The 115343-nt window shown below is 72.4% G+C and carries 92 protein-coding genes and 2 pseudogenes (2 of these 94 only partly in view); 39 read left to right on the forward strand and 55 right to left on the reverse strand.

Going from position 1 to position 115343, the window contains the following annotated elements:
• The 3 genes in view from AQI70_RS22175 to AQI70_RS22185 are tightly spaced (each overlapping or abutting the next) and all read right to left on the reverse strand, a layout consistent with a single transcriptional unit that may run on beyond the window.
• Positions 1-1948, reverse strand: the 5' portion of a protein-coding gene (locus AQI70_RS22175; protein ID WP_079051425.1) for an ABC transporter permease. 680 nt of this gene lie to the left of the window's left edge; 1948 of the gene's 2628 nt are visible here — the first part of the coding sequence; its start codon is at positions 1946-1948; its stop codon lies off the left edge, out of view.
• Positions 1945-2682: an ABC transporter ATP-binding protein gene (locus tag AQI70_RS22180; protein ID WP_062152763.1), complete on the reverse strand. Its 738-nt coding sequence runs from the start codon at positions 2680-2682 to the stop codon at positions 1945-1947. The genes AQI70_RS22175 and AQI70_RS22180 overlap by 4 nt, the downstream gene beginning before the upstream one ends.
• The gene (locus AQI70_RS22185) at positions 2679-2960 is read right to left on the reverse strand and encodes an SHOCT domain-containing protein (RefSeq protein WP_062152764.1); all 282 of its coding nucleotides are present in this window, start codon (positions 2958-2960) and stop codon (positions 2679-2681) included. The genes AQI70_RS22180 and AQI70_RS22185 overlap by 4 nt, the downstream gene beginning before the upstream one ends.
• A 187-nt stretch (positions 2961-3147) precedes the next feature.
• Between AQI70_RS22185 and AQI70_RS22190 the strand changes: the two genes are divergently transcribed.
• The 4 genes from AQI70_RS22190 to AQI70_RS22200 all read left to right on the forward strand — a co-directional run bounded on the left by AQI70_RS22190 (position 3148) and on the right by AQI70_RS22200 (position 4987).
• On the forward strand, positions 3148-3741 hold the full coding sequence (locus AQI70_RS22190) for a TetR/AcrR family transcriptional regulator (protein ID WP_062152766.1): 594 nt from the start codon (positions 3148-3150) through the stop codon (positions 3739-3741).
• Positions 3717-4295, forward strand: a complete 579-nt coding sequence (locus AQI70_RS22195) for a DUF4865 family protein (RefSeq protein WP_062152768.1) — start codon at positions 3717-3719, stop codon at positions 4293-4295. Before AQI70_RS22190 ends, AQI70_RS22195 begins: the two co-directional genes overlap by 25 nt.
• A gap of 96 nt (positions 4296-4391) precedes the next feature.
• The gene (locus tag AQI70_RS37665) at positions 4392-4568 is read left to right on the forward strand and encodes a DUF1272 domain-containing protein (protein ID WP_079051427.1); all 177 of its coding nucleotides are present in this window, start codon (positions 4392-4394) and stop codon (positions 4566-4568) included.
• 17 nt (positions 4569-4585) lie between these two features.
• Positions 4586-4987 carry a tautomerase family protein gene (locus AQI70_RS22200; protein WP_062152770.1) on the forward strand — a complete coding sequence of 134 codons (402 nt, stop codon included), beginning with the start codon at positions 4586-4588 and terminating at the stop codon, positions 4985-4987.
• Positions 4988-5026: 39 nt separating this feature from the next.
• Here the strand turns inward: AQI70_RS22200 and AQI70_RS22205 are convergent, their stop codons facing one another.
• Positions 5027-5500: an RpiB/LacA/LacB family sugar-phosphate isomerase gene (locus tag AQI70_RS22205; protein WP_062152772.1), complete on the reverse strand. Its 474-nt coding sequence runs from the start codon at positions 5498-5500 to the stop codon at positions 5027-5029.
• A 26-nt stretch (positions 5501-5526) separates the two neighbouring features.
• Positions 5527-6570, reverse strand: a complete 1044-nt coding sequence (locus AQI70_RS22210; RefSeq protein ID WP_062152774.1) for a helix-turn-helix transcriptional regulator — start codon at positions 6568-6570, stop codon at positions 5527-5529.
• 74 nt (positions 6571-6644) lie between these two features.
• On the opposite strand from AQI70_RS22210, the gene AQI70_RS22215 reads away from it, so the two are divergent.
• Complete coding sequence (locus tag AQI70_RS22215) at positions 6645-6950, forward strand: hypothetical protein (RefSeq protein WP_208607414.1); 306 nt, start codon at positions 6645-6647, stop codon at positions 6948-6950.
• A gap of 65 nt (positions 6951-7015) precedes the next feature.
• Here the strand turns inward: AQI70_RS22215 and AQI70_RS22220 are convergent, their stop codons facing one another.
• Both AQI70_RS22220 and AQI70_RS22225 read right to left on the reverse strand, forming a co-directional pair.
• The gene (locus AQI70_RS22220) at positions 7016-8257 is read right to left on the reverse strand and encodes an ROK family protein (RefSeq protein WP_079051428.1); all 1242 of its coding nucleotides are present in this window, start codon (positions 8255-8257) and stop codon (positions 7016-7018) included.
• Positions 8258-8293: 36 nt separating this feature from the next.
• Positions 8294-8935 (reverse strand): alpha-ketoglutarate-dependent dioxygenase AlkB family protein, encoded by a 642-nt coding sequence (locus tag AQI70_RS22225; protein ID WP_062152776.1) that lies wholly within the window; start codon positions 8933-8935, stop codon positions 8294-8296.
• Between the two features lie 77 nt (positions 8936-9012).
• Between AQI70_RS22225 and AQI70_RS22230 the strand changes: the two genes are divergently transcribed.
• Positions 9013-10146 (forward strand): methyltransferase, encoded by a 1134-nt coding sequence (locus tag AQI70_RS22230; protein ID WP_062152779.1) that lies wholly within the window; start codon positions 9013-9015, stop codon positions 10144-10146.
• 38 nt (positions 10147-10184) lie between these two features.
• Here AQI70_RS22230 and AQI70_RS22235 read toward each other — a convergent pair whose 3' ends face one another.
• Positions 10185-11039: a class II fructose-bisphosphate aldolase gene (locus tag AQI70_RS22235; RefSeq protein WP_062152781.1), complete on the reverse strand. Its 855-nt coding sequence runs from the start codon at positions 11037-11039 to the stop codon at positions 10185-10187.
• A 34-nt stretch (positions 11040-11073) separates the two neighbouring features.
• A complete protein-coding gene (locus AQI70_RS22240) occupies positions 11074-11955 on the reverse strand; it encodes an SIS domain-containing protein (protein WP_062152783.1) in 882 nt (293 codons plus the stop codon).
• Between the two features lie 122 nt (positions 11956-12077).
• Between AQI70_RS22240 and AQI70_RS22245 the strand changes: the two genes are divergently transcribed.
• The 3 genes from AQI70_RS22245 (at position 12078) to AQI70_RS22255 (ending at position 15514) form a co-directional block, all read left to right on the forward strand.
• The gene (locus AQI70_RS22245) at positions 12078-12857 is read left to right on the forward strand and encodes a DeoR/GlpR family DNA-binding transcription regulator (protein ID WP_062152785.1); all 780 of its coding nucleotides are present in this window, start codon (positions 12078-12080) and stop codon (positions 12855-12857) included.
• 74 nt (positions 12858-12931) lie between these two features.
• Complete coding sequence (locus AQI70_RS22250) at positions 12932-14767, forward strand: glycoside hydrolase family 15 protein (RefSeq protein WP_062152786.1); 1836 nt, start codon at positions 12932-12934, stop codon at positions 14765-14767.
• A gap of 99 nt (positions 14768-14866) precedes the next feature.
• Complete coding sequence (locus AQI70_RS22255; RefSeq protein WP_062152788.1) at positions 14867-15514, forward strand: isochorismatase family protein; 648 nt, start codon at positions 14867-14869, stop codon at positions 15512-15514.
• 5 nt (positions 15515-15519) lie between these two features.
• Here the strand turns inward: AQI70_RS22255 and AQI70_RS22260 are convergent, their stop codons facing one another.
• Positions 15520-16830, reverse strand: a complete 1311-nt coding sequence (locus AQI70_RS22260; protein WP_425264626.1) for a lysine N(6)-hydroxylase/L-ornithine N(5)-oxygenase family protein — start codon at positions 16828-16830, stop codon at positions 15520-15522.
• A gap of 98 nt (positions 16831-16928) precedes the next feature.
• Between AQI70_RS22260 and AQI70_RS22265 the strand changes: the two genes are divergently transcribed.
• Complete coding sequence (locus AQI70_RS22265) at positions 16929-17882, forward strand: methionyl-tRNA formyltransferase (protein ID WP_062152792.1); 954 nt, start codon at positions 16929-16931, stop codon at positions 17880-17882.
• 126 nt (positions 17883-18008) lie between these two features.
• A complete protein-coding gene (locus AQI70_RS22270; protein WP_062152793.1) occupies positions 18009-19025 on the forward strand; it encodes an iron-siderophore ABC transporter substrate-binding protein in 1017 nt (338 codons plus the stop codon).
• A gap of 58 nt (positions 19026-19083) precedes the next feature.
• On the opposite strand, the gene AQI70_RS22275 is transcribed toward AQI70_RS22270, so the two are convergent.
• The 9 genes and pseudogenes from AQI70_RS22275 to AQI70_RS22315 form a co-directional block, all read right to left on the reverse strand.
• Positions 19084-22563, reverse strand: coding sequence for a non-ribosomal peptide synthetase (locus tag AQI70_RS22275; protein WP_062152795.1), 3480 nt, complete (start codon positions 22561-22563; stop codon positions 19084-19086).
• 47 nt (positions 22564-22610) lie between these two features.
• A complete protein-coding gene (locus AQI70_RS40690; RefSeq protein WP_062152797.1) occupies positions 22611-30497 on the reverse strand; it encodes a non-ribosomal peptide synthetase in 7887 nt (2628 codons plus the stop codon).
• A complete protein-coding gene (locus tag AQI70_RS22285; RefSeq protein WP_062152799.1) occupies positions 30494-34969 on the reverse strand; it encodes a non-ribosomal peptide synthetase in 4476 nt (1491 codons plus the stop codon). The genes AQI70_RS40690 and AQI70_RS22285 overlap by 4 nt, the downstream gene beginning before the upstream one ends.
• On the reverse strand, positions 34966-38136 hold the full coding sequence (locus AQI70_RS22290; protein WP_062152801.1) for a non-ribosomal peptide synthetase: 3171 nt from the start codon (positions 38134-38136) through the stop codon (positions 34966-34968). Before AQI70_RS22290 ends, AQI70_RS22285 begins: the two co-directional genes overlap by 4 nt.
• Complete coding sequence (locus AQI70_RS22295; RefSeq protein ID WP_062152803.1) at positions 38136-38354, reverse strand: MbtH family protein; 219 nt, start codon at positions 38352-38354, stop codon at positions 38136-38138. Before AQI70_RS22295 ends, AQI70_RS22290 begins: the two co-directional genes overlap by 1 nt.
• A 3-nt stretch (positions 38355-38357) precedes the next feature.
• On the reverse strand, positions 38358-38813 hold the full coding sequence (gene panD, locus AQI70_RS22300; protein WP_425264627.1) for an aspartate 1-decarboxylase: 456 nt from the start codon (positions 38811-38813) through the stop codon (positions 38358-38360).
• A 248-nt stretch (positions 38814-39061) separates the two neighbouring features.
• Positions 39062-39859 (reverse strand): annotated as a pseudogene (locus tag AQI70_RS22305) (alpha/beta fold hydrolase); the annotation flags it as partial.
• A gap of 28 nt (positions 39860-39887) precedes the next feature.
• Positions 39888-41183 carry an enterobactin transporter EntS gene (entS, locus tag AQI70_RS22310; RefSeq protein ID WP_062152807.1) on the reverse strand — a complete coding sequence of 432 codons (1296 nt, stop codon included), beginning with the start codon at positions 41181-41183 and terminating at the stop codon, positions 39888-39890.
• An 8-nt stretch (positions 41184-41191) separates the two neighbouring features.
• Positions 41192-42505 carry a salicylate synthase gene (locus AQI70_RS22315; RefSeq protein ID WP_062152809.1) on the reverse strand — a complete coding sequence of 438 codons (1314 nt, stop codon included), beginning with the start codon at positions 42503-42505 and terminating at the stop codon, positions 41192-41194.
• A gap of 148 nt (positions 42506-42653) precedes the next feature.
• Between AQI70_RS22315 and AQI70_RS22320 the strand changes: the two genes are divergently transcribed.
• From AQI70_RS22320 to AQI70_RS22330, 3 genes are read left to right on the forward strand one after another with little or no spacing between them, the layout of a single operon-like run.
• Entirely contained in the window at positions 42654-44282 is a 1629-nt protein-coding gene (locus AQI70_RS22320) for a (2,3-dihydroxybenzoyl)adenylate synthase (protein ID WP_062152811.1), read from the forward strand.
• Positions 44272-45327, forward strand: a complete 1056-nt coding sequence (locus tag AQI70_RS22325) for a FecCD family ABC transporter permease (protein WP_062152813.1) — start codon at positions 44272-44274, stop codon at positions 45325-45327. Before AQI70_RS22320 ends, AQI70_RS22325 begins: the two co-directional genes overlap by 11 nt.
• Entirely contained in the window at positions 45324-46397 is a 1074-nt protein-coding gene (locus tag AQI70_RS22330; RefSeq protein ID WP_244181789.1) for a FecCD family ABC transporter permease, read from the forward strand. Before AQI70_RS22325 ends, AQI70_RS22330 begins: the two co-directional genes overlap by 4 nt.
• 183 nt (positions 46398-46580) lie before the next feature.
• On the opposite strand, the gene AQI70_RS22335 is transcribed toward AQI70_RS22330, so the two are convergent.
• Complete coding sequence (locus tag AQI70_RS22335) at positions 46581-47537, reverse strand: hypothetical protein (RefSeq protein WP_062152816.1); 957 nt, start codon at positions 47535-47537, stop codon at positions 46581-46583.
• Positions 47538-47719: 182 nt separating this feature from the next.
• Here AQI70_RS22335 and AQI70_RS22340 point away from each other — a divergent pair, with 182 nt between their 5' ends.
• Positions 47720-47935: a heavy-metal-associated domain-containing protein gene (locus tag AQI70_RS22340; protein WP_062152818.1), complete on the forward strand. Its 216-nt coding sequence runs from the start codon at positions 47720-47722 to the stop codon at positions 47933-47935.
• A gap of 74 nt (positions 47936-48009) precedes the next feature.
• The gene (locus tag AQI70_RS22345; protein WP_062152820.1) at positions 48010-50265 is read left to right on the forward strand and encodes a heavy metal translocating P-type ATPase; all 2256 of its coding nucleotides are present in this window, start codon (positions 48010-48012) and stop codon (positions 50263-50265) included.
• Positions 50266-50326: 61 nt separating this feature from the next.
• On the opposite strand, the gene AQI70_RS22350 is transcribed toward AQI70_RS22345, so the two are convergent.
• The 7 genes from AQI70_RS22350 to AQI70_RS22380 all read right to left on the reverse strand — a co-directional run bounded on the left by AQI70_RS22350 (position 50327) and on the right by AQI70_RS22380 (position 56830).
• Positions 50327-50779: a phospholipase gene (locus tag AQI70_RS22350; protein WP_062152822.1), complete on the reverse strand. Its 453-nt coding sequence runs from the start codon at positions 50777-50779 to the stop codon at positions 50327-50329.
• 104 nt (positions 50780-50883) lie between these two features.
• The gene (locus AQI70_RS22355) at positions 50884-51483 is read right to left on the reverse strand and encodes a hypothetical protein (RefSeq protein ID WP_062152823.1); all 600 of its coding nucleotides are present in this window, start codon (positions 51481-51483) and stop codon (positions 50884-50886) included.
• Positions 51484-51488: 5 nt separating this feature from the next.
• Complete coding sequence (locus AQI70_RS22360; protein WP_062152824.1) at positions 51489-52265, reverse strand: carbohydrate ABC transporter permease; 777 nt, start codon at positions 52263-52265, stop codon at positions 51489-51491.
• 36 nt (positions 52266-52301) lie between these two features.
• A complete protein-coding gene (locus AQI70_RS22365) occupies positions 52302-53054 on the reverse strand; it encodes a cupin domain-containing protein (RefSeq protein WP_062152825.1) in 753 nt (250 codons plus the stop codon).
• Positions 53048-53974, reverse strand: coding sequence for a DUF6807 domain-containing protein (locus tag AQI70_RS22370; protein WP_062152826.1), 927 nt, complete (start codon positions 53972-53974; stop codon positions 53048-53050). The genes AQI70_RS22365 and AQI70_RS22370 overlap by 7 nt, the downstream gene beginning before the upstream one ends.
• On the reverse strand, positions 53971-55086 hold the full coding sequence (locus tag AQI70_RS22375; protein ID WP_062152827.1) for a Gfo/Idh/MocA family protein: 1116 nt from the start codon (positions 55084-55086) through the stop codon (positions 53971-53973). Before AQI70_RS22375 ends, AQI70_RS22370 begins: the two co-directional genes overlap by 4 nt.
• Positions 55087-55474: 388 nt before the next feature.
• Positions 55475-56830 (reverse strand): hypothetical protein, encoded by a 1356-nt coding sequence (locus AQI70_RS22380; RefSeq protein WP_244181790.1) that lies wholly within the window; start codon positions 56828-56830, stop codon positions 55475-55477.
• Positions 56831-56993: 163 nt separating this feature from the next.
• On the opposite strand from AQI70_RS22380, the gene AQI70_RS22385 reads away from it, so the two are divergent.
• Positions 56994-58175, forward strand: a complete 1182-nt coding sequence (locus AQI70_RS22385) for an acyl-CoA dehydrogenase family protein (protein WP_062152828.1) — start codon at positions 56994-56996, stop codon at positions 58173-58175.
• Here AQI70_RS22385 and polX read toward each other — a convergent pair.
• Positions 58172-59908 carry a DNA polymerase/3'-5' exonuclease PolX gene (polX, locus tag AQI70_RS22390; RefSeq protein WP_062152830.1) on the reverse strand — a complete coding sequence of 579 codons (1737 nt, stop codon included), beginning with the start codon at positions 59906-59908 and terminating at the stop codon, positions 58172-58174. The genes AQI70_RS22385 and polX overlap by 4 nt on opposite strands.
• 226 nt (positions 59909-60134) lie before the next feature.
• Here polX and AQI70_RS22395 point away from each other — a divergent pair, with 226 nt between their 5' ends.
• Genes AQI70_RS22395 through AQI70_RS22410 form a run of 4 tightly spaced genes read left to right on the forward strand, consistent with a single transcriptional unit; the run spans position 60135 to position 66609 of the window.
• Positions 60135-62525 (forward strand): hypothetical protein, encoded by a 2391-nt coding sequence (locus AQI70_RS22395; protein ID WP_062152832.1) that lies wholly within the window; start codon positions 60135-60137, stop codon positions 62523-62525.
• 29 nt (positions 62526-62554) lie between these two features.
• Complete coding sequence (gene pigE / locus AQI70_RS22400; protein ID WP_062152835.1) at positions 62555-65083, forward strand: prodigiosin MAP biosynthesis aminotransferase PigE; 2529 nt, start codon at positions 62555-62557, stop codon at positions 65081-65083.
• A gap of 24 nt (positions 65084-65107) precedes the next feature.
• Complete coding sequence (locus AQI70_RS22405) at positions 65108-65377, forward strand: acyl carrier protein (RefSeq protein WP_062152837.1); 270 nt, start codon at positions 65108-65110, stop codon at positions 65375-65377.
• Positions 65374-66609 (forward strand): beta-ketoacyl-[acyl-carrier-protein] synthase family protein, encoded by a 1236-nt coding sequence (locus AQI70_RS22410; protein WP_062152838.1) that lies wholly within the window; start codon positions 65374-65376, stop codon positions 66607-66609. The genes AQI70_RS22405 and AQI70_RS22410 overlap by 4 nt, the downstream gene beginning before the upstream one ends.
• Before the next feature lie 21 nt (positions 66610-66630).
• Here AQI70_RS22410 and AQI70_RS22415 read toward each other — a convergent pair whose 3' ends face one another.
• The 6 genes from AQI70_RS22415 to AQI70_RS22440 all read right to left on the reverse strand — a co-directional run bounded on the left by AQI70_RS22415 (position 66631) and on the right by AQI70_RS22440 (position 74225).
• The gene (locus AQI70_RS22415; protein ID WP_062152840.1) at positions 66631-67869 is read right to left on the reverse strand and encodes a DegT/DnrJ/EryC1/StrS family aminotransferase; all 1239 of its coding nucleotides are present in this window, start codon (positions 67867-67869) and stop codon (positions 66631-66633) included.
• Between the two features lie 163 nt (positions 67870-68032).
• Entirely contained in the window at positions 68033-69160 is a 1128-nt protein-coding gene (locus tag AQI70_RS22420; protein WP_062152842.1) for a GNAT family N-acetyltransferase, read from the reverse strand.
• A 175-nt stretch (positions 69161-69335) separates the two neighbouring features.
• The gene (locus AQI70_RS22425; RefSeq protein WP_062153114.1) at positions 69336-70100 is read right to left on the reverse strand and encodes a class I SAM-dependent methyltransferase; all 765 of its coding nucleotides are present in this window, start codon (positions 70098-70100) and stop codon (positions 69336-69338) included.
• A gap of 94 nt (positions 70101-70194) precedes the next feature.
• Positions 70195-71412: an aminotransferase class V-fold PLP-dependent enzyme gene (locus AQI70_RS22430; protein ID WP_062152844.1), complete on the reverse strand. Its 1218-nt coding sequence runs from the start codon at positions 71410-71412 to the stop codon at positions 70195-70197.
• A gap of 6 nt (positions 71413-71418) precedes the next feature.
• Positions 71419-72738, reverse strand: coding sequence for a pyridoxal-phosphate dependent enzyme (locus AQI70_RS22435; RefSeq protein WP_062152846.1), 1320 nt, complete (start codon positions 72736-72738; stop codon positions 71419-71421).
• Complete coding sequence (locus AQI70_RS22440) at positions 72735-74225, reverse strand: type III PLP-dependent enzyme domain-containing protein (RefSeq protein ID WP_062152848.1); 1491 nt, start codon at positions 74223-74225, stop codon at positions 72735-72737. The genes AQI70_RS22435 and AQI70_RS22440 overlap by 4 nt, the downstream gene beginning before the upstream one ends.
• A gap of 249 nt (positions 74226-74474) precedes the next feature.
• Here AQI70_RS22440 and AQI70_RS22445 point away from each other — a divergent pair, with 249 nt between their 5' ends.
• Complete coding sequence (locus AQI70_RS22445; protein WP_244181791.1) at positions 74475-76739, forward strand: WD40/YVTN/BNR-like repeat-containing protein; 2265 nt, start codon at positions 74475-74477, stop codon at positions 76737-76739.
• A gap of 66 nt (positions 76740-76805) precedes the next feature.
• Here the strand turns inward: AQI70_RS22445 and AQI70_RS22450 are convergent, their stop codons facing one another.
• The 4 genes from AQI70_RS22450 to AQI70_RS22465 all read right to left on the reverse strand — a co-directional run bounded on the left by AQI70_RS22450 (position 76806) and on the right by AQI70_RS22465 (position 81044).
• Complete coding sequence (locus AQI70_RS22450) at positions 76806-77216, reverse strand: VOC family protein (RefSeq protein ID WP_062152850.1); 411 nt, start codon at positions 77214-77216, stop codon at positions 76806-76808.
• Positions 77217-77315: 99 nt separating this feature from the next.
• Positions 77316-79214 carry a molecular chaperone HtpG gene (htpG, locus tag AQI70_RS22455; RefSeq protein ID WP_062152852.1) on the reverse strand — a complete coding sequence of 633 codons (1899 nt, stop codon included), beginning with the start codon at positions 79212-79214 and terminating at the stop codon, positions 77316-77318.
• A gap of 129 nt (positions 79215-79343) precedes the next feature.
• The gene (locus tag AQI70_RS22460) at positions 79344-79970 is read right to left on the reverse strand and encodes a class F sortase (RefSeq protein WP_107117056.1); all 627 of its coding nucleotides are present in this window, start codon (positions 79968-79970) and stop codon (positions 79344-79346) included.
• 207 nt (positions 79971-80177) lie between these two features.
• The gene (locus AQI70_RS22465) at positions 80178-81044 is read right to left on the reverse strand and encodes a hypothetical protein (RefSeq protein WP_062152854.1); all 867 of its coding nucleotides are present in this window, start codon (positions 81042-81044) and stop codon (positions 80178-80180) included.
• A 216-nt stretch (positions 81045-81260) separates the two neighbouring features.
• Here AQI70_RS22465 and AQI70_RS22470 point away from each other — a divergent pair, with 216 nt between their 5' ends.
• On the forward strand, positions 81261-82376 hold the full coding sequence (locus AQI70_RS22470; protein WP_062152856.1) for an acyltransferase family protein: 1116 nt from the start codon (positions 81261-81263) through the stop codon (positions 82374-82376).
• An 8-nt stretch (positions 82377-82384) separates the two neighbouring features.
• On the opposite strand, the gene AQI70_RS22475 is transcribed toward AQI70_RS22470, so the two are convergent.
• From AQI70_RS22475 to AQI70_RS22485, 3 genes are all read right to left on the reverse strand, one after another.
• Positions 82385-82981, reverse strand: coding sequence for a TetR/AcrR family transcriptional regulator (locus AQI70_RS22475; RefSeq protein ID WP_062152859.1), 597 nt, complete (start codon positions 82979-82981; stop codon positions 82385-82387).
• Between the two features lie 19 nt (positions 82982-83000).
• Positions 83001-85064 (reverse strand): galactose-binding domain-containing protein, encoded by a 2064-nt coding sequence (locus AQI70_RS22480; protein ID WP_062152861.1) that lies wholly within the window; start codon positions 85062-85064, stop codon positions 83001-83003.
• 132 nt (positions 85065-85196) lie between these two features.
• Complete coding sequence (locus tag AQI70_RS22485; protein ID WP_062152863.1) at positions 85197-85973, reverse strand: class I SAM-dependent methyltransferase; 777 nt, start codon at positions 85971-85973, stop codon at positions 85197-85199.
• 128 nt (positions 85974-86101) lie between these two features.
• On the opposite strand from AQI70_RS22485, the gene AQI70_RS22490 reads away from it, so the two are divergent.
• Positions 86102-86854, forward strand: a complete 753-nt coding sequence (locus tag AQI70_RS22490) for a CPBP family intramembrane glutamic endopeptidase (RefSeq protein WP_244181793.1) — start codon at positions 86102-86104, stop codon at positions 86852-86854.
• 98 nt (positions 86855-86952) lie between these two features.
• Here the strand turns inward: AQI70_RS22490 and lpdA are convergent, their stop codons facing one another.
• From lpdA to AQI70_RS22505, 3 genes are all read right to left on the reverse strand, one after another.
• Entirely contained in the window at positions 86953-88365 is a 1413-nt protein-coding gene (gene lpdA, locus AQI70_RS22495) for a dihydrolipoyl dehydrogenase (RefSeq protein ID WP_062152865.1), read from the reverse strand.
• Between the two features lie 196 nt (positions 88366-88561).
• Positions 88562-89449 (reverse strand): SCO2400 family protein, encoded by an 888-nt coding sequence (locus AQI70_RS38665; RefSeq protein WP_062152867.1) that lies wholly within the window; start codon positions 89447-89449, stop codon positions 88562-88564.
• Between the two features lie 129 nt (positions 89450-89578).
• On the reverse strand, positions 89579-92782 hold the full coding sequence (locus AQI70_RS22505) for an amidohydrolase family protein (protein ID WP_062152869.1): 3204 nt from the start codon (positions 92780-92782) through the stop codon (positions 89579-89581).
• 253 nt (positions 92783-93035) lie between these two features.
• Between AQI70_RS22505 and AQI70_RS22510 the strand changes: the two genes are divergently transcribed.
• Positions 93036-93434 carry an ACT domain-containing protein gene (locus AQI70_RS22510; RefSeq protein ID WP_062153122.1) on the forward strand — a complete coding sequence of 133 codons (399 nt, stop codon included), beginning with the start codon at positions 93036-93038 and terminating at the stop codon, positions 93432-93434.
• A gap of 2 nt (positions 93435-93436) precedes the next feature.
• Here AQI70_RS22510 and AQI70_RS22515 read toward each other — a convergent pair whose 3' ends face one another.
• Positions 93437-94027 carry a hypothetical protein gene (locus AQI70_RS22515; RefSeq protein ID WP_062152871.1) on the reverse strand — a complete coding sequence of 197 codons (591 nt, stop codon included), beginning with the start codon at positions 94025-94027 and terminating at the stop codon, positions 93437-93439.
• A gap of 60 nt (positions 94028-94087) precedes the next feature.
• The gene (locus AQI70_RS22520; protein WP_208607415.1) at positions 94088-94300 is read right to left on the reverse strand and encodes a hypothetical protein; all 213 of its coding nucleotides are present in this window, start codon (positions 94298-94300) and stop codon (positions 94088-94090) included.
• A 165-nt stretch (positions 94301-94465) separates the two neighbouring features.
• Here AQI70_RS22520 and AQI70_RS22525 point away from each other — a divergent pair, with 165 nt between their 5' ends.
• The 4 genes from AQI70_RS22525 to AQI70_RS22540 all read left to right on the forward strand — a co-directional run bounded on the left by AQI70_RS22525 (position 94466) and on the right by AQI70_RS22540 (position 98230).
• Positions 94466-95704, forward strand: coding sequence for a sensor histidine kinase (locus AQI70_RS22525; protein ID WP_062152873.1), 1239 nt, complete (start codon positions 94466-94468; stop codon positions 95702-95704).
• Positions 95701-96303 carry a response regulator transcription factor gene (locus AQI70_RS22530; protein WP_062152875.1) on the forward strand — a complete coding sequence of 201 codons (603 nt, stop codon included), beginning with the start codon at positions 95701-95703 and terminating at the stop codon, positions 96301-96303. Before AQI70_RS22525 ends, AQI70_RS22530 begins: the two co-directional genes overlap by 4 nt.
• Before the next feature lie 113 nt (positions 96304-96416).
• Positions 96417-97127, forward strand: coding sequence for a ThuA domain-containing protein (locus AQI70_RS22535; RefSeq protein WP_062152877.1), 711 nt, complete (start codon positions 96417-96419; stop codon positions 97125-97127).
• On the forward strand, positions 97097-98230 hold the full coding sequence (locus AQI70_RS22540) for a Gfo/Idh/MocA family protein (protein ID WP_062152879.1): 1134 nt from the start codon (positions 97097-97099) through the stop codon (positions 98228-98230). The genes AQI70_RS22535 and AQI70_RS22540 overlap by 31 nt, the downstream gene beginning before the upstream one ends.
• 63 nt (positions 98231-98293) lie before the next feature.
• Here the strand turns inward: AQI70_RS22540 and AQI70_RS22545 are convergent, their stop codons facing one another.
• A complete protein-coding gene (locus tag AQI70_RS22545; protein ID WP_004003252.1) occupies positions 98294-99772 on the reverse strand; it encodes a glutamate-cysteine ligase family protein in 1479 nt (492 codons plus the stop codon).
• A gap of 193 nt (positions 99773-99965) precedes the next feature.
• Between AQI70_RS22545 and AQI70_RS22550 the strand changes: the two genes are divergently transcribed.
• The 4 genes and pseudogenes from AQI70_RS22550 (at position 99966) to AQI70_RS22555 (ending at position 102391) form a co-directional block, all read left to right on the forward strand.
• Positions 99966-101135, forward strand: coding sequence for an MFS transporter (locus AQI70_RS22550; RefSeq protein WP_062152881.1), 1170 nt, complete (start codon positions 99966-99968; stop codon positions 101133-101135).
• A gap of 67 nt (positions 101136-101202) precedes the next feature.
• Positions 101203-101403 (forward strand): annotated as a pseudogene (locus AQI70_RS40805) (VOC family protein); the annotation flags it as partial.
• Positions 101403-101591 carry a VOC family protein gene (locus AQI70_RS40810; RefSeq protein ID WP_341845963.1) on the forward strand — a complete coding sequence of 63 codons (189 nt, stop codon included), beginning with the start codon at positions 101403-101405 and terminating at the stop codon, positions 101589-101591. The pseudogene AQI70_RS40805 and the gene AQI70_RS40810, both read left to right, overlap by 1 nt.
• 59 nt (positions 101592-101650) lie before the next feature.
• Positions 101651-102391 carry a maleylpyruvate isomerase family mycothiol-dependent enzyme gene (locus tag AQI70_RS22555; protein WP_062152883.1) on the forward strand — a complete coding sequence of 247 codons (741 nt, stop codon included), beginning with the start codon at positions 101651-101653 and terminating at the stop codon, positions 102389-102391.
• A gap of 16 nt (positions 102392-102407) precedes the next feature.
• Here AQI70_RS22555 and AQI70_RS22560 read toward each other — a convergent pair whose 3' ends face one another.
• Positions 102408-102830, reverse strand: coding sequence for a MarR family winged helix-turn-helix transcriptional regulator (locus tag AQI70_RS22560; protein WP_062152886.1), 423 nt, complete (start codon positions 102828-102830; stop codon positions 102408-102410).
• Positions 102831-102915: 85 nt separating this feature from the next.
• Here AQI70_RS22560 and AQI70_RS22565 point away from each other — a divergent pair, with 85 nt between their 5' ends.
• Positions 102916-104406: an MFS transporter gene (locus tag AQI70_RS22565; protein ID WP_062152888.1), complete on the forward strand. Its 1491-nt coding sequence runs from the start codon at positions 102916-102918 to the stop codon at positions 104404-104406.
• Between the two features lie 70 nt (positions 104407-104476).
• Positions 104477-104827: a DUF6332 family protein gene (locus AQI70_RS22570; RefSeq protein WP_062152889.1), complete on the forward strand. Its 351-nt coding sequence runs from the start codon at positions 104477-104479 to the stop codon at positions 104825-104827.
• On the opposite strand, the gene AQI70_RS22575 is transcribed toward AQI70_RS22570, so the two are convergent.
• The 3 genes from AQI70_RS22575 to AQI70_RS22585 form a co-directional block, all read right to left on the reverse strand.
• Positions 104788-105453 (reverse strand): response regulator transcription factor, encoded by a 666-nt coding sequence (locus AQI70_RS22575; RefSeq protein ID WP_062152891.1) that lies wholly within the window; start codon positions 105451-105453, stop codon positions 104788-104790. The two genes, AQI70_RS22570 and AQI70_RS22575, sit on opposite strands and share 40 nt — an antisense overlap.
• Positions 105450-106691 carry a sensor histidine kinase gene (locus tag AQI70_RS22580; protein ID WP_107117063.1) on the reverse strand — a complete coding sequence of 414 codons (1242 nt, stop codon included), beginning with the start codon at positions 106689-106691 and terminating at the stop codon, positions 105450-105452. Before AQI70_RS22580 ends, AQI70_RS22575 begins: the two co-directional genes overlap by 4 nt.
• A gap of 104 nt (positions 106692-106795) precedes the next feature.
• On the reverse strand, positions 106796-107494 hold the full coding sequence (locus AQI70_RS22585; RefSeq protein WP_062152895.1) for a TetR/AcrR family transcriptional regulator: 699 nt from the start codon (positions 107492-107494) through the stop codon (positions 106796-106798).
• A gap of 129 nt (positions 107495-107623) precedes the next feature.
• On the opposite strand from AQI70_RS22585, the gene AQI70_RS22590 reads away from it, so the two are divergent.
• The gene (locus tag AQI70_RS22590) at positions 107624-108073 is read left to right on the forward strand and encodes a nitroreductase family deazaflavin-dependent oxidoreductase (RefSeq protein WP_062152897.1); all 450 of its coding nucleotides are present in this window, start codon (positions 107624-107626) and stop codon (positions 108071-108073) included.
• A 60-nt stretch (positions 108074-108133) separates the two neighbouring features.
• Here AQI70_RS22590 and AQI70_RS22595 read toward each other — a convergent pair whose 3' ends face one another.
• A complete protein-coding gene (locus AQI70_RS22595) occupies positions 108134-109372 on the reverse strand; it encodes a geranylgeranyl reductase family protein (RefSeq protein ID WP_062152899.1) in 1239 nt (412 codons plus the stop codon).
• A gap of 133 nt (positions 109373-109505) precedes the next feature.
• On the opposite strand from AQI70_RS22595, the gene AQI70_RS22600 reads away from it, so the two are divergent.
• Positions 109506-110861 carry a dipeptidase gene (locus AQI70_RS22600; RefSeq protein WP_062152901.1) on the forward strand — a complete coding sequence of 452 codons (1356 nt, stop codon included), beginning with the start codon at positions 109506-109508 and terminating at the stop codon, positions 110859-110861.
• Positions 110862-111151: 290 nt separating this feature from the next.
• Here the strand turns inward: AQI70_RS22600 and AQI70_RS22605 are convergent, their stop codons facing one another.
• From AQI70_RS22605 to AQI70_RS22615, 3 genes are all read right to left on the reverse strand, one after another.
• On the reverse strand, positions 111152-112192 hold the full coding sequence (locus AQI70_RS22605; RefSeq protein WP_062152904.1) for an NUDIX hydrolase: 1041 nt from the start codon (positions 112190-112192) through the stop codon (positions 111152-111154).
• A gap of 144 nt (positions 112193-112336) precedes the next feature.
• Positions 112337-112663, reverse strand: coding sequence for a hypothetical protein (locus AQI70_RS22610; protein WP_062152906.1), 327 nt, complete (start codon positions 112661-112663; stop codon positions 112337-112339).
• Between the two features lie 442 nt (positions 112664-113105).
• Positions 113106-114053: an ROK family protein gene (locus AQI70_RS22615; RefSeq protein WP_062152908.1), complete on the reverse strand. Its 948-nt coding sequence runs from the start codon at positions 114051-114053 to the stop codon at positions 113106-113108.
• A 217-nt stretch (positions 114054-114270) separates the two neighbouring features.
• On the opposite strand from AQI70_RS22615, the gene AQI70_RS22620 reads away from it, so the two are divergent.
• Positions 114271-115320 (forward strand): LacI family DNA-binding transcriptional regulator, encoded by a 1050-nt coding sequence (locus AQI70_RS22620; RefSeq protein WP_062152910.1) that lies wholly within the window; start codon positions 114271-114273, stop codon positions 115318-115320.
• 7 nt (positions 115321-115327) lie between these two features.
• Positions 115328-115343 carry the beginning of a hypothetical protein gene (locus tag AQI70_RS22625; protein ID WP_062152912.1) on the forward strand. 779 nt of this gene lie beyond the right edge of the window, so the window shows 16 of its 795 coding nt (coding positions 1-16); it begins with the start codon at positions 115328-115330; its stop codon lies off the right edge, out of view.

Below are 115343 nucleotides of genomic sequence, written 5' to 3' on the forward strand. Positions count from 1 at the left end.
GGTCACCGGTCGCCAGGTTCTGTCGGTCGGCTTCTTTGCGGGTGAGGGCGATGCCGTCGGTGCCGAGGCCGCGCAGGGAACCCTTGATCTCGCCGAGGTCGAAGGTGCGCTCCAGGGCCACCGGGTCGGTGACCGTCAGGGCCCGTCCCCTGCCGTCGACTTCGGCGACCCCGCGGCCGAGTCCGACGGCCGTGTCGACCTCGGGCAGCCGCTGGACGGCGTCGGCGAGGCGGGGGCTCAGTCCGCTGCCGCCCGCGCCGAACGACGGTGTGCTCACGGCGACGTCGCCGGCGAAGGAGCGGGAGACGGTCTGGTCCATGGTCGCCTTCAGCGAGGCGCCGAACACCGTGAACAGCGACACGACGGCCACGCCGATCATCAGGGCGCTCGCGGTGGCGGCCGTCCGCTTCGGGCTGCGCAGGGCGTTGCGCCGGGCGAGTGCGCCGGTGACGCCGCGCAGCCGGTCGAGGGGGCCGCCGAGGATCCTCACGGCCGTCGTGGAGGCAACCGGGCCGAGGACCACGAAGGAGGCCAGGGCGAGGACGGCGCCGAAGCCCGCCAGCCAGACGGACGGGGAGACCAGCACGCCGGTGAGGGTCACGCCGATGGCGAGGGCGCCGAGGCCGAGGCCGGTGACGGCACGGGCGCGGGAGGCGCCGGAGGTGTCGACGGCCGTCTCGCGCAGGGCGGCCAGCGGTGCGGTGCGGCCGACGCGTACGGCGGGGAGCAGCGCGGAGCCGAGGCAGACCAGGATGCCGACCGCGAGGGGCAGCGTCATGGAGAGTGCGCTGATCACCAGGTCGCCTTCGGGGAAGGGGAATCCGATGGCCGGGAAGAGCGCCTGGAGGCCTGCCGCGATGCCCGTGCCGCCCGCGAGACCGGCCGCCGACGCGGTGACGGCCACGGCGGTCGCCTCGGCGAGGGTCGCCGCGGTGACCTGGCGGCGGGAGGCACCGAGGGCGCGCAACAGGGCGTTCTCGCGGGTGCGCTGGGCCACGACGATCGCGAAGGTGTTGTGGATGGAGAAGGTCGCGACCAGCAGGGCCACGCCGGAGAAGACCAGGAGGAAGGTGGTGAACAGGGTCAGGAACTGGCTGGAGATCATCTCGGTGTTCTCCCGCGCCGACTCCTGGCCGGTGATGGCCTCGACTCCCTCGGGGAGGACGGGCGTCAGTCTGTCGACGAGCTCCTGCTGGCTGACGCCGGGGCCCGCGCGCACCTGGATGCCGGCCGCCTCTCCCGGCTCGGCCGTGAGGTACTTCTCGGCGTCGGCTCGGGTCATGCCGGTGAAGGTCACCTGCGCCATGCCGTCCTCGCCGCCGAAGGTCGCGAGGCCGACGATGGTGACCTTGAGCGGGTCGGGGGTGCGCAGGGTGGTGGTGTCGCCGATCTTCAGGGCGCCGCGCTCGGCCGTGCCTCGGTTGACGACGACCTCGCCGGACCTCTCCGGGGCGCGGCCCTCGGCCAGTCGGTAGGGGTTGAGGTCCGGGTCGGTGATCCAGTTGCCGGCCAGAGTGGGCGGGCCCTGGCCGCCGATGGGGTCGCCGTCCTTGCCGACGAGCTGGCCGGCGCCCTGGATGTCGGGCGCGGCGGCGGCCACACCGGGGACCCGCTCGATGGTGCTCACCAGGTCCGTGTCGACCGGTTCGCGTACACCCTCGCTCTCGCCGGGCGTGGTGATGGCGTCGGCGCTGCGGACGACGGCGTCCGTGCCGCTGGTCGCGTTGCCGAACATCGTGTCGAAGCTCGCGCGCAGCGTGTCGCCCATGACCAGGGTGCCGGCCAGGAAGGCGACGCCGAGGAAGACCGCGAGGAACGTACCGGCGAAGCGGCGCTTGTGGGCGCGCAGTGAGGACACGCTCAGACGGACCGTGGTGTTCCTGGTGTTCCTGGCGCTCCTGCTCCTGGTGTTCCTGGCGTTCCTGCTCCTGGTGTTCCTGGCGTTCATGAGGGCACCTCGAAGGCTTTCATGCGGTCCAGGACCTTGTCGGCGGTCGGGGCGGTCATACGGTCGACCAGGCGCCCGTCCGCGAGGAAGACGACCTCGTCGGCGTGGGCGGCGGCCATGGGGTCGTGGGTGACCATGACGACCGTGCGGGACGTCTGGCGCACCGCGCGGCCGAGGAGGCCGAGCACCTCCTCGCCGGAACGGGAGTCGAGGTTGCCGGTCGGCTCGTCGGCGAAGACGACGTCCGGCTGCCCCGCGAACGCCCTTGCCACGGCGACGCGTTGCTGCTGGCCGCCGGACAGCTCGGAGGGCCGGTGGTGGAGCCGGTCGCGCAGGCCCACGACGTCGATCAGCGCGGCGATCCACTCCGGGTCGCCCTCGGCGCCCGCCAGGTCCAGCGGGAGCCTGATGTTCTCGGCGACGGTCAGGGTCGGCACCAGGTTGAAGGCCTGGAACACGAAGCCGACGCGGTCGCGGCGCAGCAGGGTGAGGCGGCGGTCGTCGAGGGTGCTCAGGTCGGTGTCGCCGACGTGGGCGGCGCCCGAGGTGAGCGTGTCGAGACCGGCCGCGCAGTGCATCAGGGTGGACTTGCCGGAGCCGGAGGGCCCCATGATCGCGGTGAAGCGGCCGACCGGGAAGTCGACGCTCACCCCGTCCAGGGCCCGCACGCCGGTGTCGCCGGTGCCGTACACCTTCACGGCGTCGACGACCCGGGCGGCGGTCGTGGTCGTCATGCCGCGCCGCCCTTGCCCGTACGGCCGAACTGCTCGTCCAGGACGGACAGCCGGCGCCAGTACTCGTCCTCGTCGATCTCGCCGGAGGCGAAGCGGTGGCCGAGCACGGTGAGAGGTGAGTTGTCGTCGGCGGCGGGCCGCCGGGGGCCTCCGCGTCCGCGCCACACCGTGCGGCGCAGCAACGTGAGGCCGCCGATCAGGAGGGCCGCCCAGATCAGCGGGAAGAGGAGGATCCACGGTCCGGGGCTGCCGTCGGCGAAGTGGGCGAGGGTCTGCATCGCGAGTCATCTCCCGAGTCGGATTCTGCTGGGTCGTTCGGTGCTGTCTCGAGACTCGCGCCGGACAGGGGTCCGGGTCGTCGTACGGCCAGCGGCAGTTCGCGTACCTCGCGGGGAGTAGGTGTCGGTTGTCCGACTGCTCCGGAAGGGCTCGACTTCTGTAACTACTAGTATGTACAGTAGCGGCATGAGCACCTCGGACCGACTGATCGAGTCCACCCGTGAACTGCTGTGGGAGCGCGGCTATGTGGGCACCAGCCCCAAGGCCATCCTGGAGCGCGCGGGTGCCGGGCAGGGCAGCATGTACCACCACTTCAAGGGCAAGCCGGATCTCGCCCTGGCCGCGATCCGGCGGACGGCCGAGGAGATGCGGGCTACCGCCGCGGGAGTACTCGACGGTCCGGGGACGCCGTACGAGCGCATCGAGGCGTATCTGCGGCGTGAGCGCGATGTGCTGCGGGGCTGTCCCGTCGGGCGGCTGACGATGGACCCGGACGTGATCGCCAGCGACGAGCTGCGGGCGCCCGTCGACGAGACGCTCGACTGGCTGCGCGAACGGCTCGCCGCGATCGTCGAGGAGGGCAAGGAACAGGGCCAGTTCGCGCCCGGTCTCGACGGCGAGGAGATCGCTGCGACGGTCGTCGCGACCGTCCAGGGCGGCTACGTCCTCGCCCGCGCGTCCGGTTCGCCCGCCGCCTTCGACGCGGGGGTACGAGGCCTGCTCTCCCTCCTCTCACCTCGCCAGGAAGGCGCCCGATGCACGCGATGCAGTACGCACTGACCCTGCCCGCCGACTACGACATGGAGATCATCCGCCGGCGCGTCGCGACGAAGGGGCACCTGCTCGACGAGTGGGAGGGCCTGGGCTTCAAGACGTATCTGGTGCGCGAGCGCGGGGTGCACGGGTCGCCGGTCAACCAGTACGCGCCGTTCTATCTGTGGAACACCGTCGCGGGCATGAACTCCTTCCTCTGGGGAGGCCCGTTCCAGGGCGTCGTCGACGACTTCGGGCGGCCGTCGGTCCGGCAGTGGGCCGGGCTGGCGTACGAGGAGGGCGGCGCCGCCGGTTCGCCTGGGCGGGTGGCGGTGCTGCGGCACCAGAAGGTTGCGGACGGCGGGCTGGTGAGCGACGTCATGGCGGACGCGGCGCGGCAGACCGGGCGGCTGGCCGGCGAGGACGGCGCGGTGCTCGCGGCTGCCGCCGTCGACACGAGCCGCTGGGAGCTCGTCCACTTCTCGCTCTGGGCACACGACATGCCCGAAGCCGACGGTGACGTGTACGAGGTCCTGCACATGTCCGAGCCGGGGCGGGGCCGGCTGGCCCGATCGTGTTGATCTCTGACCCAACGGCCGCTTTCGGCCCCGACGACCGCGCGGAGGATGGGAGGTGACAGGCCGCCATGGCCTGCGGACACGACGAGAGGCGAGGACATGGCACTGGAGATGCGCGACCGCTGTGAGCGCTGCGAGACGGCGGCGCTGCCACCCGACGCACCTGCCCGCATCTGCTCGTACGAGTGCACCTTCTGCGTGCCGTGCGGCGCGGCCATGCGGGACATCTGTCCCAACTGCGGTGGCGAGCTGGTGCCCAGACCTCGCCGTACCTGACAAGGAGACCCCCACACATGCCCTTCGTCCGCATCGACGCCCTGGGAGCCGGTCCGGATCGCCTCGACGCACTCGGCCGTGCCGTGCACGACGCCCTGGTGGAGGCCATCGGGATACCGCCCGACGACCGGTTCCAGGTCCTAGTCGGACATGACGGCGTCCGCAGCACGCTCCGCTACGACGACGGCTACCTCGGCATCCGCCGGGACGACGGCCTGGTGTACGTCACGATCACCCTGCGCTCCGGACGGACTCCCGCGCAGAAGCAGGCGCTGTACCGGCGGATCGCCGAACTCGCCCACGCCTACGCGGGGACCGAGCCGCGCAACGTGTTCGTCAACCTGATCGAGAACGAGCCCATCGACTGGTCGTTCGGCGAAGGGGTGGCGCAGTACGCCACCGTGGCGCCACCGCCCTAACCACGGCGGAGAGTGGCGGCCGGGTAGGCGATCGTGGCGTCAGTCCGACGCGGGCACGGGGGGCCGGCGCCTGCTGTCGTCCAGCCGGCCGATGTGGGCGACGTTCCCGCGGTCCTCGGCGTCCTTGCTGGCCTCGGCGGCGAACCAGGCGTCCAGGATCTCCTTGAGCAGCGGCTCGGACGTGAGCCGGAGGCTGAGCGCGAGCACATTGGCGTCGTTCCAGCGGCGAGCGCCGTCCGCCGTGTAGGCGTCCGTGCACAGGGCCGCCCGTACGCCCGGCACCTTGTTCGCGGCGATCGACGCGCCCGTGCCGGTCCAGCAGCACACGACCGCCTGCTCGGCCGTCCCGTCGGCGACCTCCCGGGCGGCCGCCTCCGAGCACGGGGCCCACTGCGGATTGTCGCCGGGGCTCAGCGCGCCGTGCGTGACCACCTCGTGGCCGCGCTCGCGCAGTTCGGCGACGAGGAGGCGGGCCACTGGTTCGTCCATGTCCGAGGAGACGGAGATCCGCATGTTCGAAGACTACCCGGACCGGCCGCCTACGCTCCGAGCGCGCGGGTGAGCAGCATTCTGCGGTTGTTCGTCGAGGTCTTGGCGAAAATCGACTTGAGGTGGTCCTGCACGGTGTGCTCGGACACGAACATCTGCCGGGCCACGGTGTGGCTGTCGCCGCCCTTTGCCAAGCGGCCGAGCAGGTCGCCCTCCCGGGCGGTCAGGCCGAACGCCCTGGTGAACACGGCGAGCCGCTCGGCCGGTGCGGCCTCCTCGATGGTGACGGCGATGTCCCGGCGGTCCGGCGGATCCGCGTCGCCGATCCGGGCGGCGCGCAAGGTCAGCCAGAGGCCGTCCGCCAGGTGGACCCGGGCGCGCGGCGGGTTCGTATCGACTCCCGCCTCGACGGCCAGCAGCTGGGCGGCGACGTTGTAGGCGCTCGCGGGAACCGGCGGGCGGCCGTGCTCGGGCGGCACCAGGACGCTCAGGTAGGCGTGGGTCTCCGGGGTCTGGCCCAGTATGCGGAGGCCGGGCGAGAGCAGCAGTACCAGCGGTCCCGGGTGCGCCGCTTCGGGCGGCCGTACGACGAAGGTCTGGGCCTGGCTGCGGCGCAGCGCGGTGGTCATCGGTCCGGTGACGTGTGCCAGGTAGGAGGTCTCCTCGCGGTTGAAGTCCCGCTCCGTGCGCCAGAGATCGAGGAATCCCCAGCAGCCGAAGCGGTCCTTGAACACCATCGAGGCGATGTCCCGCACCCCGTAGTGGTGCAGCAGTTCACGCCACAGCAGGCTGCGCGAGAGGTCCTGGTGTGCGCTCAGCAGGGCGACGTCCTCCACCGCCGTCCAGCGGTTGACGTCGGTCAGGTACTTGAGGCGGATGGCCCGGGGCAGTTCGGGCAGGCACGGGACATCCGCGATCGGTGAGCAGCCCACCGAGGTCTCCGGGTCGGTGAGCAGAAACGCATAGGCGTCGAAGCCGACGGCTGCCCGCAGCTCGTCGAGGAGCCGAAGACGCAGGTTCCGGGAGTCGCCACCCGTCTCGCAGAGGCGGACGACACGCTCGTGCGACCGTGCGTACACGGCTGGGCCGGCCATGGTTCGAGCCTACGTCGCAATACCCCACCTATCTGGGATGTACCGCGCCGCTGCCCGCTGACCAGCATGAAGGCATGAGACCGACGACAGTCATATCCACCCTTCACATCGAGCACGCGATCACCGACTTCACGGTGTGGAAGACCGCGTTCGACCGCTTCGCGCCCATGCGCAAGGAGGCGGGCGTACGGCGGCACCGAGTCCAGCGCCCGGTGGACGACCCGGCATACGTGATCGTCGACCTCGACTTCGACACCGCGGACCAGGCCGAGAAGTTCCTCGGTTTCCTCAGGACCCGGGTGTGGTCCACGCCGGACAACGCCCCGGCACTGGCCGGCGCGCCGCAGACGCGGATCCTCCAGACGGGCGAGGAGATCTGAGTCAGAAGGACTGATCATGAAGCGCATCGTTCGTGGCGCCGGAGACCGCCGAAGAGCGGCGAGCCCTACGTCGTCAGCGCCCCCAGCGGATCGTCCAGCACCGGCTGCCAGGCCAACTCGGCCGCGCCGACCAGGCTGTTGTGGTCGAGGGTGCACGCGAGGATCGGTACGCCGCCGCTCTGCCCCCACAGGCTGCGGTCGGCGACGACCGCGCGCAGGCGGTCGGGGTCGGCGTCGAGGAGGGTGCGGTGCAGGCCGCCGAGGATGATGCGGTCCGGGTTGAGGATGTTGACCAGGCCGGCCAGGCCCAGGCCGAGGCGGTCGATGAGGGCCTCGGTGGCTCCGCGGACCGCCGGGTCGTCGTACTGGGTGCGGATCAGGTCCTTGGCCTGCTGGAGCAGGGAGACCTCGGGACCCGGCTCACGGCCGGCCGCCGTGAGGAAGGCCAGCGGGTCGGCCTCGACGTCGAGGCAGCCGCGGCTGCCGCAGTGGCAGGGGCGGCCCTCGGGGTTCACGGTGAGGTGGCCGACCTCCAGGGCCAGACCCGAACTGCCGGTGTGCAGACGGCCGTCCAGCACCAGCGCGCCGCCGACGCCCCGGTGGCCGGTGGCCACGCACAGCAGGTCGCGGGCGCCGCGGCCGGCGCCGTGCCGGTGCTCGGCGAGCGCGGCGAGGTTGACGTCGTTGCCGGTGAACGCCGGTCCGGTGATCCCGGCCGCGCGCACGCACTCGGTGAAGGTACGCCGTACGGGCGCGCCCACGGGCCACGCCAGGTGCAGGGGGTTCAGCGCCAGGCCGTCGGGTTCGGCGACCGCGGAGGGGACGGCGAGGCCCGCGCCGACGCAGCGTCGGCCCGTCGTGCGCAGGAGGTCGGCGCCCGCCTCGACGACGGAGCCGAGGACCTTCGCCGGGTCGGCGTCGACCGTCTCGCAGGCGGGCGCGGTGGCGACGATACGGCCGCCGAGGCCCACCAGCGCCGCCCGGAACCCGTCGGCGTGCACCTGCGCGGCAAGGACGACCGGGCCGTCCTCGGCGACCGCCAGCCGGTGCGAGGGCCGCCCCTGCGAACCGGCCGCCGCGCCGGGCCGGGCGTCGACCCGGATCAGCCCTAGCGCCTCCAGCTCGGCGGCGACCGCGCCGGCCGTGGCCCGGGTCACGCCGAGCTCGGCGGTGAGCACGGCGCGGGTGGGTGCGCGTCCGGTGTGCACGAGCTCCAACGCGGGTCCGAGCGCACCGCGCCCCCGGTCCAACCGCGTCCTCGACGTAGTCCCTTCCCCCACCGGCCGGGGGTCAGCCTTGCCGCTCATGAGGGCGAGTCTCCCATGATCCGCAGGTGTGGCGGCCTACCGGCCGCTCACCCTGAGCGTGATGTTCAACCGCCCGGTCAGCCCCAACTCCGGCGGTGCGGTGCCCGGCTGCACCCTCGGCACGCCGTGGTAGGCGAGCCGGGACGGGCCGCCGAACACGAACAGGTCGCCGCTGCGCAGCTCGACGTCGGTGTAGGGCCGGGTCCGGGTCTCGGTGTTGCCGAAGCGGAAGACGCAGGTGTCGCCGAGGCTCAGGGACACCACCGGCGCGGGCGACTTCTCGTCGCTGTCGCGGTGCATGCCCATGCGGGCGTCGGCGTCATAGAAGTTGATCAGCGCGATGTCGTACGCCTCCACCGGTTCGCCCAGCGCGTCCCGCACGGCGCGGCGGCCCAGCTCCCCCAGCCACCCGGGGAAGGGTTTCACCGGGGAGCCGTCGCCGTCGACGACCGTGCGGGCGTAGGCGTACGGGTACCAGTGCCAGCCCAGGCAGACCTGCCGGGCGGTCATCGTGCCGCCACCGGGCGTGCGGACCGTGCGCAGTCCGGCCGGTGGGCGCGCCCACTCGCGGCAGGCCCGGAGCAGCTCGCGCCGGCGCTCGGCGTCCAGCCAGCCGGGCACGTGAACCGCGCCCGGCGCGACCTCCGTACGCTCGCGGGGGAACAGCTCGGCGTCCATGCCTCCCATCCTCCCCCACCGGCCCCACCGGCCGTGAGCTGCGGCTCCGCTAGCCTTGACGCACGATGAACGACCGTATGACGACGCCCTGGGGCGAGCTCGCGCTGACCCGTTTCCCCGAGGACCCGCGTGAGAGGCTGCGCGCCTGGGACGCCTCCGACGAGTACCTCCTCAGGCATCTAGCGGAGCGGGAGGTGCCGCCGTCCGGCACGGTCGTGGTGGTCGGTGACCGCTGGGGCGCCCTGGTCACGGCGCTCGCGGCGCACCGGCCGACGCAGATCACGGACTCCTACCTCACCCAGGAGGCGACCCGGGCCAACCTCGCGCGCGCCGGCGTGGAACCCGGCTCCGTGCGGCTGCTCACCACGCAGGATCCGCCACCGGAGCGCATCGACGTGCTCCTGGTGCGGGTACCGAAGAGCCTGGCGCTGCTGGAGGACCAGCTGCTGCGGCTGGCGCCCGCGGTGCACGAGGGCACGGTGGTGGTCGGCACCGGCATGGTGAAGGAGATCCACACCTCCACCCTGCGGCTGTTCGAGCGGATCCTCGGCCCGACCCGCACCTCGCTCGCGGAGAAGAAGGCCCGGCTGATCTTCTGCACGCCCGATCCGGCGCTGGAGCGGCCCGCCAATCCCTGGCCGTACACCTACACGCTGCCCGACGGCATCGGCGCGGTCTCGGGGCGCCCGGTCGTCAATCACGCGGGCGTCTTCTGTGCCGACCGGCTCGACATCGGTACGCGCTTCTTCCTGGGGCACCTGCCGGGCAGCGGGGGCGACCGGCGGATCGTGGACCTGGGGTGCGGCAACGGTGTCGTCGGTACGGCGATGGCGCTGGCGAACCCGCGGGCCGAGGTGCTGTTCGTGGACGAGTCGTTCCAGGCGGTGGCGTCGGCGGAGGCGACGTACCGGGCGAACGGGGTTCCGGGGCACGCCGAGTTCCGGGTCGGGGACGGGCTGGCGGGTGTGCCGACCGGCAGCGTCGACCTCGTGCTCAACAATCCGCCGTTCCACTCCCACCAGGCGACGACCGACGCGACGGCCTGGCGGATGTTCACCGGCGCCCGGCGTGCGCTCAGGCCGGGCGGTGAGCTGTGGGTGATCGGCAACCGGCACCTCGGCTACCACGTGAAGCTGCGGCGCCTGTTCGGCAACAGTCAACTCGTAGCCGGTGACCCGAAGTTCGTGGTGCTGAGGGCTGTCAAGCGGTAGGCCCCGGACGTCGCCCGGTTCAGGCACGCGGCGCTCGGTCAGGGCGCCCTCAGCACCCCGATGATGCCGGCCACGGCCCGCACCATCGCCTCCCGCCCCACGCTCAGGTACTTGCGCGAGTCGACAGCCTCGGGGTGGGCGGCGAGGAAGTCGCGGATCGCGCCCGTCATGGCGATGTTGAGGGCGGTGCCGACGTTGACCTTGGCGATGCCGCCCGCGACCGCCGAGGTCAGTTCGTCGTCGGGGACGCCGGACGAGCCGTGCAGGACGAGGGGGACGTCCAGGGTGGCGGAGAGGCGTTTGAGGAGGTCGTGGTCGAGGGTGGCGGTGCGCGTGGTCATGGCGTGCGAGCTGCCGATGGCGACGGCGAGGGCGTCGACGCCGGAGTCGATGACGAAGGCGTGCGCCTCCGCCGGGTCGGTGCGGGCACCCGGGGCGTGGGCGTCCAGGGGCGGCTCGCCGTTCTTGCCGCCCAGCCGCCCCAACTCCGCCTCGATCCAAAGGCCTTGGGCGTGTGCCCAGTCGACGGCGGCCTTCGTCGCGGCGAGGTTGTCGGCGTACGGCAGGCGGGCCGCGTCGTACATCACGGAGCTGAATCCGGCGCCGGGCGCCTGGCGCAGCAGGTCGTCGCTCTGGATGTGGTCGAGGTGCAACGCGACGGGGACACCTGCGCGTTCGGCGGCGGTGACGGCGGCGCGGGCGAGCGGGAGGAGCCGTCCGTAGCGGAACTTGACGGCGTTCTCGCTGACTTGGAGGACGACGGGCGAATCCACCGACTCCGCGCCGGCGATGACCGCCTCGATGTGCTCAAGCGTGATGACGTTGAAGGCGGCTACGGCGGAGCGGGCTGCGGCGGCGCTGGTGACGAGCTCGCCGGTGGTGACGAGGGGCACGGGCGGTCCTTTCTCGGCGCGGGAAGAGGACTCGTCAGTGGGCGAGGATCACCGAGCGGGTGAGATGGCGCGGCTGGTCCGGATCGAGGCCGCGGGCAGCGGCGACGGCGACCGCGAGCCGCTGGGCACGGACCAGTTCGGCGAGCGGGTCGAGGCGGCCCTGGATCCACATTCCGCCGGTGGCGCGCACCTGCTCGGCCAGCCCTTCGGGAGCCTCGCCGAACATCCAGGTCGCGGTGGAGTTCGTGGTGATGCTGATCGGGCCGTGCCGGTACTCCATGGCCGGGTAGGCCTCGGTCCAGGACAGCGACGCCTCGCGCATCTTCAGCCCGGCCTCGTTGGCCAGGCCCACGGTCCAGCCGCGGCCGAGGAAGGTGAACTGCGTGCACTCCACGAGCCCCGCGGGCAGCTCGCCGGCGAGCGCTGTGCGCGCGTCGGCCACGACGGCGTCGGTGTGCAGGCCGAGGTGGGCGCGGAGCAGGGTGAGGGCGGTGGTGGCGAACCGGGTCTGCACGACGGAGCGTTCGTCCGCGTAGTCGAGGACGACGACCTCGTCCGCGACCGTCATCACGGGTGTGTCCGGGTCGGCACTGAGCGCCGTCGTGCGCGTACGCCCCTTCAACCGCGCCAGGAGGTCGAGTACTTCGGTGGTCGTGCCGGAGCGGGTGAGGGCGATGACACGGTCGTAGGAGCGCCCGTGGGGGAACTCCGACGCGGCGAAGGCGTCCGTCTCTCCATGGCCCGATCCCTCGCGCAGCGCGGCGAACGCCTGCGCCATGAAGTACGACGTGCCGCAGCCGACGGCCGCGACCCGCTCCCCCGGCACCGGCAGCGCTCCGGCGTGGCCGGTCGCCTCCGCCGCGGCGCGCGTCCAGCATTCGGGCTGGCTGTCCAGCTCGTCCTCGACATGTGCCATGCCGCCACCTTCCTCAGTTCTGATTGTTCTTGCAAGATATAGCCATCTTTCGAGCACAATCAAGCATTCTGCGGCTGGTGGCGTGCGCTAAGGTCGCCGGGAGATCGAGGAATGGAGGGTGGATGTCGCGCGACGCCCGCTGGAAGACGCTGCTGGAGCTGCTCGTCGAGCGGGGCCGGCTGGACGTCGAGGAGGCAGCCGCCGAGCTGGAGGTGTCGGCCGCCACGATCCGCCGCGACTTCGACCAGCTCGCCGAGCAGCAGATGCTCGTGCGCACGCGGGGCGGCGCGGTCGTGCACGGCGTGTCGTACGAGCTGCCGCTGCGCTACAAGACGGCCCGGCACGCCTCCGAGAAGCAGCGCATCGCCAAGGCGGTGGCCGGCCTCATCGCGCCCGGCGAGGCGGTGGGGCTGACCGGCGGCACGACGACCACGGAGGTGGCCCGCGCCCTGGCCGTGCGCGGTGATCTGGCCTCCGGCTCGCCCGCGCTGACGATCGTCACCAACGCCCTCAACATTGCCAATGAGCTGGCCGTGCGCCCCCAGTTCAAGATCGTGCTCACCGGCGGGGTCGCGCGCCCGCAGTCGTACGAGCTCGTCGGGCCGCTCGCGGACGCGGTGCTGGCCCAGATCACGATCGATGTGGCGGTGCTCGGCGTCGTCGCCTTCGACGCCGAGCACGGCGCCGCCGCGCACGACGAGGCGGAGGCGGCGATCAACCGGCTGCTGTGCGAGCGCGCCGCGCGTGTGATCGTGGCCGCGGACTCCAGCAAGCTGGGCCGCCGGGCGTTCGCCCGGATCTGTGCGGCCGACGCCGTGGACACACTGGTCACCGACGCGGCGGCGGCCCCCGAGACCGTACGGCGCCTGGAGGAGCAAGGTCTGAAAGTCTTCGCGGTCTGATCGCGATCCCGGGCTTCGCCCCGCCGCTTCCACCTAGGCTGGGAGCGAGGCACAGGGCGGGCAGGGAGGCTGCTATGAGCGGAACACCGATCGGCCAGGACGCACCAGGGGCTTCGCGCTATCTGCCGATCGCCGAACACGGGCTGATCGGCGATCTGCGCAGTGTGGCGCTGGTGGGCACGGACGGCACGATCGACTGGTACTGCTGCCCGGCCTTCGACGCGCCGAGCGTCTTCGCGGCGATCCTGGACGCCGAGCGGGGCGGGTCCTTCGAGCTGGCGGCGGCGGTGCCGGCGAAGACCAAGCAGTTCTACTTCCCCGACACGAACGTGCTGATCACAAGGTTCTTCACCGAGGGCGGCGTCGGTGAGGTGCAGGACTTCATGCCGGTCGACGGCGACTCGGTCGAGGCCGAACGCCATCGGCTGATCCGGCGCGTGGTGTGCGTACGCGGGTCGATCCCGTTCCGGACGCGGGTGGCGCCGCGCTTCGACTACGGCACCCGGCCGCACACCGTCCGCAGGGCCGGCGACGTCGTGGTCTTCGAGTCCGCCAAGCTGTCGCTCGGGCTCACCGCGACCGTTCCCATGGAGACCGACGACCGAGACGCCCACGCCGAGTTCAAGCTCGCCGAGGGCGAGTCGGCGGTGTTCGCGCTGGACCAGGTCGGCGGCGAGGTGTCCCCGCGGCGGTGTGCGCACACCGAGGCGGAGGAGCAGTTCAACAGCACGGTGGCGTACTGGCGGCACTGGCTGTCCGCCTCCAGATACCGGGGCCGCTGGCGGGAGATGGTGCACCGCTCCGCCCTCACCCTGAAGCTGCTCACCTACGCGCCCACCGGCGCGATCCTGGCCGCGCCGACGACGAGCCTGCCCGAGCAGCTCGGCGGCGAACGCAACTGGGACTACCGGTACGTGTGGGTGCGCGACGCCGCCTTCTGTGTGTACGCGCTGCTGCGGCTCGGCTTCACCGGCGAGGCGCGGGAGTTCATGAACTTCGTGACCCGGCACATCAGTCCGGGCGACGGCGGCCACTCCGGGCCCCTGCAGATCATGTACGGCATCGACGGCCGCACCGATCTGACCGAGCGCGAACTCGGCCATCTGGAGGGGCATCACGGCTCCGCGCCGGTGCGGGTCGGCAACGCCGCCGCGAACCAGCTCCAGCTCGACATCTACGGCGCGCTGATCGACTCGATCTACCTCTACGACAAGTGGGCGGAGCCGATCTCCAGCGACCAGTGGGACGACGTGTGCGCGCTGGTGGACTGGGTGTGCGAGCACTGGGACCAGCCCGACGAGGGCATCTGGGAGACCCGCGGCGGGCGCAAGAACTTCCTGTACTCGCGGCTGATGTGCTGGGTGGCGATCGAGCGGGCCATCCGGATGGCCAACCGGCGCGGTCTGCCCGCCGATCTGGTGCGCTGGCGGGGGTGCCGGGACACGATCTACCGGCGGATCATGAAGCGGGGCTGGTCGGAGAAGCGCCAGGCCTTCGTGCAGCACGAGGACGGCGACGTACTGGACGCGGCCGTGCTGATGATGCCGCTGACGAAGTTCATCGCGCCGACCGACCCCAAGTGGCTGTCCACCCTCGACGCCCTCACCCAGGACCTGGTGTCCGACTCGCTGGTCTACCGCTACGACCCGGTGGCGAGCCCCGACGGGCTGCACGGCGACGAGGGCACGTTCTCGATCTGCTCGTTCTGGTACGTCGAGGCCATGGTCCACGCCGGCCGGCTCGACGAGGCGCGGCTGGCGTTCGAGAAGATGCTGACGTACGCCAATCATCTCGGCCTGTACGCCGAGGAGATCAGCCACACGGGTGAGCAACAGGGCAACTTCCCGCAGGCGTTCACGCATCTCGCCCTGATCAGCGCGGCCTTCAATCTCGACCGCGCCCTGGGGTGAGGGGAGTTCACAGGGTCGGTGGGACGCATTCGGGACGACATCGAACTTAGGTGAGGCTAACCTAAAGAGGGTTCCCAACTCACCGAAGGGCAACCCGAGATGACGCCTGGCTCGATCTTCCCGTACGTCATGCCGACCCCCGCGATGCTGCCCGACGACCGGACGGGGTGGACCCTCGACCCGAGCCGGTCCGCGCTCGTGGTGCTGAATCTGCAGAGGCGCTTCCTGCGGGTGCTGGACCAGGAGGGCGCCCCGGTCGCCGAACTCCTCGCCAACGCCGGCCGGTTGGTGCGGGCCGCCCACGCGGCCGGGGTGCCCGTCGTCCACACGGTGCCGGCCGGTGAGCGGGGGCCCGCCGCGTACGGGCGACCGGCCGGGCCGCCGGCCGACAAGGACGGCGAGGCGTTCGCGGAGCAGGTGGCACCCCGCAGCGGAGACGTTGTGCTCACCGCCCGCAAGCACAGCGCGTTCGCCCGGACCCGGCTGGAGAGCCGGTTACGGGACCTGAAGCGCGACCAGGTCGTGCTCGGCGGGCTGTTCGCCCGGATCGGCGTGCTGATGACGGCCGCCGACGCCTGGGTGCGGGACCTGGAGCCCTTCGTCGTCGCGGACGCCATCGCCGATGTGTCGGCGGGCAGCCATGAGTTCGCGCTCGAATGGATGGCGGACACGTGCGGGGCGGTGACGTCCACGGACCTGGTGGTGGCGGCCTTCGACCCCGCCGTGCCCGCGGCGAAGGCGGTCTGACGGGTTCAGACGGATGCCGTACGGCGGGCCAGCAGGGAGCGGTGGATCTCCCCGGCGCGGATCGCGGTGGTCGACAGCAGGGTGGAGGTGAGTCCGTGGGTGTGCTCGGTACTGCCCTGCAGATAAATCCCCGCGGTGACATCGGGCGCGGTCTCCACGCGATGGTCGCGGGCGACGCGGATCGCGTCCCCGTCGTCGCGCAGGCACACCTTGGCCGCCTCACCGAGCAGGGCGGTGAGGTCGCGGGGCCGGTAGCCGGTGGCGTGCACGAGCACATCGGCCTCCAGGACCTGCTGGTCCCCGGTCGGCAGGAACTCCACCGAGACGTCGAGGGGGCCGTCGCCGCGCTGCAGGACGTCACGGATGCGGGAGACGTTGAGGAAGCGCAGCCGCTCCCGGCCGGTGACCTTCTCCTGGTACGCGGTGGCGTACAGGGACTCGATCAGCTCCATGTCTACGACGGAGTAGTTGGTGGAGCGGTGATAGTCGAAGAGGGACTGTTTGACCTCGGAGGGCGCCCCGAAGTACACGTCCACCGCCTCGGGGTCGAAGATGCGGTTGGCGAACGGGCTGTCGTCGGCGGGCGTGTAGCCGTACTTGGCGAACACCGCGCAGACCTCGGCCTCCGGGAAGGAGCGGTGCAGGAAGTCGACCGTCTCGGCGGCGCTCTGCCCCGCGCCGAGGACGACCGCGCGGCGCACCGGCGCACCGGAGGCGGCCAGTTCGGTCACGCGCGGCAGTAACTGGCTGTTGTGCCAGATGCGTTCGGAGAGCTCGACGCCGGGTGGCACATGGGGTTCGAGGCCGACCGCCACGCTGATGTCGCGGGCGCGGTGGGTGATGTGGCGGTCGGGGCGCTCCGGGTCACGGCTCACCACCTCGAAGTGCGTCACCGTGCCCGTGTCGTCGCGCACGGGGTCGATGGCGGTCACCTCGCTGTCGTACGCCACGAGATGCCGCACCCGCTCGGCGGCCCACTCGAAGTACTCGTGGAACTCGACGCGCAGCGGGAAGAGGGTCTTCTGGTTCAGGAAGTCGATCAGCCGGCCGCGCTCGCGCAGGAAGCACAGGAAGCTGAAGTCGCTGGCCGGATTGCGCAGCGTCACAAGGTCCTTGAGGAACGACACCTGCATCGTGGCGTCGTCGATGAGCATGCCCCGGTGCCAGCCGAAACGCGGCTGGCGCTCCAGGAAAAGGGCGTTGGTCCGACGGTCGGCCGCAAGGTTCGCGTTGTGTTCGTCAATCGCTATGGCCAGGGCCAGATTTGACGGCCCGAAGCCGATTCCGAGGACGTCGTAGGTGGTGTCCGATCCCATGAGCGGTGACTTCACCGTGGCATCGCCTCCCTCAGGCAGCCACATGTTAGATAAGGTTAGCCTAACCTTGCAATGGAGCCGCCGGAGGGGAGAACCGCATGCGCGTCGCCATGTTCGGCTATCAGACCTGGGGTCACCGCACACTCCAGGCCCTGCTGGACTCCGACCACGAGGTCGTCCTCGTGGTCACGCACCCCAAGAGCGACCACGCCTACGAGAAGATCTGGGACGACTCCGTCGCCGAACTGGCCGAGAAGAACGACGTCCCCGTACTCCTGCGCAACCGTCCCGACGACCCCGAACTCCTCGCCGCGGTGCGCGGCGCCCGGCCCGACATCCTCGTCGCCAACAACTGGCGCACCTGGCTGCCGCCGGAGCTCTTCGACCTGCCCCCGCACGGCACGCTCAACATCCACGACTCGCTGCTGCCCTCCTACGCCGGCTTCTCCCCCATCATCTGGGCGCTGATCAACGGCGAGGAGCGGGTCGGCGTCACCGCGCACCGTATGAACGCCGAGCTGGACGCCGGGGACATCCTGGTGCAGCGCTCGGTGGTGGTGGGGCCGGCCGACACCGCGACGGACCTGTTCCACCGGACCGTCGACCTCATCGCGCCGATCGTGCGCGAGTCGCTCGACCTCATCGCCTCCGGCAGGGCCGCCGCCCACTGGCAGCCGCAGGACCGCAGCCGGGCGAGCTTCTTCCACAAGCGGTCGCTCCAGGACAGCCGGATCGACTGGACCTGGCCCGCGGAGCGCCTGGAGCGTCTCGTACGGGCACAGTCGGACCCGTATCCCAACGCGTACACGTTCCATCGCGGGCAGCGGCTCAGGATCGTCTCGGCCGCCGTCTCCGAGGGCCGTTACGGCGGCACTCCGGGCCGCATCTTCATCCGTGAGGGCGACGGTGTCGTCATCGTGGCCGGCGCGGACGCCCACACGGGCCGCCATCCGGGGCTGCTCGTCAAGCGGCTGCGCACCGACGACGGCACGGAGTACGCGGCGACCGACTACTTCCGCACGATGGGCGGCTACCTGACGGCGCGTGCGTGAACTGACGCTCCGTCAACTGCCTCAGCAATCAGGCCACTTGACCGAAAACCGTTGTTGAGGCAAGGCTTACCTTGCTTTACTGACGGCCGTACCACTCCTGCCTGTCACCGGCGACAAGGGACGCACATGCCGAGAAAGCTCCTCACCACCCTTCTCACCGTCACCCTGGCCGCCGGACTGGCAGCCTGCGGCTCCGTCAAGGACGACTCCAACACCTCCTCGGACACCTCCGGCGAAGCGAAGGCGGACTCCTCGTCCGCCTTCCCGGTGTCCATCAAGCACAAGTTCGGCACCACAAAGATCTCCAAGGCGCCGGAGCGGATCGTGGTGATCGGCAACGGCGGTACCGACGACATCGACGCGCTGTACGCCCTGGGTGTCACGCCGGTCGCCATCTCCAAGGACGCCCTCACCAAGGACGGCGTCTACCCCTGGCTGAAGGACGAGATCGACACCGGCAAGACCGAGCTCCTCGACACGCTGACCGCCGTCGACTACGAGAAGGTCGCCTCCCTCCAGCCCGATCTGATCCTCGCCACCTCCGACTTCACCCTGGACAAGGACTACAAGAAGCTCGCCGCGGTGGCACCGACCATCGGGTACGAGACGGCCTGGGGTCAGCAGAGCTGGCAGGAGCATGTGCAGGTGGTCGCCAAGGCCGTCGGCAAGGAGGAGCAGGGCGAGCAGGTCATCAAGGAGACCGAGGACAGGATCGCCGCGGTGAAGGCGAAGCATCCGCAGCTGGAGGGCAAGACGTACAGCCTCTCCATCGGCAACACCCCGGCCAAGATCTTCACCATCGCGTCCGAGGACGACTTCGCCGCCAAGCTCATGAGCGAGGTCGGGATGAGCCTGACCCCGACCGTGAAGAACATCAAGACCGTCAACGGCAGCCCCACCGGCGAGCTGTCCTTCGAGCAGCTCGACAAGCTCGACGCCGATCTGGTGGTCATCGCGTTCACCACGCCGGACCTGAAGAAGGCCTTCGAGGCCAGTGACCTGGTGAAGAACATGTCCGCCGTGAAGGACGACCGGTACGTCGTGACGGACGTGGCGACCATCAGCCAGCTGCGCAGCCCGTCCGCGCTGGGTATCCCCTGGGCCCTGGACAACCTGGAGGCCGGGTTCAAGAAGCTGGACTGACCGCCCGAGGGGGAGCGAAGGAGGGGCGGGGTGCCGTGGGGCACCCCGCCCCTCCTTCTCATAGGTCGTTCAGTGCGGAGTCGACCTCTTCCGCCGACATGCCCTCGATCTCCAGATGGATCGCGGCCACCTGTTCGAGACGTCCGGGCGTCTCCTCCTCGGCGCAGAGCCGTTTGGCCATGCCGCCGGCCGTCAGGGTCGCGAAGAGGGACCGTACGGAGACCTCCGAGGTGTCCAGGGCCTCGCGCAGCCGGCCGACGATCACGGTGGCGAGCACCGAGTCCCCGCCGAGGGCGAAGAAGCCGTCGTCGAGGCCGACGCGTTCGACGCCGAGGACGTCCTGCCAGACCCGGGCCACGACCGTCTCCAGGGCGGTGCCGGGTGCCCTGTGCTGTTCCGTGTCCGCCACCCGCCACAGCTCCTGTACGGCGCGGCGGTCGAGCTTGCCGTTGGAGGTGAGCGGCAGTTCCCCGGTGACGGCGATCCGCGCCGGGACCATGTGGGGTGGCAGCACCGAGCGCGCGAACTCCCGCAGCTCGGCCTCGGCCGTTCCCGTGTCGGCGGCCACCGCGGCCACCAGCTGGACGCCCTGCCCCCGGGTCAGCCCGGCGACGGCACGCCGTACGGCGGGGTGTCCGGCGAGCGCCGCCTCCACCTCGCCCAGTTCGATCCGGAAGCCGCGCAGCTTGACCTGGTGGTCGCGGCGGCCGAGGAACTCCAGGGTGCCGTCCGGCCAGTACCGCGCGAGGTCACCGGTGCGGTACCAGCGCACCCCGCCCGCCTCGGTGAACTTCTCGGCCGTGCGCCCCGGGTCGGCCCGGTAGCCGAGCGCCACCCCGTCCCCGCCGATCCACAGCTCTCCCTGCACCCAGTCCGGGCAGTCCCGTCCATGGGCGTCGACGACCCGGCAGCGGACGTTGCGCAGCGGGGTGCCGTACGGCACCGACCGCCAGTGCGCGGGGACTTGGCCACCTGTCACCTCACAGAGGGTGGAGTGGATGGCGGTCTCCGTCGTCCCGCCGAGACCGGTGAACCGGCAGCCGGGCGCCCGCTCGGCCAGGCGCCCCGGCAGGTCGGTCCCCACCCAGTCGCCACCGAGCAGCACGACCCTCAGGCCGCTGAGTTCGCCGGGCGCGGTGGCGAGCAGGAGCATGTCGAGGAGCGGGGGCACGCAGTTGACGAGCGTCACCCCGCGCGTGCGCACCAGGCCGGCCCACTGGCGCGCCTCACGCCGGTCGTCCTCGGCCACGAGCACGACTGCGCCGCCCGCGCTCAGCAGCCCGAAGATGTCGTAGACGGAGAGGTCGAAGTCCAGGGCGGACAGGGCGAGACAGCGGTCCGACGCGCCCACGCCGAAGCGGTCGTTGAGGTCGTCGACGGTGTTCATGGCCGCCCGGTGCGGCACTTCGACGCCCTTGGGCTCCCCGGTGGACCCGGAAGTGAACAGAACGTACGCGGGCTGCTCCTCTTCCACCGTCACCGGACCGGAAAGGGGTGCACGGGCCGTCGCCTCGGCGACCGGCAGGGCGTCGAGACCCTCGACCGGGCGCCCGTCGGTCAGCGCGACACGGAACCCAGCGGTGGTACGGATGCGGTCGCGGCGGGCGGCCGGCTGCTCGACGCCGATCGGCACGTAGGCGGCGCCCGCGGCCAGCACACCCAGTACGGCGGTGATCTGGTCGGGCCCCTTCGGGAGACTGACCGCCACCGTGTCGCCGGGCCGCACGCCGCGCTCCACCAGGGCGGCGGCGGTGCGCAGCGCGCGGTCGGCCAACTCACCGTAGGAAAGGGATCCTTGGGCTTCCCACAGCAGGGCGGGGGCATCCGGCTGCTCGGCGGCACGCTCGAAGAACCCCTGGTGCAGCAGGCGGTGGCTGCGCGGGCCGTCGGTGGAGTTCACCCTGGCGCGGACCGCGGACTGCTCGGCCGGCAGCAGGGCCGGCACCGGCCGCTCCCAGACTGTGTCGTCGGTGCCGAGCCGGGTGACGAGCCCGTGGAACGCGGCGAACATCGCGTCGACCATGCCGGCCGGGAAGGCGTCCTCGCGGACGTCCCAGTTGACCAGCAGACCGCCGTCGACCTCGGTCACCTGGGCGTCGAGGAGTACCTGGGGGCCCTGGGAGATGATCCAGACGGGCTTGCCGAAGGACTGCCGTACACCTTGGTCGAAGAGCTCGCCGAGATTGAGGGCGCTGGTGAACACCACGGGCGCCAGGACCTGTTCGCCGTTGTGCCGGGACAGGTCCCGCAGCACCTCCACACCCGAGTAGTCGGCATGCGCCGCGTCGGTGTGCATACGGTCCTGCAGGCGCCGCGCGTGCTCGGTGAACGAGCCGTCCTCGGCCAGGTCCACGTCGAGCAGCACCGAGCTGGTGAAGTCGCCGACGAGCAGGTCGACGTCGGGGTGGGAGCCCCTGCGGTCGAACATCGGCACGTTCAGCAGGAAGCGTGGCTGTCCGCTCCAGGCGGCCAGGACCTCCGAGAAGGCGGTCGCCACCGCCATGGCCGGGGTCAGCCCGTGCTGGTGGGCGCGGGCGGTCAGGCGCCGCTTCTCCTCCGGCGGCAGCCAGTGGTGCCGCCGGGTCACCCGGGTCGGGTCCGCGCGCTCCGCCTCGGGCACGAGCGGGAGTGCGGGGGCGCCGGCCAGGTCCGGGATCCGCTGCTGCCACCACTTCTGTGCCTGCTCCCGGCTCAGCCGCCTTACGTGCGCGCGCTCCGCCAGGTACTCCGGGTAGCTCGTGCGGATCGGGGGGAGCGGGGTGCCGGGGTCCTGGTAGAGCTTGGCGAGATCGGAGAGCAGCACCCGGTAGCTGAGCGCGTCGGCGGCGAGCATGTCGACGTCCACGTGCAGCCGGCTCGTGCCGTCGGGCAGCAGCGAGAGCTGTACGGAGAAGACCTCACCGGCGGCGATGTCGAGGCGCGCGTGCGAGGAGGAGTGCCGGATGTCCGCCAGCTTGGCGGCCGCCGTTGGACGGCCCAGGGCCCGCAGGTCGTTGACGGCCGTCGCGGGGCGGGTGAGGCCGGGCAGGATCTGCTGACGGCCGTCGTCGGTGAAGCGGGCGCGCAGCATCGGGTGCCGGGCCGCGAGGGCTCGTACGGCCGTGTCGAGCCGGTCGGGGTCGACACCGGGCCCGTCGAACTCGACGTACAGGTGGGCCGCGACGGAGCCGAGCGTGCTCTCCTCGTCGCGGCCGATCCAGTAGGCGTGCTGCATCACGGCCAGCGGGAAGGGCTCGCGGGGTTCGGGCGCGGGGGCGGCCGGCTCGGGCTGGACCGGCTTGCGCTCGGCCGGTCCGCCGGCGGCCGGGATGTGGGCCGCCAGCAGCGTCCGCCAGGCGCGCAGGGTCGGCTCCTTGGCCAGCTCCGCGAAGCTGACCCGGATGCCCTGCTTGCGCCAGCCGCCCGCGATCTTCATCAGGGTGATCGAGTCCAGGCCCCAGGCGATGAGGCTGTCGTCCTCGCTCGGCGCTGCCTCCGAGCCGAATGTGTCGGTGACCGAACGGAGCAGCTCGTCCGCGGTCGGGTGGTGCTGCGTCACCGGTTCCTCCGAAGTCGTCCGTGGGGGCTCAGAAGTCGTCCAAGGGCTCAGTCGTCGAAGTCGCTCTCGAAGTCGTTCTCTGCGTCGTTCTCGAAGTCGTTCTCGAAGTCGTCGATGTCCTCCTGGGTCAGTTCGACCAGGGGCAGGTCCGACGGGGTGAGGCCGCCCGCCGGGGAGGCCTCGGCATGCCGGGCGAAGCCGCGCAGGGCGCGCTCCCAGAGCCCGAGCAGGTCTCCCGCCTCGGACTCGGTCAGGAAGCCGTCCGGCCAGAACGCGGAGACGTGCAGCCGGAGGCCTCCCGCCTCCTCCACGGCCACGGCGTTGATCTCCAGCCCGAAGGCCGCGGGCCGCCCCCTCTCCGGCGGCACGCGCAGCATCGGGGCCTCGGGGGCCAGTTCCCAGGGCTCGCCGGCGGCGTCGGACGCGGTGAAGCGCCCGAGGTAGTTGAAGAGGAGCTGCGGCTGCGGCAGTTTCTCCAGGGCGGGCGCGGTGTCGGGGTTGAGGTGGCGCAGCAGGCCGTAGCCGAGGCCGTGGTCCGGTACGGCGCGCAGCTGTTCCTTGATCCGCTTGAGTGCCGTGCCCGCGGCCGGACCACCGGACAGCGCCTCGTCGAGGTCCAGCGGGCCGGAGTCGATGCCGACCGGGTGGAACGTGGTGAACCAGCCGACCGTGGCCGACAGATCGACGCCCTCGGCGATGTCCTCCGCACGCCCGTGCCCCTCCAGGCCGACCAGCAGCGAACGGCCGGTCGGCTCGCTGCGCCGCTCCCGCCAGGCCGCCGCGGCGAGCGCGAGGGCGGTGAGCAGGACGTCGGGGACGGCGGCGTGGTAGGCGGCGGGCACCGAGGTGAGGAGGGGGGCGGTGACCTCGTCCGGAAGGGCGAGGGTGCGTTCGCGCAGGCTCCCCGCGGTGCCGAGGTCACGCTCCAGGAAGGGGCGTGACCTTTCCAACTTGCCGGTCCACCAGGCGAGTTCGCGTACTCGCTCGGGCTTGCTCGCCTCTTCGACCAGCAGCCTGCTCCAGGTGCGGAAGGAGGTGCCGGAGCGTGGGAGGGGCCGGCCCGACCGCCATGCCTCCGCCAGGTCGGAGGCGATGATCCGCCAGGACACGCCGTCGACGACCAGGTGGTGGGCGACGAGGAGCAGCCGGCCGGAGTCGGTGAACCAGACGGCCTGGAACATGCGCCCGGCCGCCGGGTCGAGCCGGGCCACGGCGGCGGCCAGCTGATCGTCGAGCGCCGCGTCCCGCACTCGGCTCAGCAGTTCGCACGCCCGCACCGCTCCTTCGCCAGGCACGGCCAACTTGTCCGTGAGCCGGGCGCGGAGCATGTCGTGGCGGTCCAGCACCGCTTGGAGTGCGCCGACGGCGGCGTCGTACGTGAGATCCGGCGGGGTGACGAGCAGGACCGCCTGGGCTAGACCGGCGTAGGAGCCGTCGGGTCCTGCCGTCCAGCGCATGATCGGGGTGAGTTCCGCCTCGCCGACCGGCTCGTCCACGAGGGCGGTGTCGGTGCGCTCGGCGGAGGCGGCCAGCCCGGCCGGGGTCGGCGTCTGGAACACCTGCCGCGGCCTGAGGGCGATCCCGGCCTTGCGGGCCAGGGTCACCAGCCGGATGGAGACGATGCTGTCGCCGCCGAGCTCGAAGAAGTTGTCGTCGACGTCGACGCGCCCCAGCCCGAGGACGGAGGCGAACAACTCGCAGAGCCGCCGCTCGCGTTCGTTCGCGGGCACCCGTGTCGGCGCTGAGGAGGTCGCTGTCTCGGGCGCGGGCAGTGAACCGCGGTCGACCTTGCCGGAGGGCAGCAGCGGGAAGGCGTCGAGGGCGGTGAGCGTGCGCGGCACCATGTGCTCGGGCAGTCGTTCCCGGAGCCAGCCGTGCAGGTCGCCGAGGGCGTGGGCGGCCAGGTAGTACCCGGCGAGCTGCTTGACGCCGGGGGCGTCCTCCCGGATCGTCACCACGCCGCGCCGGACGCCCGGGTGCTGTTCGAGGATCGCCTCGATCTCCTCCAGCTCGACGCGCATGCCGCGGATCTTGACCTGGTTGTCCGCCCGGCCGAGGAACTCCAGGGTGCCGTCGCGCTGCCACCTCACCAGGTCGCCGGTGCGGTAGAGGCGCTCGCCGGGCGGGCCGAACGGGTCGGCCACCCAGTGGTCGGCGGTGCGGCGGGGGTCGTTCACATAGCCGCGGCCGAGGTAGACGCCGCCGGCGTACAGCTCGCCGGGCACCCCGACCGGCACCGGCTGCAGCCGGTCGTCCAGGACGTACAGCCGGGTGTTGCCGTTGGGCCGCCCGATGGAGACGGCGCTGCGGATGGCGCCGGTGCGGTAGACGACGTGGCTGACGCCGATGGTGGCCTCGGCCGGTCCGTACCCGTGGTACATCACCGCGGGGCTCGCGGCGCGGAAGCGGGCGAACAACTCGGGGGTGAGCACCTCGCCGCCGCACCACACGTGCTTGAGGGAGCGGGCCCGGCGGGCGAAGCCGTCCAGTTCCAGCAGCAGGTCGAGCATCGAGGAGACGAGGTAGGTGAAGGTGACCCGGTGGCGTTCGACGGTGTCGAGCAGGTAGTCGACGTCGCGTTCGCCGCCGGGTTCGGCGATCACCACGCGGCCGCCGTTCACCAGCGGCAGGAAGATCTCGTTGATGGAGATGTCGAAGCCGAGCGGCGCCTTGAACAGGGCCGCGTCTCCCGTGCCGAAGCCGAGCAGCTCGCGCTGCCACAGCAGCCGGTGCGCGATGGCCCGGTGACGGATCATGGCGCCCTTGGGGACGCCGGTGGAGCCGGAGGTGTAGATGACGTACGCGAGCCCTTCGGGATCGACGGGGACGGCCGGGTTGTCCGGGTCCTCGGGGCCGTCCAGGCCCACCTCCAGGAACGGTGGGGCGTCCTCCCCAAAGACCGTTGCGTCACCCGGCTTGCCCAGCACGGCCGTCAACGCCGCGCTCCGGCACACCTCGGCGATCCGCCGCGCCGGCCAGGACGGCTCCAGCGGGACGAACGCCCCGCCCGCCTTCAGCACGGCGAGCAGTCCCACGACCATCTCCACCGAGCGTTCGAGATGGATGCCGACGCAGCGCTCGGGCCCGACTCCCAGCGAGCCCAGTTGCCGGGCCAGGGCGTTGGCACGGGCGTTGAGCTCGCCGTACGTCAGTGTCGTACCGCCCTCGATGCCGTACTCCACGGCGGGGAGGTCGGGAGTGCTCGCCGCCTGTTCCTCGACGAGTGCGGTCAGGGTGGTGGCCGGCATGGGGTGCGCGGTGTCGTTCCACTCCCCCAGCATCAGGGCACGCTCGCGCGGGGTGAGGACGTCGGCCAGGGCCACGGGCAGGTCGGGCCGCGTCGCGAGGTCGCCGACGAGCCGCACGAACCGCTCGACCATGGCCTCGGCGGTGTCGTCGTCGTACAGGTCGCGGCTGAAGACGAGCGAGCCGGTGATGCCGCCGCCGTCCGCCCGCTCGAAGAGGTGGAAGGCGAGATCGGTCTTGGCGGTGTAGAAGTCGACGCGCAGTTCGCTGAGCGCCAGTCCCGCGAAGTCCCTTTCCTCCTGCGGGGCTTGCTGGTGGGCCAGCATCACCTGGAACAGCGGGTGCCGGCCCATCGAGCGCGCCGGGGCGAGGGCGTCCACCAGCCGCTCGAACGGCAGCTCCTGGTGGGCGTAGGCGTCGACGTCGGTCTCGCGCACCCGGGCGAGCACGGTCCTGAACGTCGGATCGCCGGAGACGTCGGTGCGCAGCACCAGGGTGTTGACGAAGAGCCCCACGAGGTCGTCGAGGGCCGCGTCGCCCCGCCCGGCGACCGGGGTGCCGAGGGGGATGTCGTCGCCGGCGCCCAGACGGCGGAGCAGCACGGCGAGGGCGGCCTGGAGCGCCATGAAGACGGTGCCGCCGGCCTCCGCGGCCAGGTCACGCAGCCTGCCGTGGATCCCGGCGTCGAGGGTGAAGTCGACGGCACCGGCCCGGTATCCGGCGACGGCGGGACGGGGCCGGTCGACGGGGAGCTGGAGTTCCTCGGGCAGTCCCTCCAACCGCCGTGTCCAGTAGTCCAGTTCCGCCTCGGCGACACCACCGTCTTCGAGCAGCTGCCGCTGCCACAGCGTGTAGTCGGCGTACTGCACGGCGAGCGGCGGCCATGCGGGGCGGGCGCCGCGCAGCCGGGCCGCGTAGGCCGTCTCCAGGTCGCGCAGCAGCGGCTCCGCCGACCAGCCGTCGGTGGCGATGTGGTGGACGAGCAGCAGCAGGACGTGCTCGTCGGGGGCGAGGGCGTACAGCGTGGCCCGTACGGGGATCTCGGCGTCCAGCGCGAAGCAGTACGCGGCGGCCTCGCGCAGCAGGGCGTCGAGTTCCCCGGGCCGGGCCGGCACCACCTCGAAGGGCACGGCCGCGTCCGTGAGGACCGTCTGCCGGGGGGTGCCGTCGTGGTCGGGGAAGATCGTGCGCAGCGCCTCATGGCGGCCCACGACGTCGTCGAGCGCGGCTTGCAGCGCGTCGGCGTCGAGTTGTCCGGTGAGCCTGACGGCCGTGTGGATGTTGTACGTCGGGCTCGGCCCCTCCAGCCGGTACAGGAACCACAGCCTGGCCTGGGCGGAGGACAGCGGCACCGGGTCGGGTCGCCGGGCCGGCCGCGGCGCGGGGCGCCGCTCGGCGGGCGAGGCCGTCAGGAGCGGGGCGAGCGCGGCCACGGTCGGGGTGTCGAAGACGGCCCGCAGGGGGACGACGGCCCCCAGCTCGGCCCGGATGCGGGCGACCAGTCGGGTGGCCAGGACAGAGTGGCCGCCGAGGGCGAAGAACTCGTCGTGGACACCGACGGAGGGCAGCCCGAGGAGGTCGGCGAACAGGGCGCAGAGCGTGGCCTCCGCCCCGGTGCGGGGGGCGGTGGCGGTGGTGAGGTGGGAGAGGTCGGGGGCGGGCAGGGCCGCGCGGTCGAGCTTGCCGTTGGGGGTCAGGGGCAGGTCGTCGAGGAGTACGACGGCGGCGGGCAGCAGGTGGTCCGGGAGCGTCGCCCTGAGGTCCCGCCTGACCGCCGGCGGGTCCAGCGAGGTGCCGGGCTGCGGCACGGCGTACGCCACCAGCCTCGGCTCCCCCGGCTGGTCCTGGCGCACGGTCACCGCGGCCTGGGAGACTCCGGGCAGCGCGGCGACGGCGGCCTCGGTCTCGCCCGGCTCGACGCGGAAGCCCCGGATCTTGACCTGGTCGTCGGACCGGCCGAGGAACTCCAGCGCGCCCCGCGCGGTCCGGCGCACCAGGTCGCCGGTGCGGTACAGGCGGGCGCCGGGCGGGCCGTAGGGGTCGGCGACGAAGCGGCCGGCGGTCAGGCCGGGGCGGCGGTGGTAGCCACGGGCCAGCTGGGCGCCGCCCAGGTAGAGCTCGCCGGGGATGCCCGGCGGTACCGGGCGCAGGAAGTCGTCCAGGACGAGGCAGCGGGTGTTCCACACCGGGCGGCCGATCGGCACGGAACCGGCGGCGGACCTCGTCCCCTCGGCACACGGCCAGGCCGTGACGTCCACGGCGGCCTCGGTGGGGCCGTACAGGTTGTGCAGCTCGGTGCCGGGCAGCGACTCGGCGCAGCGGTCGGCGAGTTCGGAGGGCAGGGCCTCGCCGCTGCACACGATCCTGCGCAGGACGCCGCGCGCCTGCTCGGCGGCGGGGTCGTCGAGGAAGACGCGGAGCAGCGAGGGGACGAAGTGCGCGGTCGTCACCCGCCGGTCGTGGATCAGCTCGGCGAGGTAGCCGGGGTCGCGGTGGCCGCCGGGGCGGGCGAGCACCAGCACGGCCCCGGTGATCAGCGGCCAGAAGAACTCCCAGACGGAGACGTCGAAGCTCGCCGGTGTCTTCTGCAGCACGCGGTCGTGCGGACCGAGTCCGTACGTCCGCTGCATCCACAGCAGCCGGTTGACGATCCCCGCCTGCGGGACGACGGCCCCCTTGGGGCGGCCGGTGGAGCCGGAGGTGTAGATGACGTAGGCGGGGTGCTCGGGGCGCAGCGGCCGGAGGCGGTCTTGGTCGGTGGGCTCGGCGGAGTCGAAGGCGGCGGTCTGCGCGGCCGTGGTCTCCGCGTCGAGCAGGAGCAGCGGTACTGCGGGCGGCAGTGTCCGGGCGGTGTCCTTGGCCGTCAGCACCAGCGTCGGCGCGGCGTCCTCCACCATGAACGCCAGCCGCTCGGCCGGGTAGCCGGTGTCCAGCGGGACGTAGGCGGCGCCCGCCTTGAGCACCGCGAGCAGCGCCACCACCAGGTCGCTTCCGCGGTCCAGGGCCACGCCCACCAGGTGCTCGGGGCCCACGCCACGGGAGATCAGCAGCCGGGCGAGACGGTTGGCGCGGGTGTGCAGGCCGGCGTAGTCGAGTGCGGGTGAGCCGTCGTCGGCGACGAGGGCGGGCGCGTCGGGGGTGTGTGCGGCCTGCCGGGCGAGAAGGTCGGTGAGGTGGGCGGCGGGGACCGGGTGGTCGGTGGCGTTCCACTCCTCCAGGACCCGGCGCTGCTCCGGCTCGGTCATCAACGGGAGCCGGGAGACGGCGAGTTCGGGGTCGGTGAGGGCGGCGTCGAGGAGTGTCTCCAGGTGCCGGAGCAGCCGGTCGACGGTGCCCGGTGTGAAGAGGGCGCTGCGGTAGGTGGCCTCGATCCGCAGTCGGCCGCCGGTGAGGAACGCCTCCAGGGAGAGGTCGAACTGGGTGGTGTCGTTGTGGACGGTCTCCCATTCGGCGGTCACACCTGGCAGCCGCGGCCCTTCGAGTCCCTGGGTGAGGAAGAGAAGCATGACGTCGAAGTAGACGGACCGGCCGGGCTGTCGTTCCGGCTTCAGCCGCTCGACCAGCTTGTCGAAGGGCATGTCCTGGTGGGCGTAGCCGTCGGTGCACACCTGGCGTGCGCGCTCGACGAGTTCGGCGAAGCCGGGGTCGCCGTCCAGGTCGGCGCGCAGGGCGAGCGTGTTGCCGAAGTTGCCGATCAGCTTTTCGAGGCCGGGGAGGTCGCGGTTCATGACGGCCGAGCCGATCGGGATGTCGGTGGCGCCGGTGGTGCGGTGCAGCAGGGCCGCCAGGGCCGCGAACAGCACCATGAACGGGGTCGCTCCCGCGCCCCGCGCGAAGGCGGTGAGCCGGTCGGTGACATCGGGGGCGAAGGTGTGGAAGCGGCGGTCGCCGTGCGCGGTGGGGCGGGCGGTGCGCGGGGCGTCGGTCGGGAGGGCGAGGGGGCGGGGCGGGGGCACCAGGGTGGTGCGCCAGTGGTCGAGGTGCTCGGCCAGTCGTTCGTCGGTCCAGGTGGTGCGCTGCCAGAGCGCGAAGTCGCCGTACTGAAGGGGGAGTTGGCCGAGGCCCGAGGGGCGGCCGGTGGTCGCCGCGCGGTAGAGGGCGCTCAGGTCGCTGGAGAGCGCGTTGAACGTCCCTCCGTCCCAGGCGATGTGATGGACCGTCAGGACGAGTGTGTGGTCCTGCTCCGCGCGATGGATGAGCAGGGCGCGCAGCGGGTGGTCGGTGGCGAGGTCGAAGGGGGTCGCCGAGGCGGTCCTGGCCAGTTCCGCCGCCCGGCGGTCCCGCTCCTCCTCTGGCAGGCCCCTTAGGTCGGCCGTGGCGAGAGCCACCGCCGCCGCGGCGTCGACGACCTGCTCGGGGATGCCGTCCCCGGCGGCTGGGTACCGGGTGCGCAGCACCTCGTGCCGTTCGATCAGCCCCTGGAGGGCCGTGTGCAGGGCGGCCGGGTCGAGGGGACCGCGCAGGCGGATGGCGAGGCAGACGTTGTAGGCGGGGCCGGCCGGGTCGAGCTGCTGGAGCAGCCACATCCGCGACTGGGCGTACGACAGCGGCAGCGGGGCCGAGTCCGCCGGCCGGCGCGGTATCCGTTCGGAGCGGGCCGCGGCGTCGGCCAGACCGGCGCTCTCCAGCCTGCGGCGCAGCAGTTCGCGCTTGCGTGCCGCGAGGTCGGCGGTGGGGGTCTCCGTCACTGGTCTCCGCCTTTCAGGAGCCGTTCGAGGGACGTGGTCCAGAGCCCGGCCAGCCGTTGGATCTCGGTCTCGGCGAAGAGCCGTTCCGGCCACTGCCAGCACACCGAGAGTTCCGTTCCGGTGATCACCGCGTCGACGGCGAGGGCGTGGGCGACGGGCATGCCGGGGTCGGCGCCGCTGCCCATGGCTCCGGTCTCGGGTGCGCTGGTGAACACGGCGGTCTCCCGCCGCTCGCCCAGCGTCATCCGGCCCAGGTAGCCGAACTGGATCTGGGGCTCGGCGAGTCGGGACAGTTCCGCGGCCGTGTCCGGGTGGAGGTGGCGGAGCAGGCCGTACCCGATCCCCTGGTCGGGCGGGGCGGCCAGCTGCTCGCGGATCCGCCGCACCTGGTCCGCTTCGGGTGGGGCGCCCGCCTCCAGCCGGACCGGGAAGGCGCTGGTGAACCAGCCGAGGGTGCTGGACAGGTCGGCGCCGGGCAGGAGGTGCTCGGCACGGCCGTGGCCCTCCAGGGCGATCAGCACTGAGGGATCGGGTGTGCTCCGCCAGGCCGGTACGGCCAGGGCCAGTGCGGTCAGCAGCACCTCCTGGACGGAGGCGAGGGATGTGGTGGTCAGGGGTGCGGTGATGTCCGGGCCCAGGGTGGTCCAGTGCCTGCGGATCGTGGCCCTGGTGTCGCGGGCCGGGTCCAGCGGTGCGGCTCCCAGGGGCGGTTCGGGCCGGGCCAGCATCCCCTTCCAGAAGGCGAGTTCGGCCGACCGGCCGGGCGCCAGCTCCCGCAGCGACCGCGCCCATTCGCGGAACGACGTGCCGGCCGGTGACAGCTGCCTGCCCTCCCAGGCCGCGGCCAGATCGGCGACCAGCACACCCCAGGACGCCGCGTCGGTCACCAGGTGGTGCAGCACGACCAGGATCCGCCCCTCGCGCCCCGGCCCGGCGTCGAACCACAGGAACCGCGCCACCGCCCCGGCCGCCGGATCGAGCTCGGCCACCAGCTCGTCGAACGCCTCCGGCACCAGCGCGCCGATCGCCGTGTGGTCCAGCCGCTCGGCGTCGACGCGCCGTACGCAGTCGGCGGCGCGGGCCGCGCCCACGGGGGCGGCGTGGAAGCGCCAGGTGCCGTCCTCGGCGCGGGCGAACGTGGCGCGGAGCAGGTCGTGCCGGTCCAGGACGGACTGTACGGTGCGGTGCAGGCCGTCGAGGTCCATGCCGGGCGGGGTCCGCAGGAAGCGCGCCTGGCTGAGTGCGCGGAAGGGGTGGCCCCGCTCGGTGAGCCGGGTCAGCGTCGGGGTGAGCGGTATGGCGCCGGTTCCCGCGTCGGCGTCGGTCGCCTGGCGGGGGGCGGCGCCCGCCCGTTCGGCGAGTTCCGCGATGGTGGGCCGCTCGAACACATCACGCGGCGAGATCGCCAGCCCGGCCGCCCGTGCCTGGCTCACCAGCCGCATGGACACGATGCTGTCGCCGCCGAGCGCGAAGAAGCTGTCGTGCACCCCGACCGTGTCCAGCCCGAGCACCTCGGCGAACAGCCCGGCGAGGCGCTCCTCGGCCGGGTTGCGGGGCGGCTGCGCGGCCGGCCCCGCGGTCCGGGACGGCGGCGGAAGGGCGGCGGTGTCCAGCTTGCCGTTGAGGGTGAGCGGGAAGCCGTCCACCGGGACGAACGCCGACGGCACCATGTAGTCGGGCAGTACGGCGGCCACGGCCCGGCGCAGCAGCTCCGCCGTCTCCTCGGCAGGCGGCACGGACAGGACGACGTAGGCGACCAGGCGCCGCACCCCGGGCGTGTCCTCACGGACGACGACCGCCGCCCGCTCCACCGGCCCGTGCTCCAGCAGCACCGCCTCGATCTCGCCGGGTTCGATCCGGTAGCCCCTGATCTTGACCTGGTCGTCGACCCGGCCCAGGCACTCCACCAGGCCGTCCTCGGTCCAGCGGGCGATGTCGCCCGTGCGGTACATGCGGGCACCGGGGTCGCCGCCGAAGGGGTCGGCGACGAAACGGCTCGCGGTGGCGGCCGGTTGACCGAGGTAGCCCCGGGCCAGGCCGGCGCCCGCCACGTACAGCTCGCCCTCGACGCCGACGGGTACGGGGTTGAGGTGCCCGTCGAGGATATACAGGGTGCCGCCCGCCACGGGCCGGCCGATCGCGGGCCGCTCACTGCGGGCGAGGTCGCAGTCGGCCGAGTCGACGGTGCATTCGGTGGGGCCGTACAGGTTGTGCGCGGCCAGGCCGTCGGTCTCCCGCAGAGTGCGCCACAGGTCCGGCGGTACGGCCTCGCCACCGACGCCCAGCACCTTCAGTTCGGCCTTCCAGTCACCGCCTTGGGCGACCAGCTCACCGAGCAGGGAGGGGGACAGCTCGATGAACTCGATGCCGTGCCGGGCGAGGAAGACGCGCAGGGCCGCGGGGTCTCGGCGGACGTCCTCGGGGACCATGTGCAGCTCGTGGCCGGCGAACATCCACAGCATGGGCTGCCAGGAGGCGTCGAAGGCGATGGGCCAGGCGTGCCCGACGCGGAGGGGGCGGCCTCCGGCCGCTTGGCACGCCGGTGTGTGCAGGGCGGCGTGGTGGGCGGTGAAGAGGTTGGCGATGGCTCGCTGCGGGATGACCACGGCCTTGGGGCGGCCGGTGGAGCCGGAGGTGTAGATGACGTAGGCGGGGTGTTCGGGAAGCAGCGGGCGGATCCGGTCGGCGTCGGTGAGGTCGGAACCGTCCCGGTCGTTGAGGGGCGGGTCGTCCAGGAGGAGGGTCGGCACCTCGCACACGGGCGCCGTCTCACGGGTGGCCAGCAGAGCGACGGGAGCCGCGTCGGCGAGCATCCCCGCGATCCGCTCCCGCGGCCATGCCGGATCCAGCGGCAGATAGGCCGCGCCCGCCTTCTGGATCGCGAGGAGTGCGGTCATGGTGTCCGGAGTCGGCGGCAGAGCGAACGCGACGATCCGCTCCGGCGCGGCACCCGACTCGACCAGGCGGCGGGCGAGTCGGTTGGCCGCGGTGTTCAACTCCGCGAACGTCAGACTGCGCCCGTCCCCGACCACCGCCACCGCGTCCGGAGTACGAGCCGCCTGCGCCTCGAACACCTCCGGCATCGTCCGGTACGGCACCGGCAGCCGCTCCCCGACCCCGCCCGTCAGCAGCGCGTGCCGCTCCTCGGGCGCCAGGACGTCCAGTGCGGCCAGGGGGACGTCGGGGTCGGCCGGCACGGCCTCCACCAGCCGCTCGAAGCGTTCGGCCAGGCGCTCCACCGCCGCGCGGTCGTAGCAGTCGGGGCGGAACTCGAAGACGATCCCGAGCCGTTGCTCGGCCAGCACGGCCAGGGTCAGCGGATAGTGGGTGGCGCCCGTGCCCTTGACCTCGACGATCCGCAGTCCGGCGGCTGCCTCGGCCTCGGCCACCGAGGCCTCGTCGATCGGGTAGTTCTCGAAGACCAGCAGGGTGTCGAAGAGGTCGCCCGCGCCGGCGAGGCGCTGGATCTCGGTGAGGCCGAGATGCTGATGGCCCATCAGCCGCGCCTGCTCGTCCTGGAGTCGGCGCAGGAAGGAACCGGCGCGCTCGCCGGGCGGGACGGTCACCCGGACCGGCACCGTGTTGATGAACAGGCCGATCATGGACTCGACACCGGCGAGTTCGGCGGGCCGCCCCGCCACGGTCGCCCCGAACACCACGTCGTCGCGGCCGGTCAGCCTCACCAGCAGCAGCGCCCACAGCCCCTGCACGACCGTGTTGACCGTGATGCCCCGGCTCCTCGCGAACTCCTTTATGCGGCCGGTCAGTTCCTCGGTCAGCCGCAGGGTGTGCAACTCGGGCGGCACCGGGACCAGCCCGGCGGCCGAGGGCGCCAGCACCGTCGGCGCCACCCCTGCCAGGGCCTCCCGCCAGGCGTCGGCGGAGGCCTCCCGGTCCCGGCTGGCGAGCCAGGCCAGGAAGTCCCGGTACGGCCGTACGGCGGGCAGCGGGGCCGTGGCGCCGGGGGCGAGCTGGGCGGCGTAGAGCTGGAGCAGTTCGCGGACCAACAGGGGGATGGACCAGCCGTCCATGAGGAGGTGGTGGTTGGTGAGCACCAAGCGCCACTGGTCGGGGGCGAGTTGGACGAGGGTGAGGCGCAGCAGTGGTGGGTCGGTGAGGTCGAAGCGGGCGGTGGCGTCCGCTTCGACGATCCGGGTCAGCGCCTGCTCGTCGGGGACTGCCGCTTCGGTCCAGGGGACGGGGACCTGCTTGAGCACCACCTGCACCGGTTCGTCCAGGTCCTCGTGCAGGAAGGCGCTGCGCAGGTTGGCGTGCCGGGCGAAGAGTTCCTCGGCGGCGGTGCGCAGCAGGCCGGGGCGCAGGGGGCCCTCGATCTCCACCAGGGACTGCATGGTGTAGACGTCCTGGGCGCCCTCGTCGAACAGGGCGTGGAAGAGCAGGCCCTGCTGGAGCGGGGAGAGCGGCCAAACGTCCTCGACCAGGGAGCCGTCGTCCCCGGGTGCCTTGCTCATCGAGTCCTCCACCTCGCCTTGACGTTGTCGAGCTGCGACTGGCTGAGTGACACCAGCGGGGCGCCGGACGGAGTGAACTCCTCGGGCCCGGGGCCGGTTTCGTCGGGCAGTGCGCGGGCGAGCCCGGCCGGGGTGCGGTGGGTGAAGACGTCCCGTGGGGACAGGGTGAGCCCGGCCCTGCGGGCCCGGTCGGCAAGCCGGACCGAGACGATGCTGTCGCCGCCGCGTTCGAAGAAGTCGTCGTGGACACCGACCCGTTCCAGCCCGAGCACCTCGGCGAACAGCCAGCACAGCACCTTCTCCGGTTCGGTGCGCGGCGGTTCGAAGCCTGCCGTGTCCGTGAAGTCCGGGGCGGGCAGGGCGCGCCGGTCGAGTTTGCCGCTGGGGGTGAGCGGCAACTGGTCGAGGAGCACCACGGCCGACGGGACGAGGTGTCCGGGGAGCCGCTCGGCGAGCGTGCGGCGTAAGGCGAGGGGGTCGAGGGCGGCACCGGGGGCCGCCACGACGTAGGCGACCAGGCGTCGGGGTGCCGAGCCGTCCTCGCGCGCCACGACCGCGGCCCGGTCCACTCCCGGCAGCGCCCGGGCCGCCGCCTCGATCTCCCCCGGCTCGACCCGGAAGCCCCTGATCTTGACCTGGTCGTCGGCCCGGCCGAGGAACTCCACCGTGCCGTCGGGCCGGAGCCGCGCCAGGTCGCCGGTGCGGTAGAGGCGGCTGCCCGGCGGCCCGAAGGGGTCGGCGACGAACCGTTCGGCGGTGCGGCCCGGCTGGTGCAGATAGCCGCGGGCCAGTCCGGCTCCGGCCAGGTACAGCTCGCCGACCGCGCCGACGGGGGACGGGCGCAGGAACCGGTCGAGGACGTGGACGCGCGTGTTCGCGATCGGCCGCCCGAGCGGTACCGGGCCCTCGCCGCCGTCGTGGACCTGGATCAGGCTGTCACCGGCCGCCTCGGAGCATCCGTAGAGGTTGACCAGGCGGGCCTGTGGCCAGCGCCGGGTGATCGCGTCGGCCAGTTCGCCCGAGAGGGGTTCGCCGCTGGAGACCCAGGTACGGACGAAGGAGAAGGCGCCCGGCGGGGCTGATTCGACGAGGGTGGTGTAGAAGCTGGGGACGGCGGTGAGGAGGGTGGCCCGGTGGCGGTCGGCGAGTGCGGCGAGGGCCGTGGGGTCGCCGGTCGACTCGTCGTCGGCGAGCGCGACCGCCTCGCCCGCGACGAGGGCGCCGAGCAGTTCGGTGAGGCCGTCGATGAAGCTCAGCGGGCTCTTGGAGACGCGGACGCCGAGTGAGCCGTCCCCCAGCTCCCGGCCCCAGTCGAGCCGGTTGGCCAGGGCCCGCTGGGTTCCGACCACTCCCTTGGGGCGGCCGGTGGTGCCGGAGGTGAAGATGACGTACGCGGGGTGTTCGGGCGACAGGGCCGGTCGCCGGCGTACGGCGGCCTCCGCGTCCGGCGGGCAGACCGACTCCCGTTCGATACGGAGCCGTCGGGCCGTCGGCGGATCACAGATCACCAGCCGGGGTTCGGCGTCGCCGAGCATCAGCGCGATGCGGTCGGGCGGATAGCCCGGGTCGACCGGCATGCAGGCGGCTCCGGCCTTCAGTGCCGCGAGCAGCGCGGTGACCAGCTCGGGACCGCGGGGCAGTGCCACGGCGACCACGGACTCGGGGCCGGCGCCGCGGGCGTTCAGGGCGGCGGCCAACCGGTCGGCGCGGGCGTCGAGTCGGCCGAAGGTCAGGACGGTGTCGCCGTGACGGACGGCCGGGGCGTCGGGGGTGCGGGCCGCCTGGTCCTCGAACAGGGCGCGGACGGTGGGGTGCGGGAGCGGGCGGGCGGTGTCCTGCGCGGGGTGCTCGTCGGCGCGGAGCCCGGCGACGGGGCGGACCGGGTCCTCGGTGAACTCGCCGATCAGCTGCCCGAGTTGGGTGGCGATGCCATTGACTGCGGCCTGGTCCAGGGCACGGGGCTGGTGGCTGAAGGTCAGGGTCAGCCGGGTGCCGGGCAGGGCGGTGAGGGTCAGGGGGTAGTGCGTGGCGTCCCGGACGGAGACCCCTGTCATCCGCGGGCCGTCGGATCCGAGGGCGTGGGCGATGCCGTCGTCGTCGATGGGGTAGCTCTCGAAGACCAGCAGGGTGTCGAAGAGCACGGCGTGGCCGGCGGCCCGCTGGATGTCGGCGAGGCCCAGGTGCTGGTGGCCGAGGAGGGCGGACCGCTCCGACTGGAGCCGCCCGAGCAGGTCCGCGAGCGGCTCCTCGGGCCGCAACCGCACCCGCACGGGCAGGGTGTTGATGAAGAGCCCGACCATCGTCTCGATGCCGGGGACATCGGCGTCGCGGCCGGAGACGGTGGCGCCGAGGACGACGTCCGTGCGGCCGGTCAGCCGGCCGAGCAGGACGGCCCACAGGCCCTGGAGCACCGTGCTGACGGTGACGCCGTGGGCGCGTGCGGCGCCGGTCAGCGCCGAGGTCTGCGCCTCGGAGAGCTCCAGGACCAGCCGCTCGGGCTGCTCGACCGGCCGGTTGCGGGCCTCGGGCGCGATGAGTGACGGTTCGTCGAGTCCGTGCAGGGCGGCCCGCCAGGCCTCCTTCGCGGCCTCGCGGTCCTGGCGGGAGAGCCAGGCCAGGTAGTCGCGGTAGGGCCGTACGGCGGGCAGGGCCGCGGCGTCGCCGCCCGACCGGTACAGCTGGAACAGCTCGCGCACCAGCACGGGCGCGGACCAGCCGTCCCAGAGCAGGTGGTGCGAGGAGATCAGCAGCCGGTGGTCCCGCTCTCCCAATGTCACCAGCCGGAACCGCACGAGCGGCGGGCGGGTCAGGTCGAACCGTTGGTCGCGGTCCTCCCCGAGCAGCCGGTCGAAGGCCGGCTCGCGCTCCCGCGCCGGCAGCGAGCCCAGGTCGGTGAACTGCCACGGGAGGGGGACCGCACTGCTCACCACCTGGACCGCGCGCCCCGAGCGCGTGGTGCGGAAGGCGGCCCGCAGATTGGCGTGCCGGGTGAGCAGCCCGCTGACGGCCAGGCTCATCCGCGACGCGTCCACCGGCCCTTCGAGCCGGATGACCGTCTGGCCGGTGTAGACGTCCCGTGCGCCCTCGTCGTACAGCGCGTGGAAGACCATCCCCTCCTGCATCGGCGACAGGGGGAGGACGTCCTCCACGCCCCGCCGGCCGCCCATCAGCCCTCGGCCCCGCGCATGGCCTCGGCCAGGCTGCGCGGGCGCATGTCCGTCCAGTGCCGCTCGATGTACTCCAGGCAGGCGGCCCGGCCGTCGGGGCCGTGCACCGAGGACCAGCCGTCGGGTACGGGTGCGAAGTCCGGCCACAGGGAGTGCTGGCCCTCGTCGTTGACCAGGACGCGGAAGACACCGCTGTCGTCGTCGAAGGGGTTGGCCATGGCTCAGTTCCTCTCCTGCTCGCCGGACTGACGTCGCGCGGTGTGGGTGAAGGCTCCGGTGAACTGGTCGGCCGCGCCCGGCACCGGTTCGGCGGGGTCGGCGCCCAGCGCGACGATCCGGTTGGCCTTGTCGACGTGGACGACCCGCGGTCGATGGGCGGCGCGCTCGGACTCGTCGAGCACGGCGAAGGACATGATGATCACCAGGTGACCGGGGTGGACGAGATGCGCGGCGGCGCCGTTGATGCCGATGACACCGCTGCCGCGCGCACCGGTGATGGCGTAGGTGGTGAGTCGGGCGCCGTTGTCGATGTCGACGACCTGGACCGCTTCGCCCTCGACGATGTCGGCGGCTTCCATGAGGTCCTGGTCGATCGTCAGGGATCCCACGTAGTGCAGATCTGCCTGGGTGACGGTGGCTCGGTGGATCTTGCCGTTCAGCAAGGTGCGGTGCACCATGACCCCCTGAGGAGACTACTTAGGCGAGGCTAACCTAAATCAATATGGCCGGGTGCGGAAGAATCCGGCGCGGAAGAACCCGGCGCGGATGAACCGCGTGGGGAAGGACCAGGCAGGGAAGGACCGGCCGGGGAAGAGGCGGGCAGGGAAGAACCGGCCGGCAAAGAGCCCTGCAGGGAAGAACCGGCCGGGAAAGAGCCGGGCAGCGAAGAACCGGCCGGGGATGAACCGGGCGCAGAAGACCGGTCGCGGAAGAACTCCAGGAGCACCCGGTTCACTTCGTCCGGCCGCTCCAGATAGCGGTAGTGGCCGCACCCCTTGATCTCCTGATAGACGGCCCCGGGAATCGCGTCGGCGACCTCGCGCCCCAGATGCGGCGGCAGCACGACGTCGTCCGCGAAAGCGACGACCAGGCAGGGCACATCGATGGCCCGGTAGGCCGCCAGCCGCCCCTCCGGGACCTCAAGGTCCAGCTGGGCCCGTACACCGGGCCCGCTCGGCTGCGGCGAGAACTCGAAGAGTTCCAGCCAGTCCTGGATCTGCCGGTCGTCGTCCAGGGTGGCCGGCGACAGGTTCTGCAGGGCCCGGATCCAGGCGGTGCAGGCGGGCGGCAGCTCCGACCCGCAGTCGTACAGGGCACGTTCGGCCCGGGTCATCGCGGCGCGCAGGACGTCCGTACGGCCACGGGTGGCCATCAGTACGCCCTGCCGCACGAGCCGCGGCCGGGCCAGCATCAGTTCCTGCACGACGTACGCCCCCATGGAGACGCCGACGAACCGGCACGATGCGAGACCGAGGTGCTCGGCCAGGCCCGCCGTGTCCGCCACCAGGTCGTCGATGGTGAAGCCCTGCGGACACTCGTCCGTCGGTGGGATGCCCCGGTTGTGGAAGGTGACGACCCGGTACCCGGCGTCGACCAGGGCCGGCACCTGGTGGAGGTGCCAGGCCCGGCCGCCGGCGCCCTGGCCCATCACCAGGACCACCGGCTCGCCGTCGCCGGTGTCCTCGTAGTGGAGCCGGATTCCGTTGATCCGTGCGCTCGGCATGGTGTACCGCCCTGTCGTACGAGCTGGGTCAGTCGGCTGCCGGAGAGGCTTCGGCGGGCGCCGCCCGGTCGTCCCCGCCGGTGTCCGGGGGCCGGCTGAGCGTGGCCTTCCGCAGCCCCGGCATGGCCAGGGCGAGGGCCCCCACACCCGCCAGACAGACCAGTCCGCCGAGCACCACGGCCCCGCTCGACGACCCGAGCGCCCTGGCCACCAGGCCCGCCTCGACGTTGCCGACGGAGGGCCCGGCGGTGGCCTGGGCGAGCCACAGGCTGCCGACCCGGCCCTGGAGGCGGTCCGGTGTGTAGTGCTGGAGCAGGGCCCGGCGCAGGATCTCCGAGGAGGTGTCGCCGAGGCCGGCCAGGGCCAGGAAGGCCAGCGCGAGCCACAGGTCGGGGCTGAGCCCGAAGCAGGTGATCGCCACCCCCCACACCGCGACCGCACCGATCAGCGCCCGCCCGGTGTGGTGCACCCGGCCGGTCCAGCCGCTGGTCAGCGCGCCGAAGAAGGATCCGACGGCGGGGGCGGTGTAGAGCAGTCCGACGGTGGACGGGCCGCCGCCGAAGTGCTCGGTGCCGAGTTCGGGGAAGAGCGCGTACGGCATCGCGAAGACCACCGCGCACACGTCGATCAGCAGCAGTCCGGCCACGACCTGGTTGCCGCGCAGAAAGCGCAGCCCCTCCCCCATCGCCTTCAGCGGATGCTGCGCCTCGGCCGGCCCCTCGGGGGCGAGCTTCGGCAGCGGGGCGAGGAGCGCGAGTCCTACGACGTATATGGCCGCGTCGATCGCGAAGCACAGGGCGACGCCGGGCCCGGCCGCGATCACGCCCGCCAGCGACGGCCCGACCATGCCCCCCAGTTGGGCGGTCAGGGTGGTCAGCGCGCCCGCCGCGGCCAGCTGGCCCGGGGCCACCAGGGCCGGGGTGGCGGCCATCAGGGCGGGGCCGCCCAGGCCGAGGGTGCCGCCCGCCAGGACCGCCGCCACGAAGACGAACCAGACCTGGGGGTCGGGCAGTGCCGCGTTCACCGCGAGACCGGCGATCACCACCGCGGTCACGGCCCGGGTGACGAGCATGATCCGGCGCCGGTCGACCCGGTCGGCGAGCAGGCCGCCCGCGATCAGGCCGACCAGCAGCGACAGGCCCAACACCAGGCTCATCAGGCCGACTTGGACCGATGAGCCGGTGAGGTGGTAGATCTGCAGGCTGGCCGCCACCGAGGTGAGGTGCGTGCCGACCATGGAGATCGCCTGGGTGGCGAAGACCAGCCGGAAGTTCCTGCTGGAGCGCAACGGCGCTACGTCGACGACCACTTCTCCCAGTCGCACGGGCGCCCCTAACCCTGTGCGGGGACGACGTAGGGGGCCACGCTGCGCAGCTTCTCGCAGGTCTCCTCCAGCTCCCGGGCCGGGGTGGACCCGGCGAGGATACCGGCGCCGGCCCGCAGCCAGGTGCGGCCGTCCTCCTCGAAGATGCTGCGCAGCACCAGCGCCGCGTCGAGCGCTCCGTCGCTGCCGGCCCGCAGCACGGCCCCGCTGTAGATGCCGCGCGGCTCCTTCTCCAGCCGGGCGATGCAGTCGAACGCGGGCGCCTTGGGGATGCCGGAGGCGGTCACCGCGGGGAACACCGCCCGCAGGACGTCCCAGGCGGTGGCGGACTCGGCCAGCAGACCGTGCACGCTGGAGCCGAGGTGCTGGACACTGCCGCGCCGGCGGACGCTCAGCAGGTCCCGCACCGAGACCGTGCCCGGCCGGCAGACGGTGGCCATCTCCTCCTCCGCCAGCTTGACCGACAGCACATGCTCGGAGATCTCCTTGGGGTCGGCGAGGAGTTCGGCGCGCAGCCGCTCGTCCTCCTGCTCGCCGAAGCCGTGGGCGCGGGTGCCGGCGAGCGGCTGGGTGACGACCTCGCCGTCCGCGCTGACCTCGGCGACGGTCTCGGGGCTGAATCCGGCGACCCGGCGTCCGCCGAGGTTCAGCAGGAAGGAACGGGCGGGGGTGTTGTGCGAGCGGCCGTGGACGTAGGTGGCGACGAAGTCGACCGGGAAGGGCACGTCCACCGTGCGCGAGAGGATGACCTTCTGCAGGTCGGTCGTCCGTATCTCCTCGATGGCCTGGGCCACGAGGTCGGGGTAACGGCCCTCGGCGTCCGAGACGTCGAGGGGGCGGGGTACGGCGGTGCGGTGGGCGTCGGCGTGGCCGAGTAACCCGACCAGCGCGTCCAGGGTCTCCTGGTCCGCGCTGCGGATGCGGGCGCGGTGCCGGCCGAGCCGCACCTCGCTGTGCGGGACCAGCAGGTGGAGCAGGTCGTCCTCGCCCGCGCGGTCGGGGCGGCCGGCGTGCAGATGGGAGAACTCGAACGCCATCCAGCCGTAGGCGTTCCAGCCCGCCACCGCCAACTGGTCCAGCTGCTGGCGGACTTGGCGCAGCGGATGCGGTCCGAGCGGCGCGGCGGTCTCCTCGGCGAGCCATCGGCGGCGGATCTCGGAGCGGCTGACCAGGATCTCGCCGAGCGCCCCTCCGGCGAACCAGACGTCGCCGTTCTGTTCGTAGATCACGTACTGGTCGAACAAGCCCGACTCCGCCAATTGCGCCGCCAACTGAACGGGGTCTCCCGGCAGTTCCGTCTCCGCGCTCCGATAACGCAGCAAGGACCCACCTCCCTGGACTTAGGTTAACCTAACCTAATCATTTACGACCCTAGCCTCCGCAGCGCGGCCCCGTCCAGATCACCCCTCCAGGCTTGACCCCGATGAATCATTAGGCAAGCCTTTCCTAAACAGCAGGCGGGAGTTGAGGATGCTCGACGGTTGGGTGCCCTGGCCGGAGCCGTTGGCCGAGAAGTACCGCGCAGAGGGCTACTGGGAAGGCCGGCCGCTGGACCGGCTGCTGAGGGAGAGCGCCGGACGAACACCGCGGCGGACCGCGCTCGTCGACGCCGACGGCAGCGGGTGGACGTACGCCGAACTCGATCTACGCGCCGACCGCATGGCGGCGGGGCTGCGGCGGCTCGGCATCGGCGACGGCGACCGCGTGGTGGTCCAACTGCCCAACACCGACGCCTTCGTGGTGCTCTTCTTCGCGCTGCTGAGGGCGGGCGCGATACCGGTGCTCACCCTGCCCGCGCACCGGGAGAGCGAGATCGTCCATGTCGCCGAGGTGTCCGGCGCGACGGCGTACGCGATCCCGGACCTGCACGACGGCTTCGACCACCGCACGCTCGCCCGGGCACTGCGCAAGGCGGTGCCCGGGGTGGAGCACGTCCTGGTGGCGGGTGACGCCGCGGAGTTCACCGCGCTCGCCGACATCGATGCCGACCCGGCTCCGCTGCCCGAGCCCGACCCCGGTGACGTGGCCGTACTGCTGCTGTCCGGCGGTACGACCGGCAAGCCGAAGCTCATTCCGCGCACCCACGACGACTACACCTACAACGTCCGCGCGAGCGCCGAGGTCTGCGGCTTCGACGCCAACACCGTCTATCTGGTGGTGCTGCCGACCGCGCACAACTTCGCGCTGGCCTGCCCCGGTCTGCTGGGCACCCTGATGGGGGGCGGCACCGTCGTGCTCTCCCCCACGCCGAGCCCCGAGGATGCCTTCGCGCTGATCGAACGGGAGAAGGTCACCGCCACCGCCGTGGTGCCGCCGATCGCGCTGCTGTGGCTGGACGCGGTGGAGTGGGAGGAGGCCGACCTGTCCTCGCTGAGCCTGCTCCAGGTCGGCGGCTCCAAGCTCGGCGCCGAACCGGCCGCCCGGGTGGAGCCGGCCCTCGGCTGCAGGCTCCAGCAGGTGTTCGGCATGGCCGAGGGCCTGCTCAACTACACCCGGCTCGACGATCCGTCCGAGCTGGTGATCGGCACCCAGGGCCGCCCGCTGTCCCCCGCCGACGAACTGCGCGTCGTCGACGAGGACGACCGCGACGTACCCCCGGGCGAGAGCGGCGAGTTGCTCACCCGCGGCCCCTACACCCTGCGCGGCTACTACCGCGCCGCCGAGCACAACACCCGCGCCTTCACCACCGACGGCTACTACCGCACCGGCGACCTGGTCCGGATCCTGCCCTCCGGGCATCTGGTCGTGGAGGGCCGGGCCAAGGACCAGATCAACCGGGGCGGCGACAAGATCTCGGCCGAGGAACTGGAGAACCACATCCTCGCCCACCCCGGCGTGCACGACGCGGCCGTGGTCGGCATGCCGGACGAGACGATGGGCGAGCGCACCTGCGCCTACCTCGTCCCGCGCGGACAGGCCCCGGGCCAGCGGGAGTTGGCCGCATTCCTCACCGAGCGAGGGGTGGCCGCCTATAAGCTCCCGGACCGGGTTGAGGTCATCGAGGCCTTTCCCCGGACCTCGGTAGGCAAGATCGACAAGAAGGCGCTCGGCCGGCTGATCGCCGACCTCCTCCGCGCGGAGGGCATTGGTGGCAACTGAGGCCGGTACGGCCCCTGCTGTACGTACGGACAAGCAGTCCCCCCGGCGCCGGAACTCGACCCGCACCCTGGCCGTGCTCGGCGCCCTGCTCCTGCTGCTCACCGCAGCCATGCTCAGCCTCGCGGTCGGCTCGCGCGCTCTCCCGCCGGACGTCGTGGTGAACGCGCTGCTCCACGACGACGGGTCGACCGCGGCCTCCGTGATCTGGGACGTCCGCGTGCCGCGCACCCTGGCGGGCCTCGCGGCCGGTGCCGCACTCGGAGTCGCGGGCGCGCTCATCCAGGCGCTCACCCGCAATCCGCTGGCCGATCCGGGGCTGCTCGGCATCAACGCGGGCGCCGCCACCGGAGTGGTGCTGTCCATCACCGTGCTGGGCATCACGAGCCTGTGGGCCTCGGTGTGGTTCGCCATGCTGGGCGCGGTGGTGGCGGGGCTGCTGGTGTACTCGCTGGCCTCGGGCGGCCGGGGCGGCGCCACTCCGGAGCGGCTGGCCCTCGGTGGTGCGGTGATCGCCGCCGTGTTCACCGGGCTCAGCCAGACGCTGATGCTCCTCGACGCGCAGGCGCTGGACCAACTGCGGTTCTGGAGCGTGGGTTCGCTGGCCCGGGCCGGCAGCGAGACGCTGGCGACCATCACGCCGTTCGTCGCGGTGGGACTGGTGATCGCGCTTGCGCTGGTCCGGCCCCTGAACGCGCTCGCCCTGGGCGACGACGGCGCCCGAGCGCTCGGCGCCCATGTGGACCGGACGCGCTTCCTCGGCCTCGCGGCCATGACGCTGCTGTGCGGGGCGGCGACCTCGGCCGTCGGGCCGCTGGTCTTCGTCGGCCTCGCCGTCCCGCACATCGCCCGCCTGATCGCCGGGGCCGACCAGCGCTGGACGCTGCCGCTGTCGATGCTGCTGGCTCCCGCACTGCTGCTCTTCGCCGACGTCCTCGGCCGGGTCGCCGTACGCCCCGACGAACTGGACGCGGGCGTGGTCACCGCGGTGGTCGGCGCACCGGTGTTCATCGCCCTGGTCCGCTACCGCAGGGTGGTGACCGCATGACGGCCCAGGCACCGGCCCGCACCGGTCCACGCGCCCGTTCCCATGTCGTACGGAGCCGCTCGCACCGTTTCTCGCTGCGGGTGGACGTGCGCGCGGTGACGGTGTGCGTGCTGGTGCTGGCCGCCACCGCCGCGGTCGGCGTCCTCGCCCTCGGCACCGGCGAGTACACGATCTCCCCGGCGGACGTCGTCCGCACCCTGCTGGGCAACGGCAGCCCGCGCACCGACTTCGTGATCAACGACCTCCGGCTGCCCCGCCTGCTGACCGGGATCCTGGTCGGCGCGGCCCTCGGCCTGAGCGGCGCCCTCTTCCAGAGCCTGACCCGCAATCCGCTGGGCAGCCCCGACATCGTCGGTTTCACCTACGGCTCGGCCACCGGCGGCCTGCTGGTGGTCCTGCTCGTCGGCGGCTCCGGCGGCCAGATCGCGTTCGGGGCGGTCGGCGGGGGCCTGGCGACCGCGGTCCTGGTGTATCTGCTGGCGTGGCGGCAGGGCATCCACGGCTACCGGCTGGTGCTGGTCGGGATCGGCGTGAGCGCCCTGCTCCAGGGCGTCAATGCCTACCTCCTGGCCAAGGCCCGGTTCACCCAGGCCGCGCAGGCCATGGTGTGGCTCAACGGCAGCCTCAACGGCCGGGGTTGGCAGGACGTCCGGCCGGCCGCCCTCGGCCTGCTCGTGGTGCTGCCGCTGGTGGCGCTCGCCGCGAGCAGGCTGAAGATCCTGGAGATGGGCGACGACGTGGCGGGCGGGCTCGGCGTGCCGGTCCAGCGCACCCGGCTGGTGATCCTGGTGCTGGCCACGGCGGCCTGCGCGGTGGCGACCGCCGCCGCCGGCCCCATTCCCTTCGTCGCCCTCATCGCCCCCCAGCTGGCCCGCCGGCTCACCCGGGCCCCCGGGCCCAACCTCCTGGCGGCCACCTGCACCGGCGCCCTGCTCGTCGTCACCGCGGACTTCGCCGCCCAGCGCATCCACGAGTCCGCCCAACTACCGGTCGGCGTGGTCACGGCAGTCGTCGGCGGCGTATACCTGGGGCTGCTGCTCCGCAGACAGCGGCGGGCGGGACGGATCTGACGTCAGTGCGTGTGGCCGCGCTCCCCGCCGTACGCAGGCGCCCGCGCGGCCACCTCCGCCGACCCCACCCCCTTCACGGCCCTCACCGCCCCGCAACTCGCCCGCCGACCCACCGGCAGCCGTCCGCGGCGTGCACCTGGGGCTGCTGCTGCGCAGACAGCGGAGGGCCGGACGGATCTGACGTCAGTGGCCGTGACCGGAGTCGTCCTCGTGCTCACCCGAGGGCGTGTCCGCGGTGGCGGGCGCCGCTCCGGTCCGGACCGTGAACGCCGCCGTGCGCACCTCGCCCTCGTGCTTGAAGTCGAGGAAGAGCCGGTACGTGCCGCTGCTCGGCGCCGTGGCCGTGAACGAGATGTCCGGACCCGGCTTGGTCCTGCCGTCGCCGGGTTCGCCGTTGGGGTGGACATGGAGGTAGGCGAGGTCGCCGGAGCGCAGGGCCACCAGGTGACCGTAGGCGCCGAGATAGGGCTGGAGATCGGTGACTGGGCGGCCGTTCTTCGACACCTTCAGCTTGAGCTCGCTCGCCCTGCCCGGGCGCAGTGCGCCGTCCAGGCGGACCTCGTAGCCGTCGGTCTTCACGGTGGCGGCCGGTGCGGGCGGCTGCTGCGGCGCATAGGAGCCCGACGCGGCGAGGTCCGCGCCGAGGGTGAGGTTCTCGGCGCCCTTCTTCGCCGGGGTGAAGTCGGCGAAGACGCGGTAACCGCCGGCGCGGGGCAGCTCGACGGGGATGCTCCAGGTGCCGTCGGCGGCGCGGGTGGGGTGCAGATGGCGGTAGGTGACCAGGTCGCGTGAGGCCACGATGAGGTGGAGTTCCTTCTCGTGTTCGCGCTGGTACGCGGTGACGGCCCGGCCGCCGCTGTCGCGGATGACGAAGCTCAGGTCGGCGCGCTTGCCGGCCGTGACGCTCGGGGTCCTCAGGTCGAGGGTGTAACCGCCCTCGGAGATCTGCAGCCCGCCGGCCGGCTCCGCCTCGTGCCCGCCGCCTCCCTCCGGTGTCGGTGACGCCTCGCTGTGACGTTCGTGGCGGGCGGGCGCGGGGTCCTCGACGACGGGGTCGACGCCCTTGCCCACGCCGTAGGCGGTGCCGAAGGTCGCGGCCAGCGCGGCGGCGAACGCGGTGATCTTCAGTCCGGCATGCATGGCGGTCTCCTGTGTCCTTCGATATGGGCTCTCGATGCACTTCACCATACCCCTGGGGGGTATGAAGTCAACCCCGGGGAGCCGCTTGCGCCGATTACCCCCAGGGGGTATACAGGACACCGGCAAGGATACCCCTACCCCGTATCCGGGCCCACTCGTGACCGCACTTCAAGGAGGAACCCATGTCCACCACCACGTACGCCGTCTCCGGTATGAGCTGCGGCCACTGCAAGGCCACGCTCACCAAGGTCATCGGCGAGCTGGACGGCGTCACGGGGGTCGACGTCGACCTGGAGACCGGGCAGGTCACCGTCACCAGTGCCGCCGAGCCCGACGACGCCCGGATCGCCGAGGTCGTCGACGACGCCGGCTACGCGCTGACCGGCCGCGCAGCCTGACCCGTACCCCGCACCGCCGGAGCCCGGCCGCCCCGGGCCGAGCCCGCACCACGCACCCCGCACGAGGAGCAGCGATGACCACCACCGCGTCCCACCCCACCACCGAGGTAGAACTCGCCATCGGCGGCATGACCTGCGCCTCGTGCGCGGCGCGCATCGAGAAGAAGCTGAACCGCATGGACGGCGTCACCGCCACCGTCAACTACGCCACCGAGAAGGCGAAGGTCAGCTACGGCGGTGACGTCTCCGTCCAGGACCTGATAGCCACCGTCGAGGCGACCGGGTACACCGCGCAGGAGCCCGCGCCCCCCGCGCCGGACACACCCGGGAGCACCGACGAGCCCGACGGACTACGACCCCTGCGCGAGCGGTTGGTCACGGCGGTGGCGCTGGCCGTGCCCGTCATCGCGCTGGCCATGATCCCGGCCCTGCAGTTCGAGTACTGGCAGTGGCTGTCGCTCACCCTGGCGGCACCGGTCGTGACGTATGCCGCCTGGCCCTTCCACAAGGCGGCGTTCACCAATCTGCGGCACGGCGCGGCCACCATGGACACCCTGATCTCGGTCGGTACGTCGGCCGCGTTCCTGTGGTCCCTGTGGGCGCTGTTCCTCGGCACCGCGGGCGAGCCGGGCATGACGCACCCCTTCGAGCTGACCATCTCCCGCAGTGACGGCTCCGGGAACATCTATCTGGAGGCGGCCGCCGGTGTCACCGCCTTCATCCTGGCCGGCCGCTACTTCGAGGCCCGCTCCAAGCGCAAGGCGGGCGCCGCGCTGAAGGCCCTGCTGGAGCTGGGCGCCAAGGACGTCACCGTCCTGCGCGCGAACGGCACCGAACAGACCGTCCCCGTCACGGAGTTGACGGTCGGCGACCGCTTCCTGGTGCGTCCCGGCGAGAAGATCGCCACCGACGGTACGGTCGTCGAGGGCTCGTCGGCGGTGGACGCCTCGATGCTCACCGGTGAGTCCGTGCCGGTCGAGGTCACCGTGGGCGACCCGGTCACCGGAGCCACGATCAACGCGGGCGGCCGTCTCGTCGTCGAGGCCACCCGCGTGGGCGCCGACACCCAACTCGCCCGGATGGCCCGGCTGGTGGAGGACGCGCAGAACGGCAAGGCCGCGGCACAGCGGCTCGCGGACCGGATCTCCGCCGTCTTCGTACCGATCGTCATCGCCCTCGCGCTCGGCACCCTCGGCTTCTGGCTCGGCAACGGCGCCGGACCGGCCGCGGCCTTCACCGCCGCGGTGGCCGTACTGATCATCGCCTGCCCGTGCGCCCTGGGCCTGGCCACGCCGACCGCGCTGATGGTCGGCACCGGGCGCGGCGCCCAGCTCGGCATCCTGATCAAGGGCCCGGAGGTGCTGGAGTCGACGCGCAAGGTCGACACCGTCGTCCTCGACAAGACGGGCACCGTGACCACCGGCCGGATGACCCTGCTGGCCGTGCACACCGCCGACAACACCGACGAGGCCGAAGTCCTGCGGCTGGCGGGCACGTTGGAGCACTCCTCCGAGCACCCGATCGCCCGCGCGGTGGCCGACGGGGCGCTGGCAAAGCTGGGTTCGCTGCCCACACCCGAGGACTTCGCGAACGTGCCCGGGCTCGGCGTGCAGGGCATCGTCGAGGGTCACGCGGTGCTCGTGGGCCGGGAGCGGCTTCTCGAAGAGTGGGCCATGGAACTGCCGGAAGGCCTCGCACGCGCCAAGTCGGAGGCCGAGGCTGCCGGTCGTACCGCCATCGCGGTCGCCTGGGACGGCGAGGCACGGGCGGTCCTGGAGGTCGCCGACGCGGTGAAGGAGACCAGCCCGGAGGCGATCCGGCGGCTGCGCGCCCTGGGCCTGACCCCGATCCTGCTGACCGGTGACAACAAGGCCGTCGCCGCGGCCGTCGCCCGCGAGGTCGGCATCGCGCCCGAGGACGTGATCGCCGAGGTGCTGCCGCAGGACAAGGCCGACGTCGTCAAGCGGCTGCAGGGTGAGGGCCGTTCGGTCGCGATGGTCGGCGACGGCGTCAACGACGCGGCCGCTCTGGCCCAGGCCGACCTTGGCCTGGCGATGGGCACGGGCACGGACGCCGCGATCGAGGCGGGCGACCTCACCCTGGTCCGCGGCGACCTGCGCGCCGCCGCCGACGCGATCCGGCTGTCCCGCAGGACGCTCGGCACCATCCGGTCGAACCTGTTCTGGGCCTTCGCCTACAACGTGGCCGCCCTGCCGCTCGCCGCGGCCGGACTGCTCAACCCGATGATCGCCGGAGCGGCCATGGCCTTCTCCTCGGTCTTCGTCGTCGGCAACTCGCTGCGGCTGCGCTCGTTCCGCGCCGCGGACTGACTCCTCGCAAGGGAAGGGGGGCGCCGCACCGACGGCGCCCCCCTTCCTTTTACGCGCTCTCTCAGCCGAAGGCCTTCACGGCCTGGTAGTAGGTCCAGGCGGTGCTGTCGCAGGCGGACTTCACGGCACCGCCGTAGCCGGCGCACACGCGCTTGAGGTCCTCGTAGAAGGCGCTGTCGAGCCGGGACTTGTTGGCGCTGAAGGTGCCCAGCGCCTTGTAGTTGCGGTAGCCGAAGTCGTGGCGGGCGCAGGACGTCGCGAAGGGGAAGCCGAAGGGGTTGTCCGGCGAGGAGGAGCAGTGGTCGGTGGACCAGTCGAAGGCGTAGGCGCTCCAGGCGGACTGGTTCGCGCGGGCGGCGGCCCAGGCGTTGTGGCTGGACGCGCTGGTCTGGGTCCAGCTCGCGAGGACCTGGGGCTTGTCCGCGGGGGCGGCCTCGGCGGCCGAGGCGGTGGCGAGGGCCATGACGAGGGACAGGGCCGAGGCGGTCAGTGCGGTGGCGAGTCTGCGGTGCATTCCACACCTCCATGAGACTGCGACCCGGCCATCGAGTCGCAGGTTCATGACAAGATGATTGACGACCCAACAGTCCTTGACACCGCATGTGCCCCAATACGCCCTTAACTCTTGGACATGCCGGTCCACCGGATATGAACGGCAGTCAGCGCCAGGGCCAACGGCCCCGGGGCGAGGAGCAGCAGCGGCACCAGCATCCAGGCGCACAGGACGGCGGTCGTCACCGCGAGCAGCACGAGGCCGCTGCCGCGCACGTCCCGTATCGAGTCCCGGGCGGCCTCCCGCAGCGCGGTACGCCAGTCGGTGAGCGACTCGGGGCGGGCGCAGGCCCTGAGACCCACGACCAGGGCGGCCGCCCCGATGGCACCGGCCACCACCGCGAACAGCGGCGCCCCCGGCAGCCCGGCCCCGGCCAGCGCCAGGTCGGCGGCGAACAGCAGCGCGCCCGCGAGGGCGACGGCGCCCGCCGTGAGATCACCGGCCCGCAGCCGTCGCCGTAGCACCTCGAAGTACCGCCCCGCGGTGGCCGGTTGCCCCTCCCCCGCGCCCCGCAGCACCGCGCACGCGGTCGACAGCGCGGCCGGGATCGTCACCAGGGGCAGGCCCGCCACGGCTGTCGCGAGGCCGACGCTCAGCATGTCGGCGAACAGCGTCATCCGCGGCCCGAAGACCTCGCCCGGCTCACGCGGGGAAGTGTCACGCATGCCGCTCATCCCTTGAGTCCGGAGCTGGCCATGCCCTCCACCAGAAGGCGCTGGAAGGCGAGGAAGAACAGCACGATCGGCAGCAGCGCGATCACGGACATCGCGAACATCGGGCCGAACGCCGAGGTGCTGGACGCGTCCACGAACGACCGCAGGGCCAGGGTGAGCGTGAACCTGTCCGGGTCGAAGAGGTAGATGAGCTGGGTGAAGAAGTCGTTCCAGGTCCAGATGAAGGTGAAGATCGCCGTGGTGATCAGCGCCGGGCGGGTCAGAGGAAGGACGACCTTGAAGAAGCTGCGGAAGGGGCCGCAGCCGTCGATGCGGGCCGCCTCCTCCAGCTCGCGCGGCAGGCCGCGCATGAACTGCACGATGAGGAAGACGAAGAACGCCTCGGTGGCCAGGAACTTCGGCAGGATCAGTGGCCAGTAGGTGTTCACCAGGCCGAGCTGGTTGAAGATGACGTACTGCGGGATCAGCACCGCGTGGTGCGGCAGCATGATCGTCGCGATCATGAAGGCGAACAGCGGTCCGCGGAAGCGGAATCGCAGGCGCGCGAAGGCGTAGGCGGCGAGCGAGCAGCTGATGACGTTGCCGAGGACCGCGCCGCCCGCGATCAGCAGCGAGTTGCCGAGAAGCCGCCAGATCGAGACGTCGTTCACGCCGTCGAGCGCTGTCTTGTAGTTCGACCACTCCAGGCGGCTGGGCAGCAGGTTCAGGCTCGCGATGACCTCGTCGGCGGGCTTGAGCGAGGTGGCCAGCAGCCACGCCAGCGGGTAGAGCATCGGAGTTCGGTTGAGGTCCCCCCTCGCTCGGTGCGGCTACTCCCCCTGATACGGCAGCGTGGTCCCCGGCAGGGCGTACTCGTCGCGGCGCCCGCACATGCCGAAGCCGCCGAGCCTGGTGGGCGCGGCCTCGTACGCGCTCGCGTCGGCGAGATACGCCGGTTCGCCCGCCTCCAGCGCGTCGAGCTGGGCGCCCGTGCGCTCGGCCGTGGCCAGCGCGCCCGCCCGCCACAGCTCCCGCCAGTTCGGCACCTTGCCGCGCACCAGCCGGGCCGCGGCGCGCTGGAACTCGACGTACGGGCCGTTGTCACCGGCGACGAGCGCCTCGCGCAGGGCGAGGTAGCCCTCGACGGCGAGGTCCCTGCGGCGGCGCGCGGCAGCCGCCGTCTGCGGTCCCGTGCCGGGCGGCAGCGTGGCCTCGGCCGCGTACCGCTCCGGATCCGCCAGCACCTCGGGTGGGAAGCTGAACACCGCGTCGCCCGCCTCGGGCAGGCCGCTGTTCTGCATCAGCGCGGTGATGCGCAGATCGCCGCCCTGGACCATACGGTGCACGGTCCCGGGCGTGAACCAGGCGACGGAGCCCGGCTCCAGCGGGATGTCCCGGTAACCGTCGGGGCTCAGGGTCTGTACGGCGCCCCGGCCGCCGGTGACGACGTACGCCTCCGTGCACACCAGATGCAGATGCGGGCTGCCGCCGCACACACCGTCGGCGGCCTCCCAGTCGTAGGCGCTCAGGTGGGACAGGCCGACGGCGCCGGGCAGGGGATGCGGGAGGTTCGGCTTCACCACGGCACCCCCTCCAGGTAGGAGCCCGCCTGCTCCCGGTCCCAGGCCCCGTCGGCGACGACCACCCGGTAGCGGTAGGCGAAGGACTCGCCGGGCGGCAGCTCGAACTCCTCGAAGAACGCCCAGGAGAACGCGACCGTCGGGAAGGGTTCGGAGCGCACGAACCAGTGCGAGGCGTGGATCGCGGACCGCTCGTCGAGGTTCTCGGGCGCGTGCGCGAAGACGAGCGTGGAGTGGCCGTCGATCTCGTCGTGCTCGGTGGTGAAACCGAGCCACGGCCCCCGGGTGCCCATCAGCTTGTCGGCGCCGAAGTCGGAGTCCGGGGCGAAGACCGTGCCGCCGGTGAAGTCGCGCGGGCCGCGCCACTGGAGCCCGGTGTACCCGGCCATCTCCCGTCCCGCGGTGGTCGGCGAACCGAACTCCAGGGCCTCGTCACGGACGTTGGTGAGGCGGATCGACCAGTCCAGCACCCAGGCGCCGGCCGCCTCGTCCACCGAGTGGACGGCCAGCCCGCGCACCTCGCGCGCCCACTCCTCGCCGCCGTGCTCCACCCAGGTGAGCTCCTCGGTGAAGGCCAGCCGGTCGTCCTCGACCGTGAACGCGCCGAAGCCGTCGTGCCGCATCGAGCCGACCCGCTCGGGCAGGGGCAGGTAACCCTGTCCGTGGACATAGCAGTTGCCGCCCCAGAAGTTCTGCCCGGACAGATGGCTCGCGGTCATCTGCAGGCCCTTGTGCCAGCGGTGGTCGCTGGGCCGGTAGCCGGTGACGGTGTGCCCGGCGAGGGTGCGCACGGGGTGGGCGTAGGGCTTGCGGGACTCGAACGCCTCCGGGTCCGGGCGGTAGACGTAGCGGAGGATCTCGGTGCCGTTCGCGGCCGTCACCGCGATGTGGTCGCCGTGCGCGTGGGTGACGCGGATGCTCATGCGCGCTCCTTGGGGGCCCAGTGGGGGTGGTCGCCGTGCATGGCCGGGTAGAAGGGGTCGCCGGGCCCGATCTCGCCCGCGTGCACCGGGCGGCCCGTGAACGCGGCCTTGTAGAGGGCGGCGGCGAAGTCGAGGGTGGCCCGGGCGTCCGGGCCGCTGCCGGGCGGGCGGACACCGTTGTCGTAGGCGTCGAGGAGGGCGCCGAGCTGTGCCGTGTGCGAGCTGGGGACGTCCGTCGCGGGGGTGCGCCAGGCGGTGGCGCGCTCGGACGGGACGTGCGGGGCCGGGGTGTAGACCCAGTCCTCGTTGCGGTGGCCGTACAGGTGGGTGAGCTCGACCGTCGCGTCGGCGCAGTCGATGCGGAGGCGGCTCACCTCGTGCGGGGAGAGCACGCTGTTGACGACGGTGGCGAGGGCGCCGTTCTCGAAACGGACGAGGGCCGTCGAGACGTCCTCGCTCTCGGTGTCGTGGACCAGGCGCGCGGCCATGGCCCGCATCTCCGCCCACGGCCCGAGCAGATGCAGCAGCAGGTCGAACTGGTGGATGCCGTGCCCCATCGTCGGCCCGCCGCCCTCGCTGGCCCACCGCCCACGCCACGGCACCGCGTAGTACCCGGCGTCACGGTGCCAGGTGGTCTGGCAGTGGGCGACCAGCGGGGCGCCCAGCTCACCGCTCGCGATCAGCTCACGGGCGTGCACGGCGCCGGAACCGTACCGGTGCTGGAAGACCACCGACGCGTACGTCCCCGACGCCTCCTCGGCCGCCGCGATGTCGTCGTACTCGGCGAGCGACAGGCACAGCGGCTTCTCGCACAGCACCCAGGCGCCCGCCTTGAGCGCGGCGACCGTCTGCTCCCGGTGCAGGGACGGCGGCGTGCCGATCAGGACCAGGTCGGGGCGTACGGCGTCCAGCATGTCGCCCGTCGAGGTGTACCCGGCGACGTCCTCGCCCGCGAGCTCCCGGAAGGCGTCCAGCCGGGCCTGGTCCACATCGACGGCGGCGACCAGCTCCACCCGGTCCGCGTGGTGTCTCAGCGCGGGGAGATGGCTGCCGCTGACGATGGCGCCGGTGCCGATCACGGCGACGCGGCGGCGGGCGGGACGTGGGGACATGCAGTTCTCCTCGGACGGCCGGCGGACAGCCCGCTCAGAAAGCGCTTGCACTTCGAGGGCGACCCTAGGCGGGACGTAATGTCAGGACAACCCCTCTGCGGCGACATGCACAAACCCTGACCCGCCCGGCCCCGGCCGCCCTCCGCACGCTCCCCTTCTCGGCCCGTGCTCAAACGGACAAGATCACAGGGCGGTCCCGGCGCTGTCGTATGCTTCAATCGCGGCCCTACGAGGGCCGGTTGGCGGCGCGCGGGATCCGGCTCCGGTGTGCCGCGCAGGCTGGTGCGGCAGCAGGAGGGCAAGCTCACGACGACCGGCCTGAGGGCCCGCCGCTTCGCCGGCGCGGGTGCGAACGCAAGGCGCGCGTGTCCTGGGCGGGCGCGTCACCCTATCCGCTGTAGTCGATCGGTCCCCCAAGCCGCAGGGCACGGATCTCCGGGGTGTCGGGCCCCTCCATACCCTGCACGAGCAGGGTCAGGCCGGGCCATCTCGGTGGCACCCAGAGTGCGTCGGGGTCTCCGCCCGAGAAGGCGGGCCGGTCACCGGCCCAGACTCGTCCCACGCACTCGCCGCCGGCCCATCCGGTCACCCGGACCTGCGTGGCGTCCAGCCGGACCAGGCATCCGTCCGGGGACGCCGGCAGGTCGACGTCCAGCCAGGCCTCCTCTCCCGGTTTCAGCGCCAGCGGGAGCCGTGTCTCCTCCGTGCGGCCGGACCGGGCGGCGAACGCGGTCAACAGCTCGTCGTCCTGCACCGCGCACGACCAGTCCCGTACGGCGTCGAGCGCGAGCAGTTCGGCGCGCAGGCCGGGGCCGCTCGGGTGATGCGGCAGGGTGACCGAGACCTGGTGGGTGCCGGCGGGCAGCAGCACCCAGGGGTTCTCGGCGTGGACGGTCCCCGGCTCGCCGTCGTCCACGCTCACCCGCAGCGGTTCGACGACGCCGCGCAGATGCAGCGCCGACGGGGTCGGCGAGTGCACCGTACGGGTGTACGTGACCGGCACCGCGACGCGTGTGCAGCTCCAGCCGCCGAGCACACGGGTCGGCGCGGGGGCCGCGGCCCAGTGGCCGTGCACCGTCCACAGGGCCGACACGTCGGTGGCGTCCCGGACCTTCCAGAGGGTGCCCAGGCCACGCAGCGCCCCGAGGCGGAGCGCGGGCAGCCGGGCGTCGTCGAAGTTGGCGTGGCCCCAGATCTCCACCCGGGCCTCGATCGCGACGCTGCCCGTCACGTCCCGCACGTCGATGCGCCGTGCCGCGCCGAACCCGGCGATCGGCGGGTGGGGCCGGCCCGCGACGGACAGGTCGACGATGTCCGCCGCGCCGGTGAGCAGCAGCTCGTCGATGTCCGTCAGATCCGTGGTGGTCCGGTAGGTGCCACGCCCCCGGTACACCCCGAGCGCCTCCAGCGTCGGCGGCAGCGTGTGCAGCCCGGCCGGCTCCTCGGGGGCCGCGTCGCACCGCCGCCGCGCCGCGCGCACGGCGGTCGGCTCGGCCTTGTCGGGCCGGTGCGGCACGTCGGTCAGGTGCACCCGGCCGTCGGGGTCGGCCGACCGCAGCCGTGCGGCGTCCGCCGACGCCAGCACGACCAGCGTCGCGCCCGCCACGGTCGTCCGCTCGGACACCGGGATCTCGGTCCGCGTCCCGTCCAGTACGACGGTGACCGGCACGTCGGAGGAGAAGACCAGCACCCCGTCCGCCGCCGCGACGAGATCCGCCGAGGCGAGCGTCAGGGTCGCGTCCACGCCCCTCGACACCCCCGGCCGCCCTGAAGGTCCGCCTTCGGGCGTCGTCCCGATCCACGGCCCGGAACCGTCGCGCACCCTCAACTCCAGCCGGGCGGCAGGGCGTTGACAGTGTGCGCGATCCGCGTCACGGTGATGACTCGTCGTGCCCGGGAGGTCACCCATGGCAGCAGCCGCCACCGATGCCGATCTGGTCGCCCGGGTACGTTCCCTGCGGCCGCTGATCCGCGAGCACGCGCTGCGCACCGAACAGGAGCGGCGGGTGACACCCGAGATCGCGGCGGCGCTCACCGACGCCGGGATCCACCGGATGAACGTCCCCCGGCGGTACGGCGGCTACCAGAGCCGGCTGCGCACCCAGGTGGACGCGGTGGCCGAGATCGCCGCGGCGTGCGGCTCGACCGCGTTCAAGACGCTGATCCAGGCCGGCTGCTCCTACATCGCGGCGCTCTTCCCCGACGAGGCGCAGGACGAGATCTTCACCATCCCGGACGTGAAGGTCGGCGGCACGCTCATCCCGGACGCGACGGCGATCCGGTCGAACGGCGGCTACGTCGTCAACGGCACCTCGGCCTTCGCCACCGGCTGCCACGACGCCGACTGGCACCTGCTGACGGTCCGGGTCGCCTCCGAGTCCGGTGACGGGCCGCCCGAGGTGCTGTGGACCGCCGTCCCGATGGCCGAGCTGGAGATCCTTGACGACTGGTACGTGTCGGGGCTGGCGGGAAGCGGCAGCGACAGCGTCGTGGCGCGGGACGTGATGGTGCCCGCCCATCGCGTGCTGCCGGTCGCGCCGTTGCTGGCGGGTGAGTTCCCGTCGAAGGCCAATGCCGACGACCCGTTCTACCGGATGCCCGTCCTGCTGCTGTTCTGCGCGTGGGCGGCGCCGAACGCGCTCGGCCTGGCCCGGTCCGCACTCACCGAGTTCACCGAGCGCAGCCACCGGCGGGGCATCACCTACACCTTCCACCAGCGGCAGAACGAGGCGACGGTCACCCATCTGCAGGCGGCCGAGGCGGCGATGAAGATCTCCTGCGCCGAACAGCTCACCGCCGAGTTCGTCGCCCTGATCGAGTCGCGGGCCGAGTCGGGCGAGCCGTACACGGCTGAGGAGCGGGCCAGGATCCGGGCGCAGAGCGGCTATGCGGTCCGGCTGTGCAAGGAGGCCGTCGATCTGCTGGGCTCCGCGTCCGGGGCGTCGTCCCTGCACCGGGAGGTGCCCATCCAGCGGGCCGTGCGCGACCTGCACGCCCTGAGTCTGCATGCGTTCGTGAACCCCGCGACGAATCTGGAGATCTACGGCCGGGTCCTGTCCGGGCTCGACCCGGGTACGCCGTTCATCTAGGCCTTTTCCAGAAAGCGCCGCAGCCGCGTCAGCGGCCAGGTGTTGATCACGTCGTCCCCCGTCAGCCAGCCGCGCTGTGCCGTGCCCACCCCGTAGCGCAGGTTGGCCAGGTGGATGACGGCATGGGCGTCGCTGTCGACGGCGAACCTCACCCCGTGCCGCCTGGCCCGCAGGATGTCCTCGTCGCGCAGGTCGAGCCGGTCCGGATGGGAGTTGATCTCCAGGGCGGTGCCGGTGCGGGCGCAGGCGGCGAAGACCGCGTCCAGGTCGGCGTCGATGCCGGGGCGCTTGCCGATGATGCGGGTGGTGGGGTGGCCGATGATGTGGACATGGGGGTTCTCGCAGGCCCGGACGATCCGCCGGGTCAGCGCCTCGCGCCCCTGGCTGAAGTGCGAGTGGACCGACGCCACGCACAGGTCGAAGCCGGCGAGGAACTCCGGCGGCCAGTCCACGTCGCCGTCGGGGCCGATGTTCAGCTCCGCGCCGTGCAGCACCCGCATGCCGCCCCGCCCGCCCCGCTTGCCGTACTCCCCGTCGAGCTCGCGGACGCGTGCGCGCTGGGCCAGGATCCGTTCGTCGGTCATCCGCTGCATGGCCATGTCGGGGCCGTGGTCGGTGACCGCGTAGTAGGCGTAGCCGCGCTCGGCCGCCGCGGCGACCATCTCCGCCAGCGGGGCGAGACCGTCCGTGAGGTCGGTGTGGGTGTGCAGATCACCCCGGATGTCCTTCTCCTGGACCAGGTCGGGCAGCTCGCCGCGCAGCCCGGCCTCGATCTCGCCGCGGTCCTCGCGCAGGGTGGGCGGGATCCAGGGCAGGCCGAGGCGGGCGTACACGTCCTCCTCGGTCTCGGAGACGATCTTCTTTCCGCTCTCGGTGTCGAAGAGCCCGTACTCGGACAGCTTCAGCTTCTGGTGGACGGCCAGTTCCCGGGTGCGGATGTTGTGCGCCTTGGAACCGGTGAAGTACTGCATGGCCGCGCCCCAGGAGTCGGGCGGCACGACCCGCAGGTCGACCTGGAGGCCCTTGCTGGTGCGGACCGACGTCTTCTTCTCGCCGTGCGCGATGACCTCCGAGACGTACGGCAGCTCGGTGAAGGCCCGCATGAGCGGCTCCGCCCTCCTGGCCGCGACGAGGATGTCGATGTCGCCGATGGTCTCGCGGACGCGGCGCAGTGAACCGGCGTAGGAACACCGCTCGCAGCCGGTCACCTGCGCCATCTCGGCGACGATGTCCTCGGCGAGGCCCATGGCGACGTCGATCAGGACCCGGTCGCCGGAGGACTGGAGCAGGCTGATGCCGTGCAGGATGTTCTCCTCCGTCTTCGGTCCGAAGCCCTTGAGGTCGCGCAGCCGCTCCTCGTGGATGGCGTCGGCGAGCTCATCGGTGGTGGAGATGCCCAGCTCCTCGTAGAGGACCAGGGCCTTCTTCGGGCCGAGCGTGGGAATGGCCGTCAGCTGCCGGACGCCGGCGGGGATCTTCGCCCGCAGCTCCTCGACGGCGGACACGCTGCCGCTGGAGAAGTACTCGACGACCTTCTCGGCGATCGACTTGCCGACGTTGGGGATCTCCTTGAGGCCCTTGACGTCGAGCGTGGACACATCGGCGTGGTGGCCGCCGATCGCCCGGGCGGCCTTCTCGTAGACACGTGCCTTGAACGCGTCTCCTCCGGTGATCGAGATCAGATCCGCGTACTCCTGGAGCAGCGCGGCGACCTCGTCGTTGGGCCGAGCCACACCTCCAGGGTAGGCACGGTGGGGCCGGGCGGCCCGCGCGTTCCGCGGCACTCTCCCCGCGCGCGGGACGCCGCCGGGCGCGTGGGCGAAGTCGTGCGCCGGTGGCGGCCACCTGGATACGACAGCCGCAGACAGGTCGTTCGCGCTGGTCAGGGGCGCCCGTCCGGTGCGGCCGGCCCGGTTCCGTGACGGAGTCGGTGATCATTCGGCTGAATCCTGTGCCCCTATGGAAAACACACCGCGGTTCGTCGTCGTCACCGTCGGCAAACGCCCCGGCTTCCACTCAGCGGTGCGTGACGCGCTCACCGACCTGGTCAGGGACTCCGGCCGCGCACTGTCGGACACCGCGCCCGACGAGCCCCGCACCGGCGCGATACGGACACCCGCCTACACGGACCTGCTGACCAAGGCACGGCGCTTTCTCGCCCTGGCCCTGCCGCACGCGGCGATCCGGCTCGTCAGCGCCGACAGCGCGCCGCAGGCCGCCCGGGCGCTGGAGGACCGGGCGGCCGGGCCCGATGCCGCCCCGCCGCTGATGTTCGTCGACGCGGCGGGGGCCGGCCTCGGGACCGAGCCGCTCGACGCCGACGTCAGCGAGGCCTTCGGCGCCCTGCCGAGCCGGAACGTCGCCGTGTACACCGAGGGCCCGCACCCCGGGGTGCAGATGGCCCGGCCGTACGAGGTGCTGCGCCTGCCAGAGGAGCCCTGGGTGCTCACCGCCGACGTGGTGCGCCGGTTCACCGACCACGTCCAGCACCATCACGGCCGTACGGCCCTGCGGTCCGTCTCCCGCACCGGGCCCCCGGCGCTCGCGGCCGCGCTGCACGGCTTCCTCACCGAGCGGGCCGGCGACCGCTGGGGCCTGCACTACTTCACCGGTTCGGTCGTCTCGGGCCTGATCACCGAACTCGACCGCCTCGCCGCGGCCGGCGGCAACCCCGTGCTGCGCGGCCCCAGCGAGCACAGTCTCGCCTGCGGGGCGCTGGCCCGCTGGCAGCTGGACGCGGCGCCCTTCGTGATCGTGGTGACCAGTGGAATGGTCGACGAGTTCCGGGGCACGCTGGCCAATCTGCGGCAGGCGCGGGCGCGCGGCTTCCTCGTCTGCGCCGATTCCCCGCGGGGCGCCTGGTTTCCGTTGCAGGGCACGGTGCATGCGGCCGAGGACTCCCGCGCGGTGCTCGCGGCACGCCGTATCCCGTACGTGTACCTGGAGGACCCGGCCACCCTGCAACGGGACCTGACGGCCGCCTTCGCCGCGTACGACGAGGAGCGCGGCCCGGTCGTCCTGCTCGCCACGCCCTCGGTCCTCGCCTCCGCCGCGCCCCTCGCCATCGAGGCACCTCGCCGCCCGCGCCCCGTCCTCCAGGTCCGGGACGACCAGCTCGCCCCGGTCGTGGACCTCGTCAACTCCGGCCCCGCGCGGCTGCTGTGGCAGTGCGGTCCGCTCGACGGCGCGGAGTCCGGCCTCGTCCACGACATCGCGGCGCGCGCGGGCATCGCCCTGGCCGACTCGCCGATCCACCCCGGCAGTGTGAGCGGTTACCGCGACGGCCGGAAGGTGACGGAGTACCTGGGTCTGCTCGCCCTGTACGGCTACTCGGCCCGCGTCCACTCCTATCTGCACCGGGGCGGGCGGCTGCGCCCGCGCGCCGACCAGGCCGTGCTCTTCCTCAAGAGCCGTGCCGGCGAGGTGTCCACGCCGTTCTCGCCGCGCGCCCTGGCCCGTGGCCTGCGCATCGCCCAGGTCACCAGCGAGGCGGCGCACCTGGCGCCCTTCACCGACCATCCGGTGCACGCCGAGGCCCTGCCGTTCCTGCGCGCGCTGCGCGAACGCCTCGACGTCGACGAGGAGTTGCGCTCGCGACGGCGGGCCGCCCTGGCCGAGGCCCGGCACAGCCCGGACGACGCCGTGCACGCCCTGCCCGTCCTGCCGATGTCCGCCAACTACTTCTTCCACCGGCTGGGCGGCGTGCTGGAGGAGCTGATCACCACGCGGGGCTACACCTACACCGGTGTGTTCGACGCCGGGCGCGGCGGCATGTCGGCCATGCGCAACCTGCCCCGGACCGGGCCGGGTTTCTCCGGGTGGTACGGGCGGGCCCTGATGGGCGACGCGCTGCAGGCCGTGCCCGCGGTGGCGCTCACCCGGGACGACAACGTCCTCGCCTTCGTCGGTGACGGCGCCTCGGCCCTCGTACCCGACATCGTGCCGACCCTCGTCCAACAGGTGTGCGGGTACGGGCAGCGGCTGCGCCGCAATCTGACCGTCTTCCGGCTCATCGACGGCGGCCTGTCCATGATCCGCTCCTACGACGAGGGCCGCGCGGGCAACGGGCTGCACCGCCAGAACCAGGTGCTGACCCTCCTCGACCCGGAGTGGACCCGGGACTTCGGCCGCGTCACCGTCCGGCACCGGCATGTCCGGGACGTCTCACCCGACCGGCTGCGGGACTGGCTGACGCGGCCGGCCACGGTCAACGTCTGCTCGGTCCCGCTGTCCCACAACAACGAGGGCGACGGCCTGAGTCCGCTGTCCTGTCTGGGCTGGCAGCGCGACGAACTCTCCCCGCTCGCCCTGCCCTCGCCGCGGTCCGCAGCGCCCACCGACCGCTTCTGAGTCCGGCTCCTCTCCCCCGGAGGCACAGCTTGTCCCCCACGGCGAACTCCCCCGTCCCCTTCGGCTTCCTCGCCCATGCCGCGACCACCGGCCACCGCAACCAGGTCCGCGCCCTGGACCTCTTCGGCCGCCTCCTGGACGACCACACCGGCACCGCCCGCGAGCCCGGCGGGCGCCACAGCGTCCGCATGCCGCTGATCACCTCGGTCACCTCGCCGACCGGCGCCCGCTGCACCGGCGAGGTGCGCTCCTTGCCGTACACCGCCGGGCAGTTGATCGGCCGCCCGGCCACCGCCCGCGAACTGGTCGCGGCCGAGGCCGCCCGGCTGCGGGACGCGGGCGCGCGGCTGATCGGTCTCGGCGGTGCCACCTCGATCGTCGGCGACCGAGGGGTGTGGACGGCCGGGCAGGTCGGTACGGCGGTGACCAGCGGCAACTGTCTGACGGCGTACGCCGCCCACCACGAACTGCGCCATGCCGTAAGGCTGTTGGAGCAGCGGCCGGAGGAGACCCGGGTGGCCGTGGTGGGCTATCCCGGCTCGATCGCGCTGGCCGTCGCGAAGCTGCTGCTGGCCGACGGCTTCGAACTGGACCTGGTGTGCCGGCGCGGCAAGCGTGCCCCCGCGGCGCTGCTCGCCCATCTCGCCACCGAGGACCACGGTCGCGTACGCCTCGTCGACCACCTGGACCAGCTCACCCCGCAGACCAGGCTCTTCGTCAGCGCCTCCTCGGTCGGCGGCCTGGTGGAGCCCGACCGGCTGCCGCCGGGTTCGGTGGTGGTCGATGTGGCGCTGCCCCGCGACGTGACCGCGCCGCCGCGGGACGCGGGTGAGGTGCTCGTCGTCGACGGCGGCCTGGTCAGCGGCTCCGCGCGGGTCGTCATCGGCGACGGCGGCCTGCCCGGCCCGACCCGGCAGCTGAACGGCTGTCTCGCCGAGACACTCGTCCTCGCGCTGGAGGGGCGCGCGGAGTCGTTCTCGCTGGGCCGGGAGCTGCCCCTGGAGCGCGTCCGCACGATCGGCGCCCTGGCGGCCCGGCACGGTTTCACTCCCCTCCCGCTCGCCTCCTTCGGCCGTACGGTCCCCGACGAGGAGGTGCTGCGGCTGGCCCGCCACCATCGCCCGGCCCCTCGGGCGGCGTCCGCGTCCGCCGTGACCAGACGCCGGTTCACCGAGCACGTCAACCCGCCCATGGCCCGCCTCTTCGGCGCGCACGGCCTGGACCGGGTGTTCACCGGCGGCCGGGGCTGCACGCTGATCGCCGAGGACGGCAGCGAGCACCTCGACTTCGTCGCCGGGTACGGCTCCCTCAACCTCGGCCACAACCACCCGGTGGTCACCGGGCGGTTGCGCGAGTTCCTCGACCGTGGCTCGCCGAGCTTCGTGCAGTACGTCTCGATGCCGGAGCAGACCGCCGAACTGGCCGAGCGGCTCAGTGCCCTCGCCCCCGGGCGTCCGGAGCGGGTGTACTTCGGCAGCTCCGGCGCCGAGGCGGTGGAGGCCGCGCTGAAGCTGGCCCGCGCCGCGACCGGCCGCAGCCGCCTGGTGCACACCGGCAACGGCTTCCACGGCAAGACCTTCGGTGCCTTGTCCGTGACCGGCCGCGACCGGCTCCGGGCGCCGTTCGGGCCGTTGCTGCCCGACACGGTGGCGGTGCCGTACGGGGATCTGGAGGCGCTGGAGGCCGTGATCGAGAAGGCGGCGGCGTTCGTCGTGGAGCCGGTGCAGGGCGAGGGCGGGGTCGTGCTGCCGCCGCCCGGTTATCTCTCGGCGGCGCGGGAACTGTGCCGACGGGCCGGGGCGGTGTTCGTCCTCGACGAGATCCAGACCGGGCTCGGCCGTACCGGACGGCTCTTCGCCGCCGAGCACGACGGCCTGGAACCGGATGTGATCTGCCTGGCCAAGTCGCTCTCCGGCGGCCTGGTGCCGCTCTCGGCGACCCTGTGCCGGGCCGATGTGTGGGACGCCGCGTACGGCGGCACCGAGCGGGCCCTGCTGCACTCGTCGACGTTCGGCGGCGGCAACTTCGCGGCGACGGCGGGCCTGGCCACCCTGGACGTGCTCGGCGCCGAACGGCTGCCGGAGCACGCGCACGAGGTCGGTGAGCATCTGCGGGCCTCGCTGCGGAAGGCGTGTGCGCCGTACGGCTTCGTCAAGGACATCCGGGGCATCGGTCTGATGACGGCCGTCGAGTTCGACGGCGACTTCTCGGGAGCGGTCGCCTCCCTCGCCGACGAACTGCTCACCCGCCTCCCGGGCGACCTGCGCACGCTCGCCGACTGGCTGCCGGACGACCTGCGGGCGGCGCTGGCCCGCGCGGGCGAGGCCGTGGAGTCGACCCTGGGGGACCTGCTGTGCCTGCGGTTCGTGGCGGCGCTCGCCCGCGACCACCGCATCCTCACCTTCGTCACGGCGAACCGCACCCGCGTCCTGCGCGTCCAGCCGCCGCTGGTGCTCTCCCGTGCCGAGGCCGACCGGTTCGTCGAGGGCGTCGAGGCGGTCTGTCACGGCCTGGCGCTCCACGCGGACCTGGACGCCTGGCGCCCGTCCACGCACTGATCCGACACCTTGGGGAGGACCCTCATGAACAGCACCGCCCACCAGCACCTCGTCGACGTCCTGGCGGACCGCCTGGGCCTGGAGCCCGAGGAGCTCACGCCCGACGCCCGCTTCCGGGAGGACCTGGGCCTGGACTCGCTCGACCTGGTCGAGTTGGTCTCCGCGCTGGAGAACGAACTCGGCGTACCCGTGACCGACGAGGTCGCGCTGTCCCTCACCTCGCTGGGCGAGGTCGTCGCCCAGGTGGACGCGCTGCGCGCCACGGCCTCCCCGGCCGCGGAGCCGGCGGCATGAGCGGCCGCCGTGTGATGGTCACCGGGCTCGGCCCAGTGACCCCGGTGGGCGTCGGCGCCGAGGCGTTCCACGCGGGCCAGTTGGCGGGCCGCAGCGCCGTACGCCCCATCACCAGGTTCGACGCCTCGGACCTGCCGGTGCGGATCGCCGGTGAGGTGGACCTGCCCGAGGAGCTGCGGCCCGCCCGGCGGGAGGCGGCCGTGACCGACCGCGTCACGCACCTCGCGGCGGCAGCGGCCGAACTGGCCCTGCGGGACGCCGGGTTGGACCCGGCCACGGCCGACGGGACCCGGGTGGGCGTGGTGCTCGGCACCGGCTGCGGGGGCACCGAGGCCTACCGCGACGGCGCTGTGGCCCTGACGCGGCGGGGCCCGAACGGGATCGGCGCGCGCTATGTCCCGACGTCGATGCACAACGCCTCCGCCGCCTGGCTCGCCATCCGCCACGGCTTCTCGGGGCCCGTCACCACCACGGTCACCGCCTGTGCCGGCGGGGCGGACGCCCTGGTGGCCGCGCACCAGATGATCGCCTCGGGCGAGGCGGACGTCGTGCTCGCCGGCGGAGCCGAGGCCCCGGTGACCGATCTGATGGTGAGCGGCTTCGCCAGGATGCGGGCGCTGTCCACCCGCAACGACGAACCCGAGCGGGCGAGCCGCCCGTTCGGCGCGGACCGTGCGGGCTTCGTGCTGAGCGAGGGCGCGGCCGTCCTGGTCCTGGAGTCGGCCGAGCACGCCCGGGCGCGGGGCGCGCGCCCGCTGGCCGAGTTGCGCGGCTACGGCCGTACCGGCGACGCCCACCACATCGTGGCGCCCCGCCCGGACGGCTCCGCCGCCGCCCGCGCGGTGACCGTCGCGCTGCGCTCGGCGGGGCTCGCGCCCGAGGAGATCTCCCACGTCAACGCGCACGGCACGGGGACCGTGCGCAACGACGCCGCCGAGGCCGCCGCCCTCCGGGCCGCCCTGGGCCGGCTCGCCCTGCGCGTCCCGGTGACGGCCACCAAGTCCCTGACGGGCCACAGCCTCGGCGCGGCCGGGGCCGTCGAGGCGGTGGCGGCCGTGCAGACGCTGACGCACCAGGTGGTCCCGCCCACCGCCAACCTCGACCGGCCGGACCCGGCGATCGGCCTGGACGTGGTCCGTCATGAGCCCCGGGACACCAGCGTGTCGGCCGTGCTGTCCAACTCCTTCGCCTTCGGCGGCCACAACGTGGCCCTGGTCCTGACCCTGCCCTGACCACCGGGCGTCCGCCCCCGGCTACTGGCCCAGGGGCGTCGGTGGAGTGGTCGCGGTGTCGGGGAGGGGGGTGGTGGGGACCGGAGGGCGTGCGGGGGCGGCCCGTTCCCTCGTCAGGGCGTTGATGACCCTGCGGGCCAGGAGGGGGTCGGCCGGCAGGGTGTGGGCGGCGAACCAGCGGGCGGCCGAGGGGTCGGGGGACGGTTCGGCGAACTCGGCGCCCGCGTAGTCGTCGAGGGGCGGGTCGTAGACGTAGCCCGCGACCATGCCGTGGTTCACCAGACGTTCCAGGAGAGCGTCGCGGTCATGGACCAGCAGCGGCACCCGGAACAGGGACGGCGGGCTGTCGGAGGCGGCCCCCTCGCGCAGTGCCGGGGTGGCCCAGGCGGTGCCCGACAGCAGCGCGACACCGGCCCGGCGCCGGGCGAGGTCGCCGTCGAGCAGGGCCATCCGCCACTCCAGCTGCCCCCGGACGAAGGCCCCGTGGCGGGAGCGGAAGCCGTGCAGGTCGACCCGTACCCAGGGCTCGTACGCGGTGAGGCTCGGCGCCTGGCGGGCGCTGCCGGCGAGGCGGGGGGCGTGCAGGGCCATGCGGAAGTCGTCGCGTTCCAGCAGCCCGAGGCGCTGCATCGTGTGCCAGACCGGACGCACCAGATGGAGGGTGCGCACGGTGGACCGGGCCAGCGGGCGCAGCGTGGTGGCCAGGTCGGCGCGCAGGCGGCGCGGCGTCAGCAGATCGTCGCGCAGCAGCTCCAGCTCCCGGCGGGTGCGCGCGCCGTCGACGGCGAGGAAACCGCCGGCCGTCGCCGCCACGTGCTTGGACAGGCTGAACGCCGCCGCCGTCCCGAAGGTCCCGATCGGCTGCCCGTCCACATGGGTACCGATGGCGTGCGCCGCGTCCTCGATCAGGGGGATCCCCAACTGGTCGCAGCGGCGGCGCAGTTCGACGACGCGGTCGGGGATGCCGTACAGGTTCGTGGTGAGGACGGCGTCCACGTTCCGCCACATGGACTCCGGTACGGCGGCCGGGTCGATGTTGCCGTCCCACGGGGACACGGGCGCTTGGACGGGGCGCAGTCCGGCCGCGAGGACGACGAAGAGGATCACGTCGTCGTTCACCGGGGACATCAGCACCCGTGCGCCCGGCCGGCACCAGCGCCGCAGCGCCAGATAGAGGGCGAGTCGGGCGGAGGGCGTGTAGACGCATTCGCGTCCGATGCGCCGTGTCATCATCGCGGCGAGCCGCGATCCGTACGGCATGGTCACCTCTTCCGTGGAAGGGTACGAAGACGGGTCGCCCGAGGCGGGCGGTGCGCGCTCGCGAGCGCCGGTCGAGGCAGTCGTACGGCCGGTTCGAGGCCGCGCAAGGCCGTGGACACGACGCCGTGCGCGACGCGTGACCGTCGGCGGGAGTGGGCCCCGTTCAGCGGGCGCGGGCTCCCGGTCCTGCCGGGTGGGCCGGGCCGGAGGTGCGCAGCGTGCCGACGGTCTTCAGCAGCCGGTCGGCGGGCTCTCTCAGCCGGGGATGGGCCAGGACCGTGTTTCTCAGGCCGCGCACCGGTCTGCGCCACAGCCGGTGGGCGGTCGCCACCGGGTGCGGGCGGACCGCGAACCCTTCGGCCACGCGCAGTTCACGGGTCTTCAGCCAGTCCTTGTACTCCTTCTCGCCGCGCCCCATGTCCATGAGCGTCACGCCGTCGCGGCCCGCCGCCTCGGCCATCCGCAGATGCATCATCAGTCCCGGCGAGTAGTAGCCGAACTCGGGGTCGTAGGCGGTGAACCAGGCCGCGAACACCGTGCGCGACCGGGGCCCGAAGTGTGCGGCGACCGGGCGGTCACCGGCGTACACCACGGACAGGATGCCGGTGAAGTGCTCCTCGCGGACGTGGAAGAGGTGTTCCACCAGGTCGACGATCCACGGCTTGGAGAACCGGTCCATCCGCCCCGTCCTGCGGTACTGGGCGGACTTCCACCGCATGAGCGTGCGCAGCACGCGAGGGTCGCGCTCGTCGTACACGAACCGCACCTCGCCCAGGTCGCGGCCCAGGCGCCGCTCCTTCTTCAGCGTCGTCCTGGCCAGCCCGGGGTACGTCTGGCGCAGCCACTGCGGGTATTCGCCCTCGCCGGGCTTCAGATCGGCCACGGGAGAGGCGAAGGTCCCCGTGACATACCTGCGGAACGGCTTCTGTTCCTCGACCAGGTGGTCGAACTCGAAGACGGACAGCCCGCAGGCCCGCAGCAGTTCCCGGGTGTCCCAGCCGACCCCTGGCCGGTGCACCAGCGCCTGACAGTCGGACAGGCCCAGGCCGATGGCCCGGCCGACGCCGTACGCGTTGCGCTCGTAGGGGAGGAAGCCGACGGCCTCCCCGTTCTCGTGCAGGACCGCCACCCGCGCCCCGCCGCGGTGTCTGCCGACACCGATCGCGAACTCCGGCGCCAGGAAGGGGTTGGCGTAGTCGGGCGACTCGTCCATCGCCCGGTGCCAGGCCCGGCGCAGCGGCTCGCTCAGTTCCCCGGGTCTGTGAATCGTGATGGCGCTCATGGATCGCATGGCGACCTCTCCCCCCAGAAATCCCCCCAAGGCGCACGCTTTCAGCGCCTCGCCGCATTTTCACCCATCTCGAACTCCGCGACGCGGCTCAAACGTCGCGAAACAGTACGCACGCTGTCAAGGCGGTGGAAGGAACCTTTAGCTGCGCTTGGTCCGGGGTCGCGCTGCGGTCCGGTCAGCGGACGGCGACGACGACATGGCTGTCGCCGTACTGCCAGACGACGCCGACATGCCCGAACCCGGCCTGGCGCAGCAGCCGTTGGTGTGCGGCCAGGGTCAGGTTCGGCGCGCTGTCGGTCGCCCCGGACCGCGGTTGCCGCCGGTCGCGTTCGGCGACGAGGTCGGCGAGCTCGGGGTCCTTCGCGACGGCTGTCCACCAGGAGGCCCAGTCCTCGTGCGCGAAGTCGTCCCGGCGGGCGGCGTGACGGCGCCCGACGCATCCGGCGAGTGCGGCCAGGGCGCTGTCGTCGTGCGGGAAGTGGTCGCCGTTGACGAGGACGCCGCCGGGCCGCAGCAGTGCGGCGAGTTCACGGTAGGTGCGGCGCAGGGTGTCGGCGTCCAGATAGTGCAGGGCCGTCGTCGACACGGCGGCGTCCAGGGGCCGGTCGAGGCCCAGGGTGCGCGCCCAGCCGTCCTCGCCGATCACCGCGTCGACGTAGCGGGCCGCGTCCGCGTGGTGGGTACGGGCCAGCTCCAGCAGCAGCGGGTCCATGTCCACGCCCACGATGTCCGCGTCCGGCAGCCGCCGGGCCAGCCGGGCCGCCAGCGATCCGGGACCGCAGCCGAGGTCCACGATCGACGGCCGGGACCGGCCCGCCAGGGCCTGTTCGACTACATCGGCGATCACCGTGAACCGCTCCTCGCGGTCGACGGCGTACCGCTGTTGCTGGCGTTCCCAGCGCTCCACCCATCGCTCCGCCGTCGCCAGGCTCAGCCCCATCCCGTCGTGCACCTCGCCGTTCCGCACCTGTCCGCACTCTCTGGGCAAGACCCTACAGGTGGAAACGGTTCCCATTACCCCTAATGGCGGTACGTCACCCGAGCGAGGCAAGGACGGCCAGCAGCCGGTCGATCTCCTCCGCGGTGTTGTAGACGTGCAGGCTCACCCGCACCGAGCCGGTCCGCTCCCCCGCGCTGCCCTGGCAGTGCTGGTCGGAGCGGACCATGAAGCCCTCGCTGAAGAGGATGAAGCCCAGGTCGCCGGAGTCGATGGCACGGTGGCGGAAGGTGACGATGCCCTGGCGCCGCTGTACGGAGGAGTCGGCGGCCAGGCTGCTCTGGCAGCCCAGGATCTCGTAGGCGTCGAGGTGACGCAGACCGTCGGTGAGCCGGGCCGCCAGGGCGACCGTCCACCGCTCGATCCGGTCGGTACCGGCAGCGTCCAGCCAGTCCAGGGCGGTGGCGAGGGAGGCGATGCCGACGGTGTTGGGGCTGCCCGACCAGCCGCCCGGTGTGAACCGCGGTCCGCGTGCCTGGCGGGCCCACACCGCTCCCGTGCCGGGCAGTGCCAGGGCCTTGTGCCCGGAGAAGACGACGAAGTCGACGTCCAGGTCGGCCACGGACACCGGCAGATGGCCGACGCTCTGGGCGGCGTCCAGGCAGATGACCGCGTCCGGGCCGACCGCACGGCGGATGCGGTGGATGTTCATGTCGCCGCCGTAGACGTGGTGGACGTGGGTGGCGGCCACGAACCGGGTCCGCGGACCGGCGAGTTCCGCGAGCGCGATGTGGTCGTAGTCGCCGGACGACCGCTGGTACGGCATCGGCCGTACGCGGATGTGGACGCCCTGCCTGGCCAGTTCCCGTTGCGCCTCCAGCCAGGGCGCGATGTTGGCCTCGTGGTCGGCGTCCGGGACGACGATCTCGTCCCCGTCGGCGAGGAGCCGGGGCAGCCAGTCGCGGGCGATGGTGCGCAGCCCCTCGGTGGTGCCGCTCGTGAAGTGCACGGCCGAACGCTCGGGCGCCGGGTCGGCCAGGAACCGCCGGACGCGGTCGCGGGTCTGCTCGACCAGGGCGGTGGTCCGGTTGGCCCAGGTGTAGGTGCCGCGTCCGGCGTTGGCGTTGGTGGTGGTGAGGTAGGTGTGGACGGTGTCCAGCACGGCCTGCGGTTTCTGGGCGGTGGCCGCGCTGTCCAGGTAGGCCAGCTCCGGGTGCGCGGTGATGATCGGGAACTGGGCGCGCAGGGCGCGCTGCCACCGTGTCAACTCCTCGGTGGCTGCGGGCCCTTGGGGTTCGGTCCTGGGTATGGTCATGGGCGGTCAGTCCCGTACGAGGGGCGCGCCCGCGTCGCGCCAGGCGATGATGCCGCCGGTGAGGCTGCGGACGTCCGGGTGTCCCATCCGGGTCAGCAGGGCGGCGTAGCGGGCGGACTTCTCGCCGACCGGGCAGGCCAGCAGGACCGGGCGGTTGCGGCTGAACGGCAGCCCGCCGTGCAGGAGTTCCTCGAAGAGCTCGTCGACGATGTTGACCGAGCCGTCGATGTGCAGGGCGGCGTAGGCGTAGGGGCTGCGCAGGTCGACGACGAGCGGTTCTCCGGTGGCGATCCACGCCTGGGCGTCGGTGACGCCGATGGCCGGTGCCGTGCGGATCGCGGACTCCGGCAGGTCGGCCGGGGAGTTCCTGCGGCGCGGGCTGCCGAAGAGGTCGGGGCGCCGCCGGCGGACGTAGCTGAGGTAGCTCTCGACGCGGTCGCAGACGATGAAGGCCGCCGACTGCCGCTGCGTCAGTTCCCGGTCGGCCTCCCTAAGTTGCCGTACGGCGCCGAAGTAGGCGGCTCCTCCGGTGGGGCCGGCCAGGATGCCGCAGCGGCGGTTGAGGGTCAGCATCCCCTCGATGGCGTCGTCGGCGCTCACCGCCTCGATCGTGTCGTAGGTGCCGGGGTCGAAGAGGCCCACCTCGTGGGCCTCGTCGATGGTGCGGATGCCGGGGATGAAGTCGGACTTGGCCGCGACCAGCCCGACGACCCGTACGGCGGGATCGTGTTCGCGCAGGGCGCGGGCGACGCCGGTGGAGGAGCCGGCGGTGCCCACACAGGCGATGAACCAGTCCGGCGCCCGGCCGTCCAGGTCCTTGACGATCTCCGGTCCGGTGCCGGTGAAGTGGGCCTCGGTGTTGCGCGGGTTGAAGTACTGGTCGGTGTGCAGATGGGTGCCGCCGGGCTCGGAGAGCGTGCGGTGGAAGAGGGTGAGGGGGTCGTCGGTGGCGGTCGGGTCCAGGCACTCGCTCTGTCCGGGCAGCTCCTCGATCTCCGCACCGAGCAACAGCAGCAGGTCCTTGATCTCCGGGATGCGCATCCGGTTGGTGACGCTCTTGAAGGTCAGGCCGTGCATGCCCGCGAGGACGGCCAGTGCCTTGGCGGTGTTGCCGCTGGACAGTTCGACGACCTGGCCGCCCTCCTCGGCCATGGCGGCCAGGTGCGGGCGGGCCATGTTCCAGGCGGCCCGGTCCTTGACCGACCCGAAGGGGTTGAGCAGCTCCAGTTTGGCGTACAGGTCGATGTTGTTGAGGCCGTGCACGGCCCGGTCGATGCGCACCAGCGGTGTGTTGCCGATGGCCTCGGTGATGCTGTCGTACCTCACTGCGCTCCCCCCACGGGTGTGGTCGGCCAGTACTGGTCGTCCAGGCACCAGCGCCAGGCGCCGCCCTCCTGCCAGGCGGCGACCTTGCGGGCGGCGGGCTGGTGCTGGGCACGGGTGGCGTGGAAGTCCATGCAGTAGCCGGCCGTGTTGGCGAAGGCCAACAGGTCGCCCGGTTCCGGGCGGCGGGGCAGGAAGACCGTGCGGCGGGTGATCAGGTCGGACTCCAGGCACAGGCTGCCGAAGAGGTGCACGGCGACCGGTTCGGTCCCAGTGCCGGTCCCGGTGCCGGGACCGGCGCCTGCCGGTTCCCGTGGGACGACGACGGGGTCCATGAGCACCCCGTGCTCCTCCAGCGCCACGTCGTCGGCCTTCGCCGCCAGCCGTACGAGAAGGGGCCCGCCGGCGTCCTGGTCGCGCACCTCCAGCACCCTCGTCAGGGTCAGTCCGCACTGGTCCAGCAGCGCCCGGCCGGGTTCGGTGTGCAGGTCGTACAGGTGCTCCAGGAGCAGGGCGGCCAGCGGCCGGCCGCCCAGGGACACGGCCGGGTGCGAGAGCAGCTCGTCGAGGTAGCGGGCTCCGGCGACCGGGCGGTGGGCGGGGTACAGGCCGAGCCTGCCGCGCAGGGTGCCGCCCTCGTTGCGCAGTCCGTAGCCGTGGCCGCCGTACGTCAGGGGCGGGCGGGTGCCCAGCACGGCTTCGGTGAGTTCGGTCGTGTACCGCTCCCACTGCCCGCCGTCGGCGAGGTAGTCGACGCCGAATCCGCCGCCGACGTCCACGGCCCGGGGCCGGAGCCCCCGGCTCCGGCACTCCTCCAGCACCCGCAGACAGCCCTCCAGCGCCGTGGCCTTCTCGGTGAGGCTCGTCGTGTCCAGGTGGTAGGCCACCCCGACCAGGTCGATCACGTCGGCGTGCCGCTCGACGGTGTCCAGCAGCGGGTCCACCTCCCCCATACCGGTGCCGAATCGGCTACGGCGGCTCAGCACCCGTACGCCGGACGTCTCGAACCCCGACAGCCGGAGCAGGACGCGGGTCCTGGGGAGCGTGTGTTTGCGTACCAGCGTGGCCAGTTGCTCCAGTTCGCCGCGGGTGTCGAGGCTGACGGTGACCGCCGTGCGGGCCGCCAGCCACAGGAACTCCGGGTTCTTCGGGCCGGTGGCCGTGATCCGGTCGGGGGTGAGGCCGGCGCCGAGGGCGTGCTGCAACTCCCCCAGCGAGGCGACGTCCACACCGGCGTCCGTGGCGGCGAGCCGCCGCAGCAGGGCGCTGGACCGGGTGGCCTTGTGGGCGAGGAACACCTGGCCGGCCAGGTGGTGGGTGCCGTACACCGAGCGGAACCGCTGGACGTTGTCGGCGAGTTGGTCGGGGACGACCAGGTTCAGTGGCGACCCGAGGGCGTCGGTGAGCGTGTGCAGCAGTCCCGGAGAGGCCAGCAACGCGCGCAAGCGCGTTTCCAGCCGCGGTTCGAGATACAGGGGCTGCCCGCCCATGTCCGGCCCCTCCCAGCGCCTCGGGCCCGGCCGTCCGGGCACTGACCACCACTCCCCGCGGTTTGCCGTATAGCTCCTTTCCCTTCCTTCCAGTGGTTTACGCCCTGTAGCTGCCCCCGTGGGCGGTTACGTCTGCAGGCGGCCGGAACCCACCAGTCCCGAAAGCCCCCACCGGTCCCGGAGCGGCCGTCGCGCGCCCTTCTGCTCAACTCGCTTCTCTCGTAACGTCATTGCCGCACTGAAGTGACCATGACGATGGAAGAGGGCTTCATGGGCAGAGGTCTGCTCTCGCTGGTTCTCACCGCGGTCACCGGCGCCGCGTTGCTCGCGGCACCCGCGGCCGCCGCGCCGGCCCCGCCGGTCGGGGCCGCCGCGCCGCCGGGCCCGTCCGATGTGTACCGGCCGGTCCGTGGGCCGGCCGCCCCCGCGGAGTACCGCTATCTCCAGAAGACCCTGCCGGGCGAGTCCCTTCCGCGCCACGCCCATGACCTCGCCGCCGCGCAGGCCCGCGAACTGCCCACCGTCGGCGGGCGCTGGAATGCCGTCGGGCCCACCAACATCGGCGGGCGGATCGTGTCCCTCGCGCTCGACCCGAAGCGTGCCGACACCCTGTACGCGGCGGCCGCGAGCGGCGGGCTGTGGCGCAGCACCGACGCCGGGGCGACGTTCCACTCGGTGTGGCCCGGCAGCTGGACCCAGGCCATGGGCGCGGTGGCCACCGCTCCGGACGGCACCCTGTACGTGGGCACCGGTGAGCCCAACCCGGGCGGCGGGAGCATCACCTACGAGGGGACGGGGCTGTACCGGAGCCGGGACGGCGGCCGCACCTGGAAGCCGATCGGTCTGCGCGACTCCGGCGCGATCAGCGCGATCACCGTCGACCCGGCCGACCCTCGCCGCATCTATGTCGCCGCGGCCGGCTCGCTGTACAACGGCGGCGGCGACCGGGGCGTCTACCGCTCGGAGGACGGCGGCGCCACCTGGGAGCGGATCCTCGCGGGCGCCAACGAGTTCACCGGCGCCACCGAGATCGTCGTCGACGGCGACCGGCTCTACGCCGTGCTGTGGGACCACCGCAGGACACCCGAACTGCGGACGTACGGCGGTGTCGGCTCGGGCGTCTTCCGCAGCACGGACGACGGCGCGACCTGGCAGCGGCTCGGCGGCGGGCTGCCCCCGGCGGGCCCGGACGTGGGCCGCATCGGCCTCGCGGTCGCGGGTGAGAAGCTCTACGCGATCGTCAACAAGGCCAGCGGTCCCTTCGAGGGCTTCTACGCCTCGGCCGACGGCGGCGGCACCTGGAGCCGCACGCCGGCCGACGACACCCTCACCAACTCGCAGTCCAGCTTCGGCTGGTGGTTCGGCAAGGTGTGGATCGACCCCCGGGACAGCGAGCACGTCCATGTGGCGGGTGTGCCCCTGATGACCACCAAGGACGGCGGCGGCACCTGGACGGCCGACGACACCAGCATGCACGTCGACCAGCACGCCATGGTGTGGGACCCGCGTCGCCCCGGCCGGGTCTACCTGGGCAACGACGGCGGCGTCTACCGCTCCGACGCGAACGGCGACGGCGGCTGGGTGAAGTCCCGCCACCAGCCCTACACCCAGCTCTACAGCGCGGCGATCAGCCCGCAGGACGTCACCCGGATCTCGGGCGGCGCCCAGGACAACGGCTCGCTGCGCTCCTGGGGCGGGGAGAGGTTCAACGAGTACCTCGGCGGCGACGGCGAGGAGAACCTGATCAACCCGGCCGACGTGAACAACGTCTTCGCCTGCTACCAGTACGGCAACTGCTTCAGCTCCACCGACGGCGGCGACACGCTCACCTACTTCGCGGACCGGACGACCTACCAGCGCCGCAACTGGTTCACGCCGGTGGTCTTCGACCCGCGCGACCCGAAGGTCCTCTACTACGGCGCGGAGGTGCTGAACCGCTCCACGGACGGCGGCGCGACCTGGCAGCCGATCAGCCCCGACCTGAGCGGCGGCCCGGGCCCCGACCCGATTTACACCAACTACGGCACGATCACCTCCATCGCCCCGGCGGGCGACGGACGCACCGTGTACGTCGGCACGGACGACGGCCGTGTCTGGGTCACCCGGGATCTCGGGGCGACCTGGACGAAGCTGGCCGATGGGCTGCCATGGGTCACCCGGGTGGTGGTCGACCCCAAGGACCCGCAGCGGGTGTGGACCACGCACTCCGGTTACCGCTCGGGCTCCGCGCTGCCCCATGTGTACGGCAGCACCGACGGCGGCCGGCACTGGCGGAACCTGTCGGGCAACCTCCCGGCGGCGCCGGTCAACGACCTCGTCGTCGCCCGCGGCGGCATCCTCTACATCGGCACCGACCAGGGCGTCTTCACCAGCGTCACGGGCGGCGGCCACTGGCTGCGGCTCGGCCGCGGAATGCCGCAGGTGCCGGTCGACGACATCGAGTACGACGCCGGTCACCACCGCCTGGTGGCCGCCACCTTCGGCAGGGGGTTCTACGAACTGACCACTTACTGACCACGCCTCTCGCATGGCCGCCCGATCGGTGACCGTGTCCCGGTGCCCCCGGCCGGGTGTGCGCTCTCAGCTGCCCGGCTGGCTGATGTTCACCATCCAGGTGATGCCGAAGCGGTCCGTACACATGCCGAAGACATCGCCCCACATCTGCTTCTCCAGCGGCACGGTCACCGAGGCCCCCTCGGACAACTTCTCCCAGTAGCCACGCAGTTCGGCGTCGTCGTCGCCGCTCAGGCTCACGGCGATGTTGTTGCCGGGCCTGTGGTCGTCCGTCGGGGTGTCGGCGCCCATCAGGGTGAAGCCGCTGGGGGTCTCCAGCATGCCGTGCATGATCTTGTCGGCCATGGGGGTGTCCTGCTGGCCGAACTCGGCGTAGGTGTTGAGCACCAGCGTGCCGCCGAAGACCTCCTTGTAGAACTCCATCGCCTGCCGGGCGTCACCGGCGAACGTGATGTAGGGGTTGAGACGCGAGGCCATGAATCCTCCCGAAGCGGATGCCAGAAGCCGACTTCAAGGAAGGTAGCGCGGGCCACTGACAACGGCCCGCGCACACGACCACATGGCCCACCGGCCCGGCTACAGGGTGCGCTCCAGGCGGTCCGCGACGAGCTTCACGAACCGCGCCGGGTCCTTCGGCTGGCCGCCCTCGGCGAGCACCGCCAGGGTGTGGAGCAGTTCGGCGGACTCGGCGAGACCCGAGCGGTCCGCGCTCTCCTTGTACGCCTGGTTCAGGCCCTTGACCAGCAGGTGGTCGGGGTTCAGCTCCAGGATCCGCTTGGCGCGCGGCACCTCCTGGCCCATGGCCCGGTACATGTTCTCCAGGGCCGGGGTCAGGTCGTGCGCGTCGGAGACGACGCAGGCCGGGGAGACGGTGAGCCGCGTCGACAGGCGCACCTCCTTGATGTCCTCGTCCAGCTGCTCCCGCATCCAGCCGAGCAGGCCGGCGTACTCCTCGGTCTGCTTCTCCCGCTCCCCGTCGGCCTTCTCCTCCCCCTTGGCGTCGAGGTCGATCTCGCCCTTGGCGACGGACCGCAGCTTCTTGCCCTCGTACTCGCCCACGGCGTCGACCCACACCTCGTCGACGGGGTCGGTGAGCAGCAGGACCTCGATGCCCTTGTCCCGGAACGCCTCCATGTGCGGGGAGTTCTCGATGCTCTGCCGGGACTCGCCGGTGATGTAGTAGATGTCCTCCTGGCCGTCCTTCATCCGCTCCACGTACTGCTTCAGCGTGGTCGGCTCGTCTTCGGAGTGCGTGGTCGCGAACGACGCGACGGCGAGGATGGCGTCACGGTTCTCGGAGTCGGTGAGCAGGCCCTCCTTCAGGACGGTGCCGAACTCGCGCCAGAACGTGGCGTAGCGGTCGGCGTCCTTGGTCATGATCTCCTTGACCGTGGACAGGACCTTCTTCGTCAGCCGGCGCTGCATCATCCGGATGTGCCGGTCCTGCTGCAGGATCTCGCGGGAGACGTTGAGCGAGAGGTCCGCCGCGTCGACCACGCCCTTGACGAAGCGGAGGTACGGCGGCAGCAGCGCCTCGCAGTCGTCCATGATGAAGACGCGCTTCACATACAGCTGGACACCGCGCTTGAAGTCCCGGGTGAACAGGTCGTGGGGGGCGTGGGCGGGGACGAAGAGCAGGGCCTGGTACTCGAAGGTGCCCTCCGCCTGGAGCCGGATGGTCTCCAGCGGGTCGCGCCAGTCGTGGCTGATGTGCTTGTACAGCTCGTGGTACTCGTCGTCGGACACCTCCTCGCGCGAGCGCGCCCACAGGGCCTTCATGGAGTTCAGCGTCTCGGCCTCGGGAGCAAAGTCCCCCTCGCCGGTCTCGGGGACCATCCGGATCGGCCAGGTGATGAAGTCCGAGTAGCGCTTGACGATCTCCCTGATCTTCCAGGGCGAGGTGTAGTCGTGGAGCTGGTTCTCGGGGTCGGCGGGCTTGAGGTGGAGCGTGACCGACGTGCCCTGCGGTGCGTCGTCGACGGTCTCCAGCGTGTACGTGGCCTCGCCGCGCGAGGTCCAGCGGGTCCCCTTGCTCTCGCCGGCGCGCCTGGTCACCAGCGTCACCTCGTCGGCCACCATGAAGCCGGAGTAGAAGCCGACGCCGAACTGGCCGATCAGCCCCTCGGCCCCGGCGGCGTCCTTGGCCTCCCGCAGCTCCTTCAGGAACGAGGCCGTTCCCGAGTTGGCGATGGTGCCGATGAGCTGTCCGACCTCGTCGTACGACATCCCGATGCCGTTGTCCCGCACCGTGAGGGTGCGGGCGTCCTTGTCGATGTCGAGCTCGATGTGCAGGTCGGACACATCGGCGTCGAGCGTGTCGTCCCGCAGCTTCTCCAGACGCAGCTTGTCGAGCGCGTCGGAGGCGTTGGAGACGAGCTCGCGCAGGAAGACATCCTTGTTCGAGTAGACCGAGTGGATCATCAGCTGGAGCAGCTGACGGGCCTCTACCTGGAACTCAAACGTCTCGGTCGGCATGGTTCGCGACTACCTCACAGGTTCAGTCATCGGAACTGGACGCAGTCACTGTAAGACACCAGGTCAGCGCGGAGTGCCGCGGTGCGGGAATCGCCCGCACCGATCCCGGCCCGCGGCACCGCCGACGGCTCAGACGAGGTGGGCGAAGACGACGAGGTTCGCGGTGTAGTCCCTGACCTGGCGGTCGTAGTCGCCCGCGCAGGTGATGAGCCGGACCTGGGCCCCCGGGGTGTCGCCGTAGACGCGCTCGCTGGGGAAGTGGTCCTTGTCGAAGGTCTCCACGCTGTCGACCTCGAAGGACGCTCTGCGTCCGTCCGCTCTCAGCACATGGAAGCGGTCGCCCTTCTCCAGCTCGCTCAGGCCCGCGAACACCGCGGGGGACGTGGCCGTGTCCACATGCCCGGCGATGATCGACGTGCCCGTTTCACCGGGGGAGGCCCCCTTGGCGTACCAGCCGACGAGGTTGATGTCGTGGGCCGGCGGGGGTTCGAGCTGGCCCGTGCGGCCGATCGCGAGGTCGACGAAGGGGGCGTTGACCGAGATCTTGGGGATGAGCAGGCGGATCGGCCGGGACCGCGGCAGATGTCTGCCCACGGGGCGCGGGGTGGGCGAGGGCGACCGGCCCGCTGCGGGAGTGGTCGACTCGACGGCCGGTGGCGCATGGGGGGTGTGACGGGCTTCGGACGCCTCCTGCCGGCCTCCGTTCAGGGTCGTCATCACCACCACGGCGGCGATCGCGCTCCAGAACATCGCCACGGCCGCGCGCCTGGTCCGCCGTGACTGCGGGTCGCCGGTATCGGAAGGGGCCGGTTCGGCATCGGGGGGACAGGGACGGCCGGCGGCCATCGGGCACCACCTCACTGGGCACGGCAGCGGACAGGGCGGGCGGGAGGAGGACGAGCGGGGCCGCCGCGACGCGCTGCGCACGTGCGGCGGCACCAGCGGCTTTGACGTCGGGCAGGGTCAGGCCACGGTTCCGGAGACCTTCTTGCGGCGCATCGCGTAGATGCCGGTGCCGGCGACCGCCAGCACGGCCAGCCCGCCGGCGGTGACACCCGGCGCGTCGAGGCCGCCGCCGCCGGTGTGCATCCCGCCGCGCGGCTTGCCGTGGCCGGAACCCCACGAGTCCTTGTCGTGGTCACCGCCCCAGGAGTCGTCGTGGTCGCCCTTCCACGAGTCCTTGCCGTGGTCGTCCTTCCACGAGTCCTTGCCGTGGTCGTCCTTCCAGGGGTCCTTGTCGTGGCCGCCGCCCCAGGAGTCCTCGCCCTTGCCCCGGTAGGTGTCCGGGTCGTGCTTCGGGTCCTTGGCGCCGCCCCACTCGTCGTCGTTGCTCACGGCGGCCAGTGCTCCGCCACCCGTGCGCATTCCGCCACGCGGCTCCTCGTGCTTGCCGTGCTTGTCGTGCTTGCTCTCCTCCTCGTGCTTGCCCTCCTTGTCGTGCTTCGGGTCCTTGGCGCCGCCCCACTCGTCGTCGTTGCTCACGGCGGCCAGTGCTCCGCCACCCGTGCGCATTCCGCCACGCGGCTCGTCGTGCTTGCCGTGCTTGCCGTGCTTGTCGTGCTTGCTCTCCTCCTCGTGCTTGCCCTCCTTGTCGTGCTTCGGGTCCTTGGCGCCGCCCCACTCGTCGTCGTCGCTCACGGCGGCCAGTGCTCCGCCACCCGTGTGCATTCCGCCGCGCGGCCCGTCGTGCTTGCCGTGCTTGTCGTGCTCCTTGCTGTAGGAATGGTCGTCGTGGTCCCAGTCACCCGTCGTAACGGCGTGGGCTGCGGGCGCGATCGCCAGTGCGGCCGTGGCCGTCGCGGTGGCGATCAGCATGCGAACAGAGCGCATAGTGATTCCTTCCATCACGGCCTGGGCGGCTGACGCTTCATCACCACTGGGACCAGGCCTTGACGTGAACCACCGTCAGCCATTTGTCCCGTTCGCACCATTCAGGGCGTTCACACGGGTTACGTCCACACCCCTACGGCCCTGTCATCACTCCCCTGGCGGATGGACTGCCACCTGAAAAGGTTTGCGCCATCCACAAGTGGTGAGACGCGTGGGATGTCGCAGCCCATCGTCACCACCGGGGAAGCAGTCGACACGGCGCCCGCCACCGGCACGACGTCGCCGCCCGCGCCCGCCAGGCAACGGGACGCGTTCTTCGACAACGCCAAGTACCTGGCGATCGTGCTGGTGGCGGCCGGTCACGCGTGGGAGCCGCTGCGGGACGGCAGCCGCACCGTCAGCGCGCTGTACATGGTGGTGTACGCCTTCCACATGCCGGCGTTCATCGTCGTCTCCGGCTACTTCTCCCGGGGCTTCGACGCCCGCCCGGACCGGCTCAGGCGGCTGGTGACCCAGCTCGTCGTCCCGTACGTCGTCTTCGAGACCGCGTACACCCTTTTCACCAGGTGGACCGACCAGGAGCCGGACCGCCCGATCAGCCTGCTGGACCCCCTGTATCTGACGTGGTTCCTGACGGCGCTGTTCGTCTGGCGGCTGACCACCCCGCTGTGGCGGTGGGTGCGCCTCCCGCTGCCGCTCGCGCTCGCCCTGGCGGCGCTGGCCACGCTCTCGCCGTCCATCGGCGACGACCTCGATCTGCAGCGCACCCTGCAGTTCCTGCCGTACTTCGTGCTGGGCCTGTCCCTGAGACCGGAGCACTTCCGGCTGGTCCGGCGTCGCGCGGTGCGGATCGCGGCCGTACCCGTGTTCGGGTGCGCGTTCGTGGTGGCGTACTGGGCGGTGCCGCGGATGACCGGCGCCTGGTTCTACCACCGCGACAGCGCCGAGGAGCTGGGCGCGCCCGCCTGGTACGGGGTGGTGATGACGCCGGTCCTGTTCGTCTGCTCGCTGCTGCTGGTGGCCTGCTTCCTCGCCTGGGTGCCGGGGCGGCGCATGTGGTGCACCGTGCTCGGCGCGGGCACGCTGTACGGCTATCTGCTGCACGGCTTCGTCGCCCAGAGCGCCGGGTTCTGGGGCTGGTACGACCCCGTCTGGATCCACCGGCCGCTCGGCGCGGTCGTCGTCACCGTCGTCGCCGCCGTGGTCGTGACCCTGCTGTGCACCCCGCCCGTCCGGCGCGCCCTGCGCTTCGCGGTGGAGCCGGACCTGCGGTGGCTGTTCCGGCGGGAGGCGGCGGAACCGGCCCGCGATCGGGCGGCCGTACGCGGGTGACCTTCCCGTCAGGGCTCGCGCACCAGCCCGGCGATGTGCGCGGTGACGGTGTCGAGGACGCCGTCGCAGGCCGCTTCGTCGCCGAGCACGAGGTAGTTGAGGGTCAGGCCGTCGGTCATGGCGGCCAGATAGCGGGCCAGTACCGGGACGGGTACGCGCAGCCGGAGGTCCATGGCCCGTTGCAGCCGGCCGATGAGGTCGGCGTACGTCTCGGCGTACAGCTCGTACTGGCGTCGGGCCAGATGTTCGAATCCGGGCTGGCGCAGGGCGTACTGCGTCAGCTCGTAGGTGAGCATGTGCTCGTCGGGGTGGGCGCGGACATGGTCCCAGTACGCCTGGAACCCGGCCCGGACGGTCTCCTCCAGCGTCGCCCGGGGCCGTAGGGCCTCCTTCACCACCGTCACATAGTGCTCGGTGATGGTGGTGATGACGGACTCGATCAGCTCCTGCTTGGAGTCGAAGCAGTAGTGGAAGACGCTCAGCGAAACGCCCGCCTCGGCGGCGATGGACCGGGTCGTCGTCCTGGGGACGCCGTCCCGGGTCATCGCCCTGATCGCCGCCTCGGTGAGCTGTCGCCGCCGCTCGGCGGACGGCAACCGTGCCATGGAACCCCTCTCGTGGGTGTCAGCCGCTGTGGACGCCGACCTCGTGGAGGGAGTAGCCCCAGTCGGTGCCGCGGTCCAGCCCCTGGATGCGTACATACCTGGCCGGTGTGCCGACGAATCCGGCCGTGTCCAGGCCGCCGTCGCCGGATGTCGTGGACCAGGCGGTCTGCCAGTGCACGCCGTCGGTGGAGAGCTCGATGCGGTACGACTTGCCGTACGCGCGCTCCCAGTCCAGGGTGACCCGCTTGACGAGCTGGGTGGAGCCGAGGTCGAGCTTGTACCACTGGTCGTCGCTCCAGTCGCTGGCCCAGCGGGTGCCGCGGTCGCCGTCGACGGCCCGGGGCGGCTGGTAGCTGGTGAACAGGCTCCACTCGGACGAACTGGCCGACGCGGTGGCGCCGCGCGCGAGATTGACCCGGGCCTCGTGGGTCTCGGAGGCCGCCCAGGTGTCGAGGTAGGACTCGGCGCCCCGGAAGAGGTCGTCCACCACCTCCTGGCCGCCGACGCGGCGGACGTCCTCGATCCAGTCCGGGACGAGCCCGTAGTGGGCGGCACCGTCGGTGTTCAGGTCCCAGGTGCGCTGGCCGGTGGTCTGCCGGTCGATGACGGAGCCGCCGTCGACGCTCTTGAAGGGGTACGTCACCTTGTTGGCGGCGTCCGCGCCGCGCGGGGCCGGCCAGCCGCCGACGCCGTTCATGTCGGTGCCGTAGCCGTAGCCCACGCCGTACTTGTCGCGCAGCGCCTCGGTGCGGTCCGCCTCCGCGACGAAGCCTTCCGATCCGTGCATGTACTGGGCGATGAAGCCGCCGAGGCCGTAGACCCGTTCGGTCCAGTCGAGATCCATCCAGCTGTGCGAGGAGAGCACGCCGGGGTAGGACTCGGCCTCGAAGATGTCGAGCACCCGGCCGGTGGCCTTGACGCTCATGTGGTCGATCTCCAGCATCATCTTGCGTTTCATCATGCCGCGCACGGCGTACTCGCCCAGTCCGGTGAGCCCGCGCACATTGCACCGGGCGTCCGCGTCGTACGACGGGACGTCGACACCCGCCGGGAGTTCCTTCTCGGCCTCGGGCGCCGCGGCCCCGCCGATGGGGTTGTCGTGCTGCGGGCCCGTGCACTTCTCCGTCTTCCAGAAGGTGCCGGTCGACAGGAACTGGCCGACGTTGATGGCCGTTCCGAGGGTGCCCTCGTCGAAGCGGACGCCGCACAGGGCGTTGTCGAACTTGTGGCACAGGAACATGCTGCGCACGCCGAGCGCGTGCAGCTCGTCCAGCCCCTTGTCGATGTCCGCCTTGCTGCACTGCGGGATGTCCAGGACCTGCTTGCAGCCGAAGGGCTCGGAGGTCTCCACGCCGAGGACGACGGCGAGCTTGCCCTGCCGGACGACCTCGCGGGCCTGCGCGCTGTCGGTGACGATCCGGAACCAGCCCTTGCCGGTCCCGCCGTACATCTTGTCGATGAAGGCCTGCATGTCGTACGTCAGCTTGGCCTGCAGCCGGATGGACGTCATCTCGTCGCAGCCGCGGTCCTTGAAGAAGTACACCGAGCAGATCACGCCGTTGGTGACGAGGTCGTTGACCAGCACGCGCTGGCCGCCGCGCCAGGCCCGCTCCACCCAGGCGTAGTAGTTCTGCTGGTGGGTCAGCGAGTCGTGGGCGGGCCAGTCCTTGAAGGTGGGCCAGCCGACCGGGTCGTGTCTGCCGTCGCCGCCGTTGGTGATGAAGTCGAAGACCGCCAGCGAACCGTCGGGGTAGTGCTCGGGGCAGTCCTTGAGGGCGTCGGCGATGCCGGCCTCGGAGAACGGCTTGCCGCAGATCAGCCGCCCGCCGAAGGCCTCGTTGGAGAACAGGTGGTTGTGCGCGTCGACGAAGCCGCGCACCTCGCCCTGTGCGTTCGTGCCGGTGAAGGGCTCGCCCGTGACGTTGATCTGCGAGTCCGGCGTGGGTCGTGCCGTCGGCACCCACCAGTCGGTGCCGGCCGCCGAGCTGGGGGTCGGGCCCACTGCGACGGCCAGCACGAGGAGGAGGAGCGACACCACGGTGACGTTCTTGCGTCTGCGGTACGGGCGTCCGGCACTGGTCACAGCCCACGTCCCTCGGTCGGCGGGATAGCGGGGTCGAGTTGTCATGACCTCGCAAGATGTGCGACGAGGATCGCGACTCCCGCTTTACGAGTCAAGGGTCCGGGACGGATGACCTGATGACGGAGCGTCGGCTCACACCGCGTGGGTGACCCGGATCTTGGACTGGCCGTGCGGGAGTTCCTCCCAGTCCGTCATGAAGCGGGCCCGCAGACCGTGCTTCTCGGCCAGCGTCAGGAGGGTCTCGGTGCGGTAGTAGAAGTCCTCCCGGAGTACGTGGTGCTCCTCGCCCTCGGTGCGGTCGAAGGTGAAGTCGAACCAGCCGCCGGGGGCCAGCACTCGGCCGACGTTGGCCAGGCACTCCTCGATGACCGGGAGCGGCGAGTGCGAGAAGACGCTGTGCGCGTGCACCACGTCGAAGTGGGCGTCGGGCAGGAACCCGAGGGTCAGATCGCGCACCGGGGTCAGCGTGGGCAGCCGCTGCTGCAGGCCCATCTCCACGACGGTGTCCTGCGCGGCGAAGAGGATGTCGGGTGAGATGTCGATGCCGTAGTAGTGACCGGGCTGAAGGTGGCGGATGAACCGCCAGCCGCCCCGCAGGTTGCCGCACCCGATCTCCAGCATGCGGTGCTCGGGACGCAGACCGTGGCCGAGCAGGTAGTCGAACTGCATCGCCCCCAGCGCCAGCCACCGTTCACGGTTGCGGCTGCCGACCGCCGCGTCCGGGTCGGCCCGGGTGTCGGAGCGCATCACGGCGCGGTAGTAGGAGACGTGGTCGGGGTGGCGGCGGCGCAGCCACATGTCCCGGGCGCTGCGGGCCAGATGGCCCGGTACGCGGTCGGGGTGGCGCAGGGCGTAGGCGAGGCGGTGGCCGAGGGTCGCGCGATTGGCGGTGAGGTTCTTGGCCGGCATGGGTCGTGCCTTCCTGGGGACGCGGGGAGCCGCAGTGGGCGAGGACCGTGCTGGTCGGCGCCATGGGCAGGGCCGTACCACCGAGGATGCTCAAGGGGGCGTCGGCGCGCCACAGGTGCGGGCCGACCGTGACGGTCACCGCAGCGCGTTCGAGCCTCTTCCGGGGGATCCTGGACCGGATGCGGATCGTCTGTGCTGTCGCCGTTCTCGCCGTCGCGAACCTGCTGAACAACTGGCTCGCGCGGAGCCCCGGCATGTATGTGGTCGTGTGCGTGACCGCGACGGCCGTACTGCTGCTGATCGCCCGCTGGGACGGTCTCACCTGGGCCGACCTGGGGCTCGACGCGGCGGGGCTGCGCCGGGGGCTGCGGTGGGGTCCCGTCCTGGTGGGGGTCGTTCTCCTGGTGCTGCTGCTTCTCCTCGCCGTGCCGGCCGGTCGGGAGGCGTTCGATGACTCCAGGGCGGCGGACCTGTCCGTGGGGCAGGTGCTGTGGGTCACGCTGGTGCGGGTGCCGTTGGGGACCGTGCTGCTGGAGGAGACCGCCTTCCGTGGCGTGCTGTGGGCCATGCTCCGGCGCCGGCACGGAACGGCCTGGGCCACCGCCGTGTCGTCGCTGCTGTTCGGGCTGTGGCATCTGCTGCCGTCCCGCGGGCTCAACCGCTCCAACGCCGCCGTAGGCTCGGTCTTCGGCGACGACCCGGCGGGCGTGGCACCGACGGTCGCCCTGGCGATCGCCGCCACGGCCGCCGCCGGTGTCGTCCTGTGCGAGCTGCGCCGCCGCTCGGGCAGCCTGCTGGCGCCCATCGCCCTGCACTGGGCGGTCAACAGCCTCGGTTACGTGTTCGCCTGGGCGGCATCCCGCTGGTGGCTCGACGGCTGAGTCGCCGGGCGAGCCACCGCAGCCGGGCCTGAGACCGCGATCACCCCGGGCCTCAGCAGTCGATCAGCCCAGACCTCAGAAGGCGATCAACCCAGGCCTCAGAAGTTGATCATGTGGCCCGCGAGGCCGTGGACCGCTTCCTTGACCGCCTCGCCGAGGGTGGGGTGGGCGTGGACGTTGCGGGCGACCTCGTGGACGGTCAGGTCCCACTGCTGGGCCAGGGTCAGCTGAGGCAGCAGCTCGGTGACGTCCGGGCCGATGAGGTGGCCGCCGATCAGCTCGCCGTACTTGGCGTCGCTGATCAGCTTCACGAAGCCGGTGGCGTCGCCCAGGCCGTGCGACTTGCCGTTGGCGGTGAACGGGAACTTCGCCACCTGCACGTCGTAGCCCCGCTCGCGGGCCTGGGCCTCGGTGTAGCCGAAGCTGGCGATCTGCGGCTGGCAGTAGGTGGCGCGCGGGATCATCGCGTAGTCCAGCTCCATCGTCTCGGCGTCCGCGATGGTCTCGGCGGCGACGATGCCCATCGCCTCGGCGGCGTGTGCGAGCATCAGCTTCGCCGTCACGTCGCCGATGGCGAAGATGTGCGGGACGGAGGTACGGCAGCGGCCGTCGACGTCGATCGCGCCGCGCTCGGTGACGGTCACGCCGGTCTTGTCCAGGCCGTATCCCTCGACGTTCGGCTGGAAGCCGATCGCCTGCAGCACCTTGTCGGCCTCCAGCACCTGCTGTGCGCCGTCCTTGCCGGTGACCGTGACACGCACCTGCGGGCCGGACTCGTCGACGGCGTCGACGCGGGTGGAGGTCAGCACGTCGATGCCCAACCGCCGGTACTGCTTGGCGAGTTCGGCGGAGACCTCGGCGTCCTCCAGCGGGGTCATCCGGTCCAGGAACTCGACGATGGTGACCTTCACGCCGTAGTTGTGGAGGACGTACGCGAACTCGACGCCGATCGCGCCGGCGCCCGCGATGACGATCGAGCTCGGCAGCTCCTCGGCCAGGATCTGCTCCTCGAAGGTCACCACGCGCGCGCTGCGCCGGGTGCCGGGGAGGAGCTTGGGCGTGGCGCCGGTGGCGATGATGCAGTGGTCGAAGCCGATGGTGCGGGTGTTGCCCTCGTAGTCGGTGACCTGGAGGGTGTTCGGGTCGAGGAAGGTGCCGCGGCCGTCGAACTCCGTGATCTTGTTCTTCTTCATCAGGTAGTGGACGCCCTTGACCCGGCCGTCGGCGACCTTGCGGCTGCGCCGGAACGCCTCGCCGTAGTCGAAGCTGACCTGCCCGTCCACCTTGATGCCGAAGGTCTTCGCCTCGCGGGTGAAGATGTGCGCCAGTTCGGCGTTGCGCAGCAGCGCCTTGCTGGGGATGCAGCCCACGTTCAGACAGACGCCGCCCCAGTACTTCTCCTCCACGACCGCCACCCGCTTGCCCAGCTGGGCGGCGCGGATGGCGGCGACGTAGCCGCCGGGGCCCGCGCCGAGGACCACGACATCGAAGCGCTCGTCCTGCTCGACCATGGAGAGTCTTCCTTCCTGAGGCGACGTCCTGCTCTGCTGGTGCCGGCCTCCGCGAGGAGATCGCGGCGGCTTCTTCCAGCATGACCGCATCCGCGAGGTTGTGCGGGGATACGGGAGGGTGACGGTGATCTCAGGCGGCGGCGCCGGGACGCTCAGGTCGGTTGCCCGGGGTGGTCACGTCGATTGCCCTGGATGGTCAGCCAAGGCACACGAGGTTGAGCACGCAGAGGTTCGCCGGCGAGGTCTCTTCCGGTGCGGGGCTCGTCGGTGATGTGGCGGTTCCGGAGTCGGAGCCGGAGCCGGAGCCGGAGCCGGAGCCGGAGCTGTCGGTCGCCGCCGGGGCCGGCGTCTGCTGCTGCTCGGCCGCCGTGCCACCGCTGTCGCCCGAGGTCGCCCCGCCGGGGGCCGGGGCGGCGGTCTGCGGCTGCGGGACCGTGGTCGCCGTGGGCTGCGGAGTGGCGGGCGCGTCCGGTCGGGTGAACTGCCGCGTGGTGTGCGGCGTGGTGATGCGCTCTTTCGCGGCGTGGGTCGGGGACGGCTTCGAAGGAGAGGCGTCGGTGCGCTTGGCCTCGCGGGTGTCCGGCGGAGTGGACGCAGGGCGGGTGAACTCCGTCTGCTGGTGCTCCGGGAGCTCGGTGTCGGGCCGTTCCGGCGCGGTGGCGGCCTGGGCCTTGTCGCCGGACTGCCGGTCCAGCGCCGAGACGGTCAGGCCACCGCCGACCAGGGCGACGGCCGTGGCCACCACGGCCCGGCGCTGGTTCTTCTTCCAGCGGGCCCGCTGGCGACGCCGCGCCGCCCGGCCCTGCGGGGCCACGGGTACGCCGTCCACGTCGCCGGACGGGCTCGTGGGCGCGGTCTCCTCCGGTTCGGCCGACGGAGCAGCCTCGTCACGGAAGTAGCCGTCGTACCACGCGTCGGCTGCGGGGGTCTGCCCCGCCGCCGTTCCGGTCGCCGCCGCGCCGGGCGGGGCCGACACGACGGTGCCTCCTGCCGCGGAGGGAGCGATGTCCGGGGCGTAGGCGCCGCACCCGGGGCACACGAGGGCCCCGTTGAGGTGCCGACGGCACGAGGAGCAGTAGTCCATCTGCGGTCTTTCCGGTCGCACGAGGTATCGAACGGCCAGAACGCTAACGAGGCTTTGGCCAGGCCGTGTGCAGCCAGAGTGATACTCCTGCGCAGATGTGGCAGGAAGTGTGTGTGAACCATGACCCGCTCAGAGTTCACAGCATCCCTCGCGGCGCATACGGCGGCTCACCTCCAGCCACTCCTCCAGCCACTCCTCGGCCGCCTGCCGCTCTGTCGCGGCGTCGAGGGTGTCGGAGGTGTCGAGGGTGTCGAAGGCGTCCACCAGGTCCGCCTGCTCGAACAGGACGCCGCCGCGCAGGACCGCCACCGTCCGGATCAGGGTGGCGAAGTCGGTGAACGGGTCGCCGTCCACGACCGTGAGATCGGCGAGCTTGCCCTCCTCCAGGGTGCCCAGGTCGGCATCGGCGCCGAAGACGCGCGCGGGCAGCAGCGTGGCGGTGCGCAGCGCCTCGGCGGGCGACAGGCCGGCGCGGTGCAGGGCGCGCAGGGCCAGGTGCAGATGGAGTCCGACCGGGACGATCGGCTGGTCCGTGCCGAGGGCGACCAGACCCCCGCCGGCGAGGATCCGCCGGTAGACGTCCATCTCCCGCCCCAGCGTGGCCAGCTGGGCGTCGGTGGGCGGCTGTCCGGCCTGCTGGCGGACGAGCGCGGTGTCCCACGGCGGCATGAGCGCGGTGACGCGTGGGTCGTCCGCGAGCGCGGGGTCGGCGCCCAGCAGGGCGATGGCCGTGAACGGGGTCGCGACGAGGTGGAAGCCGGTGGCGGTGTAGATCTCCTCGACGTCCTGGTAGGCACGCCCCGTCGCCGAGGTCGCGTGCCCGTACTCCAGGCGCTGCGTCGCCTGCAGATGGGTCGTCAGGTCCTGGCCCAGCTGCACCCCCGGCGTGCACAGGTGGCTGCCGCTGCGCACGCCGAGCCGCTGGTGTCCGAAGTCCGCGGCCTCCTTCATCACCCAGCCCGGGGCCCGTACGTACGTCTTCACGAAGTCCCAGTCCAGAGCCGCCCCGCGGGCCAGCGAGCGGCGCAGGCCGGCGCGGGTCCGGTGGGCGCGGCCCATGCTGTAGGCGACCCGCGCCCCGTCGAGCAGTTCCCCGGTGGTCAGCAGCCGGGGTCCGGCGAGGGCCCCGGCGGCGACCGCCTCCCGGATGCGGGCCTGTTCGTAGGCGAAGCCGCCCAGGGAGACGGCCGTCGTGATGCCGTACGCGAGCTGGAGTGCGGTCTGGCGGCCGCCGTACGTGGTCTGCCAGGGGTGGGTGTGCGCGTCCCACAGGCCCGGGATCACGGTGCGGTCGCTCGCGTCGACATGGTGTGCGGCCGGGTGGCGGCCGGTGCGGTGCGGGACCACTTCCGCGATACGGCCGTCGCGGATCACGACATCGATGTTCTCGCGTACGTCCGAGCCGGTGCCGTCCCAGAAACGGCCCGCGTGCACGACTGTGTCTGCCGGGCGGGGTCTGCGGTAGTCCAGTGGGACGCGGACGGTACGGGCCCTGCCGTCGGCGATGTCGATCAGGCGCAGGGTGCCCGCGGAGAGGTGGAGCAGGGTGCGGGCGTCGGCGGACCAGGACGGGTGGTCGGCGGGTTCGGTGGTGAGCGGGCGGGGCTCGCCGTCCGGGGTGCCGTCGGGCCGCACGGGCAGCAGCCACAGCGCCGACTCGGCGACCACGGCCATCCAGCGGCCGTCCGGGGACCAGACGGGGCCGGAGTCGTAGCGGTCGGAGAGGGAGGTGTGCGGGGCGAGTGCGTGCAGGGCGGCCGTGCCGGTGGCCGTGTCGATGACGCGGATGAGGTTGTAGCCCTCGCGGAAGCGCCGGCCCAGGCGGTTCCGGTCGCACAGCGCCACATACCGGCCGTCGGGCGACCAGCTGGGGCGGCCGGGCAGCCCGCCCGCGCCGAGCGGTGCGGCCAGGACCCGTTCGCCGCCGTCGGGCAGGTCGCGCACCACCAGGTTGCCGGACATGTCCAGGCAGGCCAGCCGCGCCCCGTCGGGCGACAGGGCGGGGAAGACACGGCCGCCCGCGGCGAGTACGGCCTCCGCGCCGGAGCGCAGGTCGCGGCGCCGTACGGTGAACAGTCCGTCGCGGTCGTCGGCGTAGACCAGCGCCGTGCCGTCGGGCGTCCAGGTCGGGGCCAGCACATAGCGGCTCGGGGGGACTTGGAGGACCTTGCGGGGTGCGCCGCCCCCGGTCGTCCCGGCGGTCCACAGCGCGTTGAGCGCGGCGAAGGCGACGCTGCGGCCGTCCGGTGACAGGGCGGGCAGGTGCAGCGCGCGGACGGGACGGATGCCGTCGCCCTCGAAGTCGTACATCTTCACCCGGTAGCGGGGCCGGTGCACGGGCAGCGTGGCCGTGAACGGGATCTCCTCGCCGTCGCCGGGCGCGTCCGGGTCGATCAGCCGGAAGTGTCCGTCGACCGTCAGGAGCAGGCGCTCGTCGTCCGCCCAGCGGGGCGGTGCGGGGAGGACGTCGCCCCGCACGGCGACCGGCTCGCCGTCCACGACGAGGGTGCAGGAGGCCGCGGGCGAGGCCGTGGTGCGCAGATGGGCCAGGCGTCCGGCGGGTGACACGGCCGGGGTCATCACCTGGGCGCCGGAGTCATCGGTGTACTCGGTGGTGACCGGGCCCGAGCCGTCGGCGGCCACGGACGCGATGGTGGTCGCGCGCAGGGTGCCCGTGGCGGTGACGGCACCGCGCACGAAGAGCACGCGCTCCCCGTCGGGCGACCACGTCGGGTCGGAGTCCTCCCAGTCGGTGTCCTGCCCGGGACCTGGCTGGCCGGGGCGCCCGGTGAGCCGGGTCAGCGCTCCGGTGCGCACGTCCACGACCCAGACGCGGTACGGGGCGCCGGTCACGGTGTCGCCGCCCCGCTCGGAGGCGAACGCCATCCGGGTGCCGTCCGGCGACCAGGCCGGCCCCCGGTCGTCCCACGGCCCGTCGGTGAGCTGCCGCAGCCCGGTGCCGTCGGGCCGCAGGGTCCAGAGGTGGAAGCCTCCGTCGCGGTAGGCGCACACGACGAGGCGGCTGCCGTCGGGTGAGAACTGCGGGCGGGTGGGTTCGAGGCCGGGCTGGGTGAGCGGGACGGCGGTGCCGCCCTTGCGCGGGATGGACCAGAGCACGTTCTGGATCTCGGCGACCAGCCGGTCCCCCGAGGGGGCGAGGGTCGCAGAACCGCCCGTGGCGGCCGTGAAGGAGAGGGTGGTGGTGGCGGAGGCGGCGGCCGTGCCCGGCGTACCGACGGTGGCGAGTGCGGTGGCGGTGGCGGTGGCCTGGAGGAATCTGCGGCGGGAGAGCGGGCCGTAACCGGTGGCTTCCGAGGTGCCTTGGGTGTCCAAAAGAGCTCCCAGTGCGCGGAGTTGGCATGCCGGACAGGAGAGACCACTGGTGGCAACGTACGGGGTGGGGCCGGGTTACGGGTCCCGCCCCGGCGTTTCTCGACCGTTGCGGCCGCTCGACGTTGCGGCCGCTCGACGTTTCTCGGCCGTTGCCGGCCTTACGGCGCTTCCGGTTCGCCGCGCACCGCTCCGCCACGCACAGCTCCGCCGCCGAGAGCGCGGACGGGCGGGGACCGCGGGTATGGTCTTGATCATGGCTGGTGAACGTGACCTGCAGAAACTGCTCAGCGGTATGCGCCCGGAGCTGAATCCGGGCCGCTATGTGTTCACCACGGTGGAGGGCGGCGTCCCCGCCGGAGTCACCCCGGTGGTCACGGTCGCCGAGCCGGAGGGCCGCACCTTGGTCGCCCGGCAGGAGGAGGCCGACGCGGCGGGACTGGCCTACGACTACGTGGCCGGCTGGATCACGCTGCGCGTCCACTCGGCGCTGGAGGCGGTGGGCCTGACGGCCGCGGTCTCCCGGGCACTCGCCGACGCCGGCCTGAGCTGCAACGTCGTCGCGGGCTTCCACCACGACCACCTGTTCGTGCCGGTCGAGGACGCCGGCCGGGCGGTGGCCGTGCTGGTGGACCTGGCGCGCCGCTCCGGCTGAGGCTAGACCAGGAAGAGCAGTTGGACGGCGACGAGTACGTCGACCACGCCGCACCACTCGGCGAACGTTCGGGCGACGACCCTGTCGAGCCACAGGTGCACGAAGTCCCAGACGCCGTGGCAGAACCAGCCGGCCGCGACCAGATACCGGCCCAGGTCCGGATCCACCGCCAGCCCGGCCGGCGCGAGCCCGCAGAAGACGAGCGCGCCCACGGCCTGGACCCCGAAGACGGCCCGTCCGTGCGGAGTCCCGCGCACGGCACCCCAGACCAGGACGGCCAGCGCGAGGGCGACGAGGACCGTCGACGGGGCGACCGCGCCCTGGAGGGGAAGGGCGAACACGGCCACCAGCCCGGCCCCGAGCACCGGCCAGGTGGCGCGCGGGCTGCCGATCTGATGGACGATCAGATAGATCAGGGGCAGCAGCGGCAGGGTCTCCCCGAAGCCGCCCACGGCGTCGGCCACGTCCTGCGAGCCGGATCCGATCAGGTTGAGGGCGACGACCGCGGCGGCCAGCGCCGTCGGCCAGCGTCGCCTGAGCACCGCGGCCGGGTGCGGTCGCTCCGCCGTCGCGTGGGGTGTCGGGGTGGACATGGGGACCTCCGGGTTGTGAAGTCGTACGGGAGCGGCGAGTTCGCGCGGGAAGGCCACGGCTCACGGCGCACGGCCGCGATCGGGTGCGGCACGGCGGCTAACTGTCAGCGAGTCGGCCCTGACGACGTCCAGCCGGAGCAGCGGGAACAGCAGGAGCAGCGGCGCGAACATCACGGCGCACATCTCCAGCGTGCTCGCCCAGCCATGACGACGGCGGCGCATCCAGACCGCCATCCCGACCGACATGTCGAACGCCATCTCCAGGGATGCCATGCCTGCATGACGGCTCTCCTCCGGTACGGGGGCGGGGTATCTGTTCGACACCTCCACCCTGTGCCGTGGCGAGGCGCACCGGCAGTGCCGAATCCCCCTGTGCGGACGTGGTGTTGTCACGTCCTCGCGTGACATCTGTCATGCGGCTTGAGCCACAATGACCGGATGGGGGACGGGTCGATCGATCGCGAGGCGGCGGGGCTGCACAGCCTTGGCCGCTCCATGTGGTGGACCGTGCCGGGGATGACCGCGGGTGTCCTGGCCGTGTTCGTCGGCGAGTGGGTCCTCGACGGCGACGTCCCGCTGTGGGCCCGCGGCCCGGCCGCCGTCGCGCTGGCCGTCGAGGTGTGGGCGTGCGTCGTACTGCTGAGCCGACGGCTGGCACTCCTGCCGGTGTCCGACCCGCACCCCGGTGGACCGCCCTTGGGCCGACTGGCCATCGCGGCCGGGGCCGCGGTCGTGCTCGCGGCGCTCCCCCTGGCCCTGCGCGACTACGGGTTGTGGCCGGTCGCGCCCGCCCTGGTGGTGGCGATCGTCGCCACGTATCTCCCGCCGCGCCGCAGGCGGCTGCTGATCGCGGGCGCGGTGGTCCTCGCGCCGCTGCCCGGGGGCGTCGTGAGCCTGGCCGAGGGGGACGGGGAACTGGCGTACGCCACGCTGTTCCCGGCCGGGCTCGTCGCCTTCACGGCCTGGGTTACGCTCGGCCCGCTGTGGGCCTGGGACACGGCACGGCGGCTGCACGAAGCGCGGCGTCTGGAGGCGGAGCTGGCGGTCCGGGAGGAACGGCTGCGGTTCGCCGCCGAGCTGCACGACATCCAGGGTCATCACCTCCAAGTGATCGCGCTGAAGAGCGAGTTGGCGGAACGGCTCGTCGAGCTGGACCCGGCGCGTGCCGCCGCGGAGATGAAGGAGGTACGGCGGCTGTCGGCGGACGCCCTCGGTGACACCCGTGCCGTGGTGCAGGGGTACCGTCGTACGACTTTGGACGACGAGATCACCAACGCGACCCGGGTGCTGGCCGCCGCCGGAATCGACGTGCGGACGACCCTGGATCCCGCCGCCGTGGCCCCCGGCCTCACCGACGCCGCCCGTCATCTCCTCGGCCTGGTGATGCGGGAGGCCACCACCAACGTGCTCCGGCACAGCAGGGCCGGGCAGGCCCGGGTCGACTACCGGATCGAGGGCGGTCTGGCCCGCCTGCGGGTGGCCAACGACGGCGCGGAGGAGCATCCCGCCGCCCTGGAGGGCACGGGGCTGCGCAGCCTCGCCGAGCGGCTGGGGGCGGCCGGCGGCGAGCTGACCTGGAACCACGACAGCGACCGCTTCGCGGTCACGGCCGTACTGCCGGCGAAGTCCCCGCACGCGCCACACCCGCCGCACCCCACGGACGGAGCCGCCCGATGATCCGCCTGCTGATCGCCGACGACGAGGACCTGCTCAGAAGCGCCCTGGCCGCCCTGCTCACGCTGGAGCAGGACGTCACCGTCGTCGCCGAGGCGGCCACCTCCACCGACGCGGTACGGCTGGCCCGCGAGCACCGCCCCGACATCGCCGTCCTCGACCTGGAGATGCCGCCGACCGACGGACTGCGGGCCGCCGAGGAGATCAGGGCCGAACTGCCCACGCATGTCGTCCTGGTGACGCGGCACGCCCGTCCTGCCGTACTGCGTCGGGCGCTGGCCGCCGGGGTACGCGGCTTCGTCCCCAAGACGACCCCGGCGGCCCGGCTGGCGGAGATCATCCGCGACATCGCCGCCGGCCGCCGCTATGTGGACCCGGACATCGCCGCCTCGGCACTGACCGAGGACGACTGCCCCCTGACCGAGCGCGAACTGGAGGTCCTGCGAGCGGCCCGGACCGGCGCGTCGATCGCCGAGATCGCCGCCCGCGTCCATCTGGCCCCCGGCACGGTGCGCAACTACCTCTCCGCGGCCATGTCCAAGCTGGGCGTGCCGACCCGTCACGCGGCGGCGCACCGCGCCTGGGAGCAGGGGTGGATCTGAGGCCGCGCCGGCTGTCCGGAGCGAAAATTTCGCGGAATCCGGCGACTCTTTCCCGTGGGCGAGCGCCTGGCGCATAGTGAGGGCGCTGTCCTTCGACCCCACAGAGGAACGAGATGACGCGGAAGAAGGCCCTGGTGGTCCGAGGCGGATGGGAGGGGCACCAGCCGGTCCGGGCCACGGAGTTGTTCCTGCCCTTCCTCCGCGGCAGCGGATACGACGTCAGGATCGAGGAGTCGACCGATGTCTACGCCGACGCCGCCGAGATGGCCCGCACCGATCTCGTCGTGCAGTGCGTCACGATGTCGGAGATCACCGCCGAGCAGCTGGCGGGGCTGAGCGCGGCGGTCGTGGCCGGCACCGGCTTCACCGGCTGGCACGGCGGCATCGCCGACTCGTTCCGCGCCTCCGCCGACTATCTGCACCTGGTGGGAGGGCAGTTCGCGGCCCACCCGGGCAAGGAGCCGTGCGCCCGCCGGGGAGTTCAGGAGGACAACTACCTGCCGCACGTCGTCGCCATCACGGAGCTCGGCCGCGCCCACCCCGTCACCGCGGGCATCGAGGACTTCGAACTGGACACCGAGCAGTACTGGGTGCTCCACGACGACCTGATCGACGTCCTGGCCACCACCACCCATCCCACCCGGCCGTGGCAGCCCTGGCACCGGCCGGTCCGCTCGCCCGCGGTCTGGACCCGCCGATGGGGCGCCGGCCGCGTCGTGGTCACGACCCCGGGGCACAGCCTCGACGTGCTGGAGAACCCCAGCGTCCGCACCATCATCGAAAGGGGCATGCTGTGGGCGACCCGCACCGCGTCGGCGTCGTAGGTCTCGGAGTCATCTCCCGCGCGTACCTGGACACGCTCGTCGGCCGTCCCGCGCTGCGCGTCACCGCGGTCGCCGACCTCGACGCCGCCCGGTCGGCGGCGGTCGCCGCCGAACTGCCCGGCGTCGAGGCGATGTCCGTCGAGTCGTTGCTGAGCAGCCCGGACGTGGACACGGTGCTGAACCTCACCGTCCCCGCCGCCCATGCCGAGATCGCCCTCGGCGCGATCCGTCACGGCAAGAGCGTCTACGGGGAGAAGCCGCTGGCCGCCGACTTCCCTGCCGCCCAGGCCGTCATGGCGGCCGCCGACCGGGCAGCGGTCGGTGTGGGGTGCGCGCCGGACACCGTGCTCGGCACAGGCATCCAGACGGCGCGGGCGGCGGTGGCGGCGGGGAGCGTCGGACGCCCCCTGTTCGCCTCGGCCGTGCTGGTCACGCCGGGACACGAACGCTGGCATCCCCACCCCGACTTCTACTACGCCTTGGGGGGCGGCCCGCTGCTGGACATGGGGCCGTACTACCTCACCTCGCTGGTCCATCTGCTGGGCCCGGTGCGTGCCGTGATCGGGGCGTCCAGCCGGCTGCGCGCCGAGCGCGTCATAGGTTCCGGGCCGCGTGCGGGCGAGCGGATACCGGTCGAGGTGGACAGTCATGTCTCCGGGGTGCTGGAGCATGCGAGCGGGGCCCTGACGACGATCACGACGAGCTTCGACGGTGTCACCAGCACGGCCGCGCCGATCGAGGTCCACGGCGAGACGGGGACGCTGGCGGTGCCGGATCCGAACCACTTCGACGGTGCGGTACGGCTCTTCGAACTCGGCGGCACCGAGTGGCGCACGCTGCCGCCCTCGGCGGGTTACGCCGACGGCGCACGGGGCGTCGGTCTGCTCGACTTCATCGCCGCCGACGGGCGACGGGCGCCCCGCGCGAGCGGCGAACTCGCCCTGCATGTGCTGGAGACGATGAGCGCCCTGCTCCGCTCGTCGGCCGAGGGGCGGCGCATCGAGCTGACGACGTCGGCGAAGCCGCCCGCCCTTGTTCCGCTGACGGCGGCCGAGGAGTGGCGAGGAGAGGAGACGGCGTCCGCCGGCCCCGCGGCGCGGTGAGGCGGACGGGTGGGCGCAGCCGCGGCGGCGGATCGCCGCCCGGGTGCATGAGTGTCCCGGGTGTCAGTCCACGTCCCAGGTGTGCGCGGGCGCGTTGAGATGCATGTAGTCCATGTACGTCATGGTCATCCGCCGCAGCGCCTCCCGGCGGTCGCAGGTGGCGGCCTTCTCCAGGTGGTGGACGGTCTCCGCCTGCCACAGGGCGCCGTTGCGGGCGGCGACGCAGCGCTGCTCGACGATGCCCAGCAGGGGCTCGCGCCACCCCGCGTCCATGCCGGCCAGCTCCAGGCCCCGATGGGCCAGCGGCAGCAGGCGCCTCAACACCAGTTCGGTGACCGGCACTTCGCCCATGCCGGGCCAGTACAGGCGGGCGTCGATGCCGTCGCGGGCCGCGGCGTGGAGGTTCTCCTCGGCGACCGAGAACGACATCCGCGTCCACAGCGGCCGGTCCTCGTCGACCAGGGCGCGGGTCAGGCCGTAGTAGAAGGCTCCGTTGGCGATGATGTCGGCCACGGTGGGGCCGGCGGGCAGGACCCGGTTCTCGATGCGCAGATGTGGACCGCTGTCGGTGACGGCGTAGACGGGGCGGTTCCAGCGGTAGATGGTGCCGTTGTGCAGCGTCAGTTCCCCCAGTTGCGGAACGTCGCCGCGGTCGAGCACCTCCCGCGGGTCCTCGTCGTCGCACAGCGGCAGCAGCGCGGGGTAGTAGCGCACGTTCTCCTCGAACAGGTCGAAGACGCTGGTGATCCACCGCTCTCCGAACCACACCCGGGGCCGTACTCCCTGGGCCTTGATCTCCTGCGGACGGGTGTCGGTGGCCTGCTCGAACAGCGGGATACGGGTCTCTCGCCACAGTTCCCTGCCGAAGAGGAAGGGCGAGTTGGCCGCCAGGGCGATCTGCACGCCGGCGATGGCCTGGGCCGCGTTCCAGTAGTCCGCGAACTGCCGGGGAGCGACCTGGAGATGGAACTGGGTGCTGGTGCAGGCGGCCTCGGGGGTGATGGTGTCGGCGTACGTCGACAGCCGCTCCACGCCGTCCACCGTGATCCGCAGGTCCTCGCCGCGGGCCGCGAAGATCTGCTCGTTGAGCAGCTTGTAGCGCGGATCGCCGGACAGGGCGGCCTCGCCCACGTCCGTCTCCCCCAGGGTCGGCAGGATGCCGATCATGATCAGATGCGCGCCGACGGCCGAGGCGCGCTCCTCGGCGTGGTTGAGCGCGTCGCGGATCGCCTGTTCCCAGGCGCCGGGGCCACCGGCCGTCAGCTGCCGGGGCGGGATGTTGATCTCCAGGTTGAAGCGGCCCAGCTCGCTCGACCAGGCGGGGTCGGCGATCGCCTGGAGGACCTCGGTGTTCCGCATCGCCGGCAGCGCGTTCTCGTCCACCAGGTTGAGTTCGATCTCCAGCCCGACCTGGGGGCGCTCGCTCTCGAAGGTCGACTCGCGCAGCATCTGCGCCAGCACATCGAGGCAGGTGTGCATCTTCTCCCGGTACCGACGGCGATCCTCCCGCGTGAACACCAGGGCCGGCACGTCACGTCCCATCGTGCCCTCCCGAGTTCCCTCGGCGGATACCTCTCGTCCCAGCGTCGCACCTCGGACGGAACCCGGACAGTCAGGGCACGGCCGCATCCGCCGCGGGCCTCCCTCCGGGGCCCGGTCCCCTCTTGTCGTCTCCTCCGGCCCCACCTAGCCTGATTTTGTGCCGCTAATAAACAAAGCCCGAAAGCACAACGTCGTGCCGGGCGCCAAAAGCGACCTCACCCGTCTTCGCATCGCCCTCACCGCCTTCTTCGCCCTCGACGGCTTTCTCTTCGCCGGCTGGGTCGTCCGCATCCCCGCGATCAAGCACCAGACCGGCGCCTCCGCCGGCGCCCTCGGTCTCGCCCTCCTCGGCGTCTCCGCCGGCGCCGTCCTCACCATGATGCTCACCGGCCGGCTCTGCCGCCGTCATGGCAGCCACCAGGTCACCGTCGTCTGCGCCGTCCTGCTCTCGCTCAGTGTCGCCCTGCCCCCGCTCACCCACTCCGTACCGGCACTGGGCGCCGTCCTGTTGGTCTTCGGAGCGGCCTACGGCGGAATCAACGTGGCCTTCAACAGCGCCGCCGTGGCTCTGGTCACCGCTCTGCGCCGGCCCGTCATGCCCAGCTTCCACGCGGCCTTCAGCCTGGGCGGCATGGTCGGCGCGGGCCTCGGCGGGCTGGTCGCCGGGACCCTCTCCCCCACCCGGCACCTGATGGGCCTCGCCGTCATCGGGCTGCTGGTGACGGTGGTCGCGGGCCGTACCCTGCTGCGCCATGAACCGCCGACGACCGCGAACCGCGCACTCACCACGCCCGACACCCCGCGCCGCCCGGACCCCAGGACGCGCCCACTGGTGATCGTCTTCGGCCTGATCGCCCTGTGCACGGCCTACGGCGAAGGCGCCATGGCCGACTGGGGCGCCCTGCACCTGCAACAGGACCTCGACGCCTCGCCCGGCGTCGCGGCCGTCGGCTACTCCTGCTTCGCGCTGGCCATGACCATCGGCCGGCTCACCGGTACGGCCCTCCTCGAACGGCTCGGCCACGGCCGTACCGTCGTCGCGGGCGGCGCCACCGCGGCGGCCGGGATGCTGCTCGGCTCGCTCTCGCCCTCCCTCTGGGCGGCACTGCTCGGTTACGCGGTCACCGGGCTCGGTCTCGCCAACCTCTTCCCGGTGGCCGTGGAACGCGCGGGCTCCCTCGCCGGCCCCAGCGGCGTGGCGACCGCCTCCACTCTCGGCTACGGCGGCATGCTCCTCGGGCCACCCGCCATCGGTTTCATGGCCGACTGGTTCTCCCTGCCCGTCGCCCTCACCAGCGTCGCCGTACTGGCGGCGATCGCCACCGCCATCGGGCTCGCGACGCGACGTGCGACGCCCAACTGACCTGATCGTCCGGGCAGTTCTGCCCTGCCGGACTGCCCGGCCCGCCGTCGGTCCGCATCATGACCGGATGGCACGACTCCGCGACCTCGTCATCGACTGTGCCCGCCCGGCCGCCACGGCCCGCTTCCGGGCCGCCGCCCTCGACGGTTACGCCGTCGCCCCCTACGACGGCGCCGAGCTCGCGCGTCTTCGCGCGCAGGCCGTCGCCGGTACGGAGGACGACCCGACCGTGCTCGTCGAGCCCCGTGACGGCGGCCCCCGCCTGTGGTGTCAGCTCGTGCCGGAGCCCAAGCGCGGGAAGAGCCGCCCGCACCTGGACCTGGGTGCGTCGATCCGGAGGCCGAGATCGGCCGGCTCACCGCCCTCGGCGCGACCGTCCAGGCCCGCCACGAGGACCACTGGGTGCCGGCGGACCCCGAGGGCAACGAGTTCCGCCTGTTCCCCACCCCGCCCTGAACACCCCGCACGGAAAAGCACTTCCCTTCGACCGCACTCGATCCGGCACACTCACCCCCATGGAGACAGCCGAGTTCGTGCGAACCCTGGACCGCGAGGGTCAGCTGCTGGCGGCGGCCGCCGAGGAGGCCGGGGCCGACGCCAAGGTGCCGACGTGTCCCGACTGGCAGGTGCGCGACCTGCTGCGGCACACCGGTGTGGTGCACCGATGGGCCGCGGCGTTCGTCGCGGAGGGACACACCTCTCCCCGGCCCGTGGGCGACCCCCCGGACCTGGACGGCCCCGAGCTCCTGGCCTGGTACCGGGACAGCCACCGCCACCTGGTCGACGTCCTGACCGATGCCGCACCCGGCGTGGAGTGCTGGACCTTCCACCCCGCGCCCAATCCGTCACCGCTGGCCTTCTGGGCCCGGCGGCAGGCCCACGAGACGGCCGTCCACCGCTTCGACGCGCAGTCGGCGCGCGGCGGCACCCCGACGGGCATCGCGACGGAGTTCGCGGTGGACGGGATCGACGAGTTGCTGCGCGGGTTCCATGCCCGCGCCAAGAGCAGGGTCCGCACGCAGGAGCCGCGCGTGCTGCGGGTGCGGGCCTCGGACACGGGCGCCGTGTGGACCGTACGACTGTCGCCGGAGCCTCCCGTGGCCACGCGGGAGGAGTCCGGCGGGGACGCGGACGCCGAAGTGGCCGGTCCCGCCGCGCAGTTGTACCTGGCGCTGTGGAACCGGCTGCCGGTGCCGAGCGTGACGGGTGACCGCTCGCTCGCCGCGCTGTGGCGGGAGAAGTCGGCGATCGTCTGAGGCCGGTGACGGGCGGTCAGCCGGCCGGGCCGCCCGCCAGCATCCGCGTCAGCACCGCGCGCTGCACCGGCAGCACCTCACCGTGCAGCGTGCGCCCCTTCTCCGTGAGCGCCACACGCACGCCCCGCCGGTCCTCCGGGCACATACAGCGCTGGACGAGGCCGTCCTTCTCCAGCCGGGCGATCAGCCGCGACAGCGCGCTCTGACTGAGATGCACCCGCTCGGAGATCTCCTGCACACGGAACGACGCGACACCTCCCGGGCCCTTCGAGCCGCCCCGCGACGAGCCCTCGGCCAGGACGTCCAGGACCTCGAAGTCGCTGGCACACAGGCCGTGTCGGTGCAGTGCGCGGTCCAGCTCGCACTGCGTACGCGCGTGCAGCGCAAGGATGTCCCGCCACTGGTCCACCAGCGCCTGCTCGGCCTTCTTCGCCGCCATGGGCGCACCGTAGCAGAGAACCGGATTCGTTGCATCAGAATTAAATGCGTTTGCATCCCATGCATGCGCATGTAGTGTCTCCGGCATGACCTCTCCGCTCACCACCCCCGCGGCCCCGCCCTCGGCGGTTCGCTGGACCCCCCGGCTGTGGGGCACCCTGCTCGTGCTGTGCGCCGCGATGTTCCTGGACGCGCTGGACGTGTCGATGGTCGGTGTCGCCCTGCCGTCCATCGGCGCCGACCTGGGCCTGTCCACCTCGACCCTGCAGTGGGTCGTCAGCGGCTACATCCTGGGCTACGGCGGCCTGCTCCTGCTCGGCGGCCGCACCGCCGACCTGCTGGGCCGACGCCAGGTGTTCCTGGTGGCCCTCGCCGTCTTCGCGCTGGCGTCCCTGCTCGGCGGGCTCGTGGACTCCGGGCCGCTGCTCATCGCCAGCCGCTTCATCAAGGGACTGAGCGCGGCCTTCACGGCCCCGGCCGGACTGTCGATCATCACCACGACGTTCCCGGAGGGCCCGCTGCGCAACCGGGCGCTGTCCATCTACACCACCTGTGCGGCCACCGGCTTCTCGATGGGCCTGGTGCTCTCCGGCCTGCTCACCGAGGCCAGTTGGCGCCTGACGATGCTGCTGCCCGCGCCCATCGCCGTCATCGCGCTCGTCGCCGGCCTGAAGCTGCTGCCGCGCAGCGAACGCGAGCAGAACCACCGGGGCTACGACATCCCCGGCGCCGTCATCGGCACCGCCTCGATGCTGCTGCTGGTCTTCACCGTCGTACAGGCACCCGAAGTCGGCTGGGCCTCGGCCCGCACACTGCTGTCCTTCCTCGCCGTCGCCGCGCTCCTGACCGTGTTCGTCCTGGTCGAACGGCGCTCGCCGGGCCCGCTGGTGCGGCTGGGCGTGCTGCGCTCCGGCAACCAGATCCGCGCCCAGCTCGGTGCCATGACGTTCTTCGGCTCGTACATCGGCTTCCAGTTCCTGGCCACGCTGTACCTCCAGACGCTGCTCGGCTGGTCTGCGCTGCAGACCGCGCTCGCCTTCCTGCCCGCCGGCCTGCTGGTGGCGCTGTCCGCGGCCAAGATGGGCTCGATCGTCGACCGGTTCGGCACGGCGCGGCTGATCCCGGTGGGCTTCGCCCTGATGGTCGTCGGCTACGCGCTCTTCCTGCGCGTCGACCTCGACCCGGCGTACGCGGCGGTGATCCTGCCGAGCATGCTGCTCATCGGCGCCGCCTGCGCGTTGGTCTTCCCGTCGCTCAACATCCAGGCCACCAACGGGGTCGACGACCACGAGCAGGGCATGGTCTCCGGCCTGCTCAACACCTCGGTGCAGGTGGGCGGCGCGATCTTCCTGGCCGTCGTGACGGCGGTGGTCACCGCGAACGCCCCCGAGAAGGCCACCCCGCAGACCGTGCTCGACAGCTACCGGCCCGGGCTGGTCATGGTGACCGGCATCGCGGTCATCGGGCTCCTGATCACCCTGTCGGGGCTGCGCTCACGGAGCCGGCAGCAGTCCGTCGTCGTCGCGAAGTCCACCCTGCAGGAGGCGGAAGCGGACCGCGTACCCGTCCGCGACTAGGGGGACGCCTCCAAGGTGTGCCCGGCGGGGTTCGCTTGCCCGCCGGGCACACATTTGTGAAACTCGCCGTATGACTGGACACGGGGGACGGCGTGATCAGGCGCGCCGGGACGCGATCACCGTCGAGATCGGATACGCGCTGTGCAGCGCGGCGTTCGCGGCGGCCCTGCTGTTCGCAGCGGTGGCCGGACCGGCGTTCGTCTTCGCCCTGTCGGGCACCGCGCGCAGCACACTCATCGGCACGGGCGTCACGCTCGCGGCCGTCCTGTTCGTCGCCCGGGTGGTCAGCGTCCTGGTCCGCTTCGAGGGAGCGCCCCGGTTCGAGGGGGAGTCCCGGTTCGAGGGGGAGTCCCGGTTCGAGGGGGAGTCCCTGGGCGAGTCTCAGCCCAGCCAGCCCGGCCGTACCAACCCCGACTCGTAGGCGAGTACGACGAGTTGGGCCCGGTCCCGGGCGCCGAGCTTCACCATCGTGCGGCTGACGTGGGTCTTGGCGGTGAGCGGGCTGACCACCAGGCGGCGGGCGATCTCCTCGTTGGACAGCCCGATGCCGACCAGCGCCATGACCTCCCGCTCGCGCTCGGTGAGTTCGGCGAGGGTGTCCGCGGGCGCGGGCTCCTTGGAGCGGGTGGCGAACTCGGCGATCAGCCGCCGGGTCACACCCGGCGACAGCAGCGCGTCACCCTCCACCACGGCCCGTACGGCGCGCAGGAGTTCCTCGGGCTCGGTGTCCTTGACCAGAAAGCCGGAGGCGCCCGAGCGGATGGCCTCGAAGACGTACTCGTCGAGTTCGAAGGTGGTCAGCATGACCACCTTGACGTCCGCCAGGGCGCCGTCCTCGGTGATCCGGCGGGTCGCGGCGAGGCCGTCGAGGAGCGGCATGCGGATGTCCATCAGCACCACGTCGGGCCGCAGTTCGCGCACCCGGCGCAGGGCTTCCTCGCCGTCGGAGGCCTCCCCGGCCACCTCGATGTCGGGCTGCGCGTCGAGCAGCGCCCGGAAGCCGGCCCGTACGAGTGACTGATCGTCGGCGAGCAGTACGCGGATCACCGGTCCTCCTTGGTCGCGGCGGAGGCCGTCAGCGGCAGTACGGCGAGCACCCGGAACCCGCCGTCGGCCCGCGGGCCCGCCTCGATGGTGCCACCCAGCGCGGCCGCCCGTTCCCGCATTCCGGCCAACCCGTTGCCGCTGCCGCCGGCTTCGGCGCCGGTCGCCGGACCGTCGTCGTCGATACGCAACCGTAGCGTCGTCCCGTCGCCGTGCTCCAGGAGCACGCGTGCGTGCCGCGATCCCGAGTGGCGTACGACATTGGTGAGGGCTTCCTGGACGATCCTGAACGCGGCGAGGTCCGTGCCGGGCGAAAGGCGGGGCGGCTCGCCCTCGACCTCGACGGTGAGGCCCGCGCTCGCCGCCTGCCGCACCAGTTCCGGCAGGCGGTCCAGGCCGGGTGCGGGAGTGCGCGGTGCGTCGCCGGGGGTGCGCAGGGTGTCGAGGACCTGGCGGACCTCGCCGAGTGCCTCCTTGCTCTTGGCCTTGATGGTGGTGAGCGCCGTGCGGGCCTGCTCGGGGTCGGTGTCGAGGAGGGCGAGGCCGACGCCCGCCTGCACATTGATCACGCTGATGCTGTGCGCGAGGACGTCGTGCAGCTCACGGGCGATCCGCAGCCGCTCCTCGTCGGCCCGCCGCCGCGCCGCCTGCGCCCGCTCGGCCCGCTCCCGCGCCCACTGCTCGCGCCGGGTCCTGGCCAGCTCAGACACCGCCATGATCGCGGCGACCCAGGCGGCGATCACGCCCTCCTGCGTCCAGGAAGCGGCTGAATCCCCGGACGGCGGCAGCCACCGGTACAGCCAGTGCGCCACCAGGGCGTGCCCGGCCCAGAACACCCCGACCGCCGCCCAGGCGGCCCTGCGGTGCCCGGTGACGATGGCGTTGAAGCAGGCCGCGGCGACGGCCACGAAGACCGGCCCGTACGGGTATCCGGCGCCCAGATAGACCGTGGCGGCCACCGCCGACCCGAAGGCGACGGCCACCGGATACTGCCTGCGCCACAGCAGCAGTCCCGACGCCACGAGCAGCAGCGCGCGGGCGAAGAGGTCGAGAGCCGCCCGGTCGTCCTGCCCCTGGGCCGCGAAGTGCGAGCCGGCCACCACGAAGGCCGTGATCAGCGCGGTGGAGCGCCAGGGCCGACGAGGAGCGCGCTCCTCGTCCTCCCAGCGGTTCCACCACGGCGGCCCGTGCCGCCACCACATCGGCGGCCCGCCGCCCCGGCGGCCCTGCTGCTCGTCCATGTCCGCCACGCTAGACGCGATGGCCGCCGGGCGGCGTCACCCGCGCGTGGTGATCACACATACTCCCCGCGAAGTACGTCCGCCGGCCCGTCACTCCCTGGTCCTCAGCACTCCTGCGCCAGGCCGACGCCGTGGGCGAGTCGGGTCACCGCGTGCCGGAAGAAGGTCTCCCGGTCCTCCACGACCCGGTTGAACTGCCCGAACAGCTCGAACCCGACCAGCCCGTACAGCTGGGCCCAGGCCGCGACGAGCGCCGTCACCGTCTCCGGCGGCAGGTCGGGCGCGAGGTCGGCGGCCATCCGCTCGGCCTCGGGGCGCAGTCCGGCGGGCAGCGGGGGGCGGACCGGGCCGGGTCCCTGGTGGGCGTCGCGCGCGATGCCGATGAGGAGGAGGCCGACGCGGGAGGCGGCCGCAACCGTGGTGTCGGGTGCGGTGTAGCCGGGCACGGGTGAGCCGTAGATCAGCGCGTACTCGTGCGGATGCCCGAGCGCCCAGCCACGTACGGCCTCGCACACCGCCGTCCAGCGCCGTACGGGCCCGGCGTCCGCGACCTCGCGGTGCGCGGCCTCTGCGCCGGCGCCGAGGGAGTCGTACGCGTCGATGATGAGGGCGGTCAGCAGGTCGTCCCGGCTGGGGAAGTAGCGGTACAGCGCGGAGGAGACCATCCCGAGTTCGCGGGCCACGGCGCGCAGCGAGAGCTTGGCGGCGCCGTCGGCCGCCAGCTGTCTGCGCGCCTCGTCCTTGATGGCGGCGGTGACTTCCATCCTGGCGCGGGCACGTGCGCCCCTTGCGGTGCTGCTCATGTGCGGCAGTCTCCCACGAAAGGCAGAGCGGTGCACACATTCGAGAGCACTGCTCTTGCTCTGGGTCGCCGCTCTCGTGCACACTGCTCTCGAGCGAGAGCACCGCTCTCTCAATCTCTGGGGGTCACCATGTCGTCGCCGTACTACCTCAAGGGCAGTTCGCTGAACGTCCGCCTCAACAGCGTCATCGGCTGGCTGGCCCGGCGCGGGCTCAGCATCGCGGGCACGGCGGAGATGTCGGTGCGCGGGCGCAAGAGCGGCAGGATGCAGCGCATCCCGGTCAACCCGCACACCTACGACGGCGCGCAGTACCTCGTCTCGGCCCGCGGCCACTCCCAGTGGGTGCGCAACATGCGTGCCGCCGGGGGCGGGGAGCTGCGCGTCGGGCGCAAGGTCCGTGAGTTCTCCGCGGTGGAGCTTCCCGACGAGGAGAAGCTCCCGATCCTGCGGACCTACCTGGAGAAGTGGGGGTGGGAGGTCAACCAGTACTTCCAGGGGGTCACCGCGAAGTCCTCCGACGAGGAGATCATCGCCTGCGCGCCGGACCACCCCGTCTTCCGGATCACCCTCGTGAAGTGACCGGGGCTCGTCGTCGAGAGGTGACGGGGCCAGTCACCGAGAAGTGACCCGGGACCGCCGTCAGGAAGCGGCCTCGTCGCCCGTCGGCGCCGGTCGGCGGTCCAGCGCGGTCAGGGCGCGGTGGGCCATCGGGTGGGTGCGGACGATCTCGGCCAGCGACGTCGAGCCGCGGGTGATGTCCATGAACGCCTTCCAGGCCGGCCGGAAGCCGGTCAGCGCCGCGTGGAAGAGACCCGGCCGGCGTTCGAAGACGGTCAGCAGCCGCTTGCCGACGCTCATCTCGACACCGAGGCCCGCCTTGACCGCGAAGGCGTAGTTCAGGGCCTGGCGCCGGGTGTCCACCGCGTCGTGCGCCTCGGCGATCCTGACCGCCCACTCCCCCGCGAGCCGCCCCGACCGCAGCGCGAACGAGATCCCCTCGCGCGTCCACGGCTCCAGCAGACCCGCCGCGTCACCGCACACCAGCACGCGCCCGCGCGACAGCGGCGAGTCGTCGGCACGGCACCGCGTCAAGTGGCCGGAGGAGATGCTCGGTTCGAACCCGGAGAGCCCGAGGCGCCCGATGAACTCCTCCAAGTACCGCTTGGTGGCGGCCCCTTCACCGCGCGCCGAGATCACCCCGACCGTGAGCGTCTCCCCCTTGGGGAACACCCAGCCGTAACTGCCGGGAATCGGGCCCCAGTCGATGAGCACCCGCCCCTTCCAGTCCTCGGCGACCGTCTCCGGCACCGGGATCTCCGCCTCCAGGCCGAGATCCACCTGGTCGAGCTTCACCCCGACGTGTGCTCCTATCCGGCTGGCGCTGCCGTCCGCGCCGACGACGGCCCGCGCGAGCAGCGTCTCGCCGCCCTGCAGGACGACCGCGACGCTGCGCCGGTCCGGCACCGCCGAGCCGTGCTGCTCGACGCGCTGGACGGTGACGCCCGTGCGCAGCTCGGCGCCCGCCTTCTGCGCGTGCTCGACCAGCTGCTGGTCGAACTCGGGCCGGTTGATCAGCCCGAACAGCATCTGCTTGGAGCGGCGGGTGCGGGTGAAGCGGCCGTTGTTCGAGAACGTCACCGCGTGCACCCGGTCCCGGAAGGGCAGTTCGAAGCCGGGTGGGAGCGAGTCGCGCGAGGGGCCGATGATGCCGCCGCCGCATGTCTTGTAGCGCGGCAGCTCCGCCTTCTCCAGCACCAGCACGCGCCGCCCGGCGACCGCCGCCGCGTACGCGGCCGACGCTCCCGCGGGTCCCGCGCCCACCACGACGACGTCCCACACCTGCCGCACGTCGTCCGCCGAAGAGTTCTCGCTGCTCACGATGGTCTACTGCTCCCGATCAAGCCGCCGCCTGCTGCTGTCCCTGGCATCCTACGGCGGGCGTCGTCGCAGCCCGCTGTGGGAGGATCACAGCACTCATACGTACAACGTCGCACCCACAAGGAGCGTGCCCATGTCGTCGAATCCGGTCGCCGAGACCGTCGCCTCGCTGATGCCCAGGGCGAAGGCGGAGCTCACCGAACTGGTGGCGTTCAAGTCGGTGGCGGACTTCGACCAGTTCCCCAAGAGCGAGAGCGAGGGCGCCGCCCGCTGGGTCGCCGACGCGCTGCGCGCCGAGGGCTTCGCGGACGTGGCCCTCCTCGACACCCCCGACGGCACGCAGTCGGTGTACGGCTGCCTGCCCGGCCCCGAGGGTGCGAAGACGGTCCTGCTCTACGCCCACTACGACGTACAGCCCCCGCTGGACGAGGCCGCCTGGAGCACCCCGCCCTTCGAGCTGACCGAGCGCGACGGCCGCTGGTACGGACGCGGCGCCGCCGACTGCAAGGGCGGTCTGATCATGCACCTGCTCGCGCTGCGCGCGCTGAAGGCCAACGGCGGCATACCCGTCCACGTCAAGGTGATCGCCGAGGGCTCGGAGGAGATGGGCACGGGCGGTCTGGAGCGGTACGCCGAGGAGCACCCGGACCTGCTGGAGGCCGACACCATCGTCATCGGCGACGCGGGCAACTTCCGCGTCGGCCTGCCGACGGTGACCTCGACGCTCCGCGGCATGACCCTGGTCCGCGTGCAGATCGACACGCTCGAAGGCAACCTGCACTCCGGCCAGTTCGGCGGCGCCGCGCCCGACGCGCTCGGCGCGCTGATCCGCGTACTGGACTCGCTGCGCGCCGACGACGGTTCGACGACGGTGGACGGGCTGACCGGCGAGTGGTCGTGGCAGGGGCTGCAGTACGACGAGGAGCAGTTCCGCGCGGACGCCAAGGTCCTGGACGGGGTCGAGCTGATCGGCTCCGGCACGGTCGCCGACCGCATCTGGGCGCGTCCGGCCGTCACGGTCCTCGGCATCGACTGCCCGCCGGTCGTCGGCGCCACTCCGTCCGTGCAGGCGAGCGCGCGTGCGCTGATCAGCCTGCGGGTGCCGCCGGGGGTGGACGCGGCCGAGGCGACCAAGCTGCTCCAGGCCCACCTGGAGGCGCACACGCCGTGGGGCGCCCGCGTGCGCACCGAGCAGATCGGCCAGGGACAGGCGTTCCGCGCCGACACCAGCAGCCCGGCCTACCAGGCGATGGCGGACGCGATGGCGGTGGCGTACCCCGGCCAGGAGATGCAGTACGCCGGCCAGGGCGGCTCGATCCCCCTGTGCAACACCCTCGCCGCGCTCTACCCGCACGCGGAGATCCTCCTCATCGGCCTGAGCGAGCCGGAGGCCCAGATCCACGCCGTGAACGAGAGCGTCTCCCCGCAGGAACTGGAACGCCTTTCGGTCGCCGAGGCGCTGTTCCTGCGCAACTACGCGGCGAGTTGAGGGGCCGCGCGGTGAAGCGCTCGGACACTGTTCCCGGAGTACGTGCCGTAGACCCCGCGTGAGCGGCTCCACACCGAGCCGCGCGCGGACGGCGCCGAGGCCGCCGGTGCCCTGGCCGAGCAGGAGCCCGCTCCGACGGCGTGCGGCCCGAGGGTTCCCGCGGGCCGCCGCCGACATCATCGTCCGGTACGAGCCCTCGCCGCCGCCGCGGGCGACTTCAACGGGGGCGGCGGGGGCGCTGGTTCAGGGCCTTGCAGCCCCTGCGGTGCAGGGCCATGGAACCCGGCGGTTCAGGGCCTTGGAACCCCGGCCTCCAGATAGAGCGCCGCCCCGCGTTCACGCGCCCGCAGCGCCCAGCGCAGCCGCTCGTAGCGCACCGGCGGCAGCAGATCGGCGGCCTCCTCCTCGGTGACGAAGCGCCAGTCGCGCAGCTCGGGGCCGGGCAGCAGGACGCGCTCGGCCTCCGCCGAGTCGAGGCGGCCGCCGTCGTAGAGGAGGCGCAGACCGCCGTATCCCGGGGGCGAGGGCCGCTCCCAGTCGACGACGAGCAACTGCGGTACGTCGTCCAGGTGTATCCCCGTCTCCTCGGCCACCTCGCGCATGCCGGCGCGCGCGGGTGCCTCGCCGCGTTCGACGACACCGCCGGGGAACTCCCAGCCGGCCTTGTAGGTGGGGTCGACGAGCAGCACCCGGTCCTGCTCGTCGAAGAGCAGGACCCCCGAGGCCAGGGTCTCGGCCGTGGGCTCGGGCGTCTGCACGATGTCGCAGACGGGGACCGTACCGCTGCCGACGGCCTCGGCGATCCGGGCCGCGGTCTCGTACGGGGTCAGGCCGCTGTTGTCGACCGGATAGGCGTCGGCGGTGAGCCAGGAGGCGAGCGCCGCGCGGTACGGCTCGATGTGGTCGTACGACCACTGCCGGACCCGTATCTCGCCGTCGGGCAGGTCGGGCGGGATCTCCCGCCCGGCTATTCGCTCCCGCAGGATCGTTTCCGCCGGAGCGAGGAGGACATGCTGGACGGTGATGCGGCGTGCGGCGAGGCCGCCGAAGATCTCGTCGCGGTACTCCTGGCGCAGCAGGGTCATCGGGACCACTAGGGTCCCGCCGAGCTCGGCGAGCAGCGCGGCCGCCGTGTCGATCACGAGACGTCGCCAGATCGGCAGGTCCTGGAAGTCACCGACCTCGGTGAGGTGTTTGGGCGGAAGCAGGTGGTTGAGTGCTCCGCCGATGACCTCGGGGTCGAAGAGCGTGCTGTTCGGGATCAGCTCGATCAGTTCGCGTGCGGTGGTGGTCTTCCCCGCACCGAACGCGCCGTTGATCCAGACGATCACGTTTCCCCCTCTTCTGTTGGCCCCCTGTGGCTTGCCCGCTCCACCCTGCCACGGAAACCAGTTCCAGTAGAGAGCGCACGACAGCGGCGCCGGTACCCCTCGGGTGCGGGGCACCGGCGCCGCTAGGTCGAGTCGGTGGGCTCGTCAGCCGTTCTTGCCGTTCTTGCCGTGCTTGCCATGAGGGGCGTTGTTCACAGCCCGGTCCGTTTCACGGTTGATGGCCCGGCCGAAGGTGTCCAGGGCTTTGTCCACATCGATGCCGGCGAGCTTGGTCTTACCGCCGGTGGTGAGGGCCTTACCGCCCATGCCAAGGGTCTTCCCGCCGGTGAGGGCAGGGATCGCCGCGTCGGTGCCGGGGGCACTGGACGGGGTGACCACCGCGTCACCGTCGGCGCCATGGGACGGGGTCACCGCCGCGACGACGAACCCGGTGGCGAGGGAGGCGATGGCAAGCATGCTGCGCTTCTTCATGGCCGGTTCAACTGTCGAAACGGCGCCGGAGTCACGCCCGCCCTCCGGGTGATCGGTCCGGTGACGGAATTCCGGCCAGGGCCGCCCCCTATGAAACCGGCGTTGCCGCATGCGCAGGCGGAGATCGTCGGGCGCCTCTCAGCCGTGAGTACCACGGGAGGCGGGCGCCCACGGGGTGTGGCTCGTCGCCGGCAAGGGCTGCGACAGCATTACTTCCAGCCACGGGAACTGGGCGGCAGCGCGGCCGAGTTGCCGAGGCGCCTGAGTCCGGCAGTCCCCACCGGCGGACCACCTGAGGGCGCCTCGGCAACCAAGCGGAGCCGCTCGGGACGCCCGGCCCCGGCCTGGAGAGGCCCATCCCGGCCGGGCGGAAGCCCGCCGGCCGCCGGGACGCCGAGCCAAGGGCAGGGCCGATACAGGGAGAACGTTCCTGCCCGGCCCCTCAGACCGCCGCCGCGTCCGTCCTCCCGGCGAGCGCGGCCGCGGCGGCCCCCACCAGCCCGGCGTCCGTGCCCATCTGGGCCGGCGTGATCGTCAGGCGCTGGACGAAGGACAGGGTCGCGTAGTCGTGGAGCGCCTTGCGCAGCGGCGTGAAGAGGACGTCGCCCGCCTTGCCCACTCCCCCGCCGATCACGGCGATGTCGATCTCGACGAGGGTCGCGGTGGCCGCGATCCCGGCGGCCAGGGCCTGCGCGGCCCGTTCGAAGGAGGCCACGGCGACCGGGTCACCGTCCCGCGCGGCGGCGGCCACGGCGGCGGCGGACGTGTCGCCGTCCGGGCCGGGCAGCCAGCCGTTCTCCAGGGCGCGCCGGGCGATGTTGGGGCCGCTGGCGATGCGTTCCACGCAGCCGCGCGAGCCGCACGGGCACGGGTCGCCGTCCAGCTCGACGCAGATGTGGCCGATGTGGCCGGCGTTGCCGGTGGGGCCGGGGTGCAGCCGGCCGTTCAGCACCAGGCCGCCGCCGACGCCCGTGGAGACGACCATGCAGAGCGCGTTGGCGTGCCCCCGCGCGGCTCCCTGCCAGTGCTCGGCCGCCGTGATGGCCACGCCGTCGCCGATGAGCTCGACGGGCAGGCCCCCCGCCGCCTCCCGGACCCGCCGGACCAGCGGATAGTCGCGCCAGCCGGGCACGTTCACCGGACTCACGGTGCCCGCGGAGGCGTCCACCGGCCCCGCGCTGCCGACACCGACGGCCGTGGCGCGTCCCCACAGGGGCGATGCGGTCAGCTCGCCGACCACCTCCTCGACGGCCCGCATCACCGTCTCGCCGTCCTCCCGCGCGGGCGTCGCGCGCTGGGCCCGGACCACGATCTGGCCGTGGCCGTCCACCAGCGCTCCGGCGATCTTGGTACCGCCGATGTCGAGCGCAGCCACGAGGTCGGTGTGCATCAGTGTCAGTTCTCCCCGTCAACCATTGGGATCTCCCCGTCGAACCATGGGGAATGGGCGAGCCGGTCTCGCGGTGGGGGGCGCAGGCCGGAGATTGCGGTGGACAGTGTCTCGTGGATCTGACAACGTTGTCCAGGGCCTATGCTCGACGCCACATCCTCATACAAACCCATGGACCGACGCATCCCCCGTGGACGACAGGACAGGACACCGCATCGTGCCCGAGACCATCCGCCGATCCGACCGCCTTCCCGAATCCCGCTACGGCAACCGTCCCACCATGAAGGACGTCGCTGCGCGTGCCGGAGTCGGACTGAAGACCGTCTCGCGCGTGGTCAACGGTGAGCCCGGTGTCACCCCGGAGACGGAGCGTCGCGTCCAGGAGGCCATCGACGCGCTGGGTTTTCGCCGCAACGACAGCGCGCGGGTGCTGCGCAAGGGCCGTACGGCGAGCATCGGCCTGGTCCTGGAGGATCTGGCGGACCCGTTCTACGGCCCGCTCAGCCGGGCGGTCGAGGAGGTCGCCCGGGCGCACGGTGCCCTGCTCATCAACGGCTCCAGCGCCGAGGACCCGGACCGCGAGCAGGAGCTGGCGCTGGCGCTGTGCGCGCGGCGCGTGGACGGGCTGGTGATCATTCCGGCCGGTGACGACCACCGGTATCTGGAGCCCGAGCTGAAGGCGGGCGTCGCCACGGTCTTCGTCGACCGGCCGGCCGGGAAGATCGACGCCGACTGCGTGCTGTCCGACAACTACGGCGGCGCCCGTGACGGAGTCGCCCACCTCATCGCCCACGGCCACCGCCGGATCGGTTTCATCGGCGACATGCCCCGCATCCACACGGCCGCCGAACGGCTGCGCGGCTATCGGGCCGCGATGGAGGACGCGGGCATACCGGTGGCGGACTCCTGGATGTCCCTGGGCGTCACCGATCCACAGCGGGTGCGCCGGGCGGCCGAGGAGATGCTCTCCGGCTCCTCCCCCGTCACCGCGATCTTCGCGGGCAACAACCGTGTCACGGTCACCGTGATCCGTGTCCTCGCCGAGCAGACGCGCCGCGTCGCCCTCGTCGGCTTCGACGACATCGAGCTCGCCGACCTGCTGCAGCCGGGCGTCACCGTGGTCGCCCAGGACGCGGCGGCGATCGGCCGCACCGCCGCCGAGCGTCTGTTCCGCCAGCTGGACGGCACCCTGGTCACCCCCGAACGCATCGAGCTGCCCACGCGGCTGATCACCCGCGGTTCCGGCGAGCTGCCGCCGGCGGACTGAGCGGCCCGTGGCGGACCGCACGC

Origin of the sequence: Streptomyces curacoi, from assembly GCF_001513975.1 — a bacterium.
Taxonomy (GTDB): domain Bacteria; phylum Actinomycetota; class Actinomycetes; order Streptomycetales; family Streptomycetaceae; genus Streptomyces; species Streptomyces curacoi.

Excerpts from the sequence above, each read along its gene's own strand:
- AQI70_RS22415 (WP_062152840.1), bottom strand. The coding sequence starts at position 67,869 with ATGCCGTACGGATCGCGGCTCGCCGCGATGATGACACGGCGCATCGGA.
- AQI70_RS22440 (WP_062152848.1), bottom strand. The coding sequence starts at position 74,225 with ATGGGCGGGCAGCCCCTGTATCTCGAACCGCGGCTGGAAACGCGCTTG.
- AQI70_RS22525 (WP_062152873.1), top strand. The coding sequence starts at position 94,466 with ATGGGGGACGGGTCGATCGATCGCGAGGCGGCGGGGCTGCACAGCCTT.
- AQI70_RS22285 (WP_062152799.1), bottom strand. The coding sequence starts at position 34,969 with ATGAGCAAGGCACCCGGGGACGACGGCTCCCTGGTCGAGGACGTTTGG.
- AQI70_RS22295 (WP_062152803.1), bottom strand. The coding sequence starts at position 38,354 with ATGGCCAACCCCTTCGACGACGACAGCGGTGTCTTCCGCGTCCTGGTC.
- AQI70_RS22445 (WP_244181791.1), top strand. The coding sequence starts at position 74,475 with ATGACGATGGAAGAGGGCTTCATGGGCAGAGGTCTGCTCTCGCTGGTT.
- AQI70_RS22485 (WP_062152863.1), bottom strand. The coding sequence starts at position 85,973 with ATGCCGGCCAAGAACCTCACCGCCAATCGCGCGACCCTCGGCCACCGC.
- AQI70_RS22530 (WP_062152875.1), top strand. The coding sequence starts at position 95,701 with ATGATCCGCCTGCTGATCGCCGACGACGAGGACCTGCTCAGAAGCGCC.
- AQI70_RS22335 (WP_062152816.1), bottom strand. The coding sequence starts at position 47,537 with ATGCATGCCGGACTGAAGATCACCGCGTTCGCCGCCGCGCTGGCCGCG.
- AQI70_RS22590 (WP_062152897.1), top strand. The coding sequence starts at position 107,624 with ATGTCGTCGCCGTACTACCTCAAGGGCAGTTCGCTGAACGTCCGCCTC.
- AQI70_RS22405 (WP_062152837.1), top strand. The coding sequence starts at position 65,108 with ATGAACAGCACCGCCCACCAGCACCTCGTCGACGTCCTGGCGGACCGC.
- AQI70_RS38665 (WP_062152867.1), bottom strand. The coding sequence starts at position 89,449 with ATGGACTACTGCTCCTCGTGCCGTCGGCACCTCAACGGGGCCCTCGTG.
- AQI70_RS22560 (WP_062152886.1), bottom strand. The coding sequence starts at position 102,830 with ATGGCGGCGAAGAAGGCCGAGCAGGCGCTGGTGGACCAGTGGCGGGAC.
- AQI70_RS22520 (WP_208607415.1), bottom strand. The coding sequence starts at position 94,300 with ATGGCATCCCTGGAGATGGCGTTCGACATGTCGGTCGGGATGGCGGTC.
- AQI70_RS22260 (WP_425264626.1), bottom strand. The coding sequence starts at position 16,830 with ATGGGATCGGACACCACCTACGACGTCCTCGGAATCGGCTTCGGGCCG.
- AQI70_RS22195 (WP_062152768.1), top strand. The coding sequence starts at position 3,717 with ATGCACGCGATGCAGTACGCACTGACCCTGCCCGCCGACTACGACATG.
- AQI70_RS22470 (WP_062152856.1), top strand. The coding sequence starts at position 81,261 with ATGTCGCAGCCCATCGTCACCACCGGGGAAGCAGTCGACACGGCGCCC.
- AQI70_RS22600 (WP_062152901.1), top strand. The coding sequence starts at position 109,506 with ATGTCGTCGAATCCGGTCGCCGAGACCGTCGCCTCGCTGATGCCCAGG.
- AQI70_RS22270 (WP_062152793.1), top strand. The coding sequence starts at position 18,009 with ATGCCGAGAAAGCTCCTCACCACCCTTCTCACCGTCACCCTGGCCGCC.
- AQI70_RS22250 (WP_062152786.1), top strand. The coding sequence starts at position 12,932 with ATGAGCGGAACACCGATCGGCCAGGACGCACCAGGGGCTTCGCGCTAT.
- AQI70_RS22240 (WP_062152783.1), bottom strand. The coding sequence starts at position 11,955 with ATGGCACATGTCGAGGACGAGCTGGACAGCCAGCCCGAATGCTGGACG.
- AQI70_RS22350 (WP_062152822.1), bottom strand. The coding sequence starts at position 50,779 with ATGCACCGCAGACTCGCCACCGCACTGACCGCCTCGGCCCTGTCCCTC.
- AQI70_RS22450 (WP_062152850.1), bottom strand. The coding sequence starts at position 77,216 with ATGGCCTCGCGTCTCAACCCCTACATCACGTTCGCCGGTGACGCCCGG.
- lpdA (WP_062152865.1), bottom strand. The coding sequence starts at position 88,365 with ATGGTCGAGCAGGACGAGCGCTTCGATGTCGTGGTCCTCGGCGCGGGC.
- AQI70_RS22190 (WP_062152766.1), top strand. The coding sequence starts at position 3,148 with ATGAGCACCTCGGACCGACTGATCGAGTCCACCCGTGAACTGCTGTGG.
- AQI70_RS22320 (WP_062152811.1), top strand. The coding sequence starts at position 42,654 with ATGCTCGACGGTTGGGTGCCCTGGCCGGAGCCGTTGGCCGAGAAGTAC.
- AQI70_RS22180 (WP_062152763.1), bottom strand. The coding sequence starts at position 2,682 with ATGACGACCACGACCGCCGCCCGGGTCGTCGACGCCGTGAAGGTGTAC.
- AQI70_RS22395 (WP_062152832.1), top strand. The coding sequence starts at position 60,135 with ATGGAAAACACACCGCGGTTCGTCGTCGTCACCGTCGGCAAACGCCCC.
- AQI70_RS22215 (WP_208607414.1), top strand. The coding sequence starts at position 6,645 with ATGAGACCGACGACAGTCATATCCACCCTTCACATCGAGCACGCGATC.
- AQI70_RS22230 (WP_062152779.1), top strand. The coding sequence starts at position 9,013 with ATGACGACGCCCTGGGGCGAGCTCGCGCTGACCCGTTTCCCCGAGGAC.
- AQI70_RS22580 (WP_107117063.1), bottom strand. The coding sequence starts at position 106,691 with ATGGACGAGCAGCAGGGCCGCCGGGGCGGCGGGCCGCCGATGTGGTGG.
- AQI70_RS22475 (WP_062152859.1), bottom strand. The coding sequence starts at position 82,981 with ATGGCACGGTTGCCGTCCGCCGAGCGGCGGCGACAGCTCACCGAGGCG.
- AQI70_RS22205 (WP_062152772.1), bottom strand. The coding sequence starts at position 5,500 with ATGCGGATCTCCGTCTCCTCGGACATGGACGAACCAGTGGCCCGCCTC.
- AQI70_RS22220 (WP_079051428.1), bottom strand. The coding sequence starts at position 8,257 with ATGAGCGGCAAGGCTGACCCCCGGCCGGTGGGGGAAGGGACTACGTCG.
- AQI70_RS22430 (WP_062152844.1), bottom strand. The coding sequence starts at position 71,412 with ATGACCATACCCAGGACCGAACCCCAAGGGCCCGCAGCCACCGAGGAG.
- AQI70_RS22360 (WP_062152824.1), bottom strand. The coding sequence starts at position 52,265 with ATGCTCTACCCGCTGGCGTGGCTGCTGGCCACCTCGCTCAAGCCCGCC.
- panD (WP_425264627.1), bottom strand. The coding sequence starts at position 38,813 with ATGGTGCACCGCACCTTGCTGAACGGCAAGATCCACCGAGCCACCGTC.
- AQI70_RS37665 (WP_079051427.1), top strand. The coding sequence starts at position 4,392 with ATGGCACTGGAGATGCGCGACCGCTGTGAGCGCTGCGAGACGGCGGCG.
- AQI70_RS22185 (WP_062152764.1), bottom strand. The coding sequence starts at position 2,960 with ATGCAGACCCTCGCCCACTTCGCCGACGGCAGCCCCGGACCGTGGATC.
- AQI70_RS22515 (WP_062152871.1), bottom strand. The coding sequence starts at position 94,027 with ATGTCCACCCCGACACCCCACGCGACGGCGGAGCGACCGCACCCGGCC.
- AQI70_RS22535 (WP_062152877.1), top strand. The coding sequence starts at position 96,417 with ATGACGCGGAAGAAGGCCCTGGTGGTCCGAGGCGGATGGGAGGGGCAC.
- AQI70_RS22340 (WP_062152818.1), top strand. The coding sequence starts at position 47,720 with ATGTCCACCACCACGTACGCCGTCTCCGGTATGAGCTGCGGCCACTGC.
- AQI70_RS22330 (WP_244181789.1), top strand. The coding sequence starts at position 45,324 with ATGACGGCCCAGGCACCGGCCCGCACCGGTCCACGCGCCCGTTCCCAT.
- AQI70_RS22555 (WP_062152883.1), top strand. The coding sequence starts at position 101,651 with ATGGAGACAGCCGAGTTCGTGCGAACCCTGGACCGCGAGGGTCAGCTG.
- AQI70_RS22510 (WP_062153122.1), top strand. The coding sequence starts at position 93,036 with ATGGCTGGTGAACGTGACCTGCAGAAACTGCTCAGCGGTATGCGCCCG.
- AQI70_RS22370 (WP_062152826.1), bottom strand. The coding sequence starts at position 53,974 with ATGAGCATCCGCGTCACCCACGCGCACGGCGACCACATCGCGGTGACG.
- AQI70_RS22355 (WP_062152823.1), bottom strand. The coding sequence starts at position 51,483 with ATGCGTGACACTTCCCCGCGTGAGCCGGGCGAGGTCTTCGGGCCGCGG.
- AQI70_RS22290 (WP_062152801.1), bottom strand. The coding sequence starts at position 38,136 with ATGGGCGGCCGGCGGGGCGTGGAGGACGTCCTCCCCCTGTCGCCGATG.
- AQI70_RS22345 (WP_062152820.1), top strand. The coding sequence starts at position 48,010 with ATGACCACCACCGCGTCCCACCCCACCACCGAGGTAGAACTCGCCATC.
- AQI70_RS22465 (WP_062152854.1), bottom strand. The coding sequence starts at position 81,044 with ATGCGCTCTGTTCGCATGCTGATCGCCACCGCGACGGCCACGGCCGCA.
- htpG (WP_062152852.1), bottom strand. The coding sequence starts at position 79,214 with ATGCCGACCGAGACGTTTGAGTTCCAGGTAGAGGCCCGTCAGCTGCTC.
- AQI70_RS22420 (WP_062152842.1), bottom strand. The coding sequence starts at position 69,160 with ATGCGATCCATGAGCGCCATCACGATTCACAGACCCGGGGAACTGAGC.
- AQI70_RS22410 (WP_062152838.1), top strand. The coding sequence starts at position 65,374 with ATGAGCGGCCGCCGTGTGATGGTCACCGGGCTCGGCCCAGTGACCCCG.
- AQI70_RS22585 (WP_062152895.1), bottom strand. The coding sequence starts at position 107,494 with ATGAGCAGCACCGCAAGGGGCGCACGTGCCCGCGCCAGGATGGAAGTC.
- AQI70_RS22375 (WP_062152827.1), bottom strand. The coding sequence starts at position 55,086 with ATGTCCCCACGTCCCGCCCGCCGCCGCGTCGCCGTGATCGGCACCGGC.
- AQI70_RS22610 (WP_062152906.1), bottom strand. The coding sequence starts at position 112,663 with ATGAAGAAGCGCAGCATGCTTGCCATCGCCTCCCTCGCCACCGGGTTC.
- AQI70_RS22200 (WP_062152770.1), top strand. The coding sequence starts at position 4,586 with ATGCCCTTCGTCCGCATCGACGCCCTGGGAGCCGGTCCGGATCGCCTC.
- AQI70_RS22615 (WP_062152908.1), bottom strand. The coding sequence starts at position 114,053 with ATGCACACCGACCTCGTGGCTGCGCTCGACATCGGCGGTACCAAGATC.
- AQI70_RS22570 (WP_062152889.1), top strand. The coding sequence starts at position 104,477 with ATGACTGGACACGGGGGACGGCGTGATCAGGCGCGCCGGGACGCGATC.
- AQI70_RS22210 (WP_062152774.1), bottom strand. The coding sequence starts at position 6,570 with ATGGCCGGCCCAGCCGTGTACGCACGGTCGCACGAGCGTGTCGTCCGC.
- AQI70_RS22265 (WP_062152792.1), top strand. The coding sequence starts at position 16,929 with ATGCGCGTCGCCATGTTCGGCTATCAGACCTGGGGTCACCGCACACTC.
- AQI70_RS22255 (WP_062152788.1), top strand. The coding sequence starts at position 14,867 with ATGACGCCTGGCTCGATCTTCCCGTACGTCATGCCGACCCCCGCGATG.
- AQI70_RS22565 (WP_062152888.1), top strand. The coding sequence starts at position 102,916 with ATGACCTCTCCGCTCACCACCCCCGCGGCCCCGCCCTCGGCGGTTCGC.
- AQI70_RS22545 (WP_004003252.1), bottom strand. The coding sequence starts at position 99,772 with ATGGGACGTGACGTGCCGGCCCTGGTGTTCACGCGGGAGGATCGCCGT.
- AQI70_RS22225 (WP_062152776.1), bottom strand. The coding sequence starts at position 8,935 with ATGGACGCCGAGCTGTTCCCCCGCGAGCGTACGGAGGTCGCGCCGGGC.
- AQI70_RS22385 (WP_062152828.1), top strand. The coding sequence starts at position 56,994 with ATGGCAGCAGCCGCCACCGATGCCGATCTGGTCGCCCGGGTACGTTCC.
- AQI70_RS22425 (WP_062153114.1), bottom strand. The coding sequence starts at position 70,100 with ATGGGGCTGAGCCTGGCGACGGCGGAGCGATGGGTGGAGCGCTGGGAA.
- AQI70_RS22245 (WP_062152785.1), top strand. The coding sequence starts at position 12,078 with ATGTCGCGCGACGCCCGCTGGAAGACGCTGCTGGAGCTGCTCGTCGAG.